Here is a 113,334-nt window from a genome sequence, read left to right on the forward strand (position 1 = left end):
CCCGCAACCTGCTGGTCCTGGAGGACAACGCCGGCCACGTCGGCATCGCCGAGATCCCCGGCGGCGAGCCCATCCGCAAGACGCTGGAACAGGCCGGCGAGCTGCTCGTCGGCCAGCCGGTGGCGAAGTGGAACGCGCTGCTGGCGCAGGTCCGCGAGCGGTTCCAGGGCCTGGACAGCGGCGGCCGCGGCCTGCAGACCTTCGACCTGCGGACCACCATCCACGTGCTGACCGCCGTCGAATGCGCGCTGCTGGACCTGCTGGGCCAGCACCTGGGCGTGCCGGTGTGCGAGCTGCTGGGCGAGGGCCGGCAGCGCGACCGCGTCGCCATGCTGGGCTACCTGTTCTTCGTCGGCGACCGCGCCAGGACCGGCATGGCCTACAAGACGCCCGACGACGAGCCGGGCAGCGACGCCCCCGCCGACGCCTGGCTGCGGGTGCGCCACCAGGTCGCGATGACGCCCGAGGCCATCGTCGAGCAGGCCGTCGCCGCGCAGGCGCGCTACGGCTTCAAGGACTTCAAGCTCAAGGGCGGCGTGCTGCGCGGCGAGGAAGAGGTCGAGGCGATCCGCGCGCTGAAGGCGCGCTTCCCCGAGGCGCGCGTCACGCTCGACCCGAACGGCGGCTGGCTGCTCAAGGACGCGGTGCGCCTGCTGCGCGACCTGGGCGGCGTGCTTGCCTATGCCGAGGACCCCTGCGGCGCCGAGGACGGCTTCTCCGGCCGCGAGGTGATGGCCGAGTTCCGCCGCGCCACCGGCCTGCCCACCGCGACCAACATGGTCGCCACCGACTGGCGCCAGTTCACGCACGCGCTGAGCCTGCAGTCGGTGGACATCCCGCTGGCCGACCCGCACTTCTGGACGATGTCCGGCGCGGTCCGCGTGGCGCAGACCTGCCGCGACTTCGGCCTCACCTGGGGCTCGCATTCCAACAACCACTTCGACGTCTCGCTGGCGATGTTCACGCATGCCGCGGCCGCCGCGCCGGGACGCCTCACCGCGATCGACACCCACTGGATCTGGCAGGACGGCCAGCACCTCACGCAGCGGCCGCTGAAGATCGTCGACGGCGAGGTCGCGGTGCCGACCGCGCCGGGCCTGGGCGTGCAGCTCGACATGCAGGCCGTCGAGGCCGCCCACCAGCTCTATCTGAAGCACGGGCTGGGCGCGCGCGACGACGCGGTCGCGATGCAGCACCTGATTCCCGGCTGGAAGTTCGATCCGAAGAAGCCTTGCATGGTCCGCTGAGGACCAACCCCCGGAGCCTCACCGTTCCCACGCGGGGTGCGAGTGCGGCTTCCCACATGGAGAGAGACATGCACGATCAGAAGACCGCCAAGAACACGAACACCAAAAAGTCCATGACGACCGGGCAGGCCCGCGTCGCGCGTCGCGCGGTCCTCGCCGCGGCCGCCGCCGGCGCGATCGCCGGCCTCGCGCCCAGCGCCTTCGCGCAGGCCAACTGGCCCGCCAAGCCGCTGCGGATCATCGTCCCGTACACGCCAGGCGGCTCATCGGACATCATCGCGCGCATCCTGTCGCCGCTGCTGTCCGAGCAGCTCAAGCAGACCGTCATCGTCGAGAACAAGCCCGGCGCCAGCGGCAACATGGGCGCGGACCAGACCGCCAAGGCGAACGACGGCTACACCGTCATGCTGTGCGACGTCAGCGCGCTGGCCATCAGCCCCTCGCTCTACACCAAGCTGCCCTTCGATCCGTCCAAGGACCTGCGCGGCGTGGCGATGCTGGCCTACTCGCCGCACATGCTGGTGGTGCATCCCTCGGTGCCGGCCGGCAACCTGAAGGAACTGGTCGAGCTGTCGAAGAAGTCCAAGATCGACTTCGCCGTCACCGCCATGGGCAGCGCGCCGCATCTGGCCGGCTACCAGGTCGCCAGCCTGACCGGCGCGAAGTGGGAATACATCCCGTACAAGGGCGGCTCGCAGGCCGTCACCGACACGATCGCCGGCCAGACGCAGGTGCTGATGAACGGCATGCTGGCGACGCTGCCCTTCGTGCAGCAGAACAAGCTCAAGGTCATCGGCGTGAGCAAGGCCACCCGCGTGCCGCTGCTGCCCAACGTGCCCACGCTGGCGGAGCAGGGCGCGACCGGCTTCGAGTCCGGCACCTGGCAGGGCATCCTGGCCCCGGCCGGCATGCCCAAGGCCCATGTCGACAAGCTGTCCGCCGCGCTGATCAGCATCATCCGCTCGCCCGACGTGCGCGCGCGGCTGGCCGCGCAGGGCGCCGAGGTCAACACGATGAACGCGGCCGAGATGGACACCTTCTTCAACGCCGAGCGCAAGAAGTGGGCGGGCGTCGTGGCCAAGAGCGGGCTCAAGCTCGATTGATGACGCACCGAGGAGTCCAGTCATGCCGACGCCGACCACGCCCTATTCGAGCTTCCCCAACACGCTGCGCCAGCGCCTGCGCGCCGGCGAGCGCCTGATCGGCTGCTGGTGCTCGCTGGCCAACCCGATCAGCACCGAGGTGCTGGGCGTGGCCGGCTTCGACTGGCTGCTGCTCGATGGCGAGCATTCGCCCAACGAGGTCAGCAGCTTCGTGCCGCAGCTGATGGCGCTCAAGGACAGCGTCAGCGCGCCGGTCGTGCGGCCGAGCAGCAACAACGCCGTCGAGATCAAGCGGCTGCTCGACGCGGGCTTCTCCAACCTGCTGATCCCCTTCGTCGAGACCGCCGAGCAGGCCGCCGCCGCGGTCGCCGCCACGCGCTACCCGCCGCAGGGCATCCGCGGCGTGTCGGTCTCGCAGCGCAACAACCGCTACGGCACCGTGCCCGGCTACTTCCAGGGCATCAACGAGCAGATCGCCGTGATCGTGCAGATCGAAAGCCCGGCCGGCGTGGCCGCCGCCGCGCAGATCGCCGCGGTCGAGGGCGTCGACGCCGTCTTCATCGGCCCCTCGGACCTGGCGGCCGGCTACGGGCACCTGGGCCATCCGCAGCATCCGGAGGTGCAGGCCGCGATGGCGAGCATCCATGCCGCCTGCCGCGCCGCCGGCAAGCCGGTGGGCATCCTCGCGCCGGTCGAGGCCGACGCGCGCCGCTACCTCGAGCAGGGCGCGACCTTCGTGGCCGTCGGCAGCGACCTGGGCCTGTTCCGCGCCGCGACGCAGGCCCTGCGAGACAAGTTCAAGGACTGAAAGAGAGAGACCCTCATGAGCATCAAGATCGGCTTCATCGGCCTGGGCATCATGGGCGCGCCCATGGCGGTGCGCCTCGCGCAGGGCGGGCATGCGCTGTTCGTGCACACCCGCAGCCAGGTCCGCGAGGAAGTGACCGCCGCCGGCGCCACCCTCTGCGCCAGCGCGACCGAAGTCGCGCAGCGCGCCGACGTCATCTTCACGATGGTGCCGGACACGCCGGACGTCGAGCGCGTGCTGTTCGGCGAGGGCGGCGTGGCCGCGGGCCTGAGCGCCGGCAAGACCGTCGTGGACATGAGCTCCATCTCGCCGATGGCGACCAAGGACTTCGCGCGGCGGATCGAGGCACTGGGCGCCGAATGGCTGGATGCGCCGGTCTCCGGCGGCGAGGTCGGCGCCAGGGCCGGCACGCTGTCCATCATGGTCGGCGGCGAGGAGGCCACCTTCGCCCGCATCAAGCCGCTGTTCGAGCTGATGGGCAAGAACATCACGCGGGTCGGCGGCGCGGGCGCCGGCCAGACGACCAAGGTCGCCAACCAGATCATCGTGGCGCTGAACATCGCCGCCGTCGGCGAGGCGCTGGTCTTCGCCTCCAAGGCCGGCGCCGATCCGGCCAAGGTGCGCGAGGCGCTGATGGGCGGCTTCGCCTCCAGCCGCATCCTGGAAGTCCATGGCGAGCGCATGATCAAGCGCACCTTCAACCCGGGCTTCCGCATCGCGCTGCACCAGAAGGACCTGAACCTGGCGCTGCAGAGCGCCAAGGCGATGAACCTGGCGCTGCCCAACACCGCCGGCACCGCGCAGCTGATGCAGGCCGCCGCGGCGCAGGGCTGGGACCAGCTGGACCACTCGGCGCTGGTGCGCGCGCTCGAGGTCATGGGCAACCACGAGGTCGGTAGCACTACGGACGCCGGCTGAGCGGCCGCTGCCCACAATCGGCGCCCATGAGCTCCACCTCCGACGCGGCGCGGGCCGCCGCCTCCGGCGCCGCCGGCCCTGCTGCTTCCTTGGCGTCCGGCGACGCGTCCTCGTCGCCGGTGGCTTCATCGGCGCGCTCGGCGTCATCGAACGCGGCGGACGCCCCGGAAGCTACGGACGCACGGACCCGGGCGCTGCTCGACGACCCGCGCGCGCTGCTCAAGCACCTCTACCGCGTCGCGGTCGACCGCGCGCTGCCGGGCAAGATCCTCGCCGGCCATCTCCCGCCGCCGCCCAAGGGCCGCACGCTGGTGATCGGCGCGGGCAAGGGCGGTGGCTCGATGGCGCAGGCGATGGAGGCGGCCTGGCCCGCGTCCGCGCCGATGAGCGGGTTGGTCATCACGCGCTACGGCCACATCCCGCCGGACTACCAGCCGCGGCGCATCGAGATGGTGGAGGCCGCGCACCCGGTCCCCGACGCCGCCGGCGAGCGGGCCGCGGCGCGGATGATGCAGTTGGTGCGCGATTTCCGGCCGACCGCCGACGACCAGGTGATCTGCCTGATCTCCGGGGGCGGCTCGGCGCTGATGCCCTTGCCGGCGCCCGGGCTGACGCTGGCCGACAAGCAGGCGGTGAACCGCGCGCTGCTGGCCAGCGGCGCCAACATCGCCGAGATGAACTGCGTGCGCAAGCACCTCAGCGCGATCAAGGGCGGCCGGCTGGCCGCCGCCTGCGCGCCGGCCAAGGTGCTCACGCTGATGATTTCCGACGTGCCCGGCGACGACCCGCAGGTGATCGCCTCCGGCCCGACCGTGCCCGACGCGACGACCTGCGCCGACGCGCTGGCCATCTGCCGGCGCTATCGCATCACGCTGCCGCCGCAGGCGGTCGAGGCGCTGGAGCGCGGCCACTGGGAGACGCCCAAGCCGGGCGACGCCTGCTTCGACGGTCATGAGCAGCGCATCATCGCCGCGCCGCGTCAGAGCCTGCTGGCGGCGGCCGAGGCGGCGCGCGCGCTCGGCCTGACCGCGCACGTGCTCTCGGACGAGATCGAGGGCGAGTCGCGCGAGGTCGGCCGCGTGCATGCGGCGCTGGCGCGCTCGGTGGCGCGGCATGGCGAGCCCTTCGCCAGGCCCTGCCTGATCCTCTCCGGCGGCGAGACCACGGTGACGCTGGTGCCGCAGCCCGGGCGCGGCGGTCGTGCCGGCGAGTTCGTGCTCGGCTGCGCGATCGCGCTGGACGGGCAGGAGGGCGTCTGGGGCCTGGCCGCGGACACCGACGGCATCGATGGCGTGGAGGACAACGCCGGTGCCTTCCTCAGCCCGAGCACGCTGCAGCGCGCCCGCGCGCTGGGCCTGAAGCCGGCCGAGCTGCTGGCCGCCAACAACGGCTACGCGCTCTTCGAGGCGCTCGGCGACCTGCTGATCACCGGTCCGACGCAGACCAACGTCAACGACTTCCGCGCGCTGCTGATCCGCTGATCCGGGAGGCGTCCGATCGCTCGGATGTTGACCTCCCTCATGGCAATTTCCGGCCAGTCCCGCGACAGTCCGGCATCCCCGGTTTCCGAGAATGCCCCGTGACCGCCGACCTCCTGTCCGATCCCGCCGCGCCCCTTGCCCGCGGCGTCTCGTCGCCCGCCGCCGCGGAAGACGAGCCCGCCCACAACGCCGCCCTGATGCCGGGTCCCGCCCATCCGGTGCCGTGGCGCGCACTGCTCGGCGATGTGCTACTGGAGGCCGACGACTGGTCCGCGCTGGCCAGCATGGCGCGGGTGCGCCGCTGCCGGGCCGGCGACCTGGCGCTCCGCCGCGGGGACGCGGCGGTGGCGATGGTGGCGCTCTGCGAAGGGCGGGTCGTGGCGGGCGGCCCGCTGGCCGGCCCGTGCTGGCTGGACCTGCACACCGCCTGGCTGGACGGGCGCTACGAGGAAGACGCGCGGGTCGTCTCGGCCACCGCGCTGGTGATGGAGTGGCCGATGGCGGCGGCGACCCTGTGGCTGCGCTCGCAGCCGCCGGTGCTGGCCGCGCTGCTGCGCGCCAGCGCGGCGCAGCTGCGTGAGGCGCAGGACGCGCTGCGCGGGCTGACCACGAAGGACGCGACCGCGCGCATCGCCGCCTGGCTGCTGGCGCAGGCCGGCGGGTCGGCCGAGGTGCGGCTGGCCGAGCGCAAGCGCGACGTGGCGGCGCGGCTGTCGATCTCGCCGGAGACGCTGTCGCGCGCGCTGCGGCAGCTCGCCGACCGGGGCATCCTGGCGGTGCAGGGCTACCGCATCGGCCTGCTGGACCCGGTGGCGCTGCTGGCGCTGGCGCGCTGCGGCCGGGCGGCATAGACTCGCCTCCACCTGCCGTCGCGTCCAGAGGAGGCCGCCGTGACGATTGCCAGCATGACCCCCACGACTCCCGTTTCCGCCAGCGCGGAGCGTTTCCTCGGGGGGCACGCCAGCCTCCCGGTGATGCCTGAAGTCGGGCGCAAGCTCTTGCGCAGCCTGGACGACGACGGCGTCTCGCTCGGCCAGATCGCCGAGCTGATCGGCAAGGATTCCACGCTGGCGGCCAAGGTGCTGCGGCTGGCCAACTCCGCGCGCTACAGCCCCTCCCACACGATCGGCACGCTGCAGGACGCCGCGATGGCGCTGGGCCTGGAGACGCTGCGCAACCTCGCGATGGCGGCCAGCATCTCCGCCACCTTCCCCGAGGTGAAGGGCCTGGACCGCCAGCGCTTCTGGCGCCACAGCGTGCGCACCGCCGGCTACGCGCGCCTGCTGGCCAAGCTGCTGCAGGGCGATGCCGACACCGCCTACCTCGCCGGGCTGATGCTGCGCACCGGGCAGCTCATGATGGCGATGAGCGAGCCGGACCAGGTCGCCGACGTCGAGGCCCACGCGGCCGAGCCGGGCAGCCGGTTCTCGCTGGAGATGCATCGCTTCGGCTGCACGCATGCCGACGTGACGGCGGCGCTGGCGGCGCACTGGCACTTCCCGGCTGACCTGGTCGAGGCCTTCAAGGACGCCAACGCGCCGCTGGAGATCCGGCCGTTCTCGATGCTGGCGGCGATCCTGCACCTGGCCGAGGTGCTCGCCGATGCCTGCGACCAGCAGTCCGACCGCATCGCCGCGCTGGAGCTCGCGGTGCCGGAGCTGGTGGAGCACCTGCATATGGACCTGGACTTCCTGCGGCTGCGCCTGGATGGCTGCGGTGATCCGGGACAGGACGTCGAGCTGATGCTCAAGTGACGCGCGGCGCGCGCCCGGCTGAGGTAAGGTCGGCCGCTTCAATGAAACCGAGCGGAGACGACATGACGACGTACCAGGGCAGCTGCCATTGCGGCCGGGTGGCCTATGAGGTGGACGGTGAGATCGACGGGGCGATGGCCTGCAACTGCTCGATCTGCCAGCGCAAGGGTTCGCTGCTGTGGTTCGTGCCGCGCGGGCAATTCCGGTTGAAGACCGATGAGGCGGCGGCCAGCACCTACGAGTTCAACAAGCACGCCATCAAGCACCGCTTCTGCGCGGTGTGCGGCATCCATCCCTATGCCGAGGGCACCGACCCGAAGGGCAACGCGATGGCGGCGATCAACGTCCGCTGCCTGGAGGGCATCGAGCTCGACAGCATTCCGGTGACGCACTTCAACGGGCGCGACATGTGAGCGGGTGAGCGGGCGGCGGCGCTCAGGCGTCGCCGGCCGGCAGATGCACCGAGAACCGCGCGCCGCCCCAGCGCGAGACGCCCACCTCGATGCGACCGCCGGCGGCGCGCACGATGAGGTCACACAGCGCCAGCCCCAGGCCGGTGCCTTCGATGTCCGCCGCGCGCGCCGCGGCGCCCCGGTAGAAGCGCTCGAACACGCGCTCGCGTTCCTCCGCGGGAAGGCCCGGGCCATCGTCCTCGACGACCAGTTCCGTCCCGTCCGGTCGCGCGACCACCGAAACCAGCACCGAGCCGCCGGCGGTGCCGTACTTGACCGCGTTCTCCACCAGGTTGGTCGCGACCAGCATCAGCAGTTCGCGCGGCACCCGGGCCGCCGCGTTTGCCTCCAGCGCATCCGCACCGGAGTCGTCCGTGCCCGCCAGGCTCAGCGTCATGCCGCGTGCCTGGGCCGCGGGCCGGGCGCGCCGCACGACGGCCTCGAGGATCGGGCCGATGGCCACCGGCGCGACCGGCGCCGTGTCCTGCCCGGCATCCAGCCGCGCCAGCGTCAGCAGTTCCTCCACCAGCGCCGTCAGCCGCGCGACGTCCTCCAGCCCCGAGCGCAGCGCCTGGACATACTCGTCGGCGCCGCGCGGCCGGCGCAGGGTGATCTCGAGCTCCGTGCGCAGCCGGGAGAGCGGCGAGCGCAGCTCATGCGACGCGTCGGCGGTGAAGCGGCGCTGCGCCTCGAAGGCGTGCTCGAGCCGGGCCAGCATGTCGTTGAGCGTGTCGATCAGCCGGCCGATCTCGTCGCGCGTGCCGGGATGCGGCAGCCGCTCGGCGAGGGTGCGGCCGCCGATGCGCCGCGCCTGCCGGACGATGTCGTCGACCGCGCCGAAGACGCGCCCGGTCAGCTGCGCGCCCGCGGTGGTGAGCACCACCACGAGCACCAGGCTCATGACGAGGAACACCCAGCCCGCCGAGGCGACGGCGTGGTCGACGTCGTCGAGCGAGCCGGCCACCTGCACCGCCAGCGCGCGGCCGCCATGCACCGGCACCGACACGCGGCGTGTCGGCTCGTCGCCGAAGGCCAGGTGCTCGAAGACGGTCTCGCCGCGGGCCAGGCGCGCCAGCAGCGCGGCCTCGTTCGGCAGCGACGCGGCGCCGAGGTTGGCGCTGCGCGCGAGCACCTCGCCGCGCGGGCCGATGATCTGCACCAGCCGGTCCAGCCGCGCATAGGGCGGCGGCGCGGCGGTGGTGCCGGGCTCGTGCACGGCGACCGGCAGGCCGGGGCTGGCGGCGAGGATGCTGGCTTCCTGCTCCGCCAGGGCCAGCAGCGCGCCGTCCAGCTGGGCGCGCAGGGCGGTGACCAGGCTCAGGTAGGTGAGCGTCGCCGCCACCGCCAGCACCGTGGTGACCACGACCACGTGCAGCAGCGCCAGCCGGCGGCGGAAGCTAAGCATCGTCCGGCCCCCGCAGCCGGAAGCCGCGACCACGCACCGTCTCGATCAGCGGCCGGGCGCCGGCCGCGTCGATCTTGCGCCGCAGCTTGCTCATGTGGGCGTCGATCAGGTTGTCGATCGCCAGCGGGTCGCCGTGCCAGATCTGCTCGGCCAGGCGCTGGCGCGGAACCACGGCGCCGGGCTGCCGCATCAGCGCCTGCAGCAGGGCGAATTCCTTGGGCGTCAGCTCGACGGGCCGCCCCGCGCGCGTGACCTGCAGCGAGGCTGGGTCCAGGCGCAGGTCGTCCGCGACCAGCACCGGCGGCCGCGTCATGTCCGAGCGCCGCAGCAGCGCGCGCAGCCGCGCCAGCAGTTCCTCGAACTCGAAGGGCTTGGTCAGGTAGTCGTCGGCGCCGGCGTTCAGGCCGTCGACGCGATCGGACAGCGCGTCGCGGGCGGTGAGCATCAGCACCGGCACCTGTTGGCCGCGCGCGCGCAGCGTGCGGCACAGGGTGACGCCGTCGCCGTCGGGCAGCATGCCGTCCAGCACGATCAGGTCGTGGGTGGTCACGAAGGCAGCCTCGTCGGCCTCGGCCAGGCTGGCCGCGTGGTCCACCACGAAACCCTCCTCGCGCAGGCCGCGCACCAGCAGCCCCGCGGCCTTGCGGTCATCCTCGACCAGAAGAATCCTCATCGCCTCTCTCCGAATGGGCGGCAGTCTCGCATGCCGGCGCGATTCCCCCGTCGGCTTCCCCGCTGGCTCAAGGCGCCGGCGCGCGGCCGAGGCTGAGCTGCAGCCGCACGGTGGCGGCGGCGAGCTCGCTGCGCGCCTGCAGGTAGGCGAGCTCGGTGTCGTCCGCCGCGCGCTGGGCCGACAGCAGCTCCAGCAGCGAGGCAGCGCCGTGCCGGTACGAGAGGCGCAAGCCTTCCACCACGCGCCGCGCGTCGCCCAGGGTCGCGTCGCGGTAGCGGGTCAGGTTCTCGAGCGCGGCGCGGTACTGGGCGTGGGTCGCGCGGACGTCGGCCTGCGCCTGGAGCTCGGTCTGGCGCAGCGCGAGCAGGGCCTGGGTGACGGCCGACTCGGCCTGCACCAGGTCGCCGCGGTCCAACCGCGACAGCGGGATCGGCACCGAGACCGAGACCGACACGGTGTTGGACCGCGGCGAGGGATCGACCGCCGAGCCGTCCGCCGCCTGGCCGCGGCGTCCCTGTGGCGTGTAGCCGTAGCTGAGGCTGACGCTCGGATCGACCCAGCGGTTGGCGCGGACCAGGTCCGCGGCGGCACGGGCGCTGTCCACCGCCGCGCGGGCGATGCGCACGTCGTCGCGCTGATCGAGCGCTCGCGCCACGAGGGCATCGAGCGCCTCGTCCTCATGGCTCTCCTGAATGCCGACCGAGCCGCCGGTGCCCTCGATGCCCTCGACGCCGTCGAGTCCCTCGGGCGCCTGTCCGTCCCGGAAGGTGCACAGCGGCGATGCGTCGCCGAAGGCCTCCCGCCAGCGGCGCCCCAGCGGCGCGGCCAGCCCTTCCATCGCGGTCCGGGCCTCGGCCCTCGCGCGCACGACGGTGGCGAGGAACTGATCGCGCTCGTTGCGCGATTGCAGCAGCTCCAGGCCGCCGAGATCGCCGGCGCCATGGCGTCGCTCGTTCATCCGGACGATGTCGCCCAGCGCGGCCAGCGAGACCTCCTGCCGCTGCAGCGCCTCGCGCGTGCGGCAGGCCTCGATGAAGGCGGCGGCCGCGTCGGCGGCGGCCTGGCGACCGGCGCCGGCCAGCGCGGCCTCGTCGGCGCTCACCTGGCTGCGCGCGGCCGCGACGCGGCGCTCGCGCTTGTCGCCGGTCTCGATCGTGTAGCTCAGCCCGATGCTCTGCGCCAGACGCGGCTTGGGTCGCACCTCCCGGCCGAGTTCCGCCGGCCCGACACCGAGCGACAGCGACGGATCGGGCCGCAGTCCCGCCAGCGGCACGCCCGCGCGAGCGGCCGCCACCGCCTCGCGCTGCGCGGCGATCGTATTGCTGAAGCGCTCCACGGCCTCCAGGTAGGCGGCGAAGGGCACGCCGGTGGCGTTGGTGTCGGCGTCCGGCGTTGACGCATACGTCATCGGGAAGCCGGTCATGAGCGCGGCAGCCAGGACCAGGGTGTCACGGCGGCTGGTCGGACGCCGGCGTTGACCCGTGGTCTCGGCGGTGCTGCCGGCGCCTTCGCGGCGAGGGGAGATAAAGATGAGGCGCTTCATGCCAGGGGTTCCGATGCTGGGTCGTGGTCGTGGTCGTGGTCGAGCGGCGCCTGCGCGGCACGCCGGGCGGCGCGCTCCACGCGCGCTTCGATCGCGTGGTAGAGGGCGGGCAGGAGCAGCAGCGTGAGCAGCGTCGCCGTCACCAGCCCGCCGACGACGACCGTGGCCAGCGGCCTTTGGACGTCGCTGCCCAGGCCCGTGGCCAGCATCGCCGGCGTCAAGCCGAAGGCCGCGACCGCCGCCGTCATCAGCACCGGGCGCATGCGGCCGGCGGCGCCTTCGAGCACCGCCTCGCGCAGCGGCCGGCCGTCGTCGCGCCGCAGCCGGTTGATCTGCGCCACCATCAGCACGCCGCCGAGCACGGCCACGCCGAACAGCGCGATGAAGCCCACGGCGCTGGAGACGTTCAGCGTCATGCCGCGCAGGTGCAGCGCCGCGAAGCCGCCGATCATCGCCAGCGGCACCACCCCCAGCACCAGCAGCGGCTGGCGCAGGTTGCGGAACTCGCCGAACAGCAACAGCAGCATCACCCCCAGCGTCAGCGGCAGGATCACCGCCAGGCGCTGCTGCGCGCGCTGCAGGTTCTCGAACTGCCCGCCCCACTCGAGGCGCCAGCGCTGGCGGTCGAAACGGACCTGCCGCTCGAGCGCCGGCTGGGCCTCGGCGAGGAAGCTCGACAGGTCGCGGCCCCGCGTGTTGAGCCGCACGATGAGATGGCGCTGGCCCATCTCGCGCACGATGACGCTCTCGCCCACCGTGGTGCGGATGCGCGCGACGTCCGACAGCGGCACCTGCGCGCCATTGGCCCCGGTCAGGCGCAGGTCGCCGATCGCCTGCGGGCTGACGCGCGACTCGGGCGTGAAGCGGACCGTCATGTCGTAGCTCTTCTCGCCGACGTAGACCTGCCCGATGGCTGCGCCGCCGATGCCGGTGGACACCAGCGTGGCGACATCGGCGGCGTTGATCCCCAGTCGCGCCGCGGCGGCGCGGTCCAGGTCGATGCGCAGGTTGGGCAGCGGCGGCTCGACGTCCACCGCCACGTCGGCGGCGCCTGGCACCGTCCGCAGCACCTCGGCCACCTGGGCCGCGATGCGGCGCCCTTCGTCGAGGTCGTCGCCGAAGACCTTGACCACCAGATCGCTGTGCGCGCCCGACAGCTTGTCCTGCACGCCGTCGATCATCGGCTGCATGAAGGACACGCTGTAGCCCGGCATGCGGGCATAACGCTCGGCCAGGCGCCGGATCAGGCCCTGCTTGCCGCCCGGCGCGGTCCAGCGCTCGTAGGGCGTGAGGCTGATGCTGGCCTCGATGTGGGAGGGCGTCCAGTAGTCGGTACCGTCGTCGTTGCGGCCGGTCTGCGTGACCACGTGGGCGACCTCGGGGAACTCCAGCGTCGCGCGGCGCAGCGCATCGGCCATGCCGGCGGCCTTCTCCAGCGTGACGCCGGGCGGCATCTGGACCTGCAGCCAGATCGAGCCCTCGTCGAGGTAGGGCAGGAAGTCCCGCCCGATCGTGCCGGCCAGCGCGGCCAGGGCCAGCGCCGACGCGGCCAGGGCCGCCGCCAGCCAGCGGCCGCGTCCGACGGCGCGCGCGAGGAAGGCGGCATACCGCGCCTGCAGCGCCTCCAGCGGCCGGTTGCGGAAGGGCGGGCGCGGTCGCCGGAAGGCCAGCCAGGCCAGCGCCGGCGTGAGCGTCAGCGCCACCAGCAGCGCGCCCACCAGCGCCGCGCCGACCGCGTAGGCCATCGGGCTGAAGAGCTTGTATTCGATGCGCTCGAACGCGAACAGCGGCAGGTAGGCCGCGGCAATCACCGCCATGCCGAAGAAGATCGGCCGCGCCACCTGCAGCGTCGCGACGATCGCGTCGCGCGGGGTCAGCGGCCGGTCGGCCGCCTGCTCGCGCCGGCGCAGCAGGTGCTCGACGACCACGACGGCGCCGTCCACGAGGATGCCGAAGTCGATCGCGCCCAGCGACAGCAGGTTGGCCGGCACATGGGCGTGGTGCATGAAGATGAAGGCCGCCAGCAGTGCCAGCGGGATGGTGACGGCCACGACCAGCGCCGCGCGTGGACTGCCGAGGAAGAGCAGCAGCACCAGCGTGACGACGACCATGCCTTCCACCAGGGTGTGGCCGACGGTGTGGGCCGTCGCCTCGATCAGCGTGGCGCGGTCGAGGTAGGGCACGACCTTGACGTCGCCCGGCAGCAGCGCGGTGTTGAGCTCGTCGACGGCCGCATGCAGGCCATCGAGCGTGCGCGACGGGTTGGTGTCCTTGAGGAGCAGCACGATGCCCTCGATCGTGTCGCCGTCGGTGTCCTTGCCCAGGATGCCGCGGCGCTCGACCTCGCCCAGGCGCAGCTCGCCCAGGTCCTGGACCAGCACCGGCACGCCGGCGGCGGTCTTCACCACCACGTGGCCCATGTCCTGCAGCGAGCGCAGCAGGCCGACGCCGCGCACGACGTAGGACTGCTCGCCGCGGTCGATCACGCTGCCGCCGCCGCTGCTGTTGTTGGCGTTCAGCGCGTCCACGACCTGGCTCAGCGTCAGGCCGTACTGCGTCAGCCGCGCGGGATCGAGCGAGAGCATGAACTGCGTGGTCAGCCCGCCGAAGTTGGTGACGTCCACGACGCCCGCCACCTTCTTCAGCCGCGGGATGACGGTCCAGGCCTGCAGCTCGGAGAGTTCGCGCAGGCTGCGCGTGGGGCTCTCCAGCGTGTAGCGGTAGATCTCGCCGGTGGGCGAGGTGTAGGGGTCCAGCCCCGGCCGCGCGCCATAGGGCAGCGAGAGCTCGGCCAGGCGCTCCTGCAGCCGCTCGCGCGACCAGTAGCCCTCGACGCCGTCCTGGAACACCACGGTCACCAGCGACAGGCCGAACAGGCTGCGCGTGCGCAGCACCTGCATGCCGGGCGTGCCGAGCAGGGCGCGCTCGATCGGGATGGTGATCTGCTGCTCGACCTCCTCGGCGGCCAGGCCGTTGACCTGGGTGACGATCTGCGAGGTCACGTCGGCGATGTCCGGATAGGCCTCGATGGGCAACTGCCGGAAGCTGTGGACGCCGTAGAGCGCGGCGAAGGCGAAGACCAGCCAGACGATGCCGCGGCGGTCGAAGCACAGGGTGACGAGGCGCTCAATCATGGAGGAGCACTCCATCGCGCACGACCACGCGCTCGCCGGGCCGCAGGCCCGAGACGATCTCCACCTGGTCGCCCAGCGCGGCGCCGACGCTCACCTCGCGGGCGACATATCGACCCGGCGCGCGTTCGACGAAGACGCGGGTGAACAGGCCCTCCTGCAGCAGCGCCGAGGCGGGCACCACCGGCGCCGGATGCGAAGGGCCGGCGAAGCGCAGCTTCACGAACATGCCGGGCCGCAGGCGGCCGTCGGCGTTGTCCAGGATCAGGCGGACCTTGACGGTGCGGGTGTCGGGATCCAGCACCTCGCCGATGTAGCGCACCGTGCCGGCGCGTGGATCGTCGGGATAGGCGTTCAGCACGACCTGGGCCGACTGCCCGACGAAGATCCTGGCCAGGTCCTTCTCCGGCACGGCGGCGGTCACCGAGACCCGGCTCAGGTCCGCGATCGTCATCAGCGGCGCATTGACGTCGTTCCAGTAGCTGCCCGGCGCGGCGTTCATCTCGATGACGCGGCCGGCCAGCGGCGCGCGGACCGACAGGCGGCGCCCGGCGTTGTCGTCCGAGCTTGCTCCCAATTGTGCGAGCCGGGCCTGCGCGGTGCGCAGGTCGTTGGCCGCCTGCGCGCGGGCGAGCTGCGCGGCCTCCAGGTCCTTGCGCGCGGCGATGTCGGCGTCGAAGAGCAGCTGCTGGCGGTCGAGGTCGCGGCCCGCCTGGGCGGCCGCGTCGCGCGCCCTGGCCGCGTCGCCACGGGCCGCGCTCAGGTCGGAGGAGTCCAGCGTGAAGAGCACGTCGCCGGCGCGCACCGGATCGCCCAGCGCGCGGTGCAGTCCCACCACGCGACCCGTGACCGGCGGCGCGATGCGGGCGAGGTGGTCGGGCAGCGCCTCGATCGTGCCGGGCGCGGCGATGGGCTGCTCGACGGCCTGGCTCCGCACCGCGGCGACCACGAGGCGCTCGCGCAGCGGCGAGTCCGCCGGCACCACGATGTCCGCGCCCTCGCGGTGCGGGGACGCCGTCGCGGCGGTCGCGGCGGGCGGGGCGGAGGCGGCGTGGGCCGGGGATTCGTCACAGCCGGCGAGCCAGAACGGCGCGCTGGCGAGCAGGAGCAGGCAGGCCGGGGTCGTGAACGACCGTGGCGCGCCGCGGTCGGTGATGCGGAAGAAGCGGAGAGGCAGCATGAGGGGCTCCTGCGGGCGACGGCCGCAGGACGCCCCTCAAGCGTGGGCTGGAGGGATCCGGACGGTCGTCGCTCGCGGCGAAGGGAATCGGCGAGGGGCGGCGGCGGGTGCCGCGTGGCGTCGACAACTGGGGTCGGGATCCATGGGGGCTCCTTGGGGACTGGACGGGCAAGCGGACAGGCCGGGCCGCCAGTGCGACGCGACGAGCGGCAGGTTACGCAGCCCTTCCTGAAGAAACCCTGAACTTCCAGCCATGTCCGGGCTCACACCCGAAAGTCATTCAAGCCTGATCTGTTGCGCCGGCAGGATCGCGCCGTCGGCCGCGGAGCCGTGCCAGCGCCGCAGCGCGCGCTGGAAGAACAGGCTGTTGGGCAGTTGCAGGCTGGTGCCACTGGCCGGGTCGCCGCTTTCGAGCAGCGTCGTGTAGACCAGGTTGATGTCGACCACGCGGCCCTTCACGCCGGGCTTGTCGCCGGATTCCAGCAGTTCCACGACGTCGCCGATGCGGAAGGCGCGGGTGACGTAGATCAGCAGCGCGCAGAAGAGGTTGGACAGCACGCTCCACGCGGCGAAGAACGCGACCGCGCCGACGGTCGCGAAGCCGGTGAAGGCGGTCCAGAGGACGGCGCCGGAGACGCCCAGCCGCTCCAGCGACCAGAGCACGGCGCCGCCATAGATCAGCACCGCGACCGAGCGCAGGAAGACCGTGGCGACGGTCACGGGCAAGGCGTAGGCGCTGGTGAGCTTGCGGGTGAGGTGGCGCGCGATGCGCATCACGAGCCAGGCGCCCAAACCGATCAGGATGACCTCGATCAGCGGGACCAGGAGGTCGAGCCACTCGGCGGCCCAGGCGGGCAGGACATCGTGCAGGAGCCGGTTCAACTTGTTCATGGGAGGCGAGTGTCGGTGCCTTCGGCGGGGAATGTCTGTATCGGCATGAACGCCCTCGCCCCCGCGAGGAGGGAAAGGGCAGGGAGAGCGGCTGCTTCGAAGGGCTGCAGCGCCGTGGCGCGGTCTCGTGTGCCCGAAGGGTGGGACAACCGAAGAGTCGGCCGCGCGGCGGCACGCGGTTAACCTCCGGCGGCCGCTCACGTCCCGTGTGGCGGCCCCGCTCACGAGGAGCGCCGGCCAGGCGCCCCGCCGCGTTCCTTCACTGCCCGAGGGCTTCATGCATCGACTGTTCCGAGTCCTGGTCTCCGTGTGCGTGCTCGGCCTGTCCGTCACGGCCGCGCGCGCCGACGACAGCACCCGCATCGCGTTCGACAGCTTCACGCCCAAGTCGCTCTTCGACCTCGCGCGCGAGCGCCGCGCGCAATGGGTGCCGACGCCGGTATGGGGCGATCTGAGCCTGCCGGCCGGTGTTGCCGCACCGGTGCCCGCGATCGTGCTCGCGCACGGCAGCGACGGCGTGGGGCCGGGTCTGCAGCAGTGGGTCCAGGCCTTCAACGGCATCGGCGTGGCGACCTTCATCGTCGACAGCTTCGCGCCGCGAGGCGTGTCGTCGACCGCGGCGGACCAGACCAGCGTGCCGGCCGCGGCCAACGTGATGGACACCTTCCAGGCGCTGCGGTTGCTGTCGGCCGACCCCCGCATCGACGCCAGGCGCATCGGCATCATGGGCTTCTCGCGCGGCGGCACCGTGGCGCTGCAGACGGCCCAGTTGCCGTTTCTGCGGGCCGTGGTGAAGACCGGCCAGGCCTTCGCGCTGCACATCGCGACCTATGCCGGCTGCTCGCAGATCTATACCTCGCCGAACCTGACGCGCGCGCCGCTGCTCAACCTCGTCGGGGCCGCCGACGACTACACGCATCCGGAGCCCTGCGAGGCTCTGGCCGCCGAGTACGCCACGCTGGGCACGCCGGTGGAGACGCATCGCTACGCCGATGCGCATCATGCGTGGGACAGCCTGCTGCCGGTGCGCTACCGGGCCGATGCGACCAGCGGCTACGCCTGCGGCGTCATCCGCACCGACATCCCGACCTGGGTGGTGACCTCCGAGCGCACCGGGCAGGTGATCCCGTCGGACCAGCTGACGGCGTTCATCAACGCGTGCATGACGCGCGGCGCGCACGTCGGCCGCAACGAGGCGGCCTTCCAGGCCTCGCGCGAGGATGCGACGCGCTTTGTGCGGCGCGTGTTCTTCGGTCAGTGAAGGCCGCGGCGAATCGGCACACACGTCCGCCAATATCGGCTGTTCGCGCCGGCGGTCGGTGTTGTGAACCGAGCGGGGGCGCCCCTCGCTTCAAGGCGCGTGCGCGAGCGCGAAATCCAGCGCCGCGCACACGGCCGTCACCTGCGCCGCGACGCATTCGTCCGGGGTGGTGCGCGGGCTGTCGGGATAGACCTCGGTGGTGGTCGTGAAGGGCGCGCCGGTGAGGCTCGCGCACAGGCCGGACTGGCGCACCGGGAACTCGATCACGCCGTCCGCGATCACCGGGAAGCCGATGATCCGGCCCTGCGCGTCGGGCGGCGCGATGTGGGTCACGCGCCGCACGGCCTCGATCACGGCCTGCTGGAAATCGAGCCGCGTGGTCTCGCTGTCGCCGACCAGGTAGAAGCCGTCCGGCACGCCGTCGCGGTCGGGCTCCTTGCCGTCGCGGGCCGCCAGCGCCGGCTGGAATTCGGTGGCGTCGGTGTCGGTGGTCTCGTGCAGGTCGATGTGCAGCAGGAACCGGCCCGCCAGGGGCTCGACCAGCGCGATCAGCGCGCTCGACTCCGCGGCCTCGCGGCGCGCGCCGAAGTTGCGGTTGGGATCGACCGCGTGGTAGTTCCAGCGGCAGATCCGCTCATAGGCCCAGGGGCTGACGCAGGGCACGACCAGCAGGTTGACGCGGCCGGCGTAGCGCGCCGCGTGGTCCTCGGCGAAACCCAGCGCGCCCAGCACGCCGCTGGTTTCGTAGCCATGAACGCCGCCGGTGACCAGCGCGACGGGCAGCTCCGGCCGCCAGTCGCGGCTCTTGAGCGCCAGCAGGGGGTAGCCGTCGTCGCCGTAGGCGAGCTCGCCATAGCGGACGATCTCGAAATCGTCGGCGAGCGCCTCGACGCGCGGGACCACGTCCTGGTCGTGGCGGCGATGCCGGACCTGGCGCTCGCGCCAGGCAGTCCGTTCCGCGTCGCCCCAGGGGACGCCGGGGGTACCGATGGGATAAAAGCGCGCTGTGCTCATGCTGGCTTCCGGAAGAGGGTTGGACCGATGGCCCGCGATGATGCCGCAAGGCAGGGAGGCCGGCCGTCGGTCACGGTGAGGGCGGGACGCCGGCAGGAGAGAATGCGCGTCGCTCGGGCGGCGCTGTCCACGGCGGCTGCCCGCGACCCCTGGTGCCTGGACATGAAAGACCTCGACATGCAGCGTTTTCGGATGGCGGCGGCCGGCCTGGCCACCCTCGGCCTCACGGCCTGCCAGTCGCCCGCGCCATCGGACGATCCGTCCTGGACCACGCAGGCCGTCTCGATCTATCGGACGGAAGCGGACGCCCTCGACGTCGTAGCGGGACGGTTCGGGCCGGTGCCGCTCGCGCTGGAACGCAGCGCCGACCTGGTCGTGCTGGGGCGCAGCTCGTGCTCCTCGAGCGCCGTGAAGGTCCGCAATGCCCAGGGCGTCATCGGATGGACGCCCGCGAGCGGGGTGTCCGATCCCGGACCTTGCCCGCTGCCGTCCGGCCCGGCGTGACCGCCTGATCGGACGCGCAAACCCGCGGACGAGCGGACGACCGGAAATCGGCCGCCCGGAACGACAGAACGCCCGGCATGCCGGGCGTTCTGCAGGGAGCGATCCGACGGCGTCCGGGCGCGGATCGCGCCGCCGACACAGCGGCCCCGCGGGCTCACTGGATCGAAGCGACCTGCGTGTCGGCGGACGCGTCGCGGCGGCCGGTGATGACGACGGTGGGCAGTTGCTCGCGCTTGACCGAGATCACCACCGGATCGAGCGTGATGACCGAGGCGCGCAACTCGCGCTGGCCCTGGGCGTGGGCCATGCCCAGCGCCAGCGTCAGGGCGGCGACGGCGCCGAAGGCGACGGCCTTGACCGTGGTGTGGGTGGCGGAAGCGAGGGCGAGGCGGCGGGTGGTGCTCATGTCGATCTCCTGAAGCGGTGTGCGGTGTCGATGGAGTCAGTGTCGTCATCGCCGCCGCGCCTTTCGAGCGACGGGCGACGAAGCCGCATCGCGACGGCGCGAACTGCATCGGCGCCGGACAGACCGTCGGCAGCCGGCGCCCATCGGTTCCGTCGAAGCAGCGCTGGCGCTCCAGGACGACCGCGTCAGCGGCCGCCCGCCACGTCCAGGGTCGCGCCCACCGTGTAGCTCGCCGCCGGGGACAGCAGCCAGGCGATCGCCTCCGCGATCTCCTCCGCCCGGCCCAGCCGCCCGATCGGGACGGTGGCGGCGGCCGCCGCGAGCAGCGCCGGCAACTCGGCGGCGGGCCGGCTGTCGGCATGGATCTCGGTCTCGATGATCCCGGGCCGGACGCCGTTCACCCGGATGCCCTGGCCGATCAGCTCCTGGCCCAGGCTCAGCGTCAGCGTGTCGACCGCCCCCTTGCTGGCGGCGTAGTCGCTGTAGAGATCCGCCGAGCCCCGCTGCGCCGCGCGCGACGACAGGTTGACGATCGCGCCGCCGGCGCCGCCGCGGGCGGTGCTCATGCGCAGCGCCGCCTGCTGCGTGCAGAAGACGATGCTGAAGACGTTGACCTCGAACATGCGACGCAGCCGCTCGGGCGTGATGCCGTCCAGCGAGGTGGCGGGCGCCACGATGCCGGCATTGTTGACCAGCCCGGTGACGCGGCCGAGCGCCTCGTCGACCTGCCGGAACATCGCCTCGACCTGCGCCGGATCGGCCACGTCCGCCTGCACGACCAGCGCGCGCCGGCCCAGGCGGCGGACGTCCTGCGCGACCGCCTCGGCCGCGGCGGCGTCGTGCCGGTAGTTGAGCGCCAGGTCGTGTCCCTGGCGGGCCAGCAGCCGGGCGGTGGCGGCGCCGATGCCGCGGCTGGCGCCGGTGATGAGGGTGAGGGGGCGGAGGGTGTCGGTGCTCATGCGGCGGATTCTGCGCCGCCCGCGGCGGTCGCCGGGCGCGCGGTCCTGGCATCATCGCGCCTTCGTCCTCTCGACCAGGAAGCTCCATGGGCCAGCGTCTCCGCTTCTTCGCAATGGCGCTCGGCCTGCTGGCCGTGACGCCGCTGGCACTGGCCGAGCAGTTCAAGGTCCTGGTCTTCAGCAAGACCGCGGGCTGGCATCACGAGTCCATCCCGGCCGGCGTGGCGGCGATCCAGCGGCTCGGGCAGCTGCACGACTTCGGCGTGTTCTGGACCGAGGACGCAAACCGGGTGATGAACGACCAGGAGCTGGCGAAGTACCAGGCCGTCGTCTTCCTTCTCACGACCGGCGACGTCCTGGACGCGGCGCAGCAGGCGGCCTTCGAGCGCTACATCCGCGCCGGCGGCGGCTTCGTGGGCGTGCACAGCGCCGCGGACACGGAACATGGCTGGCCCTGGTATGGGCGCCTGGTGGGGCGGATGTTCCAGGCGCATCCGGCCAACCAGACGGCGACGCTGGTGGTGCAGGACAGCAACTTCCCCGGCATGGACCGCTTCCCGCGGCGCTTCCTCTTCACCGAGGAGTGGTACCAGTTCGGGCCGCCCCGGTCGGAGGGCCTGAAGGTGCTGCTGACGGTGGACGAGCGGACCTACCAGCCCGCCACCGAATGGGGTGGCAAGCCGGTCGCGCCCATGGGCGCCAGCCACCCGATCAGCTGGTACCAGCAGGTCGACGGCGGGCGCAGCTTCTACACCGCCCTCGGCCACCTGCCCGCCTCCTACGGCGACGAGCGGTTCCAGCACCACCTGTTCGGCGGCATCTACTGGGCCGCCACCGGCAAGGGCTTCAGCGCCGAGTGAGCCGGTGACGCTGCCGCGCTCCCCTGAATCGGCGACGCGCGCGTCGTATCCGATGCAACCGGGCGTTGCGGGCGCGCGGCCCTTCGTGTCTGTCCTGTAAAGCACGCGGCCCGGTCGCCGCTTGCTGCCGCTTACGAATCGGCGCCTTCGGTTGCAGGGCGTGCGAGGGGCGCTTCGAATAATCCGCCGCCCGTTGAGGCACCCCACATCCCCGGAGGACGGATTCCATGACGATCACTTCGACGCGCCCCGGTGGCGCTCCCCGCCTGCATCCGCTGGCCTTGTCGCTGGCGCTGGCCGGCGTGCTCGCCGGTTGCGGCGGCGGGTCCTCCGACGACGCGTCGGTCCAGGAGGCGCGTCTGCCCGGAGGCGGCGCCACCTCCGGCGCCACCGCGGCGGCCGCCGGCGCGCAAGTGTGCTTCTACGAGCATGTGAACTATGCCGGCGCCAGCCTGTGCACCAGCACCAGCACCAGCTGGATCGGCGCGGCCTGGAACGACCGCATCTCGTCGATCCGCGTGCCGGCCGGCTACAAGGTCGAGCTCTTCGCCGACAGGGACCTGCGCGGCACCACCGTCACGCTGACGGCGGACAACGCCAACCTGGTCGGTCTGGGCCTGAACGACGCGGTGTCCTCGATGCGCGTGACGCCGCCCGCGGCGCCGTCCAAGGTGACCCTGGCCTCGGTGCAGTTCGCGCAGTCGATGCTCTACGCCAGCGGTGACAGCCAGCTGGTGCTGGTCGCCAACAAGCCCACGCTGCTGAAGGTCAACGTGACCGCGCCGGCCGGCACCACCGCGCCAACCGGCGTCGTGCGCGTCGACAACACCGTCGACGGCAGCAGCCGCGACCTGCCGCTGGCAGCGCCGCGGCGCGGCCTGCCGACGACCGTGTCGGAGACGCAGTCCTTCGACGACGCCTACAGCGTCACCGTCCCGGCCGAGCTGGTGAAGAGCGGCCTGAAGGTCACGGTGACCGTGGCCGGCGCCGCGGCCCAGAGCTTCACGCCGCGGGTGGGCGGCGGCACGCCGATGCGCTTCATCCCGATCCCGGTGCGCATCGCCGGCACCACCGGCCAGCTGCCGGCCGACCAGACCGCGCACCTGCGCGCGCTGTTCCCGGTGTCGTCGGTGACGCTGCGCTCGCATCCGACCTTCGTGTCGTCCAAGGTGACCACGCTGCCGACCACGGACTCGGGCTGGAGCGATGCCTTCGGCAAGATCCTGGGCGAGCTCAACGACCTGCACCGCATCGAGGGCGCCGCGCGCCAGGACTACTACTTCGGCTTCATCCCCAAGCGCACCTGGGGCCTGGCGGGCCTGGGCTACATGCCCGGCAGCTCGGCCGTCGGCTTCGACATGCCGAGCGCACCGGACACCGTGCGCGACGTGGTGGCGCACGAGCTGGGCCACAACTTCTCGCTGCCGCACGCGGCCTGCGGCGGCGCGGGTTCGCCGGACCCCAACTATCCGTATCCGGACGCCAACCTGGGCAAGCCGGGCCGCTACGTCTGGAGCTACCTGTCGGACGTGAACGCGTTCTACGACCCGCGCCCGACCGACCGCCACGACATCATGAGCTACTGCGGCGGCACGGTGTTCTCGGACTACAACTACCGCCGCATGCAGACCTTCCTGACGCCGGCCGACACGGCCGCTGCGCAGGTCAAGGGCACGGCCGCGGGCGCCGACGGCGAGCGCCCGGTGGCGACGCAGGACGTGCTGCTGGTCAGCGGCAGCATCCGGGGCAAGCAGGTCGAGATCAACCCGGTCAAGACGCTGGTGGCCAGGCCCGACGCGAGCGGCGGCGCCTACCTGCTGCGCTTGCAGACGGCCGGCGGCCAGATCGTCGAGCAGCGCTTCACGCCGCAGTCGGTGGACCATGACGGCGAGCTGCTGCACTTCAGCGTGCTGGTGCCCAAGGTCGACAACATCGCCAGCATCAGCGTGCTGAGCGACGGCGCGACGCTGGCGCAGGCGCAGGCCCGGGTGAGCAACGCGCGCCAGAAGGCGCTGGCCACCGGCAGCAGCCGCGCGCAGGTGCAGGTCAAGGAAGCTGGCGGCAAGGCCACGCTGCGCTGGGATGCCGAGGCGACGCCCTTCCTGAGCGTGACCTGGACGGACGGCACCCGCCGCCTGAACCTGGCGCAGGACCTGCAGGGCGGCGAGGTGGTGCTGGACACGCAGGAGCTGCCGACCGGCGGCCGCTTCGAGTTCATCGTGTCGGACGGCCTGAACGCGCAGCGCGTCGAGCTGTCGCGCTGAGCCCGGACCGAGCCGGAGGCCGGGGCCTTGGCGCCTGGCCTTCGGCCTCGACGTCGAGCTGAATGGACGCGCCGCGTGTCGGGAGATCGGGGCGCGTCTTGCATTGCGGCGGCAGGCCGTTATCGTCGAGCCCCATGACCTCATCCCCTTCCGATCGCGGGCCCGAGCGCCTCGCGGCCTGCTGTTGCGGCCAGCTCAGCGCGCGCGTCACGGGCCAGCCGGTGCGGGTGTCCATCTGCCACTGCCTGGCTTGCCAGCGCCGCACCGGCAGCGTCTTCGGCCAGCAGGCGCGCTTCCGCCGCGAGGAGGTGACGGTGGCCGGCCGCTCGACCGAATACGTGCGCGTCGGCGACGAGGGCACGCGGGCCCGCTTCCACTTCTGTCCGGACTGCGGCTCGACGGTCTTCTACGAGCCCGAGGCGCTGCCGGACTTCATCGCGATTCCCGTCGGCGCCTTTGCCGATCCGACCTTCCCCGCGCCCACCGTGTCGGTCTACGAGGACCGCATGCACGCCTGGGTCGTGCCGCCACCGGACGCGGAGCACTGGGGCTGAGCGCCGGGTCGGCGCCATCGCTTCCCCGCCTCGTCGCGTCACTCCCAGCACAGGAGCTTTCATGTTCGACCACGTCAAGTTCGGTGTCCGCGACTACGCCGCCAGCAAGGCCTTCTACCTGCAGGCGCTGGCGCCGATCGGCGTGTCGGTGGTCGGGGAGGGCGAGCCTTCCTACGGCGCGGAACTGAGCGCCGGCGGCGAGTCCTCGCTGTGCCTGTTCGAAACCACCGAGACGCCGGCCCACCTGCACATCGCATTCGTGGCGCCGCGGCGCGAGCAGGTCGATGCCTTCCATCGCGCCGCCCTGGCCGCCGGTGGCCGCGACAACGGACCGCCGGGGTTGCGTCCGAAGTACCACCCGAACTACTACGCGGCCTTCGTCATCGATCCGGACGGGCACAACATCGAGATGGTCTGCCACGCTCCGGCGTGAGGCTGGCTTGATGCCGGGGTGAGGCCGCCGTGATGCCGCCGTGAGGCGGCTCGGCTGTAGAGCCCATCGTCCCAGCGCGCGTGCGGCATGCACCCGCATCACCCGGCGCCAAGCGCACGCGCGACCGCTGTGCGCTGCCGCACACAAGCGGCCATCGCGGGGCACCGATAACCGGCGCGCCCCGCTCGATATCCAAACTGGGATCGACAAAGCCGGCGCGCGGCAGTAAAAACCGGCGTTCATAAAACATTCAGGAGACAAAAATGTTTCATACAGGTTGGAGCCGACGCGCCGCGCTCGTTCGCGCGGTGCTGATCGTCGGCGGTGCGACGCTGGGCCTGCTGGCCGGCGGCGCTCGCGCCGAGGACAAGGGCCTGGTCGGCATCGCGATGCCGACCAAGAGTTCGGCCCGCTGGATCGCCGATGGCGACAACATGGTCAAGGCCTTCCAGGCCAAGGGCTACAAGACCGACCTGCAGTACGCCGAGGACGACATCCCCAACCAGCTCGCCCAGATCGAGAACCTCATCACCCGCAAGGTGAAGGTGCTGGTGATCGCGCCGATCGACGGCTCGGCGCTGTCGCCGGTGCTGCAGAAGGCCGCCGATCGCGGCATCAAGGTCGTCGCCTACGACCGGCTCATCAAGGGCACGAAGAACGTCGACTACTACGTCACCTTCGACAACTTCCAGGTCGGCGTGATGCAGGGCCAGAGCCTGATCGACAAGCTGGGCCTGGCGCAGGGCAAGGGCCCGTTCAACATCGAGCTCTTCGGCGGCTCCCCCGACGACAACAACGCGGCCTTCTTCTACGACGGCGCGATGTCGGTGCTCAAGCCCTACATCGACAGCGGCAAGCTGGTCGTGCGCAGCAAGCAGCTGGGCATGGCCAAGGTCGGCACGCTGCGCTGGGATGCCGCCACTGCGCAGGCCCGCATGGACAACCTGCTGTCGGCCTTCTATGGCAAGGACAAGCTGCATGCCGTGCTGTCGCCGTATGACGGCATCAGCATCGGCATCCTGTCCTCGCTGAAGGGCGCCGGCTACTGCACCGCCAAGCAGCCGTGCCCCATCGTCTCGGGCCAGGACGCGGAGCTGCCGTCGGTCAAGTCCATCCTCAAGCACGAGCAGGCCAGCACCGTGTTCAAGGACACACGCCAGCTGGCGCAGGCGGCGGCGACCGTCAGCGACGAGATGCTGGCCGGCAAGACGCCCGCCGCGGTCAACGACACCAAGACCTACAACAACGGCGTGAAGGTCGTGCCCAGCGTGCTGCTCAAGCCGGTCTCGGTCGACGCGGCCAACGTGAAGCCGGTGCTGGTCGACAGCGGCTACTACAAGGACACGCAACTGCGCTGAGCGGCGCGGTCATCGGTCCATGAACGCGACAACCCACGACAGCGCGGCCCCGGCCCCGCTGCTGGCGCTGCGCGGCATTACCAAGCGGTTCCCCGGCGTCGCGGCGCTGGAGGACGTGCGGTTGTCCGTGCGCGCCGGCGAGATCCATGCGCTCTGCGGCGAGAACGGCGCCGGCAAGTCGACGCTGATGAAGGTGGTGTCGGGTGTCTACCCGCACCCCGACCATGGCGGCGATTACGGCGGCGAGCTCTGCTTCGACGGTGAGGTGCGCCGCTTCGCCGGCATCGCCGACAGCGAGCGGCTGGGCATCATCATCATTCACCAGGAGCTGGCGCTGGTGCCGCAGCTCTCGATCGCGGAGAACCTGTTCCTCGGTCACGAGCCCGCGCGGCTGGGCGTCATCGACCGCATGGCGATGCACCAGCGCGCGGTCGAGCTGCTGGCGCGGGTGGGCCTGCGGGCCTCGCCACAGACGCCGGTCGGCGAGCTCGGCGTCGGGCAGCAACAGCTGGTGGAGATCGCCAAGGCGCTGGCCAAGGAAGTGCGGCTGCTCATCCTGGACGAGCCCACCGCCAGCCTGAACGACACCGACAGCGACGCGCTGCTGGACCTGCTGCTCGAGCTCAAGCGCCAGGGCATCGCGTCCATCCTGATCTCCCACAAGCTCAAGGAAGTGACGCGCGTCGCCGATGGCCTGACGGTGCTGCGCGACGGGCGTTCCATCCTCAGCCTGGACTGCGCCACCGACCCGATCTCCGAGGCGCGGATCATCCAGGCGATGGTCGGTCGCGACCTGTCCGAGCGCTATCCACCGCGCACGCCGGCGATCGGCGAGCTGCTCTTCGAGCTGCGCGACTGGCGTGCGTTCCACCCGGTGCAGGCCGGGCGCGAGGTGGTCAAGGGCGTCGACCTGACGGTGCGCCGCGGCGAGATCGTCGGCATCGCCGGGCTGATGGGCGCGGGCCGGACCGAGCTCGCGATGAGCGTGTTCGGCCGCAGCTACGGCCGGCGCATCAGCGGCAGTGCCTGGATGGACGGCCGCGAGGTCGATGTGTCCACGGTGCCCAAGGCGATTGCCGCCGGCCTGGCCTACGTGACCGAGGACCGCAAGTCGCTGGGCCTGCTGCTGGAGGAGTCGGTCGCGGTCAACACCTCGCTGGCGCACCTGGGCGGCGTGTCGCGCGGCGGCGTGCTGGACCGGGCGCGCGAGCATCAGGTCGCGCAGGACTTCCGGCGCCAGCTCGGCACCCGCTGCGCGGGCGTGGACCAGCGCGTCGTGCACCTGTCCGGCGGCAACCAGCAGAAGGTGGTGCTGGCCAAGTGGCTGTTCGCCGGGCCGCGGCTGCTGATCCTGGATGAGCCGACGCGCGGCATCGACGTCGGCGCGAAGTACGAGATCTACAGCCTGATCGCCGGCCTGGCGGCGCGCGGCTGCGGCATCCTGCTGATCTCCTCGGAGATGCCGGAGCTGCTGGGCCTGTGCGACCGGCTGTATGTGATGAACGAGGGGCGCATGGTGGCGGAGTTCCCGGCCGCCGGCACGACCCAGGAAATGATCATGGGCGCCATCGTCGGCGCCGGAGAAGTCGCTCATGTCTGAACCGATCGCGGCGTCCGTGACGCCGCCGGCCGCCGCGTCCGCGGGCCTCGGCCACTTCCTCAAGCGCCACCTGCGCGACTACGGCATGCTGCTGTCGCTGGTGGCGATCATGGCGCTCTTCGAGGTGCTGACCGACGGCACGCTGCTGGAGCCGCTGAACCTCACCAACCTGGTCCTGCAGAACAGCTACATCGTCATCATGGCGCTGGGCATGCTGCTGGTGATCGTCACTGGCCACATCGACCTGTCGGTGGGCTCGGTGTGCGGCTTCATCGGCGCGCTTGCCGCGGTGCTGATGGTCCAGTACGAATGGGCCGCGCTGCCCGCCGGCCTGGTCTGCCTGCTGGCGGGCGCGGTGATCGGCGGCGCGCAGGGCTGGTTCGTCGCCTACCTGGGCATCCCGTCCTTCATCGTGACGCTGGCCGGCATGCTGGTGTTCAAGGGCCTGGCGCTGGCGCTGCTGCAGGGCCAGTCGCTCGGTCCCTTCCCCGACAGCTTCCAGGCGCTGAGCGCCGGTTTCCTGCCGGAGCTCTTCGGCCAGGAGGATCCGCGTCCGACGACGCTGGGCCTGGGCCTGCTGCTCGCGGCGGCCTCGCTCACGGTCGCGTGGCGGCATCGGGCCGCGGCGGCGCGGCACGGCATGGAGACGGAGCCCGGGGTGGTCTTCTGGACGCGGCAGGGGCTGCTGGTCGCCGCGATCGCCGCGATGAGCTGGCTGATGGCCTCCTACAAGGGGCTGCCCACGGTCATGGTGCTGATGGTCGTGCTGACCCTGGCCTATGACTTCATCGCCGGCCGCACCACGCTGGGCCGGCGCGTCTACGCGGTCGGTGGCAACGAGAAGGCGGCCCGCCTGTCGGGCGTGCGCACGCAGCGCATCGCCTTCCTGACCTTCGTGAACATGGGCGCGCTGGCGGCGCTGGCCGGCCTGGTCTTCGCCGCGCGGCTCAACACCGCCACGCCCAAGGCGGGCCTGGGCTTCGAGCTCGACGTCATCGCCGCCTGCTTCGTCGGCGGCGCCTCGGCCTCGGGCGGCGTGGGCAAGATCATGGGCGCCGTGATCGGCGCCTTCGTGATGGGCGTGATGAACAACGGCATGTCCATCCTGGGCGTCGGCATCGACTATCAGCAGGTCATCAAGGGCCTGGTGCTCCTGGCCGCCGTGTTCGTCGACGTCTACAACAAGCGCAAGTAGGGCAGGGCTTCAGCGCGCGGGGCCCGCGGCATCCGCGGTGATGGCGACATCGCGGAGGTGGCGGCTAGTGCACCGGGCCACTACCGCATCGCCTGCACCGCCTCCACCGCGTCCAGCACCGCCTCCGGCGTGGCCGGCGCCCGCAGCGGCGGGTCGCAGCGGTCCGGCCCGCAGGCGGCGACCGCGTCCTTGATCGCCAGCAGCACCGAGAAGGGCAGCAGCAGCGGCGGCTCGCCCACCGCCTTCGAGCGGTGGATGCTGTCCACCGCATTGGGCGCGTCGTACAGGGCGACGCGGAAGTCGCGCGGCATGTCGTTGGCGGTCGGGATCTTGTAGGTGCTGGGCGCATGCGTCAGCAGCAGGCCGGAGCGCGGATGCCAGACCAGCTCCTCGCTGGTCAGCCAGCCCTGGCCCTGCACGAACGCGCCTTCCACCTGGCCGATGTCCAGCGCCGGGTTCAGCGACTGGCCGACGTCGTGCAGCACGTCCGCGCGCAGCACCCGTGTCTCGCCGGTCAGCGTGTCGACCAGCACCTCCGCCACCGCGGCGCCGAAGGCGTAGTAGTAGAACGGATGCCCCTGCAGCTTCGCGCGGTCCCAGTGCAGGCCGGGCGTCGCGTAGAAACCGTCGCTCCACAGCTGGATGCGCTCCAGGTAGGCCTGCGCCACCAGCGCCTTGAAGCCGATGGATCGCGCGCCCTCGGGACCGTGGCCCCGCACCTCGCCGCCGTCGAAGACCAGCGCGTCTTCGTCGCAGCCCAGCAGCCGCGCCGCCAGCGGCATCAGCCGCCGCTTGATCCTGCGGGCCGCGTCCTGCGCCGCCTTGCCGTTGAGGTCCGAGCCGGTGGACGCCGCCGTCGCCGAGGTGTTGGCGACCTTGCTGGTGTCGGCGGCGCTGGCCCGCACCTGCGCGGCGGGCACGCCCAGTTCGTGCGCCACCACCTGCGCGACCTTGGTGTTGAGCCCCTGGCCCATCTCGGTGCCGCCGTGGTTCACCAGCACCGAGCCGTCGGTGTAGACATGGACCAGCGCGCCCGCCTGGTTCAGGTGGACGACGTTGAAGGAGATGCCGAACTTGACCGGCGTGAGCGCCAGGCCGCGCTTGAGCACCGGGCTGGCGGCGTTGAAGGCCGCGATCTCGGCGCGCCGCGCGGCGTAGCCGGAGGTCTCGATCAGGCGGTCGGTCAGCGGCTGGATCAGGTTGTCCTCGACGCGCTGGCCGTAGGGCGTGAGGTCCTGGCCGTCGCGGTAGAAGTTGCGCTGCCGCACCACGAGCGGATCCAGTCCCAGTCGCCGCGCGATGCCGTCCAGGATCATCTCGATCGCCAGCGCGCCCTGCGGGCCGCCGAAGCCGCGGAAGGCGGTGTTGCTCTGGGTGTTGGTCCGCGCGCAGTAGCCGTGCATCGCCACATGCGGCAGCCAGTAGGCGTTGTCGAAGTGGCACAGCGCGCGCGCCATCACCGGCGCGGACAGGTCGGCGCTGTGGCCGCAGTTGGAGATCAGGTCGATCTCGGCGCCGAGGATCCGGCCCTCGTCGTCGAAGCCGACCGACCAGCGGTAGTCGAAGCCGTGGCGACGGCCGGTGACGAGGAAGTCGTCGTCGCGGTCCACCCGCAGCTTGACCGGCCGACGCAGCCGCTGCGCCGCGATCGCGGCGACGCAGGCGAACAGCGCCGATTGCGATTCCTTGCCGCCGAAGCCGCCGCCCATGCGCCGGCACTGCACCGTCACCTGGTGGGCTTGCCAGCCCATCGCATGCGCCACCAGCTGCTGCATCTCCGAGGGATGCTGCGTCGAGCAGTGGATCAGCAGCGCCTGGTTCTCCTGCGGCAGTGCGTAGCTGATCTGGCCCTCCAGGTAGAACTGCTCCTGGCCGCCGACGGCCCACTCGCCATCGAGCCGATGTGGCGACGCGGCGAGCGCGCCGGCCGCGTCGCCGCGCGCGAGATGCATCGGCGGCAGCACGTACTGCCCGATGGCATGGGCCTCGCGCGCGGTCAGCACCGCCGGCAGCGGCGTGGCGACGATGGCCTGCTTCGCCAGGGCGGCGGCGCGGCGCGCGAGCTCGCGGTCGGTCGCGATGACCGCGTAGACCGGCTGGCCGACGTAACGCAGCTCAGCGTCGGCGAGGATGGGGTCGTCATGGAGCAGCGGGCCGCAGTTGTTCTCGCCGGGGATGTCGGCGGCGGTCAGCACCGCCACCACGCCCGGCTGGCGCCGCAGCAGCTCCAGGTCGACCGACACCAGCGTCCCGTGCGCGATCGGCGACAGGCCCAGCGCCGCATGCAGCGTGCCGTGGGCTTCGGCGATGTCGTCGTTGTAGACGGCCTCGCCGCTGACATGCAGGTGCGCGGCTTCATGCGCGCGGCTGATGCCGACCTGCGGTCGCGGCGGGGCGGCCAGGGCCTCGGCGCCGACGCCGGGCGGGAGTTCCAGCGGCTTGTTCATGCGACGCTCCGCTGCAGGTTGACCGCTTGCCAGACGCTGGCCGATCGGGCGTCGATGGGCGCGTTGGCGCGGGTTTCCAGCCAGAAGCGACGGACCAGGTTGGCGGCGGCGCGCTCGCGGTAGGCGGCGCTGGCACGCAGGTCGGTCATCGGGGTGAAGTCCTCGCGCAGCGCCTGAGCGGCGGCCAGCGCGGCGGCCTCGTCCCAGCTGCGGCCGTTGACGGCCGCCTCGGCCTTCGCCGCGCGCTTGACGATCGCGGCCATGCCGCCGAAGGCGAAGCGCGCCTCGCGCGCGACGCCGTCCTCCAGCCGCAGGCTCAGCACCGCGCAGACGGCGGAGATGTCGCTGTCATAGCGCTTGGCGAGCTTGTAGCCGCGCAGCCGCGTGCCGGGCGCGGGGCGGGGGACCTCGATCGCCTCGACGAATTCGCCGGGCTGCAGCGCGTTCTTCATGTAGTCCAGATAGAAGTCCTCGAGCGGCAGCGTGCGGGTGGCGGGGCCGCGGCGCAGCACCAGGCGCGCACCCAGCGCGATCAGCGCGGGCGCGCCGTCGCCGATCGGCGAGCCGTTGGCAATGTTGCCGCCCAGCGTGCCGGCATGCCGCACCGGCGGCGAGGCGAAGCGCAGCCACAGCTCGCGCAGCGCTGGCACCTGTGCGCTCAGCGCGGCCCAGGCGTCCTCCAGCGAGACCGCCGCGCCGATGCGCAAGCTCCCATCGGCGCCGACCTCGATGCGGCGCAGTGCGTCGACGCGGCCGGTCAGGATCACGTCGCCGAGCTCGCGCTGCTGCTTGTTGACCCACAGCCCGACATCGGTCGCGCCGGCGACCAGCCGCGCGGTGGGCAGGGACTCGCGCAGCGCGGCGAAGTCCTCCAGCGAGCGCGGCGCGAAGACGCGCTGCGGCGAGCCGTCGCGCGCGGACGCCTCGTACTGCAGCGGCGGATCCTCGCGCAGCGTGCGCAGCGCCGCGACCATCGGCGCGCGATCGAGGGTCCGCGCCGGTGCATCGAACATGCGCTCGCCCGCGTCCAGGATCGGCCGGTAGCCGGTGCAGCGGCACAGGTTGCCGGCCAGGTCGTCGGCCAGCGCCTGCCGGTCCGGACGCGTGCCGTGCGCCTGGTGCCGCTCATAGATCGCCTGCATCGTCATCGCGAAGCCCGGCGTGCAGAAGCCGCATTGCGAGCCATGACAGTCGACCAGCGCCTGCTGCACCGGATTGAGGTCGTCGCTCGCGCCCAGGTCCTCGACGGTCAGCAGCGCCTTGCCGTCGATCATCGGCAGGAACTGGATGCAGGCGTTGACGTTGCGAAGCTCGACCGACTGCCCGTCCGCATCGAGGTCGCCGACCAGCACGGTGCAGGCGCCGCAGTCGCCCTCGGCGCAACCCTCCTTGGTGCCGGCGCAGCGGGCGTGCTCGCGCAGGTACTGCAGCACCGTGGTCGTGGGCGGCAGTCCGGTCACGGACTTCAGCTGGCCCTGGTGGAAGAAGCGGATCGGACGGGGAGCGGTCATGGACAGGGGCGGTGCGGGACGGACGCGGGCGGCCAAGCAAGACGCAGGCACGGCTGGCGGGCGGATGCAATTACCCCGAACGGTACTCCTGTGGGCGTCCTATGGTTATACGATGCGCCGTATGGCTTCTATATGCGATTGACCATGTCGGAAGAGCTGAACTTCGACAAGATCGACCTCCTTCTGGTGCGGGTCCTGCATACCTTGATTTCCGAGCGCAGTGTGTCTCGGGCCGCGATGCGGCTCGGCAGCACGCAGCCCGCCTTGAGCGCGCAGCTGCGGCGCCTGCGCACCCTGACGGGCGATCCGCTGCTGGTGCGCAGCGGCGCGGGCATGACGCCCACCGCGACGGCGCTGGAACTGCTGGCCCCCGCCGAGCGGCTGCTGCGCGAGGCCGACGAGCTCTTCGGCGCGCGGCTGCGCAAGTCCGGTTTTGACCCGGCCAGCGCCGAGCTGCGCTTCCGTGTCGCCGCCAGCGACTACCTCGACCCGCTGTTCCTGCCGCTGCTGGTGGCGCACCTGCAGCGCCACGCGCCCGGCGTGCAGCTCGATTTCCAGCCGCTGAATGCCGATTTCGACTACCGCGCCTCGCTGGCGCGCGGCGAGGTGGATCTGGTGATCGGCAACTGGCTGGAGCCGCCGGAGGAACTGCACCTGGGCCGGCTGCTGGTGGACGAGGTGGTCTGCCTGGTCAGCCAGGACCACCCGGCCGCGCGCATGGCGCCGCGGGCCTGGACCCAGGAGCGCTACCTCGACTGCCAGCACCTGGCGCCGATGCCGCTGAGCCGCGGCCAGCCGGGCGTGATCGAGCAACACCTGGCCTCGCTGGGCCTGGAGCGCCGCATCGCGGTGCGCTGCGCCCATTTCGGGCAGTTGCCGCAGATGGTGGCGCGCAGCTTGCTGGTGCTGACGACCGGGCGGCTGTTCTGCCACCGCTACCTGGATCACTTGCCGGTCACGGTGCTGCGATGCCCGGTGGCCTTCCCGCCGATGACCTATTACCAGCTGTGGCACGACGTCAGCCACAACAGCGCGCCGCTGCGCTGGCTGCGCGAGCAGGTGCGCGAAGTCGCGCGCGAGCTCGTGCCGTGAGCGGCGTGGCACCGCAGTCACCGACGTTCCCGCCTTTCCGTTTCCTCCTGTCCGCCTGATTCCCGACGCATGACGACCGACCGTTCCGCCACTCCGGCACGCCTGGCCCTGAAGGGCGACCTGCTGGACTTCACCGCCGCGCCGCAATGGGGCCGCGTCGACGATCCCGCCGTGCGTTTCCGGCCGGGCCACTGGCTGCTGATCGACAACGGCCGCATCGCCGGCGCGCAGGCCGAGGATCCGGGCGAGGGCTGGGCCCGCGAGGATCACAGCGGCCGGCTGATCCTGCCAGGCTTCGTCGACACGCATGTGCACAGCCCGCAGCTGGACGTGATCGCGTCCTACGGCACGGAGTTGCTGGACTGGCTCAACACCTACACCTTCCCGGCCGAGCAGCGCTACATGGACCCGGAGGTCGCGCGCTACGGCGCGGACCGCTTCCTCGACGCGCTGCTGGCGCACGGCACGACCTCGGCCGTCGTGTACCCGACGGTGCACAAGGTCTCGGCCGACGCGCTCTTCGACGCGGCCGCCGAGCGCGGCATGCGCCTGATCACCGGCAAGGTGCTGATGGACCGGAACGCCCCCGAGGGCCTGCGCGACGACGTCGTCCAGGCCGAGCGCGACTGCCTGGACCTGATCGCGAAGCACCACAGGCGTGCGCGCCTGGCCTACGCGGTGACGGTGCGCTTCGCGCCGACCAGCACGCCGGAGCAGCTCGCGATGGCCGGCGCGCTGTGCCGCGCCGATGCCAGCCTCTACATGCAGACCCACGTCGCGGAGAACCGCGGCGAGGTCGAGTGGGTGGCCCAGCTTTTCCCCGAGGCGCGCAGCTACCTCGATGTCTACGACCGCGTCGGCCTGCTGCATCCGCGCGCGGTGCTGGCCCACGGCATCTGGCTCGATGACGAAGACCGGCGCGTGCTCGCCCGCACCGGCGCGCACATCGCGCACTGCCCCTCGTCCAACCTGTTCCTGGGCAGCGGGCTGTTCGACTGGCCCGGCGCGCTGGCGGCGGGCGTGCGCGTGAGCGCGGCCAGCGACGTGGGCGGCGGCACCTCGCTGTCGGCGCAGCGCACGCTGGCGGACGGCTACAAGGTGCAGGCGCTGCGCGGCCAGCGGCTTACCGCCTGGGCCGGGCTGCACGCGGCGACGCTGGGCGCTGCCGAGGCCTTGGGGCTGTCGGAGGAGCTGGGCCACTTCGGTGTGGCTACACTGGCCGACGTCTGCATCTGGGACTGGGCCGCGGGGCCGGTCGCCGAGGCCCGCATGGACCTGGCGCGCGACCCGCACGAACGGGCCTTCGCCTGGATGACGCTGTCGGACGATCGCAACCTGGTGGCCAGCTACGTCGCGGGCGAGCTGCGCTACCGCAGACCCTAGGAACCTGCCTGTCCCCATGACATCGCCACGCCTGGAACTCCGCCGCATCAGCAAGCAGTACCCCGGCGTGAAGGCCAACGACGCGGTGTCGCTGTCGGTGGCGCCGGGCGAGATCCACGCGGTGCTCGGCGAGAACGGCGCCGGCAAGTCCACCCTGATGAAGATCATCGCCGGCGCGGTGCAGGCCGACGCCGGCGAACTGCTGTGGGACGGTGCCCCGCGGGCGCCGCGTTCGCCGGCGCAGGCGCGGGCGCTGGGCATCAGCATGGTCTACCAGCACTTCTCGCTGTTCGATTCGCTGACCGCGGCGCAGAACATCTGGCTCGGACTCGACAAGGCGATGACGCTGGACGCGGTCCGCGCCCGCGTGCGCACGCTCTCGGCCGAGTACGGCCTGCCGCTCGATCCGGAGCGCCCGGTGCATGCGCTGTCGGTGGGCGAGCGCCAGCGGGTCGAGATCCTGCGCGCGCTGATGACCGCGCCGCGGCTGCTGATCCTGGACGAGCCGACCTCGGTGCTGACGCCGCAGGCGGTGGAGGCGCTGTTCGTCACGCTGCGCCGGCTCGCCGACCAGGGCTGCGCGATCCTCTACATCAGCCACAAGCTCGACGAGATCCGCGCGCTGTGCCATCGCTGCACGGTGCTGCGCGTGGGCCGGGTGACGGGCGAGGTCGATCCGCGCCAGGAGAGCAACGCCAGCCTCTCGCGGCTGATGATCGGCGCGGAGCCGCCCCGGCTCGCCGCGCGTGCCGTGCGCGAGCACGCGCCGGCGCGATTGCGGGTGAGCGGCCTGAGCCTGGCGCCGGAGACGCCGCATGGCACGGCGCTCGCGGACATCGCGCTGGCGCTGCGCCGCGGCGAGATCCTCGGCCTGGCCGGGGTGTCGGGCAACGGGCAGCAGGAACTGCTGCGGGTGCTGTCCGGCGAGGACCGCCGCGCTGAGCGCGGCGTCGTCACCTGGATCGCGGATGACCCGTCGACTGACCCATCGAATGACGCTTCGAATGACCCGTCGAACTCGCGGGCCGCGGCTGGCACCGTGAACCGCACCATCGATCTCGGACCGCTCGGGCCGGCCAAGCGCCGTGCGCTCGGGCTGCACCACGTGCCGGAGGAGCGGCTCGGACGCGGCGCGGTGCCCTCGATGTCGCTGGCGCAGAACACGCTGCTGACGCGACGCGAGCCGGTGGGACGGCTCGGTCATGTGTCGACGGCCAAAGCCGCGGCGCTGGCGCGGCGTCTGATCGAGCGCTTCGGCGTGCGCGCTGCCGGGCCGCAGGCCGCGGCGCGCAGCCTGTCCGGCGGCAACCTGCAGAAGTTCATCATGGGTCGCGAGATCGACGCGGCGCCGAAGGCCCTGGTGGTCGCGCAGCCGACCTGGGGCGTGGACGTCGGCGCCGCGGCGCAGATCCGCGCGGAACTGCTCGCGCTGCGCGACGCCGGCTGCGCGCTGCTGGTGGTCAGCGAGGAACTGGACGAGCTCTTCGAGCTCAGCGACCGGCTGGTGGTGATGGCGCGCGGGCGCTTGTCGCCGGCGATCCCCGTCGGACAGGCCAGCGTCGCGCAGATCGGGCAGTGGATGAGCGGGCTGTGGGACGCGGCCGCGGGGGAGGGCGCGCATGCTGAAGCTTGAACCTCGCCCGCAGCCGTCGGCGGCGATGTCGCTGGCGTCGCCGCTGATCGCGCTGGCGCTGACGACGCTGATCGGCGTGGCGATCTTCGTGGCGCTGGGCAAGGACCCGCTGCAGGGCCTGCGCATGTTCTTCTGGGAGCCGCTGCGCAATGGCTACGCGCTCGGGGAACTGGGGCTGAAGGCGACGCCGCTGGTGCTGATCGCGCTGGGGCTGGCGGTGGCCTTCCGCGCCAACGTCTGGAACATCGGCGCGGAGGGCCAGTTCGTCGCCGGCGCGTTGGCCGCCGGCTGGGTCGCGATGCAGGCTGACGCCGGCAGCACGAAGCTGATCGTCCTGCCCATCCTGCTCGCTGGCGTCCTCGGCGGCGTGGCCTGGGCCGCGATCACCGCGGCGCTGCGCGACCGTTTCCATGCCAACGAGATCCTCGTCAGCCTGATGCTGGTCTATGTCGCGGAGCTGCTGCTGCAGTACCTCGTCTACGGGCCGTGGAAGGACCCGGCGGGCTACAACTTTCCGCAGACCATCACCTTCCTGCCGGCGACGCAGCTGCCCAAGCTGTTCACCGGCACGCGGCTGCACATCGGCGTGTGGATCGCGCTGGCGGCGGTGATCGGCTGCTGGTGGCTGCTGATGCGCTCGATGGCGGGCTTCGCGCTGCAGACGGGCGGCATCGCGCCGATGGCGGCGCGCTACGCGGGCTTCTCGTCGCGTGCGGCGCTGTGGGGCGCGATGACGCTGTCGGGCGGCCTGGCGGGCCTGGCCGGCGCGCTCGAGACGGCCGGCCCGCTCGGCCAGCTCACGCCCTACGTGCCGGTGGGCTACGGCTTCGCGGCCATCATCGTGGCCTTCGTCGGACGGCTGCATCCCGTCGGTATCGTGCTCTCGGGAATCCTGATGAGCATGTTCTACATCGGCGGCGAGCTGGCGCAGTCGCGGCTCGGACTGCCGAAGGCGATCACCGGCGTGTTCCAAGGCTTGCTGCTGTTCTGCCTGCTGGCCTGCGACACGCTGATCAACTACCGCGTGCGGCGCGTCGCGGGGCTCGGCGTCCGCGGCGTCGACAAGGAGCAACGCTGATGGATGCCTGGGCCCTGCTGATCGCCGCGACGCTGAACGCGGGCACGCTGGTGGCGCTCGCGGCGTTAGGGCTGCTGATCAACGAGCGCGCTGGCGTCGTGAACCTCGGCGCCGAGGGCATGATGCTGGTCGCCGCGATCGCCGGCTTCGCGGCGGCGGTGCACAGCGGCAGCGACCTGGTGGGCTTCCTGGCCGGGATCGGTGCGGGCGCGCTGATGGCGCTGGTCTTCGGCGCGCTCGCGGTTTACCTCAACACCAACCAGTACGCGACCGGGCTGGCGCTGAGCTTGTTCGGCGCGGGCTTCTCGGCCTTCGTCGGCCAGAACTACGTACAGGCGAAGCTCGGACCGCGGCCCGCGTTCGCGGTGCCGGGCCTGGCCGACATCCCGTTCATCGGGCCGGCGCTCTTCAAGCAGCATCCGCTGGTCTACGGCGCGATCGCGCTGACGGCGCTGCTCGCCTGGGGACTGACGCGCACGCGCGCGGGGCTGGTGCTGCGCGCGGTCGGCGAGTCGCCGGAATCGGCGCATGCGCTGGGCTATCCGGTGCGGCGCATCCGGCTGCTGGCGGTCGTCGCCGGCGGGGCGCTGTGCGGGCTCGCGGGCGCCTACTGCTCGGTGATCTACACGCCGCTGTGGGTCGAAGGGATGATCGCCGGCAAGGGCTGGATCGCGCTGGCGCTGACCAGCTTCGCCACCTGGCGACCGGCGCGCGTGCTGCTCGGCGCCTACCTGTTCGGCGGCGTCACCATGCTGCAGTTCCACCTGCAGGGGCAGGGCGTGCAGGTGGCCAGCCAGTTCCTGAGCATGCTGCCCTACCTGGCCACCATCGTGGTGCTGGTGCTGATCTCGCGCAACGAGGGCTTCATCCGCGCCAACATGCCGGCCTCGCTGGGGCGGCCGTTCCATCCCGGCGGATAGCCGCGCGCGGCGCCGCGATCCCCCGCTTTCCGCTTTCCGATCACGACTTCGCTGGAGAACCCATGTCCGTCCGATATCCGCGTCCGATGCTCCGCCGTTCCCTGCTGATCGCCGCGTCGGCGGCCGCCGCGCTCGCGCTGGCCGCGTGCGGCAAGAAGGACGACGCGCCCGCCGGCGCCGCGTCCACGCCGCAGGCGGGCGGCGCCGCGTCCGGCGCCGCGCCGCTCAAGGTCGCCTTCGCCTACGTCGGCCCGGTGGGCGACGGCGGCTGGACCTTTGCCCACGACAACGCCCGCAAGAAGCTCGAGCAGACCTTCGGGTCCCGCATCCAGACCAGCTTCGTCGAGAAGGTGCCCGAGGCGGCCGATGCCGAGCGGGTCTTCCGCGACCTGGTCCAGCAGGGCAACACCCTGGTCTTCGGCACGACCTTCGGCTACATGGAGCCGATGATGAAGGTGGCGGCGGACAGCCCGCAGGTGAAGTTCGAGCATGCAACCGGCTACAAGCAGGCGGCCAACCTGCGCAGCTACGACGCGCGGACCTACGAGGGTGCGTACATGGCGGGTGTCGTCGCCGGCGCGATGACGAAGACCGGCACGCTCGGCGTCGTCGGCTCCATCCCCATCCCCGAGGTGATCCGCAACATCAACAGCTTCACGCTGGGCGCGCAGAGCAGCAACCCGAAGGTGACGGTCAAGGTCGTCTGGGTCAACGAGTGGTTCAACCCGCCCCAGGAGACCAACGCCGCCCAGACGCTGATCAACGCCGGCGCCGACGTGCTGATGCAGAACACGGATTCGAGCGCGGTGCTGCAGACGGCCGAGAAGAATGGCAAGTACGCCTTCGGTTGGGACTCGGACATGAGTTCGTACGGGCCCAAGGCGCACCTGGGCTCGGCGGTGATCGACTGGTCGCCGTACTACATCGCCAGCGTCCAGGCGGCGCTGGACGGCAGCTGGAGCGCCGGTCCGGGCAAGCACAGCTGGTGGGGTGTCAAGGAAGGCGCGATCGACCTGGTGGCGCTGAACGCCGCGGTGCCGGCGCAGGTGAAGGCCAGGCTCGATCAGGTCAAGGCGGGGCTCAAGGACGGGAGCTTCGTGATCTGGAAGGGGCCGATCGCGGGGCAGGACGGCAAGGAGGTCCTCGCCAAGGACGCGGTCGCGGACGACAGGTTCCTGCAGAACATCAAGTTCTATGTGAAGGGCGTGGAGGGGCAGTTGCCGGCGGGCAAGTGAGGGGGCCGGGCGGGCAATTGAGCAGGGGGCGGCCCGCGTTCTCCGATTCGTTGCCGCGGGGCGCGTCGGCGGGTGACGCGCCCGCCCCGGTCCCGTTGAATGGCGAGTTTGCTCATCTGGCTGGCTCGCTCCGCTTGCAGCCGCGAAGCGCGCAGCCGTACAGAAGCGAATTTTCTCGGGATTAGTGGAATAGACGGCGGATTCGGCCCGTCTATCAAGTACAGGCCAGGTCGGTCATCGGCGCCTGCAACTCTTCTGGAAACCACATGCTCAAGGTTTGCGTTCTCCCATTCGTCACCGCAGTCATTGCCCTCGGGGCCACGCCGGCTTTCGCCGGTCCGACGGATGATGCCCGGGTCCATTTCCAGGCGATCGCCGGCGGCGACCTCTCGATCGTGATGCGTGGCTACGCTGACAACGCGCGACTTGAGTGGGTCGGGGGCCCGCTAGACGGTACCTATGCCGGTCCGGACTCCATTCGCGGGGTTTGGAGCAAATTCACCGGATCCCAGGGCGCCCTGAAACTGACGGTGGACAAGATCGAGGAGTCGATCAACCCGAAGGGCTCGACCGTGTTCGCGAACGTGCAGTTCGAGGGCAAGGCGCCGATCAAGGTGCGCTATGCCCTGACGTTCCGTGAAGGCAAGATCGTCAGCGAGACCTGGCAAGTCGATCCCAAGCTCAGCTTCGCGGCCGCCTATTGATCTATCAGAGGAATCCGCAAGCCGTCATGGGCGAGATGTTCCGCCCGGCGGTAGCGTCGCTCGGGGCAGCGGCGCCAGCGCGTTCCTAACTGGCCAACGGAGCCCTGGTTCTTTCGGATTGCGCCTGTGCATGCCAACGACTCATCCCTGCTGATCTGGATCCCGCGCCTGCGTCGATACGCACGGTCGCTGGTCCGGGATCGCGAAGACGCGGACGACCTGGTGCAGGACACGCTGGAGCGCGCCTGGGCCAAGTCGTCGCTCTGGCACAGCGTGGCCGACATGCGTGCCTGGCTCTTCAGCATCATGCACAACATGCATGTGGATGGGGCGCGCCGCCCGAAAGTCACAACGGTCCTCCTGGACGACGACACGCCGGAGATCCCTGTCGCACCTGTGCAGAGCGAGCGTTTGGTGGTTATGGACCTGCAGACTGCAATTGATCAACTGCCCATGGAGCAGAAGCAGGTCATCCTGCTCATCGCGCTCGAGGAGATGACCTACGCGGATATCGCCAAGACGCTAGGGATTCCCATTGGTACCGTCATGTCGCGCTTGTCGCGCGGACGAGAACGGCTGCGAGCTCTGATGGAGGGGCGCGAGGCGCCCCTCCAACTCAAGGTCGTCAAGTGAAGGTCCAGTCATGAGTGCTTCCACCCCCATCACTGAAGCCGATCTCCACGCCTGGGTCGATGGTGAACTCGCCCTGGAGCGTGCACGTGAGATCGAGGCCTATCTGGCGTCGCACCCAGGCGAGGCCGCCCGGGTAGAGGCATGGCGTAGCCAGAAGCAGGAGTTGCGGGCCTTGTTCGATCCCGTACAGGATGAACCCATTCCGCAAAGGCTCATTGCCTCCGCGCGCCGGCGCAGGCCCTGGTATCTGCTGCAACTCGCCGCGGGCCTCATGATCGCCCTCATCGGCGGGGCCATTGGTTGGGGCGTACGGGATGGAATGACCGGCGAAACATCGCCATTGGAGCAAGTCGCGCGCATGTCCGATGGCGCCGAGAGGCCTCCCGTGTCGGCCTTTGCCCAACGCGCGGCTGTGGCACATGCCGTGTACTCGATGGATCAGCGACGCCCGGTCGAATTGGATGCGGCGCATGAGGATCAATTGGTGGCGTGGCTGTCCAAACGCATGGGGACCAAGCTGCGGCCACCGCACCTGCAGGCACTGGGGTATGAACTCATCGGGGGCCGCTTGTTGCCCGGCGGCACCGGGCCGGTGGCGCAGTTCATGTACAGCGACGACTTCGGAAACAGGTTGACGCTCTACGTCTGCGACGAGGCGAATGATCGCGACGCACCGACTTCAGCCTCTCAACCAGCCAGCAGGAATGTCTCCTTCCGCTTCGCGCAGGAAGGGGCGGTGAACGTCTTCTACTGGATAGATGGCCCATTCGGTTATGCGATCTCGTCCCAGGCCGATCGGGCTGAACTGAAGCGCATCTCTGGCGAGGTGTACAGGCAGTTGGCGGGCACCGAGTCCAGCGGATAGCGCCCGCGCCGCGCCCCGGGCGGAACCAAGGCGTCCTGCCGCCGTCCTGAAACACCCAAATCCCGACTTCTTCCTGGCTGAACGACCTCGGCCATGGAGTAGTCCGCCCGCGACCCCCTCAAGGAACACGATGACACAGGACCGACGAGTCTTCCTCAAGACCACCCTCGCAGCAGGCGCCGCCGCCGCGCTCCCCGGCGCGATGGCGCAGCACGTGCCGGCATCAGGTGGCATTGACGAGCGTGATCGGGTCTTCATCACCAATGAAGACTCGAACACTCTGGTGGTGATCGACCCACGGCGCAACGCGGTGGAGACGACGATCAATCTGACGAGCTTCGACGAGGATCCCCGACCGCCGTTCCGCTACGTCACGGCCGGGGTCGCACCGACGCATGCGGCAATGATCCACAAGCCGCTCTATCACGGCTGCATCGACGCACACGGTGCGGTGCCGTCGCCCGATGGCACGCTGCTGGCCACGAGTGGACGGGGATCCAGCAACATCTATCTCATCGACGCGGTCAACAGGCGCGTGATCGGAAACACGCCGAATCCTCTCGCTGGCGAGAGCACCGCCGGCGAACGGCTCTCCAGTGGAATTCTTCTCGGCCGCGAACCCCATGAGCCGACGTTCACCCGCAACGGCAAGGAGTTGTGGGTCACGCTTCGCGGTGAGGCTCGTATCGCCATCCTCGACGTCGCAAGAGCATTGCGGTACCTCCGTGGAGAGGATGTCTCTCCGGTACTGCGGCATTTGCCCACGGTGAGCGGTCCTGCTCAGGTGTGGTTCAACCGGGAAGGCACCGTGGCGTTTGTCGCCAGCCAGAAGGTCGCTCGCCTGGACGTGTTCCGGGTCAATCCCGGCGCCGATGGTCACTCGCGCCCTGAACGAATGGTCACGCTCGACGTGTCGACGCAGGACAAGCCTGGCTTCACGCCATTCATGAAGACGACCTCCGACGGGGATGAGGTCTGGTTCTCGCACAAGCTGGCTGACGCGGTCTCCTGCCGCTCCACGCGCGGCAGCTTCGAGCTCCTCGACAGCGTGCCGCTTGGCACGGGCGCCCGTCCGAATCATGTGGAGTTCGTCGCCAATGCGCGAGGCAGCGTCACCTACGTCAGCTTGGCGCGTGTCGATGACAACGGCCCCGGCGGCGTCTCCTCCAGCCAGATTGCAATCATCGATCGGGGTGCCGCGCCCGGGGAGCGACGCATGGTGGGCAGTTTCTTCAGTCGTGGCCGGGAGGCTCATGGACTGTGGACCAATCCTGAGAACACGCTGCTGTACGTCGCCCACGAGCAGGACGAAACGCCCGGCACCCCCAACGCGGGTCAGACCGTCTGCAGCGCCTTCGATGTCAGCGATCCACTGCGGCCGAGCTTCATTGCACAAATCCCGCTTGGCGACCTGAACCTGCCTTCCGGGCCTCTTCGCAACAAGAAGAGCATCAACCTGGTCTATGTACGGCCTGGCACGAAGGGGCAGACGGCATGAACCTGCCGGGCCGGCCAACGTCGACAGCAGCGATCAACGACGAGTCGTCCCCGACGCCGCGGCCAATCACTCGCAGACAGATCGTCTTCCTGCCGCCAGCGCTCGGCGCGATCGCGGCGGAAGCCGCGACCGCAGTGACTGTGGGCGGCGATACGCACGGCCATCATCAAGGAGCACTCCCACCGGCCGTGTCCGACTTTCAAGGCGAGATGAACACCGGCATGGCCGCAATGATGAGCGCCATGCACGCTCCGGGTTACAGCGGCGACGCAGACATCGACTTCCTGGCCATGATGGTGCCGCATCACCAAGGCGCCGTGGATATGGCGCGTCTCGTGCTTCAGCACGGTCGGGATCCGGTGACCCGACAACTTGCGGAAGAAATCATCGCCGGGCAAACGGTCGAGATCGAGAGCATGAAGCGTCGCTTGGCGCTGCTTCGCAAAGAGGTTTGTACACAGGCGCCGGAGTTCCCGTCGCTCGGAGGCACCCGGGGGCCCTGAAGGTCGACGGGCCGGTCCATGGGCTTCGCCTGTCTGGACGTATTCAGTTTCCGCGCTCGTTGTGCCAACGAATGGAACGGCGCGTTGTCAGATGCGCACGCGCAGTGTCTGGTGTCTCTCTCAAAGTCGCGAGCAAACGAAAGCAACATGAAGAAGATTCTGAACATCTCTGCGGCGGTGGCCGCGGTCAGCACCGCCACCGCCATGGCCGCAGGAAGTCCGGGCGTGGAACAGAACACCCAGGCCTTCCTCGAGGCGCTCGCCAAGGGCGGTGGTCAACCGCTGGAAACGATGACGCCGGCGGATGCCCGACAGGTACTGGTCGGCGCACAGGCGGGGGCCCAACTCCCTCCGGCCGAGGTCAGCGAGAAGACCATCATGGTCGACGGCAAGCCGATCAAGCTCGACATCGTTCGCCCGGTCGGCGCCAAGGGAAAGCTGCCGGTGTTCATCTTCGTGCACGGTGGCGGCTGGATCCTGGGCGACTTCCCCACCCATGAGCGCTTTGTCCGCGACCTCGTGGTCGACACCGGCTTCGCCGCGGTCTTCGTGAACTACACGCCGTCGCCTGAAGCCCGCTATCCCGTGGCGATCAAGGAGATCTATGGCGCAACCCAATGGGTGGCCCAACACGGCGGCGAGATCAATGTCGATGGCACGCGTCTGGCGGTCGTCGGGAACAGCGTAGGCGGCAACATGGCCGCCGTGACGGCATTGATGGCCAAGGCCAAGGGCGGGCCGGCGATCAAGTCGCAGGTGTTGTTCTGGCCCGTGACCAATGCCAATTTCGAGAACGCCTCCTATGACGAGTTCGAAACAGGCCATTTCCTGACCCGATCGATGATGAAGTGGTTCTGGGATGCGTACACGACAAAGCCGGAGGAACGGCAACAGATCTTCGCCTCGCCCTTGCAGGCCACCCCCGACCAGCTCAAGGGCCTGCCGCCTGCGCTCATCATCACCGCGGAGAAGGACGTGCTGCGCGACGAGGGCGAAGCCTATGGACGCAAGCTCGATGCGGCCGGTGTGCCGGTCGTGACGATTCGCTACAACGGCATGATTCACGACTTCGGATTGCTCAATGCGCTGGCCACGCTGCCGGCGACGCGTGCCGCGCTTCATCAGGCCAGCGAAGAGTTGAAAGCCCGCCTGAAATGACGTGATCGGCGGGGAGGCGTTTCCGCACTCCCCGCAGCCGCTCCCCGCTCCATGATTCACCGCCTGCTCATCGTCACGGCCGACCCTGCCGTTTCGGACCTCCTGCACCGTTGCCTGAGCGTCATGGGCGTCATGGTCCATATCGTCTGCTGTGGCGAAGAGGGCTTGCGCCTGGCCATGGAGCAGGAATGGAGCCTGGTGTTTCTGGATTCGTTGCTGCCTTCGCTGGGCGGTCTGGATCTGTGCCGCATGCTGCGTGGCAAGGGAAGCCATGTCCCCATCATGATGCTGTCCGACTTCGCCAGCAGCAAGGACAAGGCCAAGGGCATCCGCCTTGGCGCCGACGACTACATGGCCAAGCCGCTTGATCCGGCGGAACTGAGGGCTCGGGCCGAAGCGCTGCTCCGGCGCAGCCCTTGGTATCGCCTGCCGGAGACGCGATTGCATGCGGCGGATCTGGTCTTCGATCTGGAGCAGCGACGGGTTCAGCGCGCGGGCCGTGTGATCGACCTCACGGCCAAGGAACTGGCGCTCCTCGAGTTGCTGATGGCCACGCCGGGGCGCGTACTGACTCGCCAACGCATCCTGGCTGCGGTGTGGGGCAATGAGAGTGATCCGATGACCAACATCGTGGACGTCTACCTGCGACGCTTGCGATTGAAGATCGACAAGGGGGCCAGCCGCCCCCTGCTGAGAACGGTTCGCGGCATCGGCTACAGCCTCGATGATGGCGGCGATGCTCGATGTGACGTCACGCCAGTCGCGGCGACGCCTCCAACGGGATCGGCACCACGCCTTGCTCCAGGATGGCTTGGAAGACGCGAAGTGCGAGACCCGGCACCCATTTAAAGTGCGCGGATCCCGCGGGCGTCCCCGGGACCATCAGGAGAGGAGATCCCAATGACGATGAAGCATGCGATCCGGCTGCCGCTGACCGCGCTGTGTCTGGCCACTGCGGCATTCGCCGCGACCGCGGCGCCGCTGGCCACCGACGCGAAGCCCAAGGCCACTGCCGCCGCCAAGGCCACCCAGCCACGCCCCGCCAAGCGCTACACGATCGAGCAGTTCATGGCGACGACCTCGATCAGCGGGGCGTCCTTCTCCCAGGATGAGCGCCGCATCCTGTTCAGCAGCAATGCCAGCGGCATCTTCAACGTCTACAGCATCAGCGTCGACGGCGGCGAGCCGGTGGCGCTGACCGCCTCCAAGACCGACAGCCATTACGCCGTCAGCTACTTCCGCAATGACGACCGGGTGCTCTTCACCCGCGACCAGGGCGGCAACGAGAACAACCACCTGATCGTGCGCGAACTCGACGGCAGCGAGCGCGACCTGACGCCCGGCGACAAGGTCAAGGCCGGCTTCAACGGCTGGAGCCGCGACGGCGATGCCTTCTTCGTCACGACCAACGAGCGCGACGCCCGCTACATCGACGTCTACCGCTACGACGCCAAGACCTATGCGCGCACGCTGGTCTACCGGAACAACGAGGGCAACGCGGTGTTCGGCGTCAGCGGCGACGGCCGCTGGGTGGCGCTGGGCAAGACCAACACCACGGCCGACTCCGACGTCTACCTCTACGACACGCAGTCCAAGGAGACCAAGCACCTCACGCCGCACCAGGGCGTCGCCTCCTTCAGCGTGACCGGCTTCGACCCGGCGTCGACGACCCTGCTGATGCTGTCCAACGAGGGCGCCGAATTCCAGCGCCTGCTGGCCTACGACCTGGCGTCCGGCCAGACGCGCGAGCTCGAGAAGGCCGACTGGGACATCGTCTACAGCAGCTACTCCCGCGACGGGCGCTACCGCGTCACCGGCATCAACAACGATGCCAGCCTGGAACTGCGCATCGTCCAGACCGCCGATGGCCAGCCGGTGACGCTGCCGCGGCTGCCGGGCGGCGAGCTGCGCGGCGTGGCCTTCTCGCGGACCAGCCAGCGCATGGCCTTCTACCTGAACGGCGACCGCTCGCCGAGCAACCTGTATGTCTACGACTTCGGCAGCAAGCAGGTGAAACAGCTGTCGCGCAGCCTGTCCCGGGACATCGATCCGGAAGAGCTGGTGGAGGCGCGCATCGTGCGCTTCCGCTCCTTCGATGGCATGGTGATCCCGTCGGTCTACTACCAGCCCAAGGAGGCTTCCCCGACCCACAAGGTGCCGGCCGTGGTGCTGGTGCACGGCGGCCCGGGCGGGCAGACGACGCGCGGCTACTCGGCGATGGTCCAGTACCTGGTCAACCACGGCTACGCGGTGCTGGGCATCAACAACCGCGGCAGCTCGGGCTACGGCAAGACCTTCTTCACCGCCGACGACGGCAAGCACGGCCGCGAGCCGCTGTGGGACTGCATCGAGGCCAAGACCTACCTCGCCAGCACCGGCGTGATCGATCCCGAGCGCATCGGCATCATGGGCGGCAGCTACGGCGGCTACATGACGCTGGCGGCGATGGCCTTCCGGCCCGAGGCCTTCAAGGTCGGCGTGGACATCTTCGGCGTGTCCAACTGGCTGCGCACGCTGGAGTCCATCCCGCCCTACTGGGAGAGCTTCCGCAAGGCGCTGTACCTGGAGATCGGCGATCCGGTGAAGGACAAGGATTTCCTCGTCGCCACCTCGCCGCTGTTCCGCGCCAAGGAGATCCGCAAGCCGCTGCTGGTGATCCAGGGCAAGAACGATCCGCGGGTGATCAAGCCGGAGAGCGACGAGATCGTCGAGGCCGTCAGGAAGAACGGCGTGCCGGTGGAGTACGTCGTCTTCGACGACGAAGGCCATGGCTTCTCCAAGAAGAAGAACCAGATCGAGGCCAACCAGAAGACGCTGGAGTTCCTCGACAAGTACTTGAAGCCCGGCTTGAAGAACTAAAACCGTGTGAAGTTGCACGGCTTACAGGCTGTTGCCCGGCGCCGTGGCGGCTTGGGCAGCATGCACCCCCAGAAGCCCGGCCCCGTGCCGGGCTCTTTTGTCCGAAGAGAGAGAAGCGCCCGATGGAGGGCGTCCAGCGGACCACAAGTCCGCGACGCGGCGTCGGGCGATCCACAAGACGGGGGAACAAGTCATGCGATTCGAAGGAACCTTGGACAGCTGGTACGCCGAGCGCGGCCACGGTGTGGTGCGGCCCGAGCAGGGCGGCGAGACGCTGTTCGTGCATGTGTCGGCCTTCCCGATGGACGGCCAGCCGCCGCAGGAGGGCGAGCGCATCAGCTTCGAGATTGTGTCCAGGAGTGACGGCAGCAAACAGGCGGTGCGCCTGCAGCGCCTGCAGGCCCACAGGCTGCCCTCGCAACTGCGACCCCGCATGGCCTCCCGCCCGCCGCGTCCGATCGCGCGCCGCCGCACGTCGCCGCTGACCTGGATGGTGCTGGTGCTGCTGGCGCTGGGCGTCGGCGCCACCGTGTGGACGCCGGCCAGCCATGCGCTGGGCGGCGCGAAGGCCCAGAGCGAACCGTCGCGGCGCTGAACCAGTTGACTCCTTGGGGCCGGCAACTGCGGCCCCGTCGCCCTCGCGGAGGCGTGTTGCTCCGCTTTTTGCAGGCTGCCCTCGGGCAGCCTTTTTTGCGTCCTCAGACCTTCAGTTCCAGGCGCACGGTCCAGACGGTGAAGCTGCGGCCGGTGCTCTCGCTCGTGACCAGCCGGCCCGGCGTGACCGCGATGCTGCCGTTGCCGTAGCTGAGCGGCACCAGGTTGCTCGCGGCCAGTCGCAGCGCCACCGCGGACGAGAAGGTCCACAGGGCCGAGACGTCGATGACGCGCTTCTTGTCGATCTCGTTGAGCACCTGGTCGCTCTGCTGCAGCAGCGTGGTCGGCGTGTAGTTGAGCGAGGCGCCCAGTGTCAGCGGCAGCGAGCGCAGCCGGTAGTCGGCGCCCAGGTTGGCGGTGTAGCGGGGCTGCTGGTCCAGCTTGTTGTCGGGACCGCGGATGCCGTCCACCGAGGAGTCGAACAGCGACAGGTTGCTGCGCAGGTTGATCGGCAGCGCGTCGGCGAAGTATTCGTCGAGGCGGAACTTGGCTTCGAGCTCGACGCCGCGGGTGGTGGCGTTGCCGATGTTGCGCGGCCGGATGACCCAGCGCGGCTCGGTGGCGTAGGGCACGGTCTCGAGCTGGGCCTGGGCGCGGATCAGGTCGGTGATGCGGCGATAGAAGAAGTTGACGCTGAGCAGCCCGCCCTTCGAAAGGTATTTCTCGTAACCGATCTCGACGCCGGTCGCCATCTCGGGCTTGAGGTCGGGGTTGCCGAAGCGGTCGGGGTAGTTGATCAGGTTGCTGCCGCAGAGCGTGGCCGGCGGCTGGCAGGTGAACTGGCTGTTGATGCTGAGCCGGCCGATGACGTCGTTGAGGTTGGGCGCCTTGTAGCTGCGGGTCAGGCTGGCGCGGATCTGCTCGCGGCTCTTCTCGTCGATCTTGTAGACGCCGTGCAGCAGCGGGGTGAGCACGCTGGAGGTGTTCTTCACCGGGCCCTGGTTGTTGCTGCTCTCGGTCTGGATGCCTTCCCAGCGCAGGCCGGCGTAGAAGCCCCACTGCTTGCCGACGCTCCACTCGTCCTGCGCATAGGCGGCGAGCCGGCGCGTCGATGCGGAGACGTTCTCGCCGAAGTCGGCGAGGAAGGCGCAGTTGTCGCGGCGCATGGTGCTGCCGTAGACCTCGGTGCAGCCGCGCGTCTGGTCGCGCGTGGTGCCTTCGCCCTCGACGCCGGCGACCAGGCTGTGCTCGTTGTCCATCTGGTGGTTGAGCTTGAGGTTGACGCTCCACTGCGTGTCGCGGCTCTTCGTGGTGTCGTCCTGCGTGCGGAAGAAAAGGCCCGGCGTGGCGTCGAGGTCCTCCTCGCGGTGGGCATCGCCGTCCATCGTCATGCGACCGGCGCCCAGCCGCGTCTCCAGGCGGGTGCGCTCGTCCAGGCGCTTGTTCCACTGCAGGTTCAGCCGGGCCATGGTGGCGCGGTTGCTGCTGTCGCTGGTGTAGCTGTCGTACTTGATGCGCTCGAAGGCGTTCTCGTCCGGCACCGCCGACTGGGTCTGCCGGGCGCTGCTGGCGCCGCGGCCGCGGTTGACCATCACGAAGGGCTGGAGCGCGAGCGTGTCGCCGCCCGCCAGGCGCAGCTGCAGGCGGCCGGTCAGGTTGAGCGACTTGCGCTCGTCGGCGCTCTGCCCGCGGGTCTGCAGCAGGGTCTGGCTCTGGAGCGCGCCGGTGCCGGTGTCGAAGCGGCTGGTCAGCGACTGCGACGCGATGTCGTCGAGCCGCTTGTGCTGCATCGCGTTGACGGTGAGGTTGTAGGCGGTGCCCTGGTCGTCAAGCTTGTCGTTGCGGGTCCAGCTCAGGTGGGGCGTGACGTGGTCGCGCTCGAAGGTGGAGGCCAGGCGCAGTTCGTTGAGGCGGCGCTGCAGGGCCTCGCGCAGGACGACATTGATGGTGCCGGCGATGGCGCGTGCGCCGAACTCGGCGGTGGGCGCGCGCATGACCTCGATGCGTTCGATCTGTTCGGGCGGGAGCTCGTCGAGCGAGAAGCCCGGCGGCATGCGTTCGCCGTTGACCAGGATCTGGGTGTAGCCGCCGCCCATGCCGCGCATGCGGATCTCGCCGCCGCGGCCGGGGCGTCCGCCGGTGGTGACGCCGGGCAGGCGCTTGAGCACCTCGCCGATGGCGGCGTCGCCGTAGCGTTCGATCTCCTCGCGGCCGATGACGATCTTGGAGGCGGTGGCGGCGCGGCGCTGGTCGTCGTCGCGCGAGGTGCCCTGGATCTCGACGCGGTCGAGCTGGGCGGGGTTGTCGGCGGCGTCGCGCCGGGCTGGTGACGGCGCGGGGCGGGTGGCGGGCGGTGTCGCGGCCGGCGCGGGGGAGGGGGCAGTGGCGGGCGCGGTCGCCGGCGGGGCCGGGGGCGTGGGAGGCGCGGATTGGGACCAGGCGGGGGCGCTCAGGCCCAGCATCAAGGCAACGGAGAGTGGACGCGGGGCGGGACGGCGGGAGCTTGTCATCGGGCAGGCCAGTGCGAGGCAAGCGCGGCCGATCTGGCGATGGCTGGGACGGAAGCGCGGGGAATTTGTATGGGAGTCGTCAGCCGGGCCGAGGCGGCCGGTCGCGGAACGGGCCGAAGCATCGCACGGTGTACGTTTCGTGAAGCAGCGCCGCTGCGGACTTTCAAAGTTCTTTACCCAAGGTGATGGGCGGGCGCGACGGCGTTGAGGGAAAACCCGCAGCGGAGGCGGGTCCACGGCGTCGGCGATTCGACAGCCAGGTGGTTGAAGTCCCTGAATGGGGGGCAGACGATCGGCTTGCTACTGGAGTGGGCCATTGGCCCGCTCGCGAGCAAAGGAGAGAGTGGGGGCACGCCCGATCAGGATGGCGGGCGGACGACGATCGATCACGTTGAGATCGTGCGGCTCGACGCCGATGCGGCCCTCTTCCTTTCTTCCATGGAGCAGCAATGCTTGGACTTCTGAATCTCGACAAGGTGAAACGGCTCGGCGCCAAGCGATTTCTCGTCTTGTTCGCGTTGGCCGTGTCGGCGACGTTCTTCGGCCTGTTCGTGGCGATCGGCGTGCTGATCAACGGGGAATACGTGGCGCGAAGGGGCTTCCTGGTGGTCAGCCTCGCGTATGGCTTCCTCATGACGGCCATCTTCGGTTGGGACCTCTGGCGATCGCCGCCGCCCGATCACGGTGATGCCGGCGAGCAGCGTGACGGTCCGACCTGACCAGCGACGGTCTGCGGCGAGTTCCGCGGCGCCCCAATGAAAGAAGCCACCCGTCGGGGTGGCTTCGTTCTGAAGAGGGTATCCGGACGCTGGTGACGGGTTCCAGCTTTCTGCCCTATGTCGCAGTCGGTTGTTTGTCTCGGATGCATGGCATTGTGCCGAGGCTGTGTGACGGCCAGTTGACGAAAAGCGAGGCGACTCCGGGTCAGTTCATCGGCGCGCGTCCGGTGCATGCCGTGACCGATCGCAGCGGCTCAGCAGGCGGGTGCCGTGTCGCCGTGCAGGTGACGGGTGGACTCCCGCACGATCAGGCGCGGCACCGGGGGTTGCACCGAGGAACTGCCATGCCGGAGCAGATCCAGCATCGCGGCGGCGGCGCGCCGACCGAGCTCGGCGATCTGGACATCGATCGTCGTGCGCGGTGGGCTGGCATGGGCGGTGTTCAGCAGGTCGTCGTAGCCGACGAGCGAGACGTCCTCGGGCACGCGGATCCCGCGGCTGTGCAGCACGCGCGCGGCGCCGGCGGCCATCTGGTCGTTCGCCGCGAACACCGCGGTGAAGGTGGTGCCGCGCTCCAGCATGCGCGCCATCGCGGCAGCGCCGCCGGCCTCGAGGTAGTCGCCGTTCGCGATCAAGGCTTCGTCCAGCTCCAGACCGGCCTCGGCGAGCGCCGCCCGGTAGCCCGCCTCGCGCTCCTTCGCGTCCGCATGCGTCGCATCGCCGCCGATGAACGCGATCCGCCGATGGCCGCGTTCGATCAGGTGGGCGGTCGCCGCCTGTGCGCCCGCGGCGTCATCGGTCTTGAGCGCGTGCAGGCCCGGCGCCTGCAGCGCCCGTCCCGTGACCACGACCGGCAACTCGCGCGCGAGCGCCGCCAGGAAGGCGTTGTCCAGGCCGCCCGTCAACACGATGATCCCGTCGACGCGCCGGGAGCGCAGCGAGGCGATGCAGCGTTGTTCCTCTTCCGCCTGCCAGTGGCCGCTCGACACCACCAGTGCGTAGCCTGCAGGCGTCAGCACTTCCTCGATGCCGCGCAGCAGCAGCGCGTAGAACGGGCTTTCGAAATACTGGACGAGCAAGCCCACGTTGAAGGTGCGCCCGTCCGCGAGCGCCCGTGCGATGGTGTTGGGGACGAATCCCAGGGCGGCGATGGCCTGTCGCACGCGCTCGGTCTTGTCGGCGCTGACCTGCGCGCTGCCGCTCAGCACGCGCGACACGGTGCTCGGCGACACACCGCTGGCCGCGGCCACCATGCCCAGCGTCACCTCGCTGGACGTCGATAGGAGAGGCTTCTTTCTCTTCATTGGAAAGCGCTTTCATGGACGCGCCATCCTACTCCTGCGAGCGCCAGGCTGTGGAACGGGCGCCGGGATGGAAGAATGCGGCCCATGCCCGCTCCGGCTCGTTGGAATCCTTGCCGGGCGCGATGCGGGCCCGCCGATTGCTATGGCGGCTCCAACCATTTCCGAACGACACCATGCAGGATCGCCTGAAAGTCCTGATCGCCGATGACCAGCCCGATTCGCTGGAGCTGCTGCGCGAGCTGCTGACGGTCTACCACTTCGAGCTGAAGGTCGCGCCCACCGGGCTCGAGGCGATCCGCATCGGCCTGAAGTGGGAGCCGGACCTCCTGATCACGGACATCGCGATGCCGGACGCCGACGGCCGGCACGTGGCGAGCCGTCTGAAGCTGAGCCTGCCGGCGCTGGTCGCGATCGCGGTCAGCGGCACGCCGCTGAACACGGATTTCGAATCGGCGGAGGACCTCGTGTTCGACGACTACTTCGTCAAGCCGCTCAACTGGGCCCGGCTGCACGCGGTGTTGACGCGGCATGGGGCGAAGCTGGTCGAGCCGGGCGGTGCGCAACTGTTCGGCGCGGACGACGGCGCCGACGTGTCGCTGGAGGCGCCGACGGACCCGAGCCGGCGGCCGGAGCGATGAGGCGGCTGCTGCACCTGACCAGCCGCCACCGCGCGCCGTCGACCAACCAGGCGCTGGGGCTGCTGCTCGCGTTCAATGCGGGCGCGGTGAACGCGGGCGGCTTCCTGATCCTGCAGCGCTACACCTCGCACATGACCGGATTCGCCTCGCAACTGGCCGACGGCGCGGTGATGGGGCAGGGCACGCTGGTGCTGAACGCGCTGGGCGCGATCCTCGCGTTCGTGTGCGGCGCGGCGGTCTGCGCGGTGCTGGTGAACTGGGCGCGGCGGCATGGCCTGCGCAGCGTTTACGCGCTGCCGTTGATGCTGGAGGCGGCGCTGCTGTTCCCGTTCGGCCTGATGGGCGCGATCACGCTGACCTGGCACACGCCCTTCGCGGTGCCGCTGACGGTGCTGCTGCTGGCTTTCATCATGGGCCTGCAGAACGCGGTCGGATCGAAGACCTCGGGAGGCAGCGTCCGCACCACCCACATGACGGGGAACATCACCGACCTGGGGATGGAGCTCGGCAAGATGCTCTATTGGAATCGCCAGCCCAAGGCGCTGCGGCCCGGCGTGCGGCATGACCGCGAGCGGGCGCTGCGCGCGGGCGGCCTGCTGGCCGCCTTCGTGCTGGGCGGCGTCGCGGGGGCGCTCGGGTTCAAGCACCTGGGCTTCATCTGCGTGGTGCCGCTGGCGACAGTGCTGTTCGTGCTGGCGCTGCCGCCGGTGACGCGGGACTGGGGACGGTGGAGAGGGGTGCTGGCGCGGCAGCGGTGAGGGGCTGGACAGGCGTCAGCGCGTGGATCGCAGGCGCAAGTCTCTTTCGCGTCGAGCCGCCTCACGCTCCTCCGCCTCCCGCTGCCGCGCGATCCGGTCGCCTTCCGCGGGATCGGCCGCGCTGTGGACGGCCTCGGCGCGGCGGCGGGCGTCGGGGCCGCCGGTCAGGCTGCTCTGGGCGTCGACCGCCTGCTTGCTGACGGTCCAGTCCGCGGCGCTGTACTTGCCCTGGCCCTTCTGGCACTGGCGCGCCCGGCGGATCTCGTCCTGGACGAAGCGTTTCGCCTCGGGGCTCAGCGAGATCGAACTCGCCTTGGTCTCCATGCCGGCGATGTCGCGGTCGGAGGGGCAGACGTTGGCGGGAGCGACCGGTGCGGCCGGCGCCGCCGATGGCGTCGCGGTCGCGGCTTGCTGCTCCGCGGCGGCCGCCTTGGCGCGTTCGATCGCGGCGCGGTCCGCCGAGGTGTCGATCACATTGCTCTGCAGCGACCGCGACTTCATCGCTTCGCCCTTGGCCGGGCAGGGCTGGTCCGAGTACTGGACCTTGCCGTCGACGGTGCATTTCCAGACTTGGGCCTGGGCGGTGGGCGCCGCCATCGCGACGGCGGCGAGCAGGCCGGCGAAGGCGGTCCGGTGGATCTGTGGCATGTGCTTGTCTCCCTGAAGCGAATCGAACGCGCCAACTCTCGCATGTGTTGACAGGCCGGAGGCACGGGGCGTCGGCAGGCAGCTCGGCATCGGAGGCGGCGATCGCCGCAGGTCCGGAACCAGCGCGAGCCCGTCAAGTCCCCTCCCGCCGCTTCCCCGTCCTGGCCGTGGCCGACCGCGGATGAAGCGGGCAGCATGCGGTCCTCCGAAGCCGCGGCGTGGACCGACAGCATGGCCTTGATCTCCCTTCAGCGGACGCTCGCGGCGTCCGCCTGCGCATGGATGACGTGTGGCGCGATCGCGGCGCCAGATTCCGCCGCGCTCGCCACCGATCCGGCGGCGATGACGCAACTGGTCGAGGCGGTCACCCTCGACGTCATCTCCGAGCTCTCCGTGTCCGCGTGCGAGGACGTGGGCGCGCCCTCGGCCCCGCAGATGCGGGACGCGTGGGTGGGTTGGCGGACGCGTTACCAACTCCCGCCGCTGCGGGTGATCGTGACGCGCGTGATGACGCGCAAGAGCAGCGATCCTCCATGGGACAAGCTGGTCGATCCGGTCCGCAAGCGGGTTCTCACGAACGCCACGCCCGATCAGGCCTGCGTCGCGATGGCGCGCGAATGGGACGGGCCCGGCATGGACATCGCCGCGAAGTATCCGCAGGCCATGTCGGTGGCGCGGGCGCTCGTACAGGCGAAGCTCGTGGTGCCGCCGACGCCGCTGCCCGTGGCTGTCGAGCCGGCGCGCGGCCAGCTCCTGCTGCCGAGCCAGGTGCTTGCCTTGACGGCGCAGCGGGGGAGTTGGCTGGCGATCTCCGATGAGGCGGCGCTTCGCAGGATGGGGCAGGTCTATGTGAAGGGCCGGGTGGCGCGCGATATCCGCTATCCCGAGCGCTTCCACCTCGTGCAGGAGCGGGGCGGCCGGCAGACCGAGCAGTTGATCCATCTGAAGTTCAACGCCGAGCCGTGGGTGGGCCGCGAGATCGTGCTGCGCGGGGTGGTGACCTCGCTGAGCCGGCTGTCGATGGACCTGGCCGATGCCGCGCTGGTGAATGACGCGTCGGGGCTGACGGTGTCGCCGCTGCAGCAGACGCCACTGGCGCGGAAGGAGGTGCTGCTGCAGCGCGTGATGAGCGCGCCTGGTCAAGGTTTGAGCGAGAAGGATCTGGTCGCGGTCGTGCTTCATGGGGAGGCCAACTACAACCACGGCACCCGTTGGGAGGAGGACGTCAGGTTCCTGCTGAAGGACGGGACGGTGTACCGCCGCACGGAGATGCCGCCGGATCAGTTGAACGTCGCCGCGTCGAGGCAGTTGGAGCCGCGGCGCTGGGGGCGGTGGAGGAGCACCGGCAAGGGCTACGAGATGCAGGAGCAGGACGACGACGGGCGGCCACTCGGCGAGTGGAAGTTGGAGAAGCATGTCGCGATGAAGCCGTGGCCGACGGATGCAAGGCTGGAAGGGAGCTTCAGCCGAAGCAGCTTCAGCGGGAGCATGGTCACGGGCGGGACGTCAGCGACGCGCGGGATCCGGTTCACGAAGGACGGGCGCTTCGAGCGTAGCTACAGCGCGCTGTCGAGCACGGGCAGCCTGCAAGCGATCACCGGGACGGTGATCGCGGGGTCGTCGCAGGGGGACGGATCGGGGAGCAGCAGCACCGGCGGCGGGACGGTGGGGACAGGGCTAGGGACGGTCGGCGCGACCAGCGGGACACGGACGAAAGACGATGGGGCGAGCCGGAGAGGTCGGTATCAGTTGAGCGGCTACGCGATCACGCTGGTCTACGACGACGGGCACGAGGAGCGGCTACTCAGTTTTCCGGTCGATCGGAATGGCCGGAGTGTGTATGTCGGGAGTGGGAGTTATGACCTCTCGAAGTGATTTGCCTCGACCTAGTCGGCTGTACCCGTATTGTTTCGGAACTCGTCCTGTAGCTTCACGAACCATTCGCCGTAATGGCGATATTTGTCCTTGGCGACGGGGTAATTGTGGTTCAGGTCGAAAAGATCCTCGAACCAATAATTGTTTGATCCAGTTTTCTGGAAAAGGATAAAGGGATGGATGTCTCCGCTGCGTAGTTCGTTCATCAGCGCGGGCTTGATGATTCGGCCGTACGGATGCCCAAGCCGGTCGTTCGCCGTTTCGAGCAGGTCGTAGATCAACGGGATGTGGTGATGGTCACCATGCCAGTTCCAGAAATCCATGTTGAATCCGAAGGGGTAGACCTTCCATCGGAACTCTGAGAACTGACTTATCAACACCAGATCCATCGAATCGGGTTCGATGGCCATATACGAGGCGAGAGGCGATTCTGCGGCAATTGCCTTAATCTTCTCGACTTGATAGTCGTAGATGGATTCGGTGGGGTACTTCTTGCCAGCGCCGTGCTTCAACCATGCCGTCGATATTCCGGTCAGCGTGGATAAGGAGTCGATGTCGTGCTCTGCGATCTCGACTTCGCCAGATTCGATCGCTTTCCAAGCTCTTTCGCTTGGGAAATGCAAATGTTCAATGATTCTAGAGGCGGGTATGGATGCATCTTCTCGGGCTTCCTTGATTCGATGTCCACAGTCGAAATATCGCACTGAGCGGGAGGCTGGAGAATCTGAAGAAGTCGACTCGCCGAAATAGTTGAGGAGAAGGGACGAATTCCCTGCAGTGTGTTTGGTGATGCGTTCGAGCGAAAGAGGATCGAGCTCCCAACCCAGCGCCGCGCAGGCGGACCGATAGTCCTCTACTTCATCTTTGAGGGGTGTGTTGACGCAGATCAGCACGCGCCGAATCTTGCTCGCAAATTTTGTCGACGGCAGCTTCCCGATGTCCTCGATGATCTTCTTTGGAATATCTGTCTGCTGAGTCGTGCAAATGATGGCGGTATATGTGTCATCCGATGCGTGGTACACGTGAGCGTCACATTTCCCGGTCGTCGTCTTGCCAATGAAGTTGAAGGACGGTTCCAAACGATCAAAGCCGGGATAGATGCTCGGCAGCAGGGTGCTCATGAATCGTTCGAACTCGTCGGAGCCCATTGCGCCGATTTTGATTCGGATACGGTCGATCAATGCGTTGTTCATGGCAAGAGACAGATTGGTCGGGGCTGGTGTTGTAGAGCATTAATGCATGCGCAGGACATCCCCCCAGGGTAGGGGAGTGCGACGGTCGGTGTCGGCGGGCGAAGCGAACCAAAAGAAAAAGCCCCGATGCATCGCTGCAACGGGGCTTCAGTTTGGCTCCTCGACCTGGGCTCGAACCAGGGACCTACGGATTAACAGTCCGGCGCTCTACCGACTGAGCTATCGAGGAAAAGTCTGCTCAGATCCTATCGATCTGAATTCTTGGGCCAGGGTCTTCGGTCGGACTCTGGCTGAAAAAGAACGAAGGTCCGAAGACCTTCGTCATCTGATCTTGGCTCCCCGACCTGGGCTCGAACCAGGGACCTACGGATTAACAGTCCGGCGCTCTACCGACTGAGCTATCGGGGATCAGAGCCTAAGAGTATACACAGAAAAATCAGGAGCTCACAAGACCCACTCCACCGACGCACGCCAGGTGCGGTTGGCGAGCGGGTACAGGTAGACGTGGCCGTACTGGTACGGCGACTCGCGCCACGCCCGGCGGTCGGTCACGTTGTCCACGCCGACTCGCCAGATCAGCTGTTGCCGACCGATGTTCTGCTCGTAGCGCGCGCCCAGGTCCAGCCGCGTCCAGCTCGGGATGGCCAGCGAGTTGTCCGGCAGCACCATGCGCTTGCCCTCGTACACGACGCCCGCCTGCAGCTCCAGGCCCGGCAGCCCGACGCCCTGGCGCGCCTGCAGTTTCAGCACCGTCTCCGGCACGTTGGTCGGCTTCAGGCCGTTGAGCGTCGCCTCCTCGCTGCGCTCGCGGCGCGCGCGCAGCTTCATCGCGCTCGCCATCAAGCCGCCGTTCGCCCACTTCAGGTCGGCTTGCGCTTCCAGGCCGCGATGGTTCTGCTCGCCGTCGATGCGGGTCTCGAGCATGTCCAGGCCGTTCACCGTGACCGCGACGTCACGCGTCGCGGGCTTGCTGACGTCGAAGTAGTTGATCGACCAGTCCACGGTCCGGCTGCCCGACTTCAGACCGATCTCCCACTGCCTGCTGCGCAGCGCCGGCAGCACCGCCGTGCGGTTCGCGTAGACCGGCAGGTTGGGCACGACCGCCGATTCGATGCCCTGGCCCCAACTCGCGTAGGCCAGCAGCTGCGCGTTGATCGCGTAACTCACGCCGAGCCAAGGCGTCGTGAACGACTGCGCGTACGGATTCGGCGTGCCGATCTGGCCGGCCTCCGGGCCCACCGCGACGCTGTCGCGCTTGAGCCGCGTGTGACGCACGCCGAGCCAGCCTTGCCAGCGCTCGCTGAACTGCATCGCGTCGCGCAGGTAGACCTCGGTGCTGCGCTCGGTGCGGTTGGTATTGGTGCCGGTGAGCGTCGGGTCGGCCGTCGTCGGCAGCGTGCCCCAGATGTTGCCGGTGCCCGCCCAGTTGTAGGCCTGGCCCTGCAGCCGGCTCTTGTAGCGCGAGAGCAGCACGCCGGTCGTCAACTCGTGCGTGATGCCGGCCGTGTTGAGCCGGCCCTGCGCCGAGAGGTCGAGCGCGTCGCTGTTGCGGTGCTCGTTCTCGCTGCGGAAGTCGTACTGGTCGAAGGTGCCGTCGGGGCAGTAGGTGCTCGGGTAATAAGTGCCGTCGCCGGCGGTGCAGCCGAAGGGGTAGGCGAGGCGGTCATCCGTGACCAGCCGCTGGATCGCGGCATGCGCCTGCAGCTTCCAGTCGGCATTCAATTGGTGCTGCACGCGCAGGGAAGCGGTGCTGCCCTCGAAGACGACCGGCAGGCTCCACGATTGATTGTTCAGATTGGTGCGCGGATCGATGGACTTCGCGTCGGGCAAGCGGTCGCCGAGCAGGCTGAAGCCGGGCTGGCTGGGCTGGGACTGGCGGGAGACCTCGACCTCGGCCTCGACCAGCGTGTCGCGCGTGACGCGCCAGTCGCCGGCGGCGGCCATCATCCAGCGATGGCCGTCGGCGTCGCGCAATTCGGGACGGAGCTTGGCGGCCGCGACATTCACGCGCAGGCCGAAGGCCTTGTCGTTGCCCTGGCCGTCGCTGAAGCGGCGGCTCCAGTCCATCGCCGATTCGAGGGTGCCGCGCTCGCTGACGCCGAGCGTCACGCTGGTGAGCTCGGTCGTCGGCCGCTTCACGACGAGGTTCACGAGACCGCCGGGGGCGCTGGTGCCCGCCTGGATGCCGCTCGTGCCCTTGAGTACCTCGAGGCTGCTCTTGTTCGCGAGGGGCAGGGCGGTCTCGGCGTTGATCGGCAGGCCGTCGCGACGGAAGTTGAAGCGGTTGTCGAGGTCGTAGCCGCGGATCTTCAGGTAGGAGACATACCCGGCGGAGTTGTACGAGTCGCCCACGCTGGCATCCAGCAGCGTCAGGCCGGCCAGGCTGGTGAGGCCGCGGTCGGTGAGCTGCTCGGCGCTGACGATGCTGGCCTGCATCGGCAGCTTGGCGACCGGCGTGTCGCCGAAGCCGCCGACGGTGGCGGGCGCCTCGGCCGAGCCCTTGATGATGACGCTGGGCAGCGCCGGCGCGGCCGTCTGCGCGGCGGCGTGGAAGGACAGGCCGCCGGCCGCGAGCGCGAAGGCGAGGCGGCGGAGCGGGAATGGAGTCAAGCGAGACGAAGTTGCCATCGATGTGCCGGAGCCAGAAACGCGATGGCAGGTCGGCAAACCAGCACGCCGATGAGAAGGCGGCGTGCGAGGACACGAGGCGTGTCGAAGGCATGCTTCCCTGCGCGAGGATTACCTCAAGTCTCCTGAAGGAGACTTTGACGCGCGCCTTGCGGCACGCGCCAACAGGTTCAAAGGGACTTTCTCAGCCGGTCCCTGACGCGTCGTCCGGACCAGCACCCCTAGCGAGGCTCGCCGGACGGGCCGGCGAGCGGGTGGGATTCTAGCGGGAGGCGCCGCGGCGCCGGGCCTGCCACCCTGGGGATGTCACAACACGCCTTGCCATCTCGTCTTGCCAATGTGGCCAGCCGATGTGCGTTGGCCCACGCCTCAATCCTGGAAGGACAGTGACATGAACGTGACGATCATCGGAGGCAGTGGCCTCATCGGCCGGAAGCTCGGCCCCCTGCTGGAGCGCGCCGGTCATCGCGTGGTACTGGCGTCGCCCTCGCAAGGCGTCAACACCTTGACCGGCGAGGGCCTGGCCCAGGCCGTGGCCGGCGCGGACGTGGTGGTGGACGTCAGCAACTCCCCGTCGTTCGAAGCCCAGGCGGTGCTGCAGTTCTTCCGGACCTCGACGACGAACCTGCTCGCCGCCGAGGCGTCGGCGGGCGTCCGCCACCATGTGGCGCTGTCGGTCGTCGGGGCCGACCGGCTCGCCGACAACGGCTACATGCGCGCCAAGGTCGCCCAGGAGGCGCTGATCCAGGAGGGCCGGGTGCCTTACACGATTGTGCGAGCCACCCAGTTCTTCGAGTTCCTGACCGCGATCGCCGGGGACGGCGCCGAGGGCGACGGCGGCGCGCGCGCGTCGTCGGCGCTGTTCCAGCCCATGGCGGCCGCGGACGTGGCGGCGGGCCTCGCGGACGTCGTGTCGCGGGCGCCGCGCAACGCCATCGTGGAGATCGGCGGGCCGCAGCGGCTGCCGATGAGCCAGGCGGTGCAGCGGGCGCTCGAGGCACACGGCGATGTGCGCCGCGTCGTCCCGGATGCTCAGGCGCCGTACTTCGGCTCGGTGCTGGATGACGCCTCGCTGGTCGCGGGCGCGGACGCGCAACTCGGCGCGACGAGCCTCGACGCCTGGCTCGCCAATATTGCGGGCGCGGGCGACCGCTGAACCGGAACGCGGGAACGCGGCCCGTGCCGCGTCGCCGCCCGCCCGCGGCACCGGGCCGTTCAACGGCCTCAGCCGCAGCTCGCGACATGGCCTGCCCCGTTGCCGTGCGCGCCGCATACAACGCCTCCACCATCAAGGAGGATTGAACATGCATGCGGATTCAGCAGCCGTCGCGGCGGCACGGGCGGGCGAGGGGCAGGCGCCGCTCGCGCCCCCTCGGAAGAAGGGCTACTTCCTGGCCAACGTCGCCACCGTGCTCGCCCTGGCGGTCGGCGCGGCGGCGACCTGGATCACGGCGATGGCGCTCGTGGAAGCCTATGGCATCGGCCCGGACAACTTCGGCCAGGCGGTCCAGGCGGCGCGGCGGGAAGCTCCCGGCGTCGGCCTGTACCTGCTCGACGCCGGGGCGCTCGCCGTCGTGGCCGTGCTCTCCTGGCTGGCCGCGCGAGGCTATCGGTCCGGGCGCTGAGGTTCGACATCTCCCACCAATGGGGGAAAGCGATTGACGCCGACGCCACGGACCGGTCCACTCCGCCCTCGTGAGCGCGCCCAGGACGCGGCAAAACCTGCATGAGGCGCCGGAAATTCGAATGCATTCGCCTGTTGACGGATGAATTCGAATGAATACACTGGGCCGGTCCCAACGGTTTCAAGCCTCATCGTCATGAACGCGAGCAGCCCGCCGCCCACCATGGAGCCCTTGTCGGCCCGCATTCCCAGCGACCTGTACCTCTGGCTCGCCCAACTGCAGGTCGAAGGGGCGACGACCAACAGCGACAAGCTGCGCGTGCTGCTCGGCCAGCTCAAGCGCCAGCACGACGGCGCCTTCGACTACGTCGCCGCCCATGCCTGGACCCGCGACCTCACCGCGCGGCTGCGCGAGGCGCTGGTCCGGATCGAGAGCGAGACCGGCCACCACTCCGAGGTCGTCAGCCTGTTGCTGGACCACTTCGTCGCGGCCCTGGCGTTGGCCATCAGCCAGGCCCCGGCCGACGCCGACGACGCCCGCAAGTTCGAGGAGGCGCTGGTGCGTCGCGCCGCCACCCTGTGCGAGACCCTGCTGCGCCAGGGCACGCCGCTCACCGCCGCGGCCTACGACCCGCAGGTCGTGAGACGTCACCTCGGGCCGACCCTGGACCTCGCCCATCCCCTGCAAGCCACTTCGTCCTCGAAAGGATCCTGAGATGACCGACTCCCTGAAGACCCGCGTCGGCCGCGTGATCGCCGGCAGTGTGCACGCGCTCCTCGACCGCATCGAGGATCAGGCGCCCGAGGCGACGATGGAGCAGTCCCTCCGCGAGGCCGACGCCGTCATCGACGAAGTGCGTCATGAGCTGGGCACCGTGTCGGCCAACCGCCACCTGTCGCAGCGCCAGCACGCCAACCTGAACCAGCTGCACGCGACCCTGTCGTCGCAGATCGACGAGGCGATGAGCGCCGGCCGCGAGGACCTGGCCCGCGCCGCCGTGGCCCGCCAGCTCGACATCGAGGCCCAGCTGCCGGTGCTCGAGACCACGCTGGCCGAGCACGCGCGCCAGGAAAGTGAGCTGACCGGCTTCGTCGCCGCGCTGCTCGCGAAGAAGCGCGAGATGCAGGACGCGCTGGCCGAGTTCCGCAAGAGCCGCGCCGCCGCCGCGACCGCGACGGCACCCACCGGTGCCGGCAGCGCGGCCCACCGCATCGGCAAGGTCACCGACGCCTTCGACCGCGTCTACGAGCGCCAGACCGGTCTCTCCGGCACCGCTCGTCAGAACAGCCTGCAACAGGCCGCGCAGCTCAAGGAGCTCGATGACCTGGTCCGCGACAACAAGATCGCCGAGCGCATGGCGCAGCTGAAGGCCGCCAAGTCATGAGCCTGTTCACCGCGCAGGAGAACCTGCCGTTCGGGATCGGCTTCGCGCTGATCGTCGGCATCGCGGTGGTCGAGGGCGCCGGCATGCTGATCTCGCTCAGCCCCAGCAACCTGATCGACGACTGGCTGCCCGAGGTCGACGGCGACTCCGGCCTGGACCGCGTGCTGGGCTGGCTGCACCTGGGCAAGGTCCCGGCGCTGGTCCTGCTGCTGCTGTTCCTGACGGGTTACACCGTCTTCGGCTACAGCCTGCAGGTCGTGATGAACGGCCTCTTCGGCGGCTACCTGCCCGCCGCAGTGGCCGGCCTCGCGGCGGTGCCGGCGGGGCTGGCGACGGTGAGAGGCCTGGGCGCCTTGATCGCGCACATCATTCCGCAGGACGAGACCAGCGCCGTCAGCGAGCAGAGCCTGGTGGGGCGCGTCGGGGTCGTCGTGACCGGTTCGGCCCGGCGCGGGCTCGCGGCGCAGGCGCGGGTCAAGGACGTCCACGGTCGCTCGCACTACCTGATGGTCGAGCCCGATGTGGATGACGAGGTCTTCCAGGAGGGGGCGCAGGTGCTGATCGTCAGCAAGGCCGGCGCGTTCTACCGCTGCATCGCCAATCCGCATCCGACCTTGATGTAGCGCGGCGCCACGGAAGGCGCGTCGTACCGCTGCGGTGTTCGTCGCTGCTGCCGCCGCCGATTTCCATACCAACACGGATTCCAAGTTTCTTGAGGGAGTAACCAGTCCATGAGCAATCTGATCGAGCTGCTGACCATCGCGGGCATCGCCCTGGTCGCGCTACTGACCATCGGCTTCGTCTTCGCGCGCCTGTACAAGCGCTCGACGAAGGAGACCGCCTTCGTCCGCACCGGCCTGGGTGGCCAGAAGGTCATCATGGACGGCGGCGCGATCGTGCTGCCGGTGTTCCATGAGCGGGTGCTGGTCAACATGAACACGCTCAAGCTCGAGGTGCAGCGCCGCGAGCGCGAGAGCCTGATCACCCGCGACCGCATGCGCGTCGACGTGACCGCGGCCTTCTTCGTGCGGGTCAAGCAGACCGAGGAGGCGGTCAGCATCGCCGCGCAGACGCTGGGCGCCCGCACGATGAGCCCGGACGAGCTCAAGGCGCTGGTGGAGGACAAGTTCGTCGACTCGCTGCGCGCGACGGCCGCCACGATGTCCATCCAGGAGCTGCAGGACAAGCGCCGCGACTTCGTCCAGGCGGTGCAGAACGCCGTCGCGGAGGACCTCGAGAAGAACGGCCTCGAACTGGAATCGGTGTCGCTGACCAGCCTGGACCAGACGGACAAGCAGTTCTTCAACCCGAACAACGCCTTCGATGCCGAAGGCCTGACGCGGCTGACCGAGCAGACCGAGGCGCGCCGCAAACAGCGCAACGACGTGGAGCAGGACACCGAGGTGCAGGTCCGGACCAAGAACCTGGACGCGACGCGGCAGAAGCTCAACATCGAGAAGGACCAGGAGTTCGCGACGCTGTCCCAGCAGCGCGAGATCGAGATCACCCGGGCCGAGCAGGTCGCGTTGATCGCGTCGCAGCAGGCCGAGCGCACCCGCCAGGCCGAGGCGGCGAAGATCGAGGCCGAGCGCCAGGTCAGCCAGAAGCGCATCGAGGCGGATCGCGAGATCAAGTCGGCGGAGATCGAGAAGAACCTGGTCGTGCAGACCCGCGAGATCGAACTCGAGCGCAAGACCGAGATGCAACGCGCCGAGCAGCGCAAGCAGGTCGAGATCGCGCGCCAGGACACGCAGATCGCGATCGCGACGAAGTCGCGCGAGCAGTCCGATGCCGACGCGGCCGCCAACATGGCGCGCGCGGACGCGGTCAAGGCCGAGGAACTGGTGAACACGGCGCGGCAGGTGGCGGTCGCCGAGCGCGAGAAGAGCATCCAGCTCATCGAGGCCTCCAAGGAAGCCGAACAGCTCGCCATCGCCGTGCGGGTGTCCGCGTCGGCGGAAAAGGAGGCGGCGCTGGACCGCGCCGAGGCGCTGACCATCGAGGCCCAGGCCAAGCAGGCCGCGGCGCTGGCGGAAGCCGAAGGCCGCCGGGCGATCAACGAGGCGCTGAACACCCTGTCCGCCGCGCAGATCGACCTGCAGGTCCGCACGATGCTGCTGCAGCAGCTGCCCAACATCCTGGAGCAGGCGGTGCGTCCGATGGAGAAGATCGATTCGATCCGCATCTTCCAGGTCAACGGCATGCCGGGCGCGAGCAACGACGGCGGCGCGGCGAACGGGCAGGGCGGTGCGGGCGGCTCCGGTGCGGGCGTCGGCGCGACCTTCCCGGAGCAGGTGATGAACTCGGCGCTGCAGTACCAGATCGCCAAGCCCATCGTCGATGCGGTGATGAAGGATGCGGGTCTGTCCAACGAAGGCATCACCGGCGTGGCGCAGTCCTTGGCCGGCATGCTGGGGCAAGGCAACGGCGCGCCGGTCCCTCAGGTCCCGCATGCGGCGCAGAAGTCGATCGACGGCCAGCACGCCTGATCAGCCAACACTGAAGGAACGAAGCCCGCTGGTGAAAGCCAGCGGGCTTCTTGCTTTCAGACAGGCGAGTTCCGCGAGTCAGGCCGCGAGGGCGAGTCGGCTGTCAACCCGACCGTGGCGCACTGCCTGCCATCCCAGGCAGGCGAGGGCGACGGTCCTGGGAACGGCCCTCGCACCGCTGCGGTAATAGGCCACCATCCGGCGGGACATTCCCAGCGCGGCCGCTGCCGAGTCCAGGTTCAATTCGTTGTCGTGCATCCACCGGACGATGAACTCGTGCGAGATGCCGCCGGTCTGTTCGATGCCCATCGCCCGCAGGTTGTCCGCGGCGAGTTCGAGTGCTTCGTCCCCCGACCAGACGACCGTGTCGCTGAATTCACCGAGATGAGCCTTCATGAAAACGCGTTCGTCCTTCAACGGGGCGAGTGCGCGCAAGCTCCGGATGACTTCGACCAGGTTCACCTCGAATTCCGCGCCGTCCGCGAAGCTCAGCAGCAGCGAGGCGCGCGGCGTCGGTATCACGCGCGTGAGCGTGAATTGAGGGGTGTTCATGAGTTCAGTTCCTTCCACGCCTTCAACAACAAGGGGCGATTGCGGCCGGCCCAGTCAAGGGCTTCAGTCAGGCAGGCCTTCGGCACTTCGCCGGCGAGCACCTTCAGGTCCCTGATCGAGACGGCCGCCTTGCTCCCGTCCTGGGCACGAATGTGGAAGTGCGGAGGCAGGTGATCGTTGGCGTAGACGTCGATTCTGGACTTTGCGAGACGAATCAGTGTCGGCATGAATTCTGGTGCAACGGTTGCACTGTTGCAAGCGCTGTAAGCGCGGACCGAACAGCATCCGTCCAAGGCCTGATTCGTGCCTAGCCTTCGCATTGACGGAGCGCAACCATCCGTCGAACGCCCGGGCGCATTCGTCACGTCGAGCGTGTCCCGCCATCGCGGCAGCGAGCAGGACGGCGAGGGCGAGCCCTACTCTCCCCGGTGCTGGACGCGCTCCCCGGCCTGGCGCGGGACCTGGCCGCATCCGTGGACCGCAACGATGCCTGATCGGTCACGGTCCGGCGCTGCGAGGCGGGGGCAACCCTGAAGGCGCGGGCAGGCGGCTTCGCTAGCATCGCGCGCATGAACATGAGGGAGGGGAGCGCGCCCACGCTTCCAGAACAAGACTGGTCGGCGATCGATCGATCGCTGGATCTCGGGCACTACCTGACGGTCGCCGACCGGATCGACGGCTGGATTGCCGACGGTTCGCCGGATGCCGCCGTCCGCGCCATCCGCGCGCTGAGCTACCTGGGCGACGACCGCCGCGCCGAGGCGCTGGCGCTGCGCCTGGGGCGTCGCCACCCCGGTCACCCGCAGGCGCGGCTGTACCTGCTGCGCACGGTGCTGGCGCGGCAGGGACCGTTCGGCATGTGGCGGGCCTGGCGCCGCTTCCCGTCCCCGCCCGGCCAGGACGATGCGGCCCGCGCCGACGAGCACGCGCTGCGCGGCACCTGGCTCGGCCAACTGCGCGACTTCAGCCGCGCCTGCGCCGAGCACGAGCGGGCGATCGCGCTCGATCCGTCCGACCCGTGGCTGCGCATCGAGTACAGCTTCACCCTGATGGGCCAGGACCGCTACGAGGACATGCTGGCGCGGGCCCGCGAGGCGCTGGCGCTGTGCCCCGGCTACCGCTCCGGACTCCAGGCCGAAGCCCGCGCGCTCACGCTGCTGAACCGCCAGGACGAGGCCGTCGAGGTGCTGCGCGCCGCGATGGCGAGCACCGAGTGCGCGGCCATCGCGCTGCAGCTGGCGGATCTGCTCAACGAGCGCGAGGCCTGGTCCGAGGTGCTGGTGCTGCTGGAAGAAGCCCAGCGGATGATGCCGCGCGCGAACGTGGCTGAACTCGGCTACCTGGAGGCCCGGCGCGCCGACGCGCTGATGCGCCTGGGGCGCCATGCCGAAGCGCGCGAGGCGGCGCTGCGCGTGCCGGGGACCGGCTTCTACAGCGCGCTCGCCGAACGCCTGGTCGATCCGTCGCCGGGGCAGGCGCGGGTGCTGCTCCGGCTGCCTTTCGTGCGCCAGCATTGGTCCACCTGCGCGCCGGCCACGCTGAGCTCGCTCTGCCAGTACTGGGGCTGGCCGGCCGAGCACCTCGAGATCGCCCAGGCCATCTGCTACGACGGCACCAGCGACGCCAACGAGCGCCTCTGGGCCGGGCAGCGCGGCTTCGTGGTCCGGGATTTCCGCCTGGACTGGGACAGCGCCTGCGCGCTGATCGACGCCGGCGTGCCCTTCGCGCTGGTCACGAAGGGGGCCGCGAGCGGCCACCTGCAAGCCGTGGCGGGATATGACGGGCTGCGGCGCACGCTGCTGATCCGCGATCCCTTCCACCCCTCCCATGCGGAGATGGAAGCGGCGCCGCTGTTCGCCGCGCAGGCGGCCCACGGGCCGCGCGCGATGCTCATGGTGCCGCCGGACCAGGCCCACCGCCTCGACGGCATCGTGCTGCCCGAGGCCGAGGACCACGACGAGCTGTTCCGCGTCCAGACCGCGCTGGAGCGGCACGACCGCCCGGCCGCGCTGGTGGCGCGCGACGTGCTGGCCGCGCGCTCGCCGGGCAGCCGCCTGGCCTGGCGCGCCGCGCGGCTGGTCGCGCTCTACGACGGCAACGAGCCGGCGATCCTGGAGGCGACCGAGGCCCTGCTCGCGATGTTCCCGGACGATCCTCACCTGCGGCTGAGCCAGGTCGCGTCGCTGTCGGCGATCGCCGGCCAGGCCGCCAGTTCGCGCGCGCTGGAGGCGCAAGCGGCGGCGCCCGGGGCCGACCCGCTGGTGCTGGTGCGCTGGGCCGACCGCCTCGCGCTCGACAGCCGCCGCGCCTGGCAGGCCCGGCAGTGCCTGCGCCGGGCGATCCGTCGTGGGCCGGTGCTGGGGCAGGTCTGGTGGCAGTGGGCGGACTTCGAATGGGCGCACGGCTCGCGCGAGGACGCGCTGGCGCTCTACCGCTGGACCGCCTGCCTGCTGGCCACCGATGAGCAGGCCGCGCGGGCCTACATGACCGCCTGCCGCGTGCTGGGCCGGGAGGCCGAGGGCCTGGCCTTCCTGCGCGAGCGCGAGCACGAATGGGGCGGGCGCTCCAGCGCGCCCCTGATCACGCTGTACCAGCAGCTGGACCTGATCGAACGCGCGGAGGAGGCGGAGGCGCTGTTGCAGGCGGGCCTTGCCCGGCGGCCGGACGACGCCGCGCTCAAGCTCTTCGCCGCCGAGCAGCGCCTGCGCCGGCAGCAGCTGGACGCGGCGCAGGCGCTGGTGGAGGCGGCCGTGCAACCGGCGCATCCGGCCGAGGTCCTGCGCCTGCGCGCGCTGCTGGACGAGGCGCGGGGCGAGCTCGACGCGGCGCTGCGCTGGGCCGACGAGGCCTGCGCGCTGCAGCCTTTCGGCCTGGCGCTGCACCGCTTGCGCCTGCGCCTGTTGTCGCGCCGGGACGGTCAGGGCGCGGCGCTGGCCGCGCTGCGCGAGGTGGCCGGGCGCCACCCGGCGCATTACGGCCTCCAGCGGCTGCTGTTCGACTGGGTGCCCGACCGCCCCGAGGACATCAACGCGGTCCTGGAGCGCCTGCGCGAGCATCACCCGGACGACGCCTGGACCCGGCGCGAACTGGCGGTGCAGGCCAGCCGGCAGGGGCGGCACGACGAGGCCGTCGCCACGGCCGAGGCGGCCTGCGCGCTCACGCCCGAGCGCGCCGACGCGCAGGGCGTGCTGGCCTATGTGCTGCATCGGCGTGATGGGTATGACGCGGCGCTGCCGGCGCTGTGGCGGGCCATGGCGCTGGATGCGGATTACGACTTCTCGATGCGCCTGCTGGTCAATGCCGCGCCGGATCCGACGAAGGCCCGCGACGCCGTCGATCGGGCCGCGGCGGAGCTGGACCGGCAGGTCGTGCTCGGCGACGGCTGGTTGTGCTTCCAGCAGGTGGCCGGCCGGGGCTGGCGGCCGACGGCGGTCGCGCGCCGGCTGATGCGGGCCCTGCGTCGCCAGCCCGACACCTGGCACCTGTGGGTCGCGCTGGCGCGGCAATGGATCGAGTCGGGCCGCGCGCCGCGGGCGCGGCGCCTGCTGGTCGAGGCGGCGCGGCGCTTCACCGCGCTGCCGCGCGTGCAGCACGAACTGGCGGAGGCCTTGCGCCAGATCGGCGATCGCGCGGGCGCGCGGGCCGCCTGCGAGGCGGTGCTGGCGGAGTCCCCCGGCTGGAACACGGCGGTGCGCCTGCAGGTCGACCTGCTGACCGAGTCGCAGCCCGACTACGACGCCGCCGAGCGCGTCGTGACGCGCGCGCTGCACCACGCCCATGACGACGACGACCTGATCGCGCTGCTCGCCTGGCTGCATGAGCGCCGCCAGCGGCCGGACGACGCCCTGCGCGAGGCGCGCCGCTCGCTGCTGCTGAATCCGCGCCCGACCTGGGTCTGGGCGATGGTGCGACGCGTCTGCGAGGCGGGCGAGCGCCTGCACGACTTCGACGCGATGGTCGACGAGGTCGAGCGCAGCCGCCCCGGCGACGCCAGCGCCTGGCTGGTGCGCGCGAGCCAGGGGCGGGACGACCTCGAGGCGCTGGCCGCGGCCGAGCGTGCCGTGGCGCTGGCGCCGATGCTGGAAGCGGCCTGGATCGCGCGCTTCGAGCGCCTGGCGCAGCTGTCGCGCCACGATGAGATCGAGACCCTGCTCAAGGCGCTGCCCTGGCCCGGCGCGGCCCCGGTCGCGCTGCGGGCCTGGGAGGCGCGCTGCGCCTGGCGGCGCGGCGACCGGGCCGGTGCCGTCGCCCGGCTGCGCGCGCTGATCGCGGAGGTGCCGGACGACGAGGCCCTCTGGCGCGACCTGGCCGACTGGGAAGACGCGCGCGACGAGAACGCGGCCTACCTGGAAGCGGCGCAGCGGCTGCGGGCACTCCTGCCGCACCGCGGCATGCCGCACGCCTACGTCGGCCATGCGCTGTTCAAGCTGGGTCGCCATGCCGAGGCGGTCACCGAACTGCGCCGCGCGCTGGAGCTCGAAGGCCGCTACCTGTTCGCCGCCCGCGTGCTCTGCGAGGCGGCGGAGCGGGTCGGCGACACCGACAGCGTGGAGTGGGCGGTGCGCTCCCAGTGGGCCGCCGAGCCGACCACCGACCTCGCGCGCCGGGCGGTGATCGCCGCCAGCCGCGCCGGACGTCGCGACCTGGCCTTCGAGTGGCTGGAGCGCCTGGTCGACCTGCCGGGCTATGACCTGGTGCAATCGCGCCTGGCCTGCGAGGCGATCGACGCGGCGGGTTGGGGACAGGGACTGGCGGCGTGGCAACTGGCCCGCATCGAGCGCGGGGAGGGCGCGCCCGGCCTGGCCTACCACTGGCTGATCGCGCAGGCGCGGCGCCGCGGTGAGCTGATCACCGCCTTCACGGCCGCGCGGCTGCTGCGACGCGCGCAAGGCCAGTTGCTGCTGCGCGCGCTGCTGCGCTGGCTGGTCGACACCGAGCGCGACCTCTGGCTGCGCTGGCTGGTGCGCCGACATGGCGACCGGCTGCGCGCGGACATGGCGAGCTGGGGCGAGACCAGTTATGCGCTGGTCTCGCGCGGCCTGTTCCGCGACACCGTCGACTGGATGCGCGACTGGCGCGACCGCGCGCAGCCGCCGCTCTACGCGCTGACCAACCTGTGCATCGCGCTGGCGCGGCGTGGCCACTGGGACGAGCTGGGCGAGGTGGTCGCGCATGCCCTGCCGCGGGACCCGTACCAGGAGGACATGCGCCTGTGGGAGTTGGCGCTGCTGGCCGCGCACTCGCGCGCCGAGCAGCTGGAGCATCGCCTCGCGCGGCGGCATGAATGGTCGCCGTCCGGATGGATGACGCCGGCGCTGGCGATGATCGAGGCCTATGCCACGCTGATGCGCACGGGCGGCCGCGAGGGCTCGGTGGCGGCGCTGCGGCGGGCGGTGATCGGGGACGGTCCGGGCGCGTCGATCTGGCGACGCCTGCGTCATCCCGCGCGCTGGGTCCACACCGCGCCGGCGCAGCGCTGGCGCTGGTTCGTCCCGCAATGAAAAGAGCCCGCCGGCATCGCCAGGCGGGCTCTCTTTCGGTCCAGGCGCCCCGACGGGGCCCTCGGGGTCCAGCGCCCCGTTGGGGGCACTGGGCCGCCGGATTCAGTCGAACACCGGCGTCTCGACGCCCAGCACCTTGTGCAGCTTGGGGCTGGTGGTCGTGTACTGCAGGTGGACGCGCTTCTCGGGGTTGATGATCGGCATCGCGCCGAAGGCCGCCAGCGCGGCCTCGTGGAAGCCCGACAGGATCAGCTTCTTCTTGCCCGGGTAGGTGTTGATGTCACCCACCGCGAAGATGCCAGGCACGCTGGTCTGGAACTTCTCGGTGTCGACCTGGATCTGCTTCTTCTCCAGCGCCAGACCCCATTCGGCGATCGGGCCCAGCTTGGGCGACAGGCCGAAGAACACCAGCACCTGGTCCGCCGGCACGACGCGCGTGACGCCGTCGCCGCCGGTGATCTTCAGGCCCTTGAGCGCGTCCTCGCCTTCGTCCAGGTCGGCCACCTGGCCCACCATGAACTGCATCTCGTAGGCGTCGCAGAGTTCCTTCATCTTGGCCACCGAGGCCGGCGCGGCGCGGAAGCCGTCGCGGCGGTGCACCAGGATCACGCTCTCGGCCTTGTGCGGGTTGCCGTCGGCATTGCCGGCGCAGAAGTTCAGCGCCCAGTCCAGCGCCGAATCGCCGCCGCCGATGATCACCAGGTTCTTCCCGGCGAATTGCGCCGGGTTGCGCACGCGGTAATGGACCTGCGAGCCCTCGTACTTGTCGATGCCCTCGACCTTCAGCGTGCGGGGCTGGAAGGAGCCCACGCCGCCCGCGATGAAGATGGTCTTGGTCAGGAACTGCGTGCCCTTGCTGGTGGCGACGAAGAAGCGGCCGTCCTCCTGCTTCTCGACGGTCGTGACCTCCTGGCCCAGATGGAAGGTCGCGCCGAAGGGCTCGATCTGCTTCATCAGGTTGTCGGTCAGTTCCTTGCCGGTCACCACCGGCAGCGCCGGGATGTCGTAGATCGGCTTGTCGGGATACAGCTCGATGCACTGGCCGCCGGGATAAGCCAGCGAATCGATGATGTGGGCCTTGATCTCGAGCAGGCCCAGCTCGAACACCTGGAACAGGCCCACCGGGCCGGCGCCGACGATGACGGCATCCGTTTCGATCACGCCCGCGTGCGGGGCGGAGGTCGCTTCAGTCACTTGCGTTTCCATTCTTGTGAGAAGCAGCGGCCGGCAGGCTCCGGCGCCGCGAGATGAGGGGATCGGTCAGCGGACCAGCTGATCGACCTTGCCCGTCTTGTCCTTCCACTCGTCGGCATCGGGCAGCGGCGTCTTGCGCTTGGTGATGCTGGGCCACTTCTTCGCGAGATCCGCGTTCAGCTTGATCATGATCTGCTGGTCGCCGGGGACGTCCTCCTCCGGCATGATCGCGTTCACCGGGCACTCGGGGATGCAGACCGCGCAGTCGATGCATTCATCGGGGTCGATGGCCAGGAAGTTCGGGCCCTCGCGGAAGCAGTCGACGGGACAGACATCGACGCAATCGGTGTATTTGCAGCGAATGCAGGCTTCGGTGACGACGTGGGTCATAGCGGCTCTTCTAGTGGCGGGGCCGGCGGGGGGCCCTCGAAATTCAGCGTCCCTGGCGGTCTCCAGGCGATTCCCGGACGGTGGGCTCGGTCGGCGCTGACGGAAAACGGCGGATTTTAAACGTTCGGGGTTTGCGCCAGCGCTTCCGGCCCGCGCGGCTCAAGGTCTTGGGACGGGGAAAGCGTCGCGTATTCGCCCAATCCGGGGTCGGAGGCCCGCTCGGGCGCGGTCGCCGGCGAGGCACCGGTGGCTGACGCCCGGTCCGGGACTGCCGCGCCCGCCGTGCCCAGTGGCGCGGCGCCCGCGCCAACGACGACCACCGTCGGCCGCCCCCGATGCAGCATCGACGCGGCGCCCAGCGTGGCGACCTCATGCTCGCTGGCCAGCGCGTCCGCGCAGCCGGCGCGGGACACGACGCTCACCGGCGCGTCCGGCGCCCAGCCCGCGGCGAGCAGCCGGCGGGCAAGGGCGGCCAGTTGCTGCCCGGCCATGTAGAACACCTCGGTGTCGGCGGACTTGGCGGCCTGGAGCTCGCCCTCGCGGGTCATCGCGGTGGTCAGCGCGACGCTGCGGCCGGCGCCGCGGCGCGTCAGCGGGCGGCCGGTCTGCGCGGCCGCGGCGATCGCGGCGGTCACGCCGGGCACGATCTCGTAGCCGATGCCGGCCTCGGCCAGCGCCTGCAATTCCTCTTCCAGCCGGCCGAACACGCTGGCATCGCCGCCCTTGAGCCGCACCACGAGCGCATGGGCCTTCGCCTCCCGCACCAGCGCCGCGTTGATCGCGGTCTGCTTGGTCGAGTGGCAGAAGCCGCGCTTGCCCACGTCCAGCCACCGCGCCTGGGGCGCGAGCTCGCGCAGCGCCGGGTCGGTGAGGGCGTCGAACAGCACCACCTCCGCCTGCGCCAGTGCCCGCGCGCCGCGCAGCGTGATCAGGTCGGCGGCGCCGGGCCCGGCGCTGACGAAGAGGACGCGTCCCATGGCGGTCTCCTGGACGGTGTTCAGCGGACCAGCAGCGCGCCGCTGGTGCGGTTGCTGGTGGGATCCACGACGATCAGCGCGCCGCCGACGCGGTTGTTCGCATAGGGCTGCAGCGGCAGCTCGGCCTGCAGCTCGACGGTGACATGGCCGATCTCGTTGACGGAGAGCTCATGCGCCTCGGTCTCGGCCAGGGTCTGGATGTCCAGGCGGTGGTCGATGGCGGTGATGCGGGCCTGGACCCAGCGGTTGCCGTGACGGACCCAGTACTTGCGGCCGATGACGGCCGGCTCGGTGTCCAGCCAGGCCAGCGTGGCCTCGAAGGCGCGGCGCGGCGTCGCGGCGCCCGGCGCCACGATCCAGTCGCCGCGCGACACGTCGACCTGGCGGTCCAGCAGCAGCCCGGCGGATTCGCCGGCCACCGAGGCGGCCACCGGCTCGCCGGCGCGGCGCAACTCGCCCACCACGGCCGTCTGGCCGCTCGGGAGGATCTGCACCTCGTCGCCGACCTGCACCTGGCCCTGCGCGATGCGGCCCCACAGCACGCGGGGGTTGTTGCCGGTGCCGTCGCCGTCCTTGGCCACGTACTGCACCGGCAGCGCCAGCGGGGCTTCGACGGTTTCCTGCACGGTGGGCAGCGACTCCAGCACCTGCAGCAGCGAGGGACCGTCGTACCAGTCGGCCTCGAGCGGCTGGGTCACGTTGTCGCCGCGCAGCGCGGAGACCGGCACCACCGCGGTCACGGCGATGCCGGCAGCCGTCGCGAATTTCTCCAGCGCGGCCGAGACCTTGCGGAACGCGTCGCCGGGATTCGCCGCGGCGTCGATCTTGTTGATCGCGAAAACGATGCTGGGCGCGCGCAGCAGATGGGCCAGCAGGCTGTGGCGGCGCGTCTGCGGCAGCAGCGGAACGTCGTCCACCGACAGGTCCAGCTTGGTCACGTCGACCAGCACCACGGCGGCATCGCTGCCGGCGGCGGCGGTGACCATGTTGCGGGTGTACTGCTCATGGCCGGGGGCGTCGGCGATGATGAACTTGCGCTGCTTGGTCGCGAAGTAGCGGTAGGCGACGTCGATCGTGATGCCTTGCTCGCGCTCGGCCTCCAGGCCGTCGGTGAGCAGGCTCAGGTCGATGGGCTGGCCGGCGGCGCGCTTGGCCAGCGTGTCGAGCTGGTCGGCCAGGATCGCGCGGCTGTCGAAGAGCAGGCGCCCGATCAGCGTGCTCTTGCCGTCGTCGACGCTGCCCGCGGTCAGGAAGCGCAGCGCGCGGTGCGTGGTGTCGACGTCGGATTGATGGATCTTGTGAACGGCGGTCATCGGAACTCCTGCCGGGCCGCCTCGGAGCGGCCCGCGCCCCCGTGGGGGCAGTGAACGTGGCGGACGCGGGGCGTGGCCCCGGGCGCGTCAGAAATAACCTTCCTTCTTGCGGCGCTCCATCGAGGCGTCGGAGGTGCGGTCGTCCATGCGGGTGGCGCCGCGCTCGGAGACGGTCACGGTCAGCGTCTCGGCCACGATGTCGGCGGCGCTGGCGGCCGGGCTCTCCACCGGGCAGGTGCAAGTCATGTCGCCGACGGTGCGGAAGCGCACCTGCGCGGTCTCGACGGTCTCGCCAGCTTCCGGCGGAGTGACGTCGGTCAACGGCACCAGCAGGCCCTTGCGGCGGATCACCTGCCGGTCATGCGCGAAGTACAGCGACGGCAGCGGGATGTTCTCGCGCGCGATGTAGAGCCACACGTCCAGCTCGGTCCAGTTGCTGATCGGGAAGGCGCGGAAGTGCTCGCCCGGGCGGATGCGTGTGTTGAAGAGGTTCCACAGCTCGGGCCGCTGCTCCTTGGGCTGCCATTGGCCGAAGCTGTCGCGGTGGCTGAAGATGCGCTCCTTGGCGCGGGCCTTCTCCTCGTCGCGGCGGGCGCCGCCGATGAGCACGTCGAAGCGGTGCTCCTCGATGGTCTCCAGCAGCGTCACCGTCTGGTGGCCGTTGCGCGATTCCAGGGGATGCGACAGGCGGATCGTGCCCTTCTTGATCGAGTCCTCGAGATGGCCGACGACCAGGCGCTCGTCCATCTCGGCGACGCGGCGGTCGCGGAACTCGATGACTTCAGGGAAGTTGTGGCCGGTGTCCACGTGCACCAACGGGAAGGGCAGCTTGCCCGCGAACTCGTTGCCGGCGATGCGGCGCTTGAAGGCCTTCTCGGCCAGGCGCAGCACGACGCAGGAATCCTTGCCGCCAGAGAACAGCAGGGCGGGGCGCTCGAAGGCCGCGGCGACCTCGCGCAGGATGAAGATCGCTTCCTCTTCGAGGTGGTCCAGATGGCGGTGGTCCGCCAGCGGCAGCAGTTGTTCCAGGTTCACGGGGGCGTTCATGCCGAGGCTCCGGAGGTCTCAGGGGAATCGGTGGATTCGGGGGTGTGGGTGGCGTGCAGGCCGCATTCCTTGGACGAGTCCTCCCACCACCAGCGGCCGGCGCGGAAGTCCTCGCCGACGGCGATCGCGCGGGTGCAGGGCGCGCAGCCGATGCTGGGCATGAACTGGTCATGCAGCGGGTTGTAGGGGACGTCATGCGCCTGGACGTAGTGCCAGACGTCGGCCCATGTCCACTCGGCGAGCGGATTGATCTTGGTGCGGCCCTGGCCATCGTCCTCGCGGAATGGGACCTCGGCGCGGTTGGCGCTCTGCTCGCGGCGCAGGCCGGTGATCCAGGCGCTGCGGCCGGTGAGCATGCGCGCCAGCGGCTCGAGCTTGCGCACGCCGCAGCAGGCCTTGCGCAGCTCGACGCTGCGGTACATCGGCTCCTCGCCGTTGGCGCGGACGAAGTGGACCACCTGCTCGCTGACCGGCGCGAAGACCTCGACGGCCAGACCGTAGCGCGCCTGGATGCGCGGGATCAGCGCCAGCGTCTCGGCGTGCAGCTTGCCGGTGTCGAGCGTGGCCAGCGCGATGGGCAGTCCGTGGCGCGCGATCAGGTCGGTGATGACCATGTCCTCGACGCCCAGCGAGGTCGACTGCAGCGCGCCGGGGCCGAAGTCGGCGGCGGCCTGCTTCAGCACCTCGACCGTGCGCGCGAGGCGCTCGTCGAAGCCAGCGGTCTTGCGGGCGTACAGGCCGATCGCGGAGCCGACCCCGGTGCCGGGCAGCGCGGACACGCCCAATGCGGCCGCGTCATTGCCGCCGATCGGCGTGAAGTCCAGCGAGGACAGCTCGCCGCTCATGCTCAGGCCTCCGCCTTCTGGCTCGTGGCGCCGGCTCGCGCGAACAGCGGACGGGTCTCGTTGACGTCGGCCTGGTAATGGCCGGGGAAGAAGGTCAGCGCGCGTTCGGCCGCTTCCAGGTTCTGGTCGCCGCGCAGCTGCACGGCGTCGACGCCGCAGCGCTGCAGCAGCGGCAGCATGTCGACGAGCACCTCGCCGATCGCGCGGACCTCGCCGGCGAAACGCAGCCGCGAGCGCAGCACGTGGGCCTGGCTGTAGGCGCGGCCGTCCACCCACTTGGGGAACTGCAGCACCACCAGCGCCAGCCGCGGCAGGTCGGCCTTGAGCTCGGTCACGTCGACGTCGTTGGGCAGGATCACGCCGGTGGCCAGGCCCTCGGGCCAGGTGTCGCGCACGGCATGCCACTGCTCCAGCGTCAGCAGCTTGTGGTCGGCGGCGGCGGGATGCGGCTGGGGGCCGTCCTCGCCCGCGCAGGTGTGCCAGGGGTCTTGGGCCTTGGAAACGAACTTCATGGTGCGGCGGCTCAGTCGGTGGTCTGCTTGGCGGTGGTGCGGCGGATGCGGTTGGTCGCCTGCTTGAAGGCGTCCAGGCCGATGCGGCGCACCGTCTGGAGGAAGCGCTCGCCGGCTTCGCGCTCGCGGCGGTAGGTTGCGATCACGGCCTCGACGGCGTCGGCCGCCTCGTCGGCCGCGAAGGACGGGCCGATCACCTTGCCCGGCACTGCGGCGCCCGACAGCGTCGAGCCGTCCGAGCCGCCCAGCGTGATCTGGTACCACTCGCTGCCGTCCTTGTCGACGCCCAGCACGCCGATGTGGCCGCTGTGGTGGTGGCCGCAGCTGTTGATGCAACCGCTGATGTGCAGGTCGATGTCGCCGATGTCCCAGAGCTCGTCCAGGTCCTGGAAGCGCTCGGTGATCTCGGCCGCGACGGGAATGGAACGGGCGTTGGCCAGCGCGCAGAAGTCGCCGCCGGGGCAGACGATCATGTCGGTCAGCAGGCCGATGTTGGGCGTGGCGAAGCCTTGCGCCTTGGCCGCTTCGTAGAGCGCGGGCAGGTCGCTTTCGCGCACCCAGGGCAGCAGCAGGTTCTGGTCGTGGGAGACGCGCAGCTCGCCATGGCTGAAGCGGTCGGAGAGGTCGGCGGCGGCGTCCATCTGCGCGTCGGTGATGTCGCCCGGCGGCAGGCCCAGGCGCTTGAGCGACAGCGTCACCGAGCGGTAGCCGCTGACGCGGTGGGCGTGGACGTTGCGCTCCAGCCAGCGGCGGTAGGCCGGGGCGGCGCCTTCGAAGATGTCGATGCCCGCGGCCGGGGTCACGCCTTGCGGCTCGACGAAGCTGGCGGCGACGCGGGCCAGTTCAGCCTCGGGAATGATCTGCTCGTGGCTGCCGGCATCGTCGTTCAGGATGGACTGGTACTCGGCGTTGACGGCGTCGAAGTAGGCCTGGCCTTCGGCCTTCACCAGGATCTTGATGCGCGCCTTGTACATGTTGTCGCGGCGGCCGAAGCGGTTGTACGTGCGCACGATCGCCTCGAGGTACAGCAGGATGTGCTGCCACGGGAGGAAGGGGTTGATCTCCTGGCCGATGATGGGCGTGCGGCCCATGCCGCCGCCGACGAAGACCTGGAAGCCGACCTCGCCCGCTTCATTGCGGCGCAGCTGCAGGCCGATGTCGTGCCAGCCGATGGCGGCGCGGTCTTCCTTCGCGCCGGAGATCGCGATCTTGAACTTGCGCGGCAGGAAGGCGAATTCAGGATGCAGCGTCGACCACTGGCGCAGCACTTCGGCGTAGGGGCGCGGGTCGATGAGTTCGTCGGCCGCGACGCCGGCGGTGACGTCGCTGGTGATGTTGCGGATGCAGTTGCCGCTGGTCTGGATGCCGTGCATGTCGACATCGGCCAGCAGGTCCATCACGTCGGCCGACTGCGGCAGCGGGATCCAGTTGAACTGCAGGTTCTGGCGCGTGGTGAAGTGGCCGTAGCCGCGGTCGTGCTCGCGGGCGATGCGGCCGAGCTGGCGCAGTTGCCTGGACGACAGCACGCCGTAGGGGATGGCGATGCGCAGCATCGGCGCGTGGCGCTGGATGTACCAGCCGTTCTGCAGGCGCAGCGCGCGGAAGTCATCGTCGGGGAGCTGACCGGCCAGATGGCGCTCGAGCTGGTCGCGGAATTGGGCCGCGCGGGCGTGGACGAACTGGCGGTCGAAATCGGTGTAGGCGTACATGGCGTCAGCTGGGCCCCGGCCGGGTTTCAAGAAGGGCCCGCCGCGTCATCTGACACCGCGGCTGGCGCCCTGGGCTGGCCGGGAGTCTGGACTCTATGAACGCTTTATATATATGAGAACTACAAATTCGTAGATTGCTTATGGCGAGATAAGCATATGAATGGAGCTGCAAAGGCGCTGGCGGCCGCCGGCCGCGTGCTCAGGCGGTCGCCAGGCGGCGCAGCGCGGCGAGCTGGTCCGCGATGCGCGGCGGCAGCGGCACGGTCCCGGCGAGGATCGCGCGAATCAGCGCGGCGTTGTCCGCCGGCTCGCAGGCGGTGGACAGCGGCCAGTCCAGATCCTCATTGCTTTGCGGATTGAGATCGATCGCTTGTCCGTCCGCGAAGCCTTGCAGATGCGCCTTGCGCCGCAGATGCAGATAAGCCTCGCCTTCACTGGCGCGCATCAGCAGCGCGCGCCCGCCGCCGGTGCTCAGGACGGGCAGCGCCGTCCCCATGCTGTCGACGTACTCGGGATGCGTCACCGCCACCACGCGCACGCTGCACCCGGGCAGCGGATCCAGCAGCTTGGCCACGCTGTGGCTGCTGTTGCGCAGCCCCAGCCGCGGACGCAGCGCCATCATCGCGTCGAGTCCCGGATGGATCGCCGCCGTCGGAAGGATGGCGAGCCGATCCGCTGCGAGCCGCTGCCCGGCTTCTTCGACGTCCCGCGCCACCGGCAGCCCCAGGGCCTCGAACAGCTCGAACGGACTGATGCGGCTGTCGAAGTCATGCCGGCCGTGGATCAGCACCGGGATGCCTTCCCGCGCCAGCAGCATCGCCACCAGCGGCATCAGGTTGGCCTGCTTGCGGGCGCCGTTGAAGGTGGGCAGGACCACCGTGCGCGGTCCCTCGGGGGCCGGGACGCGCGCCGCGCCGGCCTGCATGGCCTCGACGAAGCCCAGCAGCTCGTCCAGGCTCTCGCCCTTGATGCGCATCGCGATGAGGATGGCGCCGCGCTCCAGATCCGGCACGGTGCCGTCGAGCAGCTGTCCGAAGAGCTCGCGCGCCTGCTCGCGCGTCAGGTCGCGGGCGCCGCGCGCGCCGCGGCCGATTTCCTTGATGAGCGGGGCGTAGGGAGCGGAGTCCACGGCAGGTCGGTGCGAAGGCGCGGGGGCGGAACAAGCGCCGCATCTTAGCCAGCCCGGCGTCCGGGAACCCAGGAGGTGGAACGGCCCGCGCGCGGGCCGTTCCGCACCCGGGCGGCCGCGTCATCGGCCGCCCGGGCTCACGATCAGAACACCGAGCGCAGCACCACGCTGAACGCGCGGATGTTGGCCTTCTCCTTCGCCAGCTTGGCGCGGGTGAAGTCCGCGCCCAGGCCCACCGAGTAGGTGTCGTTCAGCGCGAAGGCGGCACCGAGGCCGAGGTAGGGCTGGACCGAGCGCTCGCGGGCGCTCTGGGTGGTGATCTTGTTGTCCCAGGTGCTGGCCTTGATCTGGTTCCAGGCCACGCCGCCGCGGGCGTTCAGGCTCAGCCGGTCGGTCAACGGGTAGCGATAGACGCCGCCGATGCCCCAGCCGCTGAGCTTGGCGCGGGCGCCGTTGACCTCGTCGCCGGCCTTGACGCGGGCGTAGTCCAGCCAGCTCGCTTCAACGCCCAGGCCGCCACCGAACAGGTAGCCCAGGCTCAGGCGCGAGTCGACGTCGGTGGCATCGCATTTGGGCAGGTCGCGGCACTGGCCGTTGACCTTGCCGGTGCCCAGCGAGGCTTCGAGATACACCTGCGCCTGCGCCGCGCCTGCGCCCACGGCCAGCGCGAGCACCAGAAGGGAAGGGAACGGAGAGAACTTCATGCGGGATTGCTTTCGTTGGATTGAAAAAGAAGCGCCAGCGCGAAGCTGGCGAATCGGATTCTTGAAAGGGCAACCCCGGGCGTAAATCGCATCCATCAGGCAGCGTGGCGTCGTGACTGACTCATGCAAGGGGGAAGGATCTGCGGGTGGGTGGAAGGCGGCGTTGACGGTATCTTCGGAGCGCAGACCGCGCACGCCAGCCGATGCACACGCACACGCAGACGCAGACGCGAGAGCGGACGAAAAAAAGCCGGTCCAAGGACCGGCTTGCTTGCGCGTGGAGCGCCGACGGGCAAAGGCGCTCAGGCGGCCAGCGGCGTGATCACCGGGGCCGGCGTGGCGGCGCCCGTGGCGATGCCGAGGCCTTGGGGCTGCGCCGGCAGGCCCAGTTCACCGAACAGGTCCTTCGGGTCGGCCATGTCCGGCACCAGCGCCAGGTCGCGGCCCAGTCCCAGGGCCAGCGCCCGGTCGCGCAGCCAGCGCAGCGTGGCGAAGTCCTCGAGCGCGAAACCGACCGAGTCGAAGACCGTGACCTCCTCCGCCGAGCGCCGGCCCGCGGCCTCGCCGCGCAGCACGCGCCAGAACTCGGTGACCGGGAAGTCGGCGGGCATCTGCTGCAGGTCGCCTTCGATGCGCGATTGCGGCTCGTACTCGACGAAGACGCTGGCGCGCTCCAGCACGCCGCGATGCAGTTCGGTCTTGCCGGGGCAGTCGCCACCGACGCCGTTGATGTGCATGCCGGGCTCGACCATCTCCGGCGTCAGGATGGTGGCATTGCGCTTGTCGGCGGTGACCGTGGTGACGATGTCGGCGCCGCGCACCGCTTCGGCGGTGTCGCGGCAGCGGACGACCGTCAGACCCTCGATGCGCGACAGGTGACGGACCAGCTTGTCCGTCGCCGCCGGGTCGACGTCGAACAGGCGGATCTCGGCGATGCCCAGCAGGTGGTGGAAGGCCAGGGCCTGGAACTCCGCCTGGGCGCCGTTGCCGATCAGCGCCATCACGCGCGAGTCGCGGCGGGCCAGGTGTTGCGCGGCCAGCGCCGAGGTGGCGGCGGTGCGCAGCGCGGTGCTGAGCGTCAGCTCGGACAGCACCTGCGGGGTGCCGGTCGCGACATCGGCGAGCACGCCGAAAGCCATCACCGTGGGCAGGCCCACGAGGTGGTTTTTGGGGTGACCGTTGACGTACTTGAAGGTGTAGAGCGCGGCGTCGGAGATCGGCATCAGCTCGATCACGCCTTCGTCGGAATGGTTGGCGACGCGGGCGCTCTTGTCGAATTCGGCCCAGCGGACGTAGTCGTCGGCGATGTAGCGGGCCAGGGTCCGGAAGCTGTGCGCCAGGCCGTCGTGGCGAACCACGCGGGCGACGTCGGAGGTGAGGAGCAATCGGGTCGTCATCGGCCGTCTCATGGCAGTGGAGATGCCTCCATTCTTCGGATCCGCGTGTCAGCAGGAAGCCAAACAACTGATCAATAATCGAAGCCGATTGGGCATTTCGGCAGCGGCGGCTGTCGAAATGACGTGAAATCCGGGTTAACCCTGGGCGCTGTACGCGCATCCGCGCCGGACATGCGCCACGATGGTGCGGCCCGGTCGCGACTTCCGGGAGCCTCCATGGACACGCTGGACCATCAACTCATCGCGCTGCTGCGCCAGGACGCGCGCGCCAGCATCGCGACGCTGGCGCACAAGCTGAAGGTGTCGCGGGGGACGGTGACCAACCGGCTGACGCGCCTGGAGGACAGCGGCCAGATCGTCGGCTACACCGTCCGGCTGCGCGCCGACGTGGCCCAGCCGCACATCACCGCCTGGATGAGCATCGCCGTCGAGGGCAACCGCACCCGCGAGGTCGTCGGCATCCTGCTGGGCGAGCCCGGCGTGGCCGGGCTGTTCGACACCAACGGCCGCTGGGACCTGCTGGCCGAATTGCGCGCCGACAACCTCAGCGAGCTGGCGGAGATCCTGGAGCGGGTGCGCCTGATCAAGGGCATCGGCGCGACCGAGACCAGCATCCACCTGCAGACCTACAAGCTGTCCTGACGCCGCGTCCGGCCGCGCCAGGCCGCGCATCACGCGTTGCGTCAGCGTTTCGCGGGCGGCGCGTCCTCGTCGGGTTCGGGCGCGTCGGGCTCGAGTTGGAAGTGGCCGTCGCGCAGTTCCATGCGGGTGCGCTGCACCACCGGGCGCGGCGCCGGGCAGTCGCCTTCGTTGAAGCGCAGCACGATCTCCACGCGCGGGCCGCGGCCGGGGCTCAGCACGCTGACGCCCGAGGTCTGCGGCGCCGCGCCCGCGCCGCAGGCCTGCGGACCGGGCTTGTCGTCGAAGCCGAGTTCGGCGCCAAGCTGCAGTTCGCCGTCGCGCTCCAGCACCAGGCGCTCGCTGCGGCTCTCGCGGCCGCGGTCCTGGTCGTGGCGCCGGCTGCGCAGGATCCAGCGCTGTTCGTCGAGCTGCAGCAGTTGCAGGTCCTCGTCGCCCGAGCCCGGCGCGCCGGCCATCAGGAGTGGGCCCTTGGCGCGCAGGCGCCAGCGGCCCTGCGCGTCGGCGGCCAGCACCGCCGCGCCGAGCGCCGGCACGCAGGCGGGGCAGCGGAACTGCTCGCGCGGTCCGGGCGTCAGCTGGTAGACCAGCATCAGCTTGTCGACGTCCTGCTCGACGTAGCGCGCGCGGAAGACCTCGCGCACTTCGGCGCGCAGGGTCGGCGAGCGGCCGCCGAAGAAGGCGGCGACGCGCGCATCGCGCCAGCTGCTGCCGCCGTAGACCATCTTCATCGCGAGCTCGGGCTTGGGCGGTTGCTCGATGGCCACGGGGAGCTGCGCGAGCGCGTTCGCGGCGGCGAGCAGCAGCGGCGCGGCGGCGCCCAGCGCGAAGGCTCGGGACGAGACAGGGAGGAAGGCGGGGCGTTGGAACACGTCGGCGGCGAATCGGAGGTACCAGGGGGCGATCATCGCCGAGTGCTGGAGTGAAGGCGGGGCAGGGCCGAGGTAGGGCCAGGGTTGAGGGCCGGGGCAAGGGCCTGGGTGAGGGCCGGAAGCAGGGGCGGGAAGGCGGCGGTACAGTCGCCGCCCATGAGCCGTTCCGACACCTCGCCGCCGGTGATCCGCAGCCTGCTGGAGACCGACCTCTACAAGTTCACGATGTGGCAGGCGATGCTGCACCGGCATCCGCAGGCGCAGGCCGAGTACCGCTTCGCCTGCCGCAACACGCCGCAGTACCCGCTCGCGACGCTGCTGGCCGACCTCGAGCGAGAACTGGACCACCTGTGCGCGCTGACCTTCAGGCCCGACGAGCTCGACTACCTGCGCGGCCTGCGCTTCATGAAGCCGGACTTCATCGACCTGCTGCGCATCTTCCGTTTCCAGCGCGATTTCATTTCGGTGCGCGCGGACGGCGAGCGGCTCGAGATCATCGTGCGCGGCCCGCAGGTGCATGTGATGGGCTTCGAGATCTTCGTGCTGGCGATGGTCAACGAGCTGTACTTCCGGCGCTTCGATGCCGCGCCGGCGATCGAGGAAGGCCGGCGGCGGCTGAGGCGCAAGGTCGAGACGGTCCGTGCCTTCGTCCGTGACGAGGCGCCGCGCCGCCACCCGTTCCAGTTCTTCGACTTCGGCCTGCGCCGGCGTTTCTCCGGCGCCTGGCACGAGGAGGTGCTGCGCACGCTGCGCGACGAGCTGCCGGAGACCTTCCGCGGCACGTCCAACGTGCTGCTGGCCAAGGAATTGGGGCTGGTGCCGATCGGCACGATGGCGCACGAGTACCTGCAGGCCTACCAAGCCACCGGCGTGCGGCTGCGCGACCACCAGAAGGCGGCGCTCGAGGACTGGGTGCAGGAGTACCGCGGCGACCTGGGCATCGCGCTCACCGACGTGATCGGCATGGACGCGTTCCTGGCCGATTTCGACCTGTACTTCGCCAAGCTCTTCGACGGGCTGCGCCACGATTCGGGGGATCCGGTGGAATGGGGCGAGAAGGCGCTGGCGCACTACGAGCAGCTGCGCATCGACGCCAACACCAAGCGGCTGGTGTTTTCCGACGCGTTGGACATGCCCAAGGCGCTGGCGCTGTACCGTCATTTCGCGGACCGCGTCCAGCTGGGCTTCGGCATCGGGACCCAGCTCAGCAACGACATGGGGCTGCCGACGCTGAACATCGTCATCAAGCTGACCCACGTCAATGGACAGCCGGTGGCCAAGCTCTCCGACAGCCCCGGCAAGACCATGTGCGAGGACCAGACCTTCCTGGCCTACCTGCGGCAGGTGTTCAAGGTGCCGAGTCCGCGATAGGCGCTCGCGTCCTGCGACGGCGGTGGCCGTGCTCAGTCCCGGTGCGCCGTGATGCGATGGATCACCGGGCCCGCCAGCAGCGGCGTGGGCTTGCCCTCGACCCAGTCCCGGTGCCCCGCGCCGTAGAACGGCGACATCGGATGGCCGCTCTGCCCGCCCGCCATCGACAACCAGCCTTGTTCCTCGCGGCCCGGCGAGACGACCAGCCGCTCCGACTGCCCGAAGGCCGGCCCGGCCACATGCGGCAGGTTGCTGTCGCCCGACTGCGGCACCGACGGCATGTCCAGCCAGCGCGACAGCGCCGGGATCGCCTTGGCCAGCGGATGCTGGATGCGACTGGCGTTCTGCGCGCCCCAGGTGGCACCGCCGAGGTTGCCGTCCGGCGCGATTTCGCGGGCCGCGGCGTCCAGTTGCGCCAGCAGCAACGCATCCCAGCTCGCGTAGGCCGCCGGCAGCAGGTGCACGGGACGCTCGTCGAGCGCGCGCGCCGCGCTGTATTCGAACTGGTTGCGCCAGCGGATGCGGCGCTTCGGGTCGAGCTGCCGATCGCCCAGCGCGGGCAGCGTCCACGCCTCCCACAAGGTATCGAGCACCCGCAGCCGCGCCTGGCGCACCAGGCGGTAGGCAGCCGAGTCCGCGTCGGCGCGCCCGTTCCAGTTCTCGAGCAGCTGCACGAACGCACGGTGCGTCGGATGGGTCGCGGCGTCGCTGCGCGCCACCGCCAGCAGCCGAGCCGCCCAGGTCTTCATGAAGCGCGCCTCGTCGTCGTGATGGATCGCGCCGATCGAGGCTTCGTCGTGCTTCTCGCGCGCCGCGAGCCGGTCGCGGATCTGTTGCGCGCGGGCGCCGAGATCGAAGCCGCCGTCGCCGAGCAACTCGCCGGGCGCGCCATCCAGCTGGCGGTTGTTGGCGGTCCACAGCTGGCCTCGCGCCGGCGAGAGCACCTGTGGCGCCCGGTCCGGATCGAGCCACTCCCGGCGCATCGCGCCCGGCGCGACGAAGCGCCCGAAACCGTCCGGCAGCCCCGGCTGCGCCCACAACCGACCGGCGATGGTCCAGCCGATCTGGCCGTCGCGGTCGGCGGCGATCAGGTTCTGGTGCGGCATGCCGGCGCGCTGCGCCAACGCCAGCGCGTCGCTGACATGGCGCATCCGCAGCATCCGGTCCAGCTCGAGGTTGTAGGCCGCGCCCTGATGCGCGACCCAGTGCAGCGCGAAGCGGCGCTCGCCGTCGCTGGTCACGATCGGCGCGCCGTCGATCTCGCTGACCGTCATCGTCACCGCGGGACCGCCGTGGACTTCCAGGGTCTCGGTGTGCGTCGAGGTCTTGGCGTCGGGCGGCACCTCGACCCAGTCGAACCACTGGCCGTAGGCGTTCGTGAAGCCCCAGGCCACCGCGCCGTTGCTGCCGACGACCATCGCCGGCAGGCCCGGCAGCGTCACGCCGGCGGCGCGCAGGCCGTTCGCGCCGCTGCCGATCTGGAACTGCGCGCGGTACCAGATCGCCGGCACGCCCAGGCCCAGGTGCATGTCGTCGGCCAGGATCGCGCCGCCGTGCGTCGAGCGCGAACCGGCGACCGCCCAGTTGTTGCTGCCCAGCACCGGCGGCTCCGCGCGGGCGCTCGCCGGCGAGGCCGCGGGACCGGGGACGGACGCGCTGGCCGGCGCCTTGGGCGCTGGAGCGCGACGCAGGTCCAGCTGCTCGGGCGTCGGCATCGGCGGCGGCGGCAGCTGGCTGCCGTCGAGCGCCGCGTCCCAGCGGCCGCCCCGCGGGCTGAGCCAGTCGAAGACCGCGTCGCCGGCGCGCTCGCGCAGCACCGCGCGCTCGAAGCCGGCCTCGAAGCTGGTCCCCTGCAGCATGAAGTACATCTCCGCGATCACCAGCAGCGAGTCCACCGGCGTCCAGTCCTGCGGCCGCGCGCGCAGCAGCAGGTAGGGCCAGGGCCGCATCGGCAGCGCATGCAGCCCGGCGTTGACGCCCTCGGTGTAGGCCAGCAGCAGCAGCCGGTCCTCGCCGGAAAGCTGCTCGAAGCGATCGGTCAGCCGCGCCCGCAGCCGATGCACGCGCCGCGTGCGATCGCGCTCCAGCGCCTTGTCCCCGAACAGCGCGGACAGCTCGCCGGCGGCCGAGCGGCGCGTCAGGTCCATCTCGAAGAAGCGTTCCTGCGCATGGGCGAAGCCCAGCCCGCGCGCCACGTCCAGCCGCGTGCGGCCCTCGACGACCAGCGTGCCGAGCGCGTCGCGGCCCAGGCTCACCGGCGCGCTCAGGCCGGGGATCGCGGCGTCGCCGTCGAGCTGCGGCAGGCTGGCGCGCACGCTGGTCCAGACGCCGAGCGCCAGCGCGATCAGCAGCAGCGGCAGCCCGATCAGGGCCCGCACCAGCCAGCGTCGGGGCGCGCCGGGTCGGCGGTGGCTGTCCTTGGCGCTCTTGTCGTTCATCGATGGGCTCTCCGCTTGCGGGCCGGGATTGTGCGTGCGCCTGGCAACAGGATCGCTACAGCGTTTCCCTAGAATCCCGCGCCATGTTCCGAGACGACCGCGACCCTACCAAATCCGCCGGCCTGCCGCCCGTGCCGTCCCGTCGCCGCTGGCTGCTTGCCGCCGGTGCCGCCGGCCTGGGCGTGCTGGGCGGCTGCACGACGCTGTCGCCCACCAGCGCGCCGACGCCGGTGGTGACCACGCCCGACCCCGAGCTGCCCACGCCGGTCACGCCCAAGCCGGTGCCCAAGCCCCCGCGCCTGGGCCTGGCGCTGGGTGGCGGCGCCGCGCGCGGTTTCGCCCACATCGGCGTGATCCAGGTGCTGGAGGAAAACGGCATCAAGGTCGACCTGGTCTGCGGCACCTCGGCCGGCAGCCTGGTGGGGGCGCTCTACGCGGCCGGGCGCAGCGGCAAGGAGCTGCAGACCGTCGCCGAGGCGATGGACGAGGGCGCGATCACCGACTGGACCTTCCCGATGCGCGGCCTGATCCGCGGCGAGGCGCTGGCGCGCTACGTCCGGCAGATGACCGGCAACCGCGGGCTGGAGCAGCTGCCGCTGCCGCTGGGCATCGTCGCGACCGACCTGGGCGACGGCTCGCCCATCCTGTTCCGCCAGGGCGACGTGGGCACCGCGGTGCGGGCGTCCAGCGCCGTGCCGGCGGTGTTCCAGCCGGTGAAGATCGGCAACCGCGAGTACGTCGACGGCGGCCTGGTGGCGCCGGTGCCGGTGCGCTTCGCGCGGCAGATGGGCGCGGAGCTGGTCATCGCCGTCGACATCGGCGAGCCGCCCGATCCCAAGATCCCAGGCGACGCGATGCGCATGCTGCTGCAGACCTTCTCGATCATGGGCAAGTCGATCAACCAGTACGAGCTGCAGGGCGCCGACGTGGTGCTGCGGCCCAAGCTGGACGGCTTCAGCGGCTCGGACTTCAGCACCCGGCGCCGCGCGATCACGCTGGGCCGCGAGGTGGCGACGGCGATGCTGCCGGAGATCCGCCGCAAGATCGCCGCGAAGACGCGCTGATCCGCGGGAGCGGGGCGTCTAGAGGCGCTCGCCGCGCGCGCTGGCCTCGATCAGCTTGTTCAGCCGGGCCAGCTGGGTCTCGGGCTTCTTCGCGCTGAGGATGTGCCAGATGCTGGTGCGGCGGTAGCCGTCCGGCTGCTGCTGGAAGAAGGCCCAGGCGGCCGGATGCCGCATGAAGACGACCTCGTGGGCCGGCGTCAGTTCCACCAGTTCCTTGGGCTGCTCGAACGCATAGACCCGCGAGCGCTCCTCCTGGCGGCGCTCGAAGGCGGCCAGCCCGGCCGGCTTCATGCGACCTTCCTGGATCAGCGCCTCGGCGCGGGCGATATTGACCGCGCTCCAGATCGACACCGCCTTGCGCGGCGTGAAGCGGATCTTGTAGCGCTTGTCGTCGATGCGGGTGCGCACGCCGTCGATCCAGCCGTGGCAGAGCGCCTCGTCGACCGACTCCGGCCAGGCGAGGCTGGGTTCGCCGGTGGCGCGCTTGTGGAAGCCGACCACGACCTCGGTGGCCGTGGCGGCGTGCTGGTCGAGCCAGTCGCGGAACTCGGCGGCGCTGGCGAAGAAGATCGGGGTGCGGGTGGCCATGGGCCGCGAGTATGCCCCGGTGCCGGGCTCGGCCTGGCAGCAGCGCCGGTGCCCGTGGCGCGCGTTTTGCCCTTGGACAGGAAGCGCCGGTCGCCGTCGGCCCGCGAGGAGGGGTTGGGGTCAGCTTTTTGCGTACGTGTACGCAATGACGAAGGTCCCGTCCCGCGCGGGTTCACGAGGATTGGATGCGGTCGCCAGCGTGAGATAACGTACGCCGACAATAACCTTTGGATGCAGGAACGCCGTGGCACACATCGATCAGCACACCGACCGCGAGCGGCCCCGGCTGCGCCGCGGCCCCGCCGAGATGGCCGCGCTCAAGCGCGAGATGCTGGAGCGCGCTCGCAAGATCTACCGGGACGAAGGCGTGGAGGCGCTGAGCATGCGGCGCCTGGCGCAGGAGCTGGGGATCTCGACGATGGCGATCTACAGCTACTTCGAGAGCAAGAAGGCGCTGCTGGACGGGCTGTGGATCGAGGTCTTCGAGGCGCTGACCGACGAGCTGCTGGACGCCTCCAAGGACCAGCGCGCCCCGCGCAAGGTGCTGGAGGCGCACACCCGCTGCCTGCTGGACTTCTGGGAGCGGCATCCGGAGCAGTTCCGGATGATCTACATGTCGCTGACCCAGACCGGCTCGCTCGAGGAGATCGGCCAATCGCAGCAACCGGTCTACAACCGGCTGCTGGGCCTGATGCGGGAGCGGGTGGCGGCTTGCGCGCCGGAGGGCTTCGAGCCCGATGAAACCGCGATCCGGCTGATCTGCGACCAGATGTCGGTGCGCACCATGGGCTACCTGATGATGGTGATCGGCCTGCCGCGTTACCCGCTGTACGACCGCGAGGCGCTGCGCGAATTCACCGTGCAGGGCGTGCTGCGCGACGTGGCGGACCAGTTCGCCCGCTTCGCCTCGGGGGCGAACGCGGCGACGCCGGTGGTGTCGTCCGGCGACTGATCCGCACCAAAAAAAAGCCCAGCATGAAGCTGGGCTTGAAGGGCACTTGGGAAGCCAAGCTTCCTTGGGTACCGAGGAGACAACCGTTGCGGCAACTCTCGGAACGCTCAGGCCGTGGCGCGCTTGGCGGTACGGGTGGCGTTCTGGGTGGCCTTCACCGCCGTGCTGGTCACGGCGTTGAAATTCGATTCAGCGATCTCGGAGGCCTGCTTGGCAGCCTTGTGCAGGCTTTCGTAAGCGTTGTTGGCCGCGGCGACCGCCGACTTCACCAAAGCAACAGCATTTTCCGTGCCAGCCGGGGCGTTCTTGGTCGCGTTGTCGACGACGGCGCCGAACTTGACCTGGGCGTCGGCGACTTGCGACTCGGCCAGCTTGACGAATTCCGACGAGGTCGACGAGGCGATGTCGTACAGGTGACGGCTGTAGGCGACGGCCTTCTCGGCGGTCGGTTGCAGCAGCGAGGCCTGCAGGGCCCACAGTTCCTGCGGATCCTTGACCGTGATGGCCTGCTGGGCGGTTTCGGCGGCTTCGCCGAGCGCGGTCTTGGCGACCTGCAGGTTCAGCTCGACCAGCTTCTCGTAGCCTTCGAAGGCCTTGGCCGTCAGGCCGAACAGGGAAGCTTGCAGGTTCTTTTGTTGGTCGAGCACTTGGTCAGCGGTCAGCATGCGAGATCTCCTTTGAGAGTGATGTCAGCCAGGGGAAATGCGGCAGGCTGAGCGCCGTTGCTGACCTTTGTTGCGGTGCAGCATGAACTCAGTATAGGACCGTCGACGACGATTGCAAGCACTTTTTGTGCATCGCAGCAAAATCCGGGAAACCGGCCTGACGGCGCGGCACGGCGGGCTCTGCTAGCGTCCCGGACCATGCTTGCCTTCCATTACGACCATTTGACGCTGGCCCTGCCGCCCGGGCATCGCTTCCCGCAGTCCAAGTACCAGATGCTGCGCGAGCGGGTGGAGCGCGAGCCCGGCGTGATGCGGCCGCGGGTGGCCGAGGCGGCCGGGATCGAGGCGCTGGCGCTGGTGCACACGCCGGACTACATCGACGCCGTGATGCACGGCACCCTGAGCGCGGCGGCGCAGCGCGAGATCGGCTTCCCCTGGGGGCCGGCGCTGCCGCGGCGCTCGCTGTGCTCGGTCGGGGCGACGATCGCGGCGGCCCGGGGCGCCCTGGAAGAGGGCGTGGCCGCCAGCCTGGCGGGCGGGACGCACCATGCGTATGCGGACAAGGGCAGCGGCTTCTGCGTCTTCAACGACGTGGCGGTGGCCGCGCGCCTGATGCAGGCGGAGTGGCACCGCCGCCATCCGGGGCGCCCCGGCCTGCGGGTGCTGGTGGTGGACCTGGACGTCCACCAGGGCAACGGCACGGCCAGCATCTTCCAGGACGACGACAGCGTGTTCACCTTCTCCGTCCACGGGGAGAAGAACTTCCCCTTCCGCAAGGAGGCGAGCGACCTGGATGTCGGCCTGCCCGACGCCTGCGGGGACGCGGTCTACCTGGACGCGCTGCAGACCGCGCTGGCCGAGGTCTGGCGGCGCCTGGCCGACCGCCCGCCGGGGCTGGCCTTCTACCTGGCCGGCGCCGATCCGCACGAGGGCGACCGGCTCGGCCGCCTCAAGCTCAGCGCCGACGGGTTGCTGCGCCGCGACCGGATGGTGCTGGACGCGCTGGTCGAGCGCCGCATCCCGGTGGCGCTGAGCATGGCCGGCGGCTACGGCGAGGACCTGGCCGTGACCGTCGAGGTGCAGATGCGCACGCTGGGCGCGGCGGCGCAGGCCTGGGCGCGCTGGTGCGACAGTAGCCCGCGCGACACCTGACCCCGCGCGGCGGTGGAAGAATCGCCGCCATGTCCGCCAACCGCTCCGACGCCTCCACGCCCGAGCCACGCCCGGCCCCCGAGCCGCGCCAGGCCTTCGCCCGTTTCCAGCCGGTGCCCACGCGCTGGATGGACAACGACGTCTACGGCCATCTGAACAACGTCGTCTACTACAGCCTGTTCGATACGGCGGTGAACCGCTATCTGATCGAGCAAGGCGCGCTGGACCTGCACCATGGCACCGTCATCGGCCTGGTCATCGAGACGCACTGCAACTTCTTCGCCTCGCTGGCCTTCCCGCAACTCGTGGAAGCCGGCCTGCGGGTGACGAAGCGCGGCCGTTCCAGCGTCCGCTACGAGATCGGCCTGTTCGCCGAGGGCGAGCCGCTGTGCGCCGCGCGCGGGCACTTCGTCCACGTCTATGTCGACCGGGAGACGCGCCGCCCGGTGGACGCGCTGCCCGACACCTACCAGCAAGCGCTGCGAGCGCTGGAGATGCCATGACCCTGCCCGACCCGCTGCCCAATCCGTTCACGCCACCCACGCCCGAGCAATCCGCGGCGGTGGACGCCGCCATCGTGACCCGCCACTCGATGCGCGCCTTCCTGCCCACGCCGGTGCCGCGCGCGCTGATCGAGGAACTGCTGGCCGTGGCGGCGCGGGCGCCCTCGGGCACCAACACCCAGCCCTGGCAGGTCCATGTGCTCACCGGCGGCGCGAAGGACAGGCTGGTGGCGCGCATCCAGTCGGTCTACGACGACCCGGAGGAACTGGCCACCCACAGCGAGGAGTACGCCTACTACCCGCGCGAGTGGGTCTCGCCCTACATTGATCGCCGCCGCAAGGTCGGCTGGGACCTGTACGGACTGCTGGGCATCACCAAGGGCGACAAGCTGCGCATGCATGAGCAGCACGGCCGCAACTACCGCTTCTTCGACGCGCCGGTGGGCCTGATGTTCACCATCGACCGGGTGATGCAGCAGGGCAGCTGGCTGGACTACGGGATGTTCCTGCAGAACATCATGGTGGCGGCGCGCGGCCGCGGCCTGCACACCTGCCCGCAGGCGGCCTTCACCCAGTTCCACCGCGTGATCGCCGAGGAATTGGGCCTCGCGCCCAACCAGCAGGTGGTCTGCGGGATGTCGCTGGGCTACGCGGACCCGGCGGCGATCGAGAACACGCTGGTCACCGAGCGCGATCCGGTGGCCGCGTTCACCCGCTTCCTCGAGTGAGGGACACGCGGACGCCGAGGTGGGCGATCCGCGTGCAGCCTCCCGGGACCCTCGGCCTACAGTTGGCGCTTTCCTGCACGGAGATGCGCCCATGAGCAAGCCCAGCGTCCTGGTGGCCCGGAAGACCTTCGACGACATCGTCGACCGGCTGCGCCCTCACTTCGAGGTCGAGGCCAACGACAGCGACACGGGCTGGTCCCAGGACGAACTGATCCGCCGCCTGCAGGGCAAGGCCGGCGCGTACATCGCCGGCGGCGACCGGATCGACGCGAAGCTGCTCGACGCCTGCCCCCAACTGAAAGCCGTCTGCACGATGGCCGTGGGCTACAACAACATCGACGTGGCCGCCTGCACCGCGCGCGGCGTGGTCGTGACCAACGCGCCGGACGTGCTGACCGAAACCACCGCGGACTTCGGCTTCGCGCTGATGATGGCGACCGCGCGCCGCATCACCGAGAGCGAACACTTCCTGCGCCGCGGCGAGTGGAAACAATGGTCGGTGACCATGTTCGCCGGCGCCGACGTGCATGGCGCGACGCTGGGCGTGCTCGGCATGGGTCGCATCGGCGCGGCGATCGCGCGGCGCGGGCACCTGGGCTTCGGCATGCCGGTGCTGTATCACAACCGCTCGCGCCTGCCGGCCGACCAGGAAGCACCGCTCGGTGCGCAGTGGGTCGAAAAGGACGAATTGCTGCGACGCGCGGACCACCTGATCATCGTGGTGCCCTACAGCGCGTCGTCGCACCACCTGATCGGCGAGCGCGAGCTCCGCTTGATGAAGAAGACAGCGACGCTCACCAACATCGCGCGCGGCGGGGTCGTCGATGACGCGGCGCTCGCGGCGGAGCTCAAGGCCGGCACCATCGCCGCGGCGGGCCTGGACGTGTTCGAAGGGGAGCCGACCGTGCATCCCGACCTGCTCGCGTGCGAGAACGTGGTGCTCACGCCCCACATCGCCAGCGCCACCATCGCGACGCGGCGGGCGATGAGCAACCTCGCCGTCGACAACCTGATCGCAGCGCTCACGGGTGGGGTGCCGCCGACGGCGTTGAATCCGGAAGTGCTGCGGGGGTGAGGGCGCCTACCTGCGATGGACGGCGCGCTGGCCGCCATGGCATGGGGCCGCAGGCGGCAAGCGCCTGAACCCCAAGCCATGCCGTCCCCCACCATCGGCGTCCTGCCACGGCTTGGGTGTGGCGGACTGCATCGGTTGTGGGTGTGGCTTGCGGGAGGGGCGGCTGGCGCTGAGAGAATCGCTCGATGACTTTCGTTGACCTGCTGCATCTCGCCCTCTCCGGGGTGATCGTGATCCTCCTCATCGCCGTCTGGCTCGCGCTGCGACGACAGTCCGGCGCGGATCCAGCGGCGGCCATGGGCCCGCTGGTGCAGCAGTCCGGGGAACGGCTGGAGCGCCTGGAGCGGGCGCTGCGCGATGAGCTGGGTCGCGTGAACACCGGCCTGCGCGAGGAAGTCGGCCGCGGGAACGCCGGCCTGCGCCAGGAGACGCTGACCACGCTGACCCAGTTCCAGCAGGCGCTGTTGACGCAGGGCGGCGATACGGCGCGCTCGCAGAACGAGCAGATCGACGCCTTCCGCGTGCAGCTGGCGCAGCTGCAGCAGTCGCTGGCGCAGCAGGCCGCGACCGCGCGCGAGGCGCAGGACGCCGCCGCCGCGCGCACGACCACGGTGCTGACGGAGCAGCTGCAGGCGCTGGCCCAGCGCAACGAGGCGGGTCTGGCGGAAACCCGTCGCACGGTGGAGGCCCGGCTGCAGTCGATCCAGCAGGACAACGAGAAGAAGCTCGAGCAGATGCGGGCGACCGTCGACGAGAAGCTGCACGCGACGCTGGAGCAGCGCCTGGGCGAGAGCTTCAAGCAGGTCGCCGAGCGGCTGGAGCAGGTCTACCGGGGCCTGGGCGAGATGCAGACGCTGGCGCGCGATGTGGGTTCGCTGAACCGGGTGCTGACCAACGTCAAGACGCGCGGGATCTTCGGCGAGGTGCAGCTGGCGGCGCTGCTGGAACAGGTGTTCACGCCGGAGCAGTACGCGGCCAACGTCGAGACGGTGCCGGGCAGCGGCGGGCGCGTCGAATTCGCGCTGAAGCTTCCCGGTCAGCGCGACGACGGCAAGCCGATCTGGCTGCCGATCGACGCCAAGTTCCCGCGCGAGGATTACGAGCGCCTGCTGGAGGCACAGGAGCGCGCCGACGCGCCGGCGGCGGAACTGGCCGGCCGGGCGATCGAAACGCGGCTGCGGCTGGAAGCCAAGACCATCCGCGAGAAGTACCTGGGCCCGCCGCACACGACCGACTTCGCCCTGCTGTTCCTGCCCACCGAGGGCCTGTATGCCGAGGCGCTGCGTCGCCCCGGCCTGAGCGAGGCGCTGCAGCGCGAGCACAAGGTGATGCTGGTCGGCCCGACGACGCTGCTGGCGACGCTGTCCAGCCTGCAGATGGGCTTCCGCACGCTGGCGCTGGAGAAGCGCTCGGCTGAGGTGTGGGAGGTGCTGTCGGCGGTGAAGACGGAGTTCGGCAAGTTCGGCGACGTGCTGGCCAAGACGAAGAAGAAGCTCGAGGAAGCGAGCAACACGATCGATGCCGCCGAGGTCCGCACCCGCGCGATGACCCGCCGGCTCAAGACGGTCGAGGCGCTGCCCGAGGACCAGATGTCCCGCGTGCTGCAGCTCGGCGCCACGGACGCGCCCGACGAGGAAGGCGCCGCCGGATGAGCGACAGGCCCGGCTCGACGCCCCCGCGTGCGCCCGGGCCCGCGCCTGTCGGCACGAACGCCGACGCGATCGGTATCCCGCAGCCGCCGGTGGCGGGATACACCGGCCTGAGCGTCGGCTTCGCGGCGGTGATCGCCTCGCTGGTGGCGGTGCATGCGTGCATGGCCACGACACGGGTCGCGGCGACGCTGTGGGTGCTGCACCAGGGCTACGGTGGTGGTTTCGTCGGCGTGCTGCTGAGCCTGTTCGCGGTCGCGCCGCTGGGGCTGTCGATGTGGGCCGGCCGGCTGGCCGACCGCCACGGCTTTCATCGGCCGGTCGGCATCGGCGTGGCGATGGCCTTCGCCGGCGCGGTGCTGGCGCTGGCCGCGCAGCTGCTGGGCTGGTTGTGGCTGCTGGCGCTGGGCTGCCTGCTCTGTGGCGGCGCGGTCGCCGTCTCGGCGGTCGCGATCCAGCGCGAGGCCGGCCTGATGGCCCGCGATGCCTCGCAGCTCAAGCGCGTGTTCAGTTGGGTGGCGCTGGGGCCGGCGCTGTCCAACGCGCTGGCGCCGGTGATCACCGGCATCGTCATCGACCTGGCGGGCTTCAGCGCCGCGCTGGTGCTGTCGACCCTGCTGCCGCTGGCGGCGTGGGCGGTGGCGCTGCGCGTGCCGCGGCAGGCCCCGGCGCCGCTGGCGACCGGCGCCAAGCCGCGACCCGCCTGGGACCTGCTGAAGGACCGCGGCCTGCGCAACCTGCTGATCGTCAACGTCGCGATGTCCTCGTGCTGGGACGCCCACAGCTTCGTTGTCCCGGTCGTCGGCCACGCGAAAGGCTTGTCGGCCTCGAGCATCGGCCTGGTGCTGGGCAGCTTCGCCGCCGCGGCGACGCTGGTCCGTCTGGCCATCGTGCGCTGGGCCCATCACATCGACGAGGTCAAGGCGCTGCGCGCGGCGATGGCCATCGCCACAGTGACGCTGATCGTCTATGCCTGGCTGCCCGGCACGCTGGGGCTGATGGCGGGCTCGGCGGTGCTGGGGCTGGCGCTTGGCGCGGTGCAGCCGATGGTGCTGGCGACGATGCACCAGGTCACGCCGCCCGACCGACATGGCCAGGCGCTGGGGCTACGGATGCTGGCGTCCAACGGCGCGACGGTGGCGATGCCGCTGGGCTTCGGCGCGCTGGCCGCGATCAGCGTCGCGGCGGCGCCGCTGTGGCTGATGGCCTCGGTGCTGGTGGGTGCGCAGTTCGCCGCCAGAGAGATGGGCCGCTCGACGCGCTGACACCCTCACTCGCCCGGCGCCATCGCGACCTGCCGGCGTGCCTCCTTGTGCTTCATCGCCACATACTCCTCGAGCGACTGCTCATGCAGCTGGCGCGCATAGCGCTCGGTCGCCGCGAACCAATCGCGCAGGCGCCGGTCCAGCCGCTGGTCGGAGGGCGTGGACAGCGTGTCGAGGTAGGACTCGATCGCGAGGAAATAGCGCATCGTGTTGCGTTCCGCGATGCCCTGGATGCCGCCGACATAGCGCGGCTGACCATCGTCCTCGCGGCCGACCACGGTGAAGCCGACCTTGTCGCGGCCCGAGGTCGCCAGATAGGCGTTCGTCGCCACCCGCGCGGCGAAGTTGTTCATGTAGGCATACCGCAGCCGCACGAAGCTGCGCCTGGCGTCCAGCGGCACCGCCTCCAGCGTGAGCCGGTAGTGGCTGGTCCCCATCGGTCCCTTGTTCGCGCTCATCTCGACGAGCAGGTACTGCGGCTGCGCCGCCAGCACCTGGAAGCGGAAGTCGAGCGCATAGGCATCTTCGATCGGCTGGTCGAACTTGCGGCCGATCGCCATGTGCAGCGTCGCGCCCGGTGCGGCGTCGTCCTCGACCGCGCAGCGCTTGACGTTGGCCGGCAGCGTGAGCACGTCGCACCACGCCCCGGCGTCGCGCAGCGCGCCCGCCAGCGTCGCGAAGTTGTGCTGGACGACGGCATGCATCTCGCCGGTCGGCCGTTCGGTGTCGTTCACCGAGCTCAGGACGATCGGCCGCTGGAAGGGGCTACGCGCCAGCTGCGGCGCGAGTTGCTCGTACTGGGCGCGCAAGCCCGCGCCTTGCTGCGCCGAGACCTCCGTCGCGAGCAGCAGCAGCCCCAGCAGCAGTGCCGCATGGGACAGCCAGAACATCACGCCATGATGGCCGGGGCCGTGGCGACCGTGCCTCGGACGCCCGGCATGGAAGAGGGACGGGAGGGAACGCATGGCGAACTCCATCGCTCGACCGAAGGGTCGTTGATCCACCTTAAGGGCGGGGCGGGGGGAGGTCTGTCGGACAAGGCCGCATCGCGTCGTCGGGCCGGCGCGCCCCGCGCACGCGGTGTTGGGAAGCCGGGGGCCTTCGCCTAGGATGCGGCGCGGCGATGATGCGGGCGGAGCAATGAAGCCGCCCACGGGCGCGCCATGAAGCGAGGGACGATGACACGCGAGATGAGGGCTGGATCGAACGGACCGCGAGGCATGCGGGCCCCGCAACGCGGCGCGCTGCGATGGCCTTCGCGCTGGGCCTGGGCCCAAGCGGTGCTGGCGTTGGCGGTGACGGCGGTCGTCGCGCTGCTGTGGTTCGCGCGCCCGCAGGCCGGACCGATCGCGCGGCTCGACGGCCTCGTGCAGGACGCGCAAACCCAGTGGCGCGGTCGGCTCGCGCCCGGCACGACCTATCCGATCACGCTGGTGCAGTTCGATGACGCCAGCGCCGCGCGCTTCGGCAGCACGGCGCCGGCGCGACCGCTGCTCGCCGAGGCGATCGCGCGGGTGCAGGCCGCTCAGCCTCGCCTCATCGCGATCGACCTGCCGATGCAGGGCGCGCGGCCCGACGGCGACGCCGCGCTGGCGGCCGCCATGCGCGGCGGCGCGCCGGTGCTGCTGCCGTTCGCGCTGCCGACCACCACGATCTCCGCGGCCTCCGCCTCGCCCACCGCCCCCTTGCCCCCAGCCGAAGCGCCGGCACTCGAGCCAGCCGCGGCCGTACCGCCCGCGCTGCGCGCCCAGGCCTTCCTCAACGTCGAGGGCGAGCCCCGCAGCGCGCTGCGCCCGACGCGCGCGGACGCGCCGCCGGAGCCGCTGCTGTCGGCGGCGAAGTCGCTGGGCCATGTGCAGCTGGTGCGCGAGGCCGACGGCGCGGTGCGTCACGAGTTGCCGGCCCTGCCGCTGGACGGCGCGGCCTATCCGTCGCTGGCGCTGCGCATTGCCGGCGACGCGATGCGCCAGCCCTGGTCCGAGGCGACGCTGCGCTGGAGCCGCGACCTGCGCTGGGGCACGCTGCGCGTGCCGCTGGACCTGCTGTCGCGCCAGGGCTTGAATCCCTACGGCCCGGCCGGCACCTTTCCGTCGGTGTCGCTGGCCGACCTGGTCGACGGCAAGGTGCCCGACGAGGCGCTGCGCCACCGCATCGTGATCCTGGGCGTGTCGGCGCGCGGGGCTGGCGCCGCTACTCCCACACCGTTCGACGCCGGCCTGCCCGACGCGGAACGGCTCGCGACCGTCGTCGACAACCTCCTGACCGGCCGCACGCTGACGCGACCGTCCTGGGCTCCGCTCGCGGAACTGGCCGCGCTGCTGGCGCTGCCGCTGCTGTGCGCGGCGCTGCTGGCACGCGGCCGGTTGTGGCTCGGACTGCTTGGCGTCGCGCTGCTGGTGGGCGCAGGCCTGGCCGCGGCGCAGTGGGCCTTCGAGGACCGCTTCCTCGTGCTTGCGCTCGGCCATCCGCTGCTGGCGGTCGCCGCGGCGAGCGTGGGCGTGCTCGGCCTGCGCGGACTTGCCGCCTGGTCGCGACGGCGGGCGGCGTGGCGTCGCCTGAAACTCAGCGAGGAACGCCATGTGCTCGCCGCGCAGGGCGCCAACGACGGCCTCTGGGACTGGGACATCGCGACGGACCGGCTGGAGGTGTCGGCGCGATGGCTGGCGCTGATGGGCGACGCGGCGAGCGGTGCGGGCGGCGGCAGTGACGCAGCTGTCGGTGCCAGTGCCCGTGCAAGCGCCGCTGCTGGCGCTGCTACCGGTGCAGGTACTGATGCTGGTGCCGGTGCCGGTGCCGGTGCCGGTGCTCGGTCGAACGAACGGCCGGACGGCATCGCGCGCTTCACGCGTCCGTTGGACGACGCGGCCGCCGGCCTCTTCCGCGCTGAGCTCGACGCGCACCTGCAGGGCCGCAGCCTGCAGTTCCACCATGTCCTGCGCTTCGAGCAGGGCGGCCAGCGGCGCGCACTGCTCGCGCGCGGCGTCGCGGTGAGGCGCGACGGCAAGCCGGTGCGCATGGCCGGCGCCCTCACGGACCTCAGCGAGCAGGAGCGTCTGCACGAGCAGGCTGAGCAGGATGCGCTGCGCGACCGCCTGACTGGCTTGCCGAACCGAGCGCTGTTCATGGAGCTGATCGCGCAGCGCCTGGCGAATCCGATCCCCGGCGTGCCGATCGGCCTGGTGCTGCTGGGCCTGGACGATTTCCGCGCGTTCGCCGAGCGCCAGGGGCCGGTCGCCGCTGACGCGGTGCTGGTCGAATGCGCCCGGCGCCTGGCCGGCGGCACGGGCCGGGTGGCGCGCGCGGGCCGCGTGGTCGCGCGGCTCGGCGCGGACCAGTTCGGCGTGCTCTTCGACGCCCGCATCGAGGCCGGCGCGCTGGTCGACCGCGTGCCCGAATGGGCGCTGGCGCGCATCGAGGAGCCGTTCCTGTTCGAGACGATCGAGGAAGCGAGCGCGGGCTCGAGAACCGGCGCGCACCGCCTGACCGCCAGCGCGGGGTGGGCCTTCACGGGGCAGGGCAACTTCAGCCCGGACGACCTGCTTGCCGCCGCCGAAAGCGCGCTGGCTCGCGCCAAGGCCGCCGGCACAGGCCACGCGCGCCTGTTCGACCCGACGCAGCCGCGCGTCGAGGCGTCCCGGCGCGCGCTGCGCGAGGACCTCGAGCGCGGCCTGCAGGCGGGGGAGTTCCAGCTGGACTACCAGCCGATCGTCAGGCTGTCGGACCGCGCGCTGCTCGGCTTCGAGGCGCTGATCCGCTGGCGGCATCCCAGCCGCGGCCCGGTGCTGCCGGACGACCTCATCCCGGCGGCGGAGGAGAGCGGCCACCTCATGGCCATCGGCCGCTGGACGCTGATCGAGGCCGCGCTGCAGCTGCGGCGCTGGCGCGAGATCGGCTTCAAGGGCGAGGTCGCGATCAACCTGTCGGCCGCGCAGCTGGCGCAGGGCGACGTGCTGCTCGCCGACGCGCGCGATGCGCTCAAGGCGCTCGGCGAAGTGTCGCCTTCGCAACTGCGCCTGGAGGTCGCCGAGCGCGCCGCGATGGCCTGGCCGCAGCGCCACGCCGAGCTGCTGCAGGCGCTGGCGGGCCTGGGCTTGCGGCTCTCGATCGACGACGTGGGGAGCGCGCAGTCCTCCCTGGCCCATCTGCACCGCTTCCCGGTCGACACGCTGAAGATCGACCGGAGCTTCGTCACGCGGCTGGGCGAGGGCGGCGAGGCGCTGGAGGTCGTGCGCACGATCGGGGGCCTGGCCCGCGCGCGCGGCTGGCGGACCTTGGCCGAAGGCGTCGAGACGCAGGCGCAGGCCGCGCTACTGGAAACGCTCGGCGTGGAGATGGCACAGGGCTGGCTGTTCGCCCAGGCGCTGCCGGCGGAGGACGCCCGGCGCCTGATCCAGACCGTGCCGTGGAAGAAACCGGCGGCGCCGCCGCCGCCGACCCGGTCTCAGGCCATGCCCTGATGCCGCAGCAGCGCGTCGATCCGCGGCTCACGGCCGCGGAAGGCCTTGAAGTTGTCCATCGCGTCGCGGACGCTGCCCATCGACAGGATCTCGTCCAGGTAGCGCCGGCCGGTCGCCGGGTTGAAGACGCCTTCCTCCTCGAACGCGCTCCAGCAATCGGCTGACAGCACCTCGGCCCACTTGTAGCTGTAGTAACCCGCCGCGTAGCCGCCCGCGAAGATGTGCGAGAAGCTGTGCTGGAAGCGGTTGAACGCCGGCGGCGGCAGCACCGTCACCTCGGCCCGCACCTCGTCCAGCACTTCCTGCACCCGGGTCTCGGCGCCGGGCTCGGCATGCAGCCGCATGTCGAAGAGCGCGAACTCGATCTGGCGCAGCGTCTGCAGGCCGGCCTGGAAGTTCTTGGCCGCCAGCATCTTGTCGAACAGCGCCCGCGGCAGCGGCTCGCCGGTGTCCACATGGGCCGACAGCTGCTGGATGACCTCCCACTCCCAGCAGAAGTTCTCCATGAACTGGCTGGGCAGCTCGACCGCGTCCCACTCGACGCCGGAGATGCCCGACACGCCCAGTTCCGCCACGCGCGTGAGCAGGTGGTGCAGCCCGTGGCCGCATTCGTGGAACAGCGTCGTCACGTCGTCGTGGGTGAGCAGCGCCGGCTTGCCGTCCGCGCCCTGCGGGAAGTTGCAGACCAGGTGCGCCACCGGGATCTGTTCGGCGCCGCTGCCGGTCAGGTCCGGCCGCGCCCAGCGGCTGCGCACCTCGTCCATCCAGGCGCCGGGGCGCTTGCCGCTGCGCGCGTACAGGTCCAGGTAGACCTGGCCGATCAGCTGGCCGTCGCGGCGCAGCTCGCAGAACTGCACCGACTCATGCCAGACCGAGGCCTGGGCCGGCACCAGCTGCACGCCGAAGAGCCGGTCGACGATGCGGAACAGCCCGTCCAGCACGCGCGGCAGGGTCAGGTATTGCCGCACTTCCTGGTCGGAGAAGGCGTAGCGCGCCTCCTTCAGCTTCTCGGAGACATAGGGCAGGTCCCAGGCCTGCGGATCGTCCAGGCGCAGCGCGGCCTTGGCGAAGTCGCGCAGCTCGTCCAGGTCGCGCTGCGCATAGGGGCGGGCGCGGGTCGCCAGGTCGCGCAGGAAGCTCATCACCTGCGCCGGCGAGCTCGCCATCTTGGGCACCAGCGAGGCCTCGGCAAAGTTGGCGAAGCCCAGCAGCTTTGCCTCTTCCTGGCGCAGCATCAGCAGTTCCTGCATCAGCGGGCCGTTGTCCCAGTCGGGCTTGTCGCCGAGCTCGCTCGCGCGCGTCACGTAGGCGCGGTACAGGCGCTCGCGCAGCGCGCGGTCCTCGGCGTACTGCATCACCGGCATGTAGACCGGGAAGTGCAGCGTCAGCTTGTGCGCGTCGGCATCGGCGTGGCCGTCCTTCTCGGCGGCGGCGCGCGCGTTGGCGACGACGTCCGCCGGCACGCCCTTGAGCTCGGCGGCGGTGGCGAGGTAGCTCCAGCCGTCGGTGGCGTCCATGACGTGCTCGGAGAAGGCCTGGCCCAGTTCGGCGCTGCGCTCCTGGATCTTGGCGAAACGCGCCTTGGCCTCGCCCTGCAGCTCGGCGCCGGAGAGCACGAAGTCGCGCATCGCGTGCTTGAGCAGCTGGGCGCGTTCGGGCGTCAGGCCCGGCTGCGCGGCGATCGCCTTGTAGAGCGCGTACAGCGCCTCGTTGGCGCCCAGCGCGGTGTGGAACTCGGTCACTGCGGGCAGCATCGCGTTGTAGGCCTCGCGCAGCGCCGGCGTGTTGGCGACCGCGTTCAGGTGGCCGACGGCACCCCAGGCGGTGCCCAGGCGCTCGGTGGCGACGTTCAGGGTGCGGGAGAGGCGTTCGTAGTCGGCCGGCGCGCCGGGCGCCGTGACCTGCTCGAGCGCCTGCTGGGCCTGGGCGAGCAGCTCGGTGATGGCCGGCTGGATGTGGGACGGGTCGATCGCGGCGAAATCAGGCAGCGGCGCGGTGGACAGCAGCGGGTTGGCGGCGGTCGGCGCGGCGGCCGAAGGGGCGGAGGAGTCGGTCATGCAGGCCTCGTGAGTCTGACGAAATGCCGGGACAGTGTCTCAGCCTTTCGCCCGCGGATGCGCGGGAGCTCTCTATCGTGGGGATAGGCCGCAGGCTATCAAGCCCGCGGCTCTCCCGATCACGAGGCGCGGATTGTCCCAGCGGCCTCCGCAGTCAGAAGGTTTCCCAGTCGCCGTCGTCGGCGGCTGGCACGGGACGCGGCGGGGGCGCCGCGACCGACGGAGCGGCGGCGGCTGGCTTCGGCGTCGGCGGCTTGACGGTGCCATGCGCGGCGCCATTCGCCCCGGGCCGGACCGCCTTCATCGGCGCGGGCTGGGTCGAGGCCATCTTCGTCACCGCGCCGGGCGCGGTCGATGCCGAGCGGGGCGATGCCGTTGACGCCGCCGACGCCGCCGAGGTGGCCGGCCTCGCCGCCGGCGCGCGAGCCGCGGCCTGAGCCGGCGCCGCCCGCTTCACCCCCTCCATCGCGTCTTGCCCGAGCCGGAACACCGACACGATCTCCGTCAGCCGATGCGCCTGGTCCTTCAGGCTCTCGGCCGCCGCCGCCGATTCCTCCACCAGCGCCGCGTTCTGCTGCGTCATCCGGTCCAGCTGCACCACCGCGTCATTGACCTGCGCGATGCCGGCGCTCTGCTCGGTCGACGCGGCGGTGATCTCGCCGATGATGTCCGTCACCCGCTGCACGCTGTGCACGATGTCGTTCATCGACTCGCCCGCCGCCTGCACCAGCCGCGACCCGGCCTCGACGCTGGTGACGCTGGCGCCGATCAGCGCCTTGATCTCCTTGGCGGCCTCGGCACTGCGCTGCGCCAGCGAGCGCACCTCGCTCGCCACGACCGCGAAACCGCGTCCCTGCTCGCCGGCGCGTGCCGCCTCCACCGCCGCGTTCAGCGCCAGGATGTTGGTCTGGAAGGCGATGCCGTCGATGACGCCGATGATGTCGTTGATCTTCTTGGAGCTGGCGTTGATCTCGTCCATCGTCGAGACCACCTGGCCCACGACCTCGCCACCGCGCGCCGCCGCGCTCGACGCGCTCGAGGCCAGCTGGTTGGCCGTCTGCGCCGCGTCGGCGGTCTGGCGCACCGTCGCGGTCAGCTCCTCCATCGACGACGCCGCCTGCTGCAGGTTGGACGCGGTCTCCTCGGTGCGCTGCGACAGGTCCTGCGAGCCGATCGCGATCTCGCTGGACGCGGTGGTGATCGAGTTGCTGGCCGAGCGCACGTCCAGCAGGATGCGCTGGATCTTCTCGGCGAACAGGTTGAAGGACGACGCGATGCGCCCGACCTCGTCCCGGCCGCCGGCCGGCAGGCGCTGGGTCAGGTCGCCGTCGCCGGCGCTGATGTCGTCGAGCGCGGCGCGCACGCGGTCCACGCCGCGCAGCATCGCGCTGATCGTGCCGGTCATCGCCAGCGCGGCGATCGCCATCATGACCAGCGCCGTGATTACCGCGGTGCGCAGCAGCGCGCCCAGCGAGGCCAGCGCCTCGTCCTTCTTCGCCGCGACGAACAGCTGCCAGTCGGTGTCCGCGATCGGGGTGCCGCTGATCAGGAAGTCGTCCCCGCCGACCCGCGCCTCGGCCCAGCCGGCCTGCGGGTCCAGCGCGGTCGCCAGCGCCTGCGGCGTCAGCTGCTCGGAGATCGCCGTGGCCGCCTTCAGCGCCAGTTGGGCGTCGGGGTGCGCGACGATCTTCCCGTCCTTGGACATCAGGAAGGCGAAACCGCCGGGCGTCGGCTTGATCGCCTGGACCGTGGCGACGACGTCGTCCAGGAAGACATCGGTGGCGACCACGGCCTTGGTGCCGCCGCCGCTCTTGTCTGCCGCCGCGAAGGTCACCACCAGGCGGCCCTTGGACGCGTCCATGTAGGGCGCGGTCAGGATCGTTCCCGACGCGGAAGCGGCGCCGGTGTACCAGGGTCGGCCGGTGGGGTCGTAGTCGGCGGGCAGGTTCTGCGGCGTGTTGAAGACGATCTTCTTGTCCGCGAAGCCGACGTAGGCGGCCTCGAGCCGGCCGGACTTGGCCGCCTGCTGCAGCAGCGGCACCGGGTCGGCGGCGCCGACCGCTGGCTGCAGCGAGGCCACGATGTCGCGCTGCGCCCGCACCCATTGCCGGATCGCGTCGCCGCGCGCCGCGGCCAGTTCATCCAGGGCCTGGGAAACCTGCCGGTGGGTGTGGCCGCGCACCGTCACGTAATTGGCGACGGTGATCGCCAGCAGCGTCAGGGCGACGATGCCCACGCCCAGCGAGATCAGTCGGGTCTTGATCGAGTCGAACATGAACGGGCTCCGTGTCTCGTCGGCGCCGGGCGTGTGCCGCTCTCTGGCGCGTGCCTCCACGATTCGCTCTCTCGGTCTTTTTTCCTGCTCCGGCACCCCTCAGGGCAGGGCGCGCGCCCGGCAGGAGAAACGCCCGGACGGTGCCGGGCGTTGCGCGCGATCAGGCCGTGGTCATCGCATCCATCAGGCCCATGTCCGCGCTGGACATCAGGCCCTCGATGTCGATCAGGATCAGCATGCGCTCGGCGACCGCGCCGATGCCCATGATGAAGCTGGTGTTGACGGCGCTGGCGCTCAGCTCGGGCGCCGGACGGATCACGTCGCGGTTCAGCTCCAGCACGTCCGACACCGAGTCGACCACCGCGCCGACGACGCGGTTCTTGACGTTCAGCACGATGACGACGGTGAAGCTGTTGTACTCGGCGGTGGCGCAGCCCAGCTTCAGGCGCAGGTCCACGATCGGGACGATCACGCCGCGCAGGTTCACCACGCCCTTGATGAAGTCGGGCGCGTTGGCGATGCGGGTCGGCTGCTCGTAGGAGCGGATCTCCTGCACCTTCAGGATGTCGATGCCGTACTCCTCCTGACCCAGGCGGAAGGTCAGGTACTCGCCGCTGGCGGGCGCGGCGCTGACGCCTTGCGGGACCAGCGCGCCGGAGTTCGCTTGCATGACTTGCGTGCCGGTTTGTTGAACGATTTCCATGTGTTGACCTCGTGCGGCGGATTAGAAGGTTTCCCAGTCGCCGTCGGCGGCGGTGGTGGCCGGCACAGCCGGCGGCGGAGTGAACGGGGCGGGCGCGGCCTTCGGGGCCGCGGGCTTGGGAGCGGCGGGCTTGAGCGCGGCCCGGGCCGGCTTGGCGGCCGTGTTTGCGGCCGTCTTTGCGACGCCATGGGCCGGCGACGCCAGCGGCTTCGCGGCAGCCACCGGCTTGGCGGCTGGCGCCGTGGCGGCGCTGAACGACGCGGCCGGCCTGGCGCTGAAGGTCGTCGACGCGGACGTGACGCCCGACGACGACGAAGAAGACGGCGACGAAGAAGACGACGACTTCGCGGTGAACGCGGTCGCCGACAGCGCGCCGGCGCTGCCCGACACGCGGAAGCGGTCGACCACGGCGCCCAGGCGCTCGGCCTGGTCCTTCAGGCTTTCGGCGGCGGCGGCGGACTGCTCCACCAGCGCGGCGTTCTGCTGCGTCATCTGGTCCAGGTTGCTCACGCCCTGGTTGACCTGGCTGATGCCGTCGCTCTGCTCGCTGGAGGCGGCGGTGATCTCGCCGATGATGTCCGTCACCCGCTGCACGCTGGAGACGATGTCGCTCATCGTCGAGCCCGCTTCCTGCACCAGGCGCGAGCCGGTTTCCACGCGCTCGACGCTGGCGCCGATCAGGGTCTTGATCTCGCGCGCGGCCTCGGCGCTGCGCTGGGCCAGCGAGCGGACCTCGCCCGCCACCACCGCGAAGCCGCGGCCCTGCTCGCCGGCGCGGGCGGCTTCCACCGCCGCGTTCAGCGCCAGGATGTTGGTCTGGAAGGCGATGCCGTCGATCGTGCCGATGATGTCGCTGATGCGCTTGGAGCTGGCGTTGATCTCGTCCATCGTCGAGACCACCTGGCTCACCACCTCGCCGCCCTTGGCCGCCGCGCCCGAGGCGGAGGAGGCCAGCTGGTTGGCGGTGCGCGCCGAATCGGCGGTCTGCTTGACCGTGCCGGTCAGCTGCACCAGCGAGGAGGCGGCCTCCTGCAGGTTGGACGCGGTCTGCTCGGTGCGGCTGGACAGGTCCTGGTTGCCGGTGGCGATCTCCACCGAGGCGGTGCGGATCGAATCGGCCGCGGTGCGCAGCTGGCCGACCATCGCCTGCAGCGCTTCCTGCATGTGGTGCAGCGAGCGCATCAGCTTGGAGGCCTCGTCCACGCCCTCGACCGGCTTCATCTCGCGCGACAGGTCGCCCTCGGCGATGGCCTCGGCGAGCGCCTCGGCCTCGGCCAGCGGCGCGCAGATGGTCTGCATGTTCAGCAGCGTCAGCGGCACCACGACGATCGCCGCGAACACCAGCACCAGGCCGAAGGTCCAGAGCACGCCGCCCTGCGTCTTCTCGATGCCGGCGCGCATGTCCTCGGCCTGGGCCTGCATGCGCTTCTCGACTTCGTCGAGCTGCTTCTCGGCCTGCGCGACCTGCTCCTTGGCGGGACCGAGCAGCCGGTCCGCCACGGCGGCGTGGTCATAGGCGCCGGCCTCCAGCTGCGACACCACGTTGGCTGCCTTCTGCGCGTAGGCCTCCAGCGAGGCCTTGATCTGCATCAGCACGGCCTTGTCGTCGTCCGGGCTCAGCACCGCGACGGCCTCGAGGTGCTCGGCCGCGGCCTTGCGCGAGGTGTCCCAGGCCGCATGGGCCTGCTTCACGGCCTCGGGCTTCTCGTAGTTGATGATCATGTCCTTCTCGTAGCGACGGATCTCTCCCATCGCGCCGTGAAGGGCGCCCACGCGCTGGCCGCGGGTCGCGGATTTCTCCAGGAACTCCTGGGTCTGGCCTCGCATCGACTGCATGCCGAACAGGCCGACACTGCCGACCACCATCAGCAGCGCCAGCACGATGCCGATCGCGCCGATCATGCGGGTCCGGATGCTGAATTGACGCATCAACGCGCTGAAATTCATGTCTACCTCTTATGCGTTGCGCATCGGCCGCCCGGCCGATGCCCACGTGACTTCAATGGCGCTCAATGACGTTCAATGGCGCGAGCGGCGCACCAGGCTGCCCACGTCCAGGATCAGCGCGACCCGGCCGTCGCCCATGATGGTGGCGCCGGAGACGTCGGTGACCTTGCGGTAGTTCGCCTCCAGGTTCTTGACCACGACCTGCTGCTGGCCGAGCAGCTCGTCCACCAGCAGCGCGACGCGGCCGCCCTCGGCCTCGACGACGACCATGATCGAGCTGACATGCTCGAAGTCGAAGCGCGGCACGTTGAAGACCTGCTCGAGCTCGACGACGGGCATGTACTCGTCGCGGACCTCGACCACGCGGCCGGAGCCGCCGACGGTCTTGATCGTGTCGGCCTGCACCTGGAAGGACTCGACCACCGAGGACAGCGGCAGGATGTAGACCTCTTCGCCCACGCCCACGCTCATGCCGTCCATGATGGCCAGCGTCAGCGGCAGCCGCACCGAGACCTTCATGCCGTAGCCTTCGGCGGAGTCGATCTCCACCGTGCCGCCCAGCGAGGTGATGTTCTTCTTCACCACGTCCATGCCGACGCCGCGGCCGGAGACGTCGGTGACCTGGTCCGCGGTCGAGAAGCCCGGCGCGAAGATCAGGCCCCAGACTTCCTGGTCGGTCATGGAGTCGGGCGCGTCGATGCCTTTCTCGCGGGCCTTCCTGATCAGCTTCTCGCGGTTCAGGCCGCGGCCGTCGTCGCGGACCTCGATGACGATGGAGCCGCCCTGGTGGGAGGCGACCAGCGTGATCGTGCCCTGCTCGGGCTTGCCCTTGGCAAGGCGATCGGCCGGCGACTCGATGCCGTGGTCGCAGCTGTTGCGCACCAGGTGGGTCAGCGGGTCGGTGATCTTCTCGACCAGGCCCTTGTCCAGTTCGGTGGCTTCGCCCTGCGTGACCAGCTCGACCTTCTTGCCCAGCTTGGCCGCCAGGTCGCGCAGCATGCGCGGGAAGCGGTTGAACACCACCGACATCGGGATCATGCGGATCGACATGACCGATTCCTGGAGGTCGCGGGTGTTGCGCTCCAGGTCGGCCAGGCCGGAGGCCAGCTGCTGGTACAGGCCCGGATCCAGGTTGCGGCTGTTCTGCGCCAGCATGGCCTGGGTGATGACGAGCTCGCCCACCAGGTTGATCAGCTGGTCGACCTTCTCGACCGACACGCGCAGCGTGGACTGGTCCGGGCTGGCGCCGCCGCCGGCGCGCGGGGCGACGTCGGTGCGGGCCGGGGCCGCCGGCTTGGCGGCCGGGACCGGCACGCTGGCCTTGGCGGCCTCGGCGGCCTTCGCCTCGGCGGCGGTGGCCTCGGGCACGCCCGGGGCGTCGTCGAAGAAGCCGTAGCCGGGGTCCTCGTCCTTCTTGGTCTCCAGCGGCGCGCCCGGCGCGCCTTCATGGAAGCCGAAGCCCTCGGTCAGCGGCATCAGCTTGACCTGCTCGCGCGAGACGTGGAAGGTGAACAGGTCCAGCAGGTCGTTGTCGGTGCTGCTGGTCAGGACCTTGAACCGGCGCATGCCGTCGGCCGGGATGCCGCCGTCCAGCGGCTCGATCGTGCCCAGGTCGGTGATTTCCTTGAACAGCTCGACCAGGTTGTCCGCCTGCGCCGTGTTGCTCAGCGGGCCGACCAGCAGCTCGAGCTGGCGCACGGTGGACTTCAGCGGCGCGGGGGCCGCGGCCGCGGGCGCCGGGGCGGGCGCGGCGACCGGGGCCGGCGCGGCCGCGGGGGCGCGGGTGCCGTCCAGCGTGCCGCCTTCCACCAGCGTGCGGATGCTGCTGAGCAGGGCCGAGGTGTCCACCGCGTCGGCGCCCGAGCCCTGGTGACGGGCCAGCTGCGCCTTGAGCGCGTCGCCCGACTGCAGCAGCACGTCCACCATCGGCGAGGTCGGGGCCAGTTCATGACGACGCAGCTTGTCCAGCAGCGTCTCCATCTGGTGCGTCAGCTCCGCCACGTCGTTGAAGCCGAACGTCGCCGCGCCACCCTTGATCGAGTGGGCGCAGCGGAAGATGGCATTCATCTGCTCATCGTCCGGGTTCTCGATGTCCAGGTTGAGCAGCAGCTGCTCCATGTTGTCGAGGTTCTCGCCGGCCTCTTCGAAGAAGACCTGGTAGAACTGGCTCAGGTCGATGCCTGCGCCGAGATTTGCGCCTTCGGAGGTCATATCTCCCATGAATCTCTCCAGCTCGCCTTCAGCGGATCACCTTGCCGATCACCTCGATCAGCTTGGCCGGGTCGAAAGGCTTGACCAGCCAGCCCGTGGCGCCGGCGGCGCGGCCGGCCTGCTTCATCTGGTCGCTGGACTCGGTGGTCAGGATCAGGATCGGCGTGGTCTTGAACTTGGGGTTGTCGCGCAGCTTCTTGGTGAGGCTGATCCCGTCCATCCGGGGCATGTTCTGGTCGGTCAGCACCAGGTCGAAATCGCGTTGCGACGACTTCTCCCAGGCGTCCTGCCCGTCCACCGCCTCCACGACGTTGAAACCCGCATTCTTGAGGGTGAACGAGACCATCTGGCGCATGGAGGCCGAATCGTCTACGGCGAGGATCGAGGGCATTTTTGGTTCTCCGGATGACAAGCGGTTTTCGGGTGGACCTGAAGATTCTTGAGGGCCTTGACGGCGATCTGCCGACAGCGGCCGGTGTTTTCGTGACCTAACGGACGGAACGACGGAACATCGTCAGAACAACTCGATCGATCCCGCGTCCATCTCGTCCTGGGTGACGGGATTGGGACGCAGC

Annotated in this window: 96 protein-coding genes and 2 tRNA genes (2 of these 98 cut by a window edge); 55 read left to right on the plus strand and 43 right to left on the minus strand. The window is 70.4% G+C overall.

Annotation, left to right across the window (positions count from 1 at the left end):
* From FHT38_RS03535 to FHT38_RS03570, 8 genes are all read left to right on the plus strand, one after another.
* Positions 1–1,247: the 3' portion of an enolase C-terminal domain-like protein gene (locus tag FHT38_RS03535; RefSeq protein WP_310737342.1), read on the plus strand. It extends 103 nt beyond the left edge of the window; only the last 1,247 of its 1,350 coding nucleotides appear in the window; its start codon lies beyond the left edge, outside the window; its stop codon occupies positions 1,245–1,247.
* 113 nt (positions 1,248–1,360) lie between these two features.
* Complete coding sequence (locus tag FHT38_RS03540) at positions 1,361–2,350, plus strand: tripartite tricarboxylate transporter substrate binding protein (protein ID WP_183492380.1); 990 nt, start codon at positions 1,361–1,363, stop codon at positions 2,348–2,350.
* Between the two features lie 22 nt (positions 2,351–2,372).
* The gene (garL, locus tag FHT38_RS03545; protein ID WP_183489948.1) at positions 2,373–3,158 is read left to right on the plus strand and encodes a 2-dehydro-3-deoxyglucarate aldolase; all 786 of its coding nucleotides are present in this window, start codon (positions 2,373–2,375) and stop codon (positions 3,156–3,158) included.
* Positions 3,159–3,173: 15 nt separating this feature from the next.
* The gene (glxR, locus tag FHT38_RS03550) at positions 3,174–4,076 is read left to right on the plus strand and encodes a 2-hydroxy-3-oxopropionate reductase (protein ID WP_183489951.1); all 903 of its coding nucleotides are present in this window, start codon (positions 3,174–3,176) and stop codon (positions 4,074–4,076) included.
* A 26-nt stretch (positions 4,077–4,102) separates the two neighbouring features.
* The gene (locus tag FHT38_RS03555) at positions 4,103–5,557 is read left to right on the plus strand and encodes a glycerate kinase (protein ID WP_183489954.1); all 1,455 of its coding nucleotides are present in this window, start codon (positions 4,103–4,105) and stop codon (positions 5,555–5,557) included.
* A gap of 98 nt (positions 5,558–5,655) precedes the next feature.
* Positions 5,656–6,408, plus strand: coding sequence for a Crp/Fnr family transcriptional regulator (locus FHT38_RS25570; RefSeq protein WP_183489957.1), 753 nt, complete (start codon positions 5,656–5,658; stop codon positions 6,406–6,408).
* A gap of 54 nt (positions 6,409–6,462) precedes the next feature.
* Complete coding sequence (locus FHT38_RS03565; protein WP_091721954.1) at positions 6,463–7,311, plus strand: HDOD domain-containing protein; 849 nt, start codon at positions 6,463–6,465, stop codon at positions 7,309–7,311.
* Positions 7,312–7,373: 62 nt separating this feature from the next.
* Positions 7,374–7,724, plus strand: a complete 351-nt coding sequence (locus FHT38_RS03570; RefSeq protein ID WP_147241635.1) for a GFA family protein — start codon at positions 7,374–7,376, stop codon at positions 7,722–7,724.
* Between the two features lie 22 nt (positions 7,725–7,746).
* Here FHT38_RS03570 and FHT38_RS03575 read toward each other — a convergent pair whose 3' ends face one another.
* The 6 genes from FHT38_RS03575 to FHT38_RS03600 form a co-directional block, all read right to left on the minus strand.
* Complete coding sequence (locus FHT38_RS03575) at positions 7,747–9,168, minus strand: cell wall metabolism sensor histidine kinase WalK (RefSeq protein WP_183489960.1); 1,422 nt, start codon at positions 9,166–9,168, stop codon at positions 7,747–7,749.
* Positions 9,161–9,841 carry a response regulator transcription factor gene (locus FHT38_RS03580; protein ID WP_091721960.1) on the minus strand — a complete coding sequence of 227 codons (681 nt, stop codon included), beginning with the start codon at positions 9,839–9,841 and terminating at the stop codon, positions 9,161–9,163. The genes FHT38_RS03575 and FHT38_RS03580 overlap by 8 nt, the downstream gene beginning before the upstream one ends.
* A 67-nt stretch (positions 9,842–9,908) precedes the next feature.
* Positions 9,909–11,384, minus strand: a complete 1,476-nt coding sequence (locus FHT38_RS03585; protein ID WP_183489964.1) for a TolC family protein — start codon at positions 11,382–11,384, stop codon at positions 9,909–9,911.
* Entirely contained in the window at positions 11,381–14,518 is a 3,138-nt protein-coding gene (locus tag FHT38_RS03590) for an efflux RND transporter permease subunit (RefSeq protein ID WP_183489967.1), read from the minus strand. The genes FHT38_RS03585 and FHT38_RS03590 overlap by 4 nt, the downstream gene beginning before the upstream one ends.
* Positions 14,511–15,695, minus strand: coding sequence for an efflux RND transporter periplasmic adaptor subunit (locus tag FHT38_RS03595; protein WP_183489970.1), 1,185 nt, complete (start codon positions 15,693–15,695; stop codon positions 14,511–14,513). Before FHT38_RS03595 ends, FHT38_RS03590 begins: the two co-directional genes overlap by 8 nt.
* A gap of 276 nt (positions 15,696–15,971) precedes the next feature.
* Positions 15,972–16,586: a mechanosensitive ion channel family protein gene (locus FHT38_RS03600; protein WP_183485578.1), complete on the minus strand. Its 615-nt coding sequence runs from the start codon at positions 16,584–16,586 to the stop codon at positions 15,972–15,974.
* Between the two features lie 277 nt (positions 16,587–16,863).
* Between FHT38_RS03600 and FHT38_RS03605 the strand changes: the two genes are divergently transcribed.
* Entirely contained in the window at positions 16,864–17,847 is a 984-nt protein-coding gene (locus FHT38_RS03605) for a dienelactone hydrolase family protein (RefSeq protein WP_183489973.1), read from the plus strand.
* Between the two features lie 90 nt (positions 17,848–17,937).
* Here the strand turns inward: FHT38_RS03605 and FHT38_RS03610 are convergent, their stop codons facing one another.
* Entirely contained in the window at positions 17,938–18,861 is a 924-nt protein-coding gene (locus FHT38_RS03610; protein WP_183489976.1) for a M14 family metallocarboxypeptidase, read from the minus strand.
* 162 nt (positions 18,862–19,023) lie between these two features.
* Here FHT38_RS03610 and FHT38_RS03615 point away from each other — a divergent pair, with 162 nt between their 5' ends.
* Positions 19,024–19,365: a hypothetical protein gene (locus FHT38_RS03615; protein ID WP_183489979.1), complete on the plus strand. Its 342-nt coding sequence runs from the start codon at positions 19,024–19,026 to the stop codon at positions 19,363–19,365.
* Between the two features lie 154 nt (positions 19,366–19,519).
* Here FHT38_RS03615 and FHT38_RS03620 read toward each other — a convergent pair whose 3' ends face one another.
* A complete protein-coding gene (locus FHT38_RS03620; protein ID WP_183485587.1) occupies positions 19,520–19,771 on the minus strand; it encodes a hypothetical protein in 252 nt (83 codons plus the stop codon).
* Between the two features lie 185 nt (positions 19,772–19,956).
* Positions 19,957–20,730, minus strand: coding sequence for an SDR family oxidoreductase (locus FHT38_RS03625; protein WP_183489982.1), 774 nt, complete (start codon positions 20,728–20,730; stop codon positions 19,957–19,959).
* 86 nt (positions 20,731–20,816) lie between these two features.
* Between FHT38_RS03625 and FHT38_RS03630 the strand changes: the two genes are divergently transcribed.
* The 7 genes from FHT38_RS03630 (at position 20,817) to mmsB (ending at position 28,994) form a co-directional block, all read left to right on the plus strand.
* A complete protein-coding gene (locus FHT38_RS03630) occupies positions 20,817–21,590 on the plus strand; it encodes a ThuA domain-containing protein (protein WP_183489985.1) in 774 nt (257 codons plus the stop codon).
* A gap of 227 nt (positions 21,591–21,817) precedes the next feature.
* Positions 21,818–23,854, plus strand: a complete 2,037-nt coding sequence (locus FHT38_RS03635; protein WP_183489988.1) for a peptidase inhibitor family I36 protein — start codon at positions 21,818–21,820, stop codon at positions 23,852–23,854.
* Positions 23,855–23,988: 134 nt separating this feature from the next.
* The gene (locus tag FHT38_RS03640; RefSeq protein ID WP_183489991.1) at positions 23,989–24,408 is read left to right on the plus strand and encodes a GFA family protein; all 420 of its coding nucleotides are present in this window, start codon (positions 23,989–23,991) and stop codon (positions 24,406–24,408) included.
* A gap of 61 nt (positions 24,409–24,469) precedes the next feature.
* A complete protein-coding gene (locus tag FHT38_RS03645; RefSeq protein WP_091722007.1) occupies positions 24,470–24,841 on the plus strand; it encodes a VOC family protein in 372 nt (123 codons plus the stop codon).
* A 263-nt stretch (positions 24,842–25,104) separates the two neighbouring features.
* The gene (gene chvE / locus FHT38_RS03650; RefSeq protein ID WP_183489994.1) at positions 25,105–26,199 is read left to right on the plus strand and encodes a multiple monosaccharide ABC transporter substrate-binding protein; all 1,095 of its coding nucleotides are present in this window, start codon (positions 25,105–25,107) and stop codon (positions 26,197–26,199) included.
* Between the two features lie 19 nt (positions 26,200–26,218).
* Positions 26,219–27,799 (plus strand): sugar ABC transporter ATP-binding protein, encoded by a 1,581-nt coding sequence (locus FHT38_RS03655; protein WP_091722021.1) that lies wholly within the window; start codon positions 26,219–26,221, stop codon positions 27,797–27,799.
* Positions 27,792–28,994 carry a multiple monosaccharide ABC transporter permease gene (gene mmsB / locus FHT38_RS03660; protein WP_091722024.1) on the plus strand — a complete coding sequence of 401 codons (1,203 nt, stop codon included), beginning with the start codon at positions 27,792–27,794 and terminating at the stop codon, positions 28,992–28,994. Before FHT38_RS03655 ends, mmsB begins: the two co-directional genes overlap by 8 nt.
* 80 nt (positions 28,995–29,074) lie before the next feature.
* Here mmsB and xdhB read toward each other — a convergent pair whose 3' ends face one another.
* Both xdhB and xdhA read right to left on the minus strand, forming a co-directional pair.
* Positions 29,075–31,441, minus strand: a complete 2,367-nt coding sequence (gene xdhB / locus FHT38_RS03665; RefSeq protein ID WP_183489997.1) for a xanthine dehydrogenase molybdopterin binding subunit — start codon at positions 31,439–31,441, stop codon at positions 29,075–29,077.
* Positions 31,438–32,952, minus strand: coding sequence for a xanthine dehydrogenase small subunit (xdhA, locus tag FHT38_RS03670; RefSeq protein WP_183490000.1), 1,515 nt, complete (start codon positions 32,950–32,952; stop codon positions 31,438–31,440). Before xdhA ends, xdhB begins: the two co-directional genes overlap by 4 nt.
* A 144-nt stretch (positions 32,953–33,096) precedes the next feature.
* Between xdhA and FHT38_RS03675 the strand changes: the two genes are divergently transcribed.
* From FHT38_RS03675 to FHT38_RS03745, 15 genes are all read left to right on the plus strand, one after another.
* Positions 33,097–34,044, plus strand: a complete 948-nt coding sequence (locus tag FHT38_RS03675) for a LysR family transcriptional regulator (RefSeq protein WP_183492381.1) — start codon at positions 33,097–33,099, stop codon at positions 34,042–34,044.
* Positions 34,045–34,113: 69 nt separating this feature from the next.
* Positions 34,114–35,427, plus strand: coding sequence for a guanine deaminase (guaD, locus tag FHT38_RS03680; protein WP_183490003.1), 1,314 nt, complete (start codon positions 34,114–34,116; stop codon positions 35,425–35,427).
* A 16-nt stretch (positions 35,428–35,443) separates the two neighbouring features.
* Positions 35,444–37,060, plus strand: coding sequence for an ABC transporter ATP-binding protein (locus tag FHT38_RS03685; RefSeq protein WP_183490006.1), 1,617 nt, complete (start codon positions 35,444–35,446; stop codon positions 37,058–37,060).
* Positions 37,047–38,138, plus strand: coding sequence for an ABC transporter permease (locus tag FHT38_RS03690; protein ID WP_183490010.1), 1,092 nt, complete (start codon positions 37,047–37,049; stop codon positions 38,136–38,138). The genes FHT38_RS03685 and FHT38_RS03690 overlap by 14 nt, the downstream gene beginning before the upstream one ends.
* Positions 38,138–39,058, plus strand: coding sequence for an ABC transporter permease (locus FHT38_RS03695; protein WP_147240219.1), 921 nt, complete (start codon positions 38,138–38,140; stop codon positions 39,056–39,058). The genes FHT38_RS03690 and FHT38_RS03695 overlap by 1 nt, the downstream gene beginning before the upstream one ends.
* Before the next feature lie 62 nt (positions 39,059–39,120).
* Entirely contained in the window at positions 39,121–40,293 is a 1,173-nt protein-coding gene (locus FHT38_RS03700) for a BMP family ABC transporter substrate-binding protein (protein WP_183490013.1), read from the plus strand.
* A 266-nt stretch (positions 40,294–40,559) separates the two neighbouring features.
* Complete coding sequence (locus tag FHT38_RS03705; protein ID WP_183490016.1) at positions 40,560–40,997, plus strand: nuclear transport factor 2 family protein; 438 nt, start codon at positions 40,560–40,562, stop codon at positions 40,995–40,997.
* Positions 40,998–41,123: 126 nt separating this feature from the next.
* Positions 41,124–41,630, plus strand: coding sequence for an RNA polymerase sigma factor (locus tag FHT38_RS03710; protein ID WP_310737343.1), 507 nt, complete (start codon positions 41,124–41,126; stop codon positions 41,628–41,630).
* Positions 41,631–41,640: 10 nt separating this feature from the next.
* A complete protein-coding gene (locus tag FHT38_RS03715; RefSeq protein WP_183490019.1) occupies positions 41,641–42,495 on the plus strand; it encodes an anti-sigma factor in 855 nt (284 codons plus the stop codon).
* Positions 42,496–42,625: 130 nt separating this feature from the next.
* A complete protein-coding gene (locus FHT38_RS03720) occupies positions 42,626–43,993 on the plus strand; it encodes a YncE family protein (protein ID WP_183490022.1) in 1,368 nt (455 codons plus the stop codon).
* Positions 43,990–44,496, plus strand: a complete 507-nt coding sequence (locus FHT38_RS03725) for a DUF305 domain-containing protein (RefSeq protein ID WP_183490026.1) — start codon at positions 43,990–43,992, stop codon at positions 44,494–44,496. Before FHT38_RS03720 ends, FHT38_RS03725 begins: the two co-directional genes overlap by 4 nt.
* A gap of 147 nt (positions 44,497–44,643) precedes the next feature.
* Positions 44,644–45,654: an alpha/beta hydrolase gene (locus FHT38_RS03730; RefSeq protein ID WP_183490029.1), complete on the plus strand. Its 1,011-nt coding sequence runs from the start codon at positions 44,644–44,646 to the stop codon at positions 45,652–45,654.
* A 51-nt stretch (positions 45,655–45,705) separates the two neighbouring features.
* The gene (locus tag FHT38_RS03735) at positions 45,706–46,503 is read left to right on the plus strand and encodes a response regulator transcription factor (RefSeq protein ID WP_183490032.1); all 798 of its coding nucleotides are present in this window, start codon (positions 45,706–45,708) and stop codon (positions 46,501–46,503) included.
* 51 nt (positions 46,504–46,554) lie between these two features.
* Positions 46,555–48,513, plus strand: coding sequence for a S9 family peptidase (locus tag FHT38_RS03740; RefSeq protein WP_255488595.1), 1,959 nt, complete (start codon positions 46,555–46,557; stop codon positions 48,511–48,513).
* A 193-nt stretch (positions 48,514–48,706) separates the two neighbouring features.
* On the plus strand, positions 48,707–49,108 hold the full coding sequence (locus FHT38_RS03745; RefSeq protein WP_147240216.1) for a cold-shock protein: 402 nt from the start codon (positions 48,707–48,709) through the stop codon (positions 49,106–49,108).
* Between the two features lie 103 nt (positions 49,109–49,211).
* Here FHT38_RS03745 and FHT38_RS03750 read toward each other — a convergent pair whose 3' ends face one another.
* Entirely contained in the window at positions 49,212–51,569 is a 2,358-nt protein-coding gene (locus tag FHT38_RS03750; protein WP_183490035.1) for a TonB-dependent siderophore receptor, read from the minus strand.
* Positions 51,570–51,881: 312 nt separating this feature from the next.
* Between FHT38_RS03750 and FHT38_RS03755 the strand changes: the two genes are divergently transcribed.
* Entirely contained in the window at positions 51,882–52,082 is a 201-nt protein-coding gene (locus FHT38_RS03755; RefSeq protein ID WP_183490037.1) for a hypothetical protein, read from the plus strand.
* A complete protein-coding gene (locus FHT38_RS03760; RefSeq protein ID WP_183490039.1) occupies positions 52,067–52,336 on the plus strand; it encodes a hypothetical protein in 270 nt (89 codons plus the stop codon). The genes FHT38_RS03755 and FHT38_RS03760 overlap by 16 nt, the downstream gene beginning before the upstream one ends.
* Positions 52,337–52,590: 254 nt before the next feature.
* Here FHT38_RS03760 and FHT38_RS03765 read toward each other — a convergent pair whose 3' ends face one another.
* The gene (locus FHT38_RS03765) at positions 52,591–53,640 is read right to left on the minus strand and encodes a LacI family DNA-binding transcriptional regulator (RefSeq protein WP_183490041.1); all 1,050 of its coding nucleotides are present in this window, start codon (positions 53,638–53,640) and stop codon (positions 52,591–52,593) included.
* Positions 53,641–53,813: 173 nt separating this feature from the next.
* Here FHT38_RS03765 and FHT38_RS03770 point away from each other — a divergent pair, with 173 nt between their 5' ends.
* On the plus strand, positions 53,814–54,278 hold the full coding sequence (locus tag FHT38_RS03770; protein ID WP_175538175.1) for a response regulator: 465 nt from the start codon (positions 53,814–53,816) through the stop codon (positions 54,276–54,278).
* Entirely contained in the window at positions 54,275–55,036 is a 762-nt protein-coding gene (locus tag FHT38_RS03775) for a YoaK family protein (RefSeq protein WP_091722084.1), read from the plus strand. The genes FHT38_RS03770 and FHT38_RS03775 overlap by 4 nt, the downstream gene beginning before the upstream one ends.
* A gap of 15 nt (positions 55,037–55,051) precedes the next feature.
* Here the strand turns inward: FHT38_RS03775 and FHT38_RS03780 are convergent, their stop codons facing one another.
* The gene (locus tag FHT38_RS03780; protein WP_183490043.1) at positions 55,052–55,684 is read right to left on the minus strand and encodes a DUF4124 domain-containing protein; all 633 of its coding nucleotides are present in this window, start codon (positions 55,682–55,684) and stop codon (positions 55,052–55,054) included.
* A 195-nt stretch (positions 55,685–55,879) separates the two neighbouring features.
* Here FHT38_RS03780 and FHT38_RS03785 point away from each other — a divergent pair, with 195 nt between their 5' ends.
* Positions 55,880–57,559 carry a hypothetical protein gene (locus tag FHT38_RS03785; protein ID WP_183490045.1) on the plus strand — a complete coding sequence of 560 codons (1,680 nt, stop codon included), beginning with the start codon at positions 55,880–55,882 and terminating at the stop codon, positions 57,557–57,559.
* Positions 57,560–57,570: 11 nt separating this feature from the next.
* Here the strand turns inward: FHT38_RS03785 and FHT38_RS03790 are convergent, their stop codons facing one another.
* The 4 genes from FHT38_RS03790 to FHT38_RS03805 all read right to left on the minus strand — a co-directional run bounded on the left by FHT38_RS03790 (position 57,571) and on the right by FHT38_RS03805 (position 61,362).
* Positions 57,571–58,752 (minus strand): hypothetical protein, encoded by a 1,182-nt coding sequence (locus tag FHT38_RS03790; RefSeq protein ID WP_183490047.1) that lies wholly within the window; start codon positions 58,750–58,752, stop codon positions 57,571–57,573.
* Between the two features lie 153 nt (positions 58,753–58,905).
* Positions 58,906–58,981, minus strand: a tRNA-Asn gene (locus tag FHT38_RS03795).
* Positions 58,982–59,084: 103 nt separating this feature from the next.
* Positions 59,085–59,160, minus strand: a tRNA-Asn gene (locus FHT38_RS03800).
* A 36-nt stretch (positions 59,161–59,196) separates the two neighbouring features.
* Complete coding sequence (locus FHT38_RS03805) at positions 59,197–61,362, minus strand: TonB-dependent siderophore receptor (RefSeq protein ID WP_255488596.1); 2,166 nt, start codon at positions 61,360–61,362, stop codon at positions 59,197–59,199.
* A 409-nt stretch (positions 61,363–61,771) separates the two neighbouring features.
* Between FHT38_RS03805 and FHT38_RS03810 the strand changes: the two genes are divergently transcribed.
* The 6 genes from FHT38_RS03810 to FHT38_RS03835 all read left to right on the plus strand — a co-directional run bounded on the left by FHT38_RS03810 (position 61,772) and on the right by FHT38_RS03835 (position 66,878).
* Positions 61,772–62,536, plus strand: a complete 765-nt coding sequence (locus FHT38_RS03810) for an SDR family oxidoreductase (protein ID WP_183490054.1) — start codon at positions 61,772–61,774, stop codon at positions 62,534–62,536.
* Between the two features lie 148 nt (positions 62,537–62,684).
* On the plus strand, positions 62,685–63,005 hold the full coding sequence (locus FHT38_RS03815; protein WP_183478437.1) for a hypothetical protein: 321 nt from the start codon (positions 62,685–62,687) through the stop codon (positions 63,003–63,005).
* Between the two features lie 195 nt (positions 63,006–63,200).
* The gene (locus FHT38_RS03820; RefSeq protein WP_147240312.1) at positions 63,201–63,719 is read left to right on the plus strand and encodes a hypothetical protein; all 519 of its coding nucleotides are present in this window, start codon (positions 63,201–63,203) and stop codon (positions 63,717–63,719) included.
* Position 63,720: 1 nt separating this feature from the next.
* Positions 63,721–64,389, plus strand: coding sequence for a PspA/IM30 family protein (locus tag FHT38_RS03825; protein WP_147240313.1), 669 nt, complete (start codon positions 63,721–63,723; stop codon positions 64,387–64,389).
* Complete coding sequence (locus tag FHT38_RS03830) at positions 64,386–65,012, plus strand: YqiJ family protein (protein ID WP_091722113.1); 627 nt, start codon at positions 64,386–64,388, stop codon at positions 65,010–65,012. The genes FHT38_RS03825 and FHT38_RS03830 overlap by 4 nt, the downstream gene beginning before the upstream one ends.
* Positions 65,013–65,120: 108 nt before the next feature.
* The gene (locus FHT38_RS03835; RefSeq protein WP_183490057.1) at positions 65,121–66,878 is read left to right on the plus strand and encodes a flotillin family protein; all 1,758 of its coding nucleotides are present in this window, start codon (positions 65,121–65,123) and stop codon (positions 66,876–66,878) included.
* A 78-nt stretch (positions 66,879–66,956) separates the two neighbouring features.
* On the opposite strand, the gene FHT38_RS03840 is transcribed toward FHT38_RS03835, so the two are convergent.
* A complete protein-coding gene (locus FHT38_RS03840; protein ID WP_183490060.1) occupies positions 66,957–67,430 on the minus strand; it encodes a DUF2442 domain-containing protein in 474 nt (157 codons plus the stop codon).
* Complete coding sequence (locus tag FHT38_RS03845; protein ID WP_183490063.1) at positions 67,427–67,657, minus strand: DUF4160 domain-containing protein; 231 nt, start codon at positions 67,655–67,657, stop codon at positions 67,427–67,429. Before FHT38_RS03845 ends, FHT38_RS03840 begins: the two co-directional genes overlap by 4 nt.
* 342 nt (positions 67,658–67,999) lie before the next feature.
* Here FHT38_RS03845 and FHT38_RS03850 point away from each other — a divergent pair, with 342 nt between their 5' ends.
* Complete coding sequence (locus FHT38_RS03850; protein ID WP_183490067.1) at positions 68,000–72,931, plus strand: C39 family peptidase; 4,932 nt, start codon at positions 68,000–68,002, stop codon at positions 72,929–72,931.
* A gap of 102 nt (positions 72,932–73,033) precedes the next feature.
* Here FHT38_RS03850 and FHT38_RS03855 read toward each other — a convergent pair whose 3' ends face one another.
* The 11 genes from FHT38_RS03855 to FHT38_RS03905 form a co-directional block, all read right to left on the minus strand.
* The gene (locus tag FHT38_RS03855; RefSeq protein WP_404932389.1) at positions 73,034–74,125 is read right to left on the minus strand and encodes an NAD(P)/FAD-dependent oxidoreductase; all 1,092 of its coding nucleotides are present in this window, start codon (positions 74,123–74,125) and stop codon (positions 73,034–73,036) included.
* A gap of 66 nt (positions 74,126–74,191) precedes the next feature.
* Entirely contained in the window at positions 74,192–74,515 is a 324-nt protein-coding gene (gene fdxA / locus FHT38_RS03860) for a ferredoxin FdxA (RefSeq protein ID WP_091722144.1), read from the minus strand.
* A 116-nt stretch (positions 74,516–74,631) separates the two neighbouring features.
* The gene (cobA, locus tag FHT38_RS03865; protein WP_183478445.1) at positions 74,632–75,492 is read right to left on the minus strand and encodes a uroporphyrinogen-III C-methyltransferase; all 861 of its coding nucleotides are present in this window, start codon (positions 75,490–75,492) and stop codon (positions 74,632–74,634) included.
* A gap of 20 nt (positions 75,493–75,512) precedes the next feature.
* Complete coding sequence (locus tag FHT38_RS03870) at positions 75,513–76,805, minus strand: sulfate adenylyltransferase subunit 1 (RefSeq protein WP_183490070.1); 1,293 nt, start codon at positions 76,803–76,805, stop codon at positions 75,513–75,515.
* An 87-nt stretch (positions 76,806–76,892) separates the two neighbouring features.
* The gene (gene cysD, locus FHT38_RS03875) at positions 76,893–77,852 is read right to left on the minus strand and encodes a sulfate adenylyltransferase subunit CysD (protein ID WP_183490073.1); all 960 of its coding nucleotides are present in this window, start codon (positions 77,850–77,852) and stop codon (positions 76,893–76,895) included.
* Positions 77,849–78,697 carry a phosphoadenylyl-sulfate reductase gene (locus FHT38_RS03880; RefSeq protein WP_183490076.1) on the minus strand — a complete coding sequence of 283 codons (849 nt, stop codon included), beginning with the start codon at positions 78,695–78,697 and terminating at the stop codon, positions 77,849–77,851. The genes cysD and FHT38_RS03880 overlap by 4 nt, the downstream gene beginning before the upstream one ends.
* A gap of 2 nt (positions 78,698–78,699) precedes the next feature.
* Positions 78,700–79,209, minus strand: a complete 510-nt coding sequence (locus tag FHT38_RS03885) for a DUF934 domain-containing protein (protein WP_091722165.1) — start codon at positions 79,207–79,209, stop codon at positions 78,700–78,702.
* Positions 79,210–79,220: 11 nt separating this feature from the next.
* On the minus strand, positions 79,221–80,918 hold the full coding sequence (locus FHT38_RS03890; RefSeq protein WP_183490079.1) for a nitrite/sulfite reductase: 1,698 nt from the start codon (positions 80,916–80,918) through the stop codon (positions 79,221–79,223).
* 199 nt (positions 80,919–81,117) lie between these two features.
* On the minus strand, positions 81,118–82,047 hold the full coding sequence (ybiB, locus tag FHT38_RS03895; RefSeq protein WP_183490082.1) for a DNA-binding protein YbiB: 930 nt from the start codon (positions 82,045–82,047) through the stop codon (positions 81,118–81,120).
* 143 nt (positions 82,048–82,190) lie between these two features.
* Complete coding sequence (locus tag FHT38_RS03900; protein WP_183478450.1) at positions 82,191–82,751, minus strand: outer membrane protein; 561 nt, start codon at positions 82,749–82,751, stop codon at positions 82,191–82,193.
* Positions 82,752–83,053: 302 nt separating this feature from the next.
* On the minus strand, positions 83,054–84,148 hold the full coding sequence (locus tag FHT38_RS03905) for an ornithine cyclodeaminase (protein ID WP_183490085.1): 1,095 nt from the start codon (positions 84,146–84,148) through the stop codon (positions 83,054–83,056).
* Positions 84,149–84,364: 216 nt separating this feature from the next.
* Between FHT38_RS03905 and FHT38_RS03910 the strand changes: the two genes are divergently transcribed.
* Complete coding sequence (locus FHT38_RS03910; protein ID WP_091722186.1) at positions 84,365–84,790, plus strand: Lrp/AsnC family transcriptional regulator; 426 nt, start codon at positions 84,365–84,367, stop codon at positions 84,788–84,790.
* Between the two features lie 41 nt (positions 84,791–84,831).
* Here the strand turns inward: FHT38_RS03910 and FHT38_RS03915 are convergent, their stop codons facing one another.
* Positions 84,832–85,695, minus strand: a complete 864-nt coding sequence (locus FHT38_RS03915) for a hypothetical protein (RefSeq protein ID WP_183490088.1) — start codon at positions 85,693–85,695, stop codon at positions 84,832–84,834.
* 120 nt (positions 85,696–85,815) lie between these two features.
* Here FHT38_RS03915 and pncB point away from each other — a divergent pair, with 120 nt between their 5' ends.
* Positions 85,816–87,030, plus strand: coding sequence for a nicotinate phosphoribosyltransferase (gene pncB / locus FHT38_RS03920; RefSeq protein WP_183490091.1), 1,215 nt, complete (start codon positions 85,816–85,818; stop codon positions 87,028–87,030).
* 32 nt (positions 87,031–87,062) lie between these two features.
* Here pncB and FHT38_RS03925 read toward each other — a convergent pair whose 3' ends face one another.
* Complete coding sequence (locus FHT38_RS03925; protein WP_183490094.1) at positions 87,063–89,468, minus strand: penicillin acylase family protein; 2,406 nt, start codon at positions 89,466–89,468, stop codon at positions 87,063–87,065.
* An 83-nt stretch (positions 89,469–89,551) separates the two neighbouring features.
* Here FHT38_RS03925 and FHT38_RS03930 point away from each other — a divergent pair, with 83 nt between their 5' ends.
* Positions 89,552–90,532 (plus strand): patatin-like phospholipase family protein, encoded by a 981-nt coding sequence (locus tag FHT38_RS03930; RefSeq protein ID WP_183490097.1) that lies wholly within the window; start codon positions 89,552–89,554, stop codon positions 90,530–90,532.
* 18 nt (positions 90,533–90,550) lie between these two features.
* Here FHT38_RS03930 and FHT38_RS03935 read toward each other — a convergent pair whose 3' ends face one another.
* Complete coding sequence (locus FHT38_RS03935) at positions 90,551–91,120, minus strand: YdeI family protein (RefSeq protein WP_091722209.1); 570 nt, start codon at positions 91,118–91,120, stop codon at positions 90,551–90,553.
* Between the two features lie 244 nt (positions 91,121–91,364).
* Between FHT38_RS03935 and FHT38_RS03940 the strand changes: the two genes are divergently transcribed.
* Entirely contained in the window at positions 91,365–92,072 is a 708-nt protein-coding gene (locus tag FHT38_RS03940) for a TetR/AcrR family transcriptional regulator (RefSeq protein ID WP_183490100.1), read from the plus strand.
* Positions 92,073–92,179: 107 nt separating this feature from the next.
* On the opposite strand, the gene phaP is transcribed toward FHT38_RS03940, so the two are convergent.
* Positions 92,180–92,737 carry a TIGR01841 family phasin gene (gene phaP / locus FHT38_RS03945; RefSeq protein ID WP_091722216.1) on the minus strand — a complete coding sequence of 186 codons (558 nt, stop codon included), beginning with the start codon at positions 92,735–92,737 and terminating at the stop codon, positions 92,180–92,182.
* A 198-nt stretch (positions 92,738–92,935) separates the two neighbouring features.
* Here phaP and FHT38_RS03950 point away from each other — a divergent pair, with 198 nt between their 5' ends.
* From FHT38_RS03950 to FHT38_RS03975, 6 genes are all read left to right on the plus strand, one after another.
* Positions 92,936–93,889 carry a histone deacetylase gene (locus FHT38_RS03950; RefSeq protein WP_183490104.1) on the plus strand — a complete coding sequence of 318 codons (954 nt, stop codon included), beginning with the start codon at positions 92,936–92,938 and terminating at the stop codon, positions 93,887–93,889.
* Positions 93,890–93,918: 29 nt separating this feature from the next.
* Positions 93,919–94,392, plus strand: coding sequence for a thioesterase family protein (locus FHT38_RS03955; RefSeq protein ID WP_183490107.1), 474 nt, complete (start codon positions 93,919–93,921; stop codon positions 94,390–94,392).
* A complete protein-coding gene (locus FHT38_RS03960) occupies positions 94,389–95,120 on the plus strand; it encodes a nitroreductase (protein WP_183490110.1) in 732 nt (243 codons plus the stop codon). Before FHT38_RS03955 ends, FHT38_RS03960 begins: the two co-directional genes overlap by 4 nt.
* Positions 95,121–95,211: 91 nt before the next feature.
* Positions 95,212–96,195 carry a D-glycerate dehydrogenase gene (locus tag FHT38_RS03965; protein WP_091722233.1) on the plus strand — a complete coding sequence of 328 codons (984 nt, stop codon included), beginning with the start codon at positions 95,212–95,214 and terminating at the stop codon, positions 96,193–96,195.
* A gap of 185 nt (positions 96,196–96,380) precedes the next feature.
* On the plus strand, positions 96,381–97,847 hold the full coding sequence (locus FHT38_RS03970; RefSeq protein WP_183490113.1) for a DNA recombination protein RmuC: 1,467 nt from the start codon (positions 96,381–96,383) through the stop codon (positions 97,845–97,847).
* Positions 97,844–99,109, plus strand: a complete 1,266-nt coding sequence (locus tag FHT38_RS03975; protein WP_183490116.1) for an MFS transporter — start codon at positions 97,844–97,846, stop codon at positions 99,107–99,109. Before FHT38_RS03970 ends, FHT38_RS03975 begins: the two co-directional genes overlap by 4 nt.
* A 5-nt stretch (positions 99,110–99,114) precedes the next feature.
* On the opposite strand, the gene FHT38_RS03980 is transcribed toward FHT38_RS03975, so the two are convergent.
* Complete coding sequence (locus FHT38_RS03980) at positions 99,115–100,074, minus strand: hypothetical protein (protein ID WP_183490119.1); 960 nt, start codon at positions 100,072–100,074, stop codon at positions 99,115–99,117.
* A 255-nt stretch (positions 100,075–100,329) separates the two neighbouring features.
* Here FHT38_RS03980 and FHT38_RS03985 point away from each other — a divergent pair, with 255 nt between their 5' ends.
* On the plus strand, positions 100,330–103,566 hold the full coding sequence (locus tag FHT38_RS03985; protein ID WP_183490122.1) for an EAL domain-containing protein: 3,237 nt from the start codon (positions 100,330–100,332) through the stop codon (positions 103,564–103,566).
* Here FHT38_RS03985 and FHT38_RS03990 read toward each other — a convergent pair.
* From FHT38_RS03990 to FHT38_RS04020, 7 genes are all read right to left on the minus strand, one after another.
* Positions 103,551–105,623: a M3 family metallopeptidase gene (locus FHT38_RS03990; protein WP_183490125.1), complete on the minus strand. Its 2,073-nt coding sequence runs from the start codon at positions 105,621–105,623 to the stop codon at positions 103,551–103,553. The genes FHT38_RS03985 and FHT38_RS03990 overlap by 16 nt on opposite strands.
* Before the next feature lie 154 nt (positions 105,624–105,777).
* Positions 105,778–107,898, minus strand: a complete 2,121-nt coding sequence (locus FHT38_RS25575) for a methyl-accepting chemotaxis protein (RefSeq protein WP_183490128.1) — start codon at positions 107,896–107,898, stop codon at positions 105,778–105,780.
* Between the two features lie 160 nt (positions 107,899–108,058).
* A complete protein-coding gene (locus FHT38_RS04000; RefSeq protein WP_221213793.1) occupies positions 108,059–108,568 on the minus strand; it encodes a chemotaxis protein CheW in 510 nt (169 codons plus the stop codon).
* 54 nt (positions 108,569–108,622) lie between these two features.
* Positions 108,623–110,548 carry a methyl-accepting chemotaxis protein gene (locus FHT38_RS04005; RefSeq protein WP_183490134.1) on the minus strand — a complete coding sequence of 642 codons (1,926 nt, stop codon included), beginning with the start codon at positions 110,546–110,548 and terminating at the stop codon, positions 108,623–108,625.
* 72 nt (positions 110,549–110,620) lie between these two features.
* The gene (locus FHT38_RS04010) at positions 110,621–112,768 is read right to left on the minus strand and encodes a chemotaxis protein CheA (protein WP_091722273.1); all 2,148 of its coding nucleotides are present in this window, start codon (positions 112,766–112,768) and stop codon (positions 110,621–110,623) included.
* A gap of 19 nt (positions 112,769–112,787) precedes the next feature.
* Complete coding sequence (locus tag FHT38_RS04015) at positions 112,788–113,150, minus strand: response regulator (RefSeq protein ID WP_067068294.1); 363 nt, start codon at positions 113,148–113,150, stop codon at positions 112,788–112,790.
* 123 nt (positions 113,151–113,273) lie between these two features.
* A protein-coding gene (locus FHT38_RS04020; protein ID WP_183490137.1) for a hypothetical protein crosses the window boundary here: on the minus strand, positions 113,274–113,334 show its end. It continues 398 nt past the right edge of the window; 61 of the gene's 459 nt are visible here — the last part of the coding sequence; its start codon lies beyond the right edge, outside the window; it ends in the stop codon at positions 113,274–113,276.

Source organism: Mitsuaria sp. BK041 (genome assembly GCF_014193085.1).
Lineage (GTDB): Bacteria > Pseudomonadota > Gammaproteobacteria > Burkholderiales > Burkholderiaceae_C > Roseateles.

Coding starts and splice junctions, on each gene's coding strand:
- FHT38_RS03825 (WP_147240313.1), top strand. CDS start 63,721: ATGACCGACTCCCTGAAGACCCGCGTCGGCCGCGTGATCGCCGGCAGT.
- FHT38_RS03540 (WP_183492380.1), top strand. CDS start 1,361: ATGACGACCGGGCAGGCCCGCGTCGCGCGTCGCGCGGTCCTCGCCGCG.
- guaD (WP_183490003.1), top strand. CDS start 34,114: ATGACGACCGACCGTTCCGCCACTCCGGCACGCCTGGCCCTGAAGGGC.
- FHT38_RS03930 (WP_183490097.1), top strand. CDS start 89,552: ATGTTCCGAGACGACCGCGACCCTACCAAATCCGCCGGCCTGCCGCCC.
- FHT38_RS03885 (WP_091722165.1), bottom strand. CDS start 79,209: ATGAAGTTCGTTTCCAAGGCCCAAGACCCCTGGCACACCTGCGCGGGC.
- FHT38_RS03845 (WP_183490063.1), bottom strand. CDS start 67,657: ATGCCGACACTGATTCGTCTCGCAAAGTCCAGAATCGACGTCTACGCC.
- FHT38_RS03685 (WP_183490006.1), top strand. CDS start 35,444: ATGACATCGCCACGCCTGGAACTCCGCCGCATCAGCAAGCAGTACCCC.
- FHT38_RS03760 (WP_183490039.1), top strand. CDS start 52,067: ATGCTTGGACTTCTGAATCTCGACAAGGTGAAACGGCTCGGCGCCAAG.
- FHT38_RS03905 (WP_183490085.1), bottom strand. CDS start 84,148: ATGACGACCCGATTGCTCCTCACCTCCGACGTCGCCCGCGTGGTTCGC.
- FHT38_RS03975 (WP_183490116.1), top strand. CDS start 97,844: ATGAGCGACAGGCCCGGCTCGACGCCCCCGCGTGCGCCCGGGCCCGCG.
- FHT38_RS03580 (WP_091721960.1), bottom strand. CDS start 9,841: ATGAGGATTCTTCTGGTCGAGGATGACCGCAAGGCCGCGGGGCTGCTG.
- FHT38_RS03700 (WP_183490013.1), top strand. CDS start 39,121: ATGTCCGTCCGATATCCGCGTCCGATGCTCCGCCGTTCCCTGCTGATC.
- FHT38_RS03900 (WP_183478450.1), bottom strand. CDS start 82,751: ATGAAGTTCTCTCCGTTCCCTTCCCTTCTGGTGCTCGCGCTGGCCGTG.
- FHT38_RS03785 (WP_183490045.1), top strand. CDS start 55,880: ATGCGGTCCTCCGAAGCCGCGGCGTGGACCGACAGCATGGCCTTGATC.
- FHT38_RS03655 (WP_091722021.1), top strand. CDS start 26,219: ATGAACGCGACAACCCACGACAGCGCGGCCCCGGCCCCGCTGCTGGCG.
- fdxA (WP_091722144.1), bottom strand. CDS start 74,515: ATGACCCACGTCGTCACCGAAGCCTGCATTCGCTGCAAATACACCGAT.
- FHT38_RS03850 (WP_183490067.1), top strand. CDS start 68,000: ATGAACATGAGGGAGGGGAGCGCGCCCACGCTTCCAGAACAAGACTGG.
- FHT38_RS03810 (WP_183490054.1), top strand. CDS start 61,772: ATGAACGTGACGATCATCGGAGGCAGTGGCCTCATCGGCCGGAAGCTC.
- FHT38_RS03740 (WP_255488595.1), top strand. CDS start 46,555: ATGACGATGAAGCATGCGATCCGGCTGCCGCTGACCGCGCTGTGTCTG.
- glxR (WP_183489951.1), top strand. CDS start 3,174: ATGAGCATCAAGATCGGCTTCATCGGCCTGGGCATCATGGGCGCGCCC.
- FHT38_RS03830 (WP_091722113.1), top strand. CDS start 64,386: ATGAGCCTGTTCACCGCGCAGGAGAACCTGCCGTTCGGGATCGGCTTC.
- FHT38_RS03620 (WP_183485587.1), bottom strand. CDS start 19,771: ATGAGCACCACCCGCCGCCTCGCCCTCGCTTCCGCCACCCACACCACG.
- FHT38_RS03585 (WP_183489964.1), bottom strand. CDS start 11,384: ATGAAGCGCCTCATCTTTATCTCCCCTCGCCGCGAAGGCGCCGGCAGC.
- FHT38_RS03960 (WP_183490110.1), top strand. CDS start 94,389: ATGACCCTGCCCGACCCGCTGCCCAATCCGTTCACGCCACCCACGCCC.
- FHT38_RS03910 (WP_091722186.1), top strand. CDS start 84,365: ATGGACACGCTGGACCATCAACTCATCGCGCTGCTGCGCCAGGACGCG.
- FHT38_RS03635 (WP_183489988.1), top strand. CDS start 21,818: ATGACGATCACTTCGACGCGCCCCGGTGGCGCTCCCCGCCTGCATCCG.
- FHT38_RS03610 (WP_183489976.1), bottom strand. CDS start 18,861: ATGAGCACAGCGCGCTTTTATCCCATCGGTACCCCCGGCGTCCCCTGG.
- FHT38_RS03815 (WP_183478437.1), top strand. CDS start 62,685: ATGCATGCGGATTCAGCAGCCGTCGCGGCGGCACGGGCGGGCGAGGGG.
- FHT38_RS03840 (WP_183490060.1), bottom strand. CDS start 67,430: ATGAACACCCCTCAATTCACGCTCACGCGCGTGATACCGACGCCGCGC.
- cysD (WP_183490073.1), bottom strand. CDS start 77,852: ATGAACGCCCCCGTGAACCTGGAACAACTGCTGCCGCTGGCGGACCAC.
- FHT38_RS03915 (WP_183490088.1), bottom strand. CDS start 85,695: ATGATCGCCCCCTGGTACCTCCGATTCGCCGCCGACGTGTTCCAACGC.
- FHT38_RS03730 (WP_183490029.1), top strand. CDS start 44,644: ATGAAGAAGATTCTGAACATCTCTGCGGCGGTGGCCGCGGTCAGCACC.
- FHT38_RS03575 (WP_183489960.1), bottom strand. CDS start 9,168: ATGCTTAGCTTCCGCCGCCGGCTGGCGCTGCTGCACGTGGTCGTGGTC.
- FHT38_RS03570 (WP_147241635.1), top strand. CDS start 7,374: ATGACGACGTACCAGGGCAGCTGCCATTGCGGCCGGGTGGCCTATGAG.
- xdhA (WP_183490000.1), bottom strand. CDS start 32,952: ATGACCGCTCCCCGTCCGATCCGCTTCTTCCACCAGGGCCAGCTGAAG.
- FHT38_RS03770 (WP_175538175.1), top strand. CDS start 53,814: ATGCAGGATCGCCTGAAAGTCCTGATCGCCGATGACCAGCCCGATTCG.
- FHT38_RS03820 (WP_147240312.1), top strand. CDS start 63,201: ATGAACGCGAGCAGCCCGCCGCCCACCATGGAGCCCTTGTCGGCCCGC.
- FHT38_RS03790 (WP_183490047.1), bottom strand. CDS start 58,752: ATGAACAACGCATTGATCGACCGTATCCGAATCAAAATCGGCGCAATG.
- FHT38_RS03970 (WP_183490113.1), top strand. CDS start 96,381: ATGACTTTCGTTGACCTGCTGCATCTCGCCCTCTCCGGGGTGATCGTG.
- FHT38_RS04000 (WP_221213793.1), bottom strand. CDS start 108,568: ATGCAAGCGAACTCCGGCGCGCTGGTCCCGCAAGGCGTCAGCGCCGCG.
- FHT38_RS03605 (WP_183489973.1), top strand. CDS start 16,864: ATGCATCGACTGTTCCGAGTCCTGGTCTCCGTGTGCGTGCTCGGCCTG.
- FHT38_RS03985 (WP_183490122.1), top strand. CDS start 100,330: ATGCGGGCCCCGCAACGCGGCGCGCTGCGATGGCCTTCGCGCTGGGCC.
- FHT38_RS03555 (WP_183489954.1), top strand. CDS start 4,103: ATGAGCTCCACCTCCGACGCGGCGCGGGCCGCCGCCTCCGGCGCCGCC.
- FHT38_RS03615 (WP_183489979.1), top strand. CDS start 19,024: ATGAAAGACCTCGACATGCAGCGTTTTCGGATGGCGGCGGCCGGCCTG.
- pncB (WP_183490091.1), top strand. CDS start 85,816: ATGAGCCGTTCCGACACCTCGCCGCCGGTGATCCGCAGCCTGCTGGAG.
- FHT38_RS03640 (WP_183489991.1), top strand. CDS start 23,989: ATGACCTCATCCCCTTCCGATCGCGGGCCCGAGCGCCTCGCGGCCTGC.
- phaP (WP_091722216.1), bottom strand. CDS start 92,737: ATGCTGACCGCTGACCAAGTGCTCGACCAACAAAAGAACCTGCAAGCT.
- FHT38_RS04015 (WP_067068294.1), bottom strand. CDS start 113,150: ATGCCCTCGATCCTCGCCGTAGACGATTCGGCCTCCATGCGCCAGATG.
- FHT38_RS03780 (WP_183490043.1), bottom strand. CDS start 55,684: ATGCCACAGATCCACCGGACCGCCTTCGCCGGCCTGCTCGCCGCCGTC.
- FHT38_RS03880 (WP_183490076.1), bottom strand. CDS start 78,697: ATGAGCGGCGAGCTGTCCTCGCTGGACTTCACGCCGATCGGCGGCAAT.
- FHT38_RS04005 (WP_183490134.1), bottom strand. CDS start 110,548: ATGAATTTCAGCGCGTTGATGCGTCAATTCAGCATCCGGACCCGCATG.
- FHT38_RS03725 (WP_183490026.1), top strand. CDS start 43,990: ATGAACCTGCCGGGCCGGCCAACGTCGACAGCAGCGATCAACGACGAG.
- FHT38_RS03625 (WP_183489982.1), bottom strand. CDS start 20,730: ATGAGCACCGACACCCTCCGCCCCCTCACCCTCATCACCGGCGCCAGC.
- FHT38_RS03595 (WP_183489970.1), bottom strand. CDS start 15,695: ATGCTGCCTCTCCGCTTCTTCCGCATCACCGACCGCGGCGCGCCACGG.
- FHT38_RS03695 (WP_147240219.1), top strand. CDS start 38,138: ATGGATGCCTGGGCCCTGCTGATCGCCGCGACGCTGAACGCGGGCACG.
- FHT38_RS25575 (WP_183490128.1), bottom strand. CDS start 107,898: ATGTTCGACTCGATCAAGACCCGACTGATCTCGCTGGGCGTGGGCATC.
- FHT38_RS03630 (WP_183489985.1), top strand. CDS start 20,817: ATGGGCCAGCGTCTCCGCTTCTTCGCAATGGCGCTCGGCCTGCTGGCC.
- FHT38_RS03925 (WP_183490094.1), bottom strand. CDS start 89,468: ATGAACGACAAGAGCGCCAAGGACAGCCACCGCCGACCCGGCGCGCCC.
- FHT38_RS03765 (WP_183490041.1), bottom strand. CDS start 53,640: ATGAAGAGAAAGAAGCCTCTCCTATCGACGTCCAGCGAGGTGACGCTG.
- FHT38_RS03950 (WP_183490104.1), top strand. CDS start 92,936: ATGCTTGCCTTCCATTACGACCATTTGACGCTGGCCCTGCCGCCCGGG.
- chvE (WP_183489994.1), top strand. CDS start 25,105: ATGTTTCATACAGGTTGGAGCCGACGCGCCGCGCTCGTTCGCGCGGTG.
- FHT38_RS03600 (WP_183485578.1), bottom strand. CDS start 16,586: ATGAACAAGTTGAACCGGCTCCTGCACGATGTCCTGCCCGCCTGGGCC.
- garL (WP_183489948.1), top strand. CDS start 2,373: ATGCCGACGCCGACCACGCCCTATTCGAGCTTCCCCAACACGCTGCGC.
- FHT38_RS04010 (WP_091722273.1), bottom strand. CDS start 112,768: ATGGGAGATATGACCTCCGAAGGCGCAAATCTCGGCGCAGGCATCGAC.
- FHT38_RS03705 (WP_183490016.1), top strand. CDS start 40,560: ATGCTCAAGGTTTGCGTTCTCCCATTCGTCACCGCAGTCATTGCCCTC.
- mmsB (WP_091722024.1), top strand. CDS start 27,792: ATGTCTGAACCGATCGCGGCGTCCGTGACGCCGCCGGCCGCCGCGTCC.
- FHT38_RS03955 (WP_183490107.1), top strand. CDS start 93,919: ATGTCCGCCAACCGCTCCGACGCCTCCACGCCCGAGCCACGCCCGGCC.
- FHT38_RS03565 (WP_091721954.1), top strand. CDS start 6,463: ATGACCCCCACGACTCCCGTTTCCGCCAGCGCGGAGCGTTTCCTCGGG.
- FHT38_RS03735 (WP_183490032.1), top strand. CDS start 45,706: ATGATTCACCGCCTGCTCATCGTCACGGCCGACCCTGCCGTTTCGGAC.
- FHT38_RS03715 (WP_183490019.1), top strand. CDS start 41,641: ATGAGTGCTTCCACCCCCATCACTGAAGCCGATCTCCACGCCTGGGTC.
- FHT38_RS03890 (WP_183490079.1), bottom strand. CDS start 80,918: ATGTACGCCTACACCGATTTCGACCGCCAGTTCGTCCACGCCCGCGCG.
- FHT38_RS03690 (WP_183490010.1), top strand. CDS start 37,047: ATGCTGAAGCTTGAACCTCGCCCGCAGCCGTCGGCGGCGATGTCGCTG.
- FHT38_RS03775 (WP_091722084.1), top strand. CDS start 54,275: ATGAGGCGGCTGCTGCACCTGACCAGCCGCCACCGCGCGCCGTCGACC.
- FHT38_RS03720 (WP_183490022.1), top strand. CDS start 42,626: ATGACACAGGACCGACGAGTCTTCCTCAAGACCACCCTCGCAGCAGGC.
- FHT38_RS03675 (WP_183492381.1), top strand. CDS start 33,097: ATGTCGGAAGAGCTGAACTTCGACAAGATCGACCTCCTTCTGGTGCGG.
- cobA (WP_183478445.1), bottom strand. CDS start 75,492: ATGGGACGCGTCCTCTTCGTCAGCGCCGGGCCCGGCGCCGCCGACCTG.
- FHT38_RS03590 (WP_183489967.1), bottom strand. CDS start 14,518: ATGATTGAGCGCCTCGTCACCCTGTGCTTCGACCGCCGCGGCATCGTC.
- FHT38_RS03870 (WP_183490070.1), bottom strand. CDS start 76,805: ATGACCGCCGTTCACAAGATCCATCAATCCGACGTCGACACCACGCAC.
- FHT38_RS03745 (WP_147240216.1), top strand. CDS start 48,707: ATGCGATTCGAAGGAACCTTGGACAGCTGGTACGCCGAGCGCGGCCAC.
- FHT38_RS03935 (WP_091722209.1), bottom strand. CDS start 91,120: ATGGCCACCCGCACCCCGATCTTCTTCGCCAGCGCCGCCGAGTTCCGC.
- FHT38_RS03990 (WP_183490125.1), bottom strand. CDS start 105,623: ATGACCGACTCCTCCGCCCCTTCGGCCGCCGCGCCGACCGCCGCCAAC.
- FHT38_RS03750 (WP_183490035.1), bottom strand. CDS start 51,569: ATGCTGGGCCTGAGCGCCCCCGCCTGGTCCCAATCCGCGCCTCCCACG.
- xdhB (WP_183489997.1), bottom strand. CDS start 31,441: ATGAACAAGCCGCTGGAACTCCCGCCCGGCGTCGGCGCCGAGGCCCTG.
- FHT38_RS03835 (WP_183490057.1), top strand. CDS start 65,121: ATGAGCAATCTGATCGAGCTGCTGACCATCGCGGGCATCGCCCTGGTC.
- FHT38_RS03980 (WP_183490119.1), bottom strand. CDS start 100,074: ATGCGTTCCCTCCCGTCCCTCTTCCATGCCGGGCGTCCGAGGCACGGT.
- FHT38_RS03645 (WP_091722007.1), top strand. CDS start 24,470: ATGTTCGACCACGTCAAGTTCGGTGTCCGCGACTACGCCGCCAGCAAG.
- FHT38_RS03965 (WP_091722233.1), top strand. CDS start 95,212: ATGAGCAAGCCCAGCGTCCTGGTGGCCCGGAAGACCTTCGACGACATC.